Source organism: Ferrimonas sp. YIN67, assembly GCF_057219095.1.
Genome location: NZ_JBXVVJ010000004.1, coordinates 173,014 through 288,356, shown reverse-complemented (window position 1 = coordinate 288,356; position 115,343 = coordinate 173,014). Strand labels below are relative to the sequence as shown.

Genomic DNA, 115,343 nt, shown 5'->3' with positions numbered 1-115,343 from the left:
AATATGGCGACGCCATCCGGCTACAGTCCGGTTTCCATGAAAAATGACCAGCCCCTCCTGCCGCCGAGGGTTCGAAGGTATTCGCCGCTCCTGATATGCGTTTCGAAACCACCACTGTTCGCCATTTGGACGCCTTCTGCCGTACACTTCAACAGCTTGTTCAAACCCTGTGCGAACGGACACAAAAAGGAAAAATCCCCTTGTGCCCTCTCATCAGGATCCGTAAAGTACGACCCCGTTGAGACGACGAGCCCTAGCGCTTTCGGTTTCGCAGCGTTTAAAGGTCAGGTGTCCGAGTGGCTGCTCGGAGGCAGGGCCGATAAACTGTCCACGCCCCAGGCGTGCGACTCAGCCACAACTCGGAATTCGTTTCGAAGTGGCCGTGGTAGCAACACGTAAAAGCAACAATTTAAAGGTCAGGTGTCCGAGTGGCTGAAGGAGCACGCCTGGAAAGTGTGTATACGGCAACGTATCGAGAGTTCGAATCTCTCCCTGACCGCCATATTCCAGCAAAACCCGCACTGTGTGCGGGTTTTTGCGTTTTTGGGACAAAAATCAGAGTCAGGGAGAGTGAGAGCTCTCGTCAGAGTTCGCAACGTAAGCGCGAAGCGCTGAAGTAACGCCGAAGGCGATCATCTCTCCCTGACCGCCATATTCCAGCAAAACCCGCACTGTGTGCGGGTTTTTGCGTTTTTGGGACAAAAATCAGAGTCAGGGAGAGTGGCTACTCTAGGAAATCACTCGCCAGAGTTCGCAACGTAAGCGCGAAGCGCTGAAGTAACGCCGAAGGCGATCATCTCTCCCTGACCGCCATATTCCAGCAAAACCCACCTCTTGGTGGGTTTTGTCGTTTTCTGGATCCGCATCCCGTCTCAGGGAGAGTGGCTACTCTAGAAAATCACTCATCAGAGTTCGCAACCTAAGCGCGAAGCGCTGGAGTAACGCCGAACGCGTTTACCTCTTCCTGAGCGCCATATTCCTGGCCTAAAGTACAGCGTGCTTTATGACAGCGATGACGTGAAATCAGATGAAGTAAAGGCCTTTCACATCCTGGTACCGAGGTTTCCACCCCTGCATCTTGCTGGCTTGAGCGCTTGAGGGCTTGCAGACAGGGCCCTCAGAGATCCTTTCCGATCGTACGGACGCTATCCTCATTGCCCCGGTTGTCTCGGCAACGAAAGTTTTATTCCTATATGAATGGGCTTAATTTCGTTTTGTAATAAGGAATAGCCAAACGTCACTTCCGTACAGTAATTCATTGGATAAGCTATAGAATATCAACCGTGTCCGGTGTAACCACAGCAAGCTTAGGAAAAGCAATCATGGCGAAGATCTACGAAGATAACTCCCTCTCCATCGGTAACACGCCGCTGGTCCGTCTCAATCGCGTCACCGAAGGCAGTAATGTGCTGGCGAAGGTCGAAGCCCGCAACCCCTCATTCAGCGTAAAGTGCCGTCTCGGTGCCAACATGATCTGGGATGCCGAGAAGAAAGGCTTGCTGGGTGAGGGCAAAGAGATCATCGAGCCAACGTCGGGTAACACCGGGATTGCTCTGGCCTTTGTCGCGGCCTCCCGTGGCTACCCACTGACCCTGACCATGCCCAACACCATGAGCCTGGAACGCCGTAAGCTACTCAAAGCCCTGGGCGCTAAGCTGGTGCTGACCGAGGGTGCCAAGGGGATGAAAGGTGCCGTCGCCAAGGCCGAAGAGATCCGCGACAGTGATCCAAGCAAGTACGTGCTACTGCAGCAGTTTGAAAATCCGGCCAACGCCCAGATCCACGAACAGACTACGGGTCCGGAGATCTGGAGCGATACCGATGGCGAAGTTGACGTATTGGTCTCCGGGGTCGGTACCGGCGGTACCCTGACCGGAACCAGCCGCTACCTCAAGCTGACTCAGGGCAAGGCAATCTACACCGTTGCGGTCGAGCCAGAGGATTCTCCAGTGATCTCCCAGGCACTCAAGGGTGAAGAGTTGACCCCGGGACCACACAAGATCCAAGGGATCGGCGCCGGCTTTATTCCGGGTAACCTCGACCTGGAGATGGTCGATGAAGCCATCACCGTTGGCAACGATGAATCCGTTGAAATGGCCCGCCGTCTGATGGATGAAGAGGGGATCCTGGCCGGGATCAGCTCAGGTGCTGCCGTCGTCGCCGTCAATAAACTGATCGCCGCCAAGCCCGAACTCAAGGACAAAACCATTGTGGTGGTACTGCCCTCATCCGCCGAGCGCTACCTCTCCTCAGTCCTCTTCGCCGGACTCTTTACCGACGCAGAGAACGTGCAATAAATTGATCCCCTTCACCGAATAAAGAAAAGGCAGCCCAAGGCTGCCTTTTCTTTAGGCCATTGTAATGACAGATAAAACTTGAACAGGCAAACTGCAATGCAATAAAAAATAACAAGGTAGACATCATGACGTTGCTTCGTCGCCTCACCATTTCAGTGCGCTTGCTGATGCTGCTGGCCATCGCCGCCCTAGGCACTTCCATCTATACCTACCTGGGTCTGTCAGAGCAGCGCAGTCAGTTGGAATACAGCGAACAACGACAGCACCAAACCAGCCTCGCTCTGCTCACCACGACCCTGGATGGTCAGCGCTGGCAGCAGATCGACTGGTCCCGACTCGGTAGCACCAACCAGGCCCTGCTTCTCCTGGCCGCCGACGGCAGCGTAATCCACAATTCCAGGCCTGATCACCGCACAATACTGGCGATAGCCCAAGGCATGAACACCCATCAGGATCGTACCCTGGAAGAGGGCTGGCTCAGTACCCGTGCCCTTGGCAAACAGCGACTGGTCCTGTACACAGATAAAACCCGGGTCGATGCCCAGATGGGTCAGATCCTAAGCCGATACATCATCTACCTGCTGGCCCTGTCGGTCCCCTTGGCGGCACTGTTTTTGATGCTCAACTACTCCATTGTTCAGCCCATCAAAGAGGCCAACAATGCCCTGTCTGAGATCGCCGATGGGGATGGGGATCTCAAGCGTCGCCTGGATGACAGCGGTCAAGACGAGATTGCCCAATTCAGCACTAATTTCAACCTCTTCACCAGCAAACTCAGTGAGTTAGTCAGCCACCTTAAACCGATCGGCGATGAGATCAATGACAACGCGAACCGGCTGACTTTGGCCGCCCAGGGATCGCAGCGCACCAGCCAGCGAATGCATGAGGAAACCCAGTCTGTAGCCAGTGCCATGGATCAGATGCAGGCCAGCACCATGGAAGTCGCCCGCTCTGCCCAGGATGCGGCAGGCGCCGTCGGCAAAGCTCAAATGGAGGTCGAAAGCTGCCGGGATGCGGTGCAACAAACCCATACCCTGGTTCAAACCTTTTCCGGCGATCTCGTGCAAACCACCCAGACCGCGGATCAGCTCAGCCGCCATAGCGACGAAGTCGGTAATATCCTCGACGTGATCCGCAACATTGCGGATCAAACCAACCTGCTGGCGCTCAATGCCGCCATCGAAGCGGCGCGGGCAGGCGAGCATGGCCGTGGTTTTGCCGTGGTCGCAGACGAAGTCCGGGCACTGGCCACCCGAACTCAAGCCTCTACCGACGAGATCCAGGCCATTGTCAGCAACATTCAAGGGGGGGTCGATCAGGTGACCGATGCGACGGCCAGCGCCATGGAGCAATTCCACCAACTGGCCCAGCAATCCGGCCGGGCCAATCAGGCGCTGGATAGCATCGTTAACGCAATCACCGCCATCGATCAGCGGGCCGCTCAGATCGCCACAGCGACGGAAGAACAGAGCCAGGTGAGTAGTGAGATCACCCGTAATGCGCAATCCATCGCCGAGTTAACTCAAGTAACGGTGGAGGCCGATCAAAGCCGCCTTGGCTCAGCTCAGGAGTTATCGACCATGGGGCATGAGCTGGATCAACAACTGGAACGCTTCAAAGTCTGATCCAGCTCACAAATTTGACCCGGTTCGGGGGGAACAGTATGCTGACGCCCTAAAGTCAACGGTTTCCCCCGGCCATGCCGCAACGTGTTCTTATTATTACCGCTCCTCATGGGATCCACACCCGCCCGGCTGCCCTCCTGGTCAAGGCGGCGCAACAGTATCCCTGCGACATCATGGTCCACAGTGATGGACGCCAAGCCAGTGCCAAAAGCCTGTTCCGACTGCAGACCCTCAACCTGCGCCACGGCGCTGAAATTCGTATTGTGGCCGATGGTGACCAAGCCGAGCTAGCAGTGGAAACCTTGGCACAGATGGTGTCCGAATTGGTCTAGGGAACTACAACTGTCAACTGGCCTCACGTCCTCGCCGCCGGTTGGGCATATCCAAGGAGTGACTGCCGATGTCCAAAGTCTTTACCGCGACTCCCATCAGCCCTGGCGTAGCCCTGGGCCAGTTACTCCCCTGCTCTCATCAGAGTTCGGCACAAGCTATGGTCGATCCTGCCCCCCTGCTCCAACAAGAGTGCCTGGCAATCGATCAGTTGCTGGATCGCCCGGATCTGGATCTGGACCAACGCTATTTGCTGGAGGCCGATCGGCTCCTACTCGGGGATCCTGAACTGCTGGGGGAGCTCAAGCAGGCGGTGACTCAGGGCCAAAGCCTTTTCCAGGCAATAGAGACCCTGTTTACACAGCACAGCCAGGCGCTGATTGACATGGACGATCCCCAGATGCACAAACGGGGACGAGATCTGCTACGTCTCGGCCAGCGCCTGGCTCGCCGCAGTCGAGGGGAAAGTCTGGTATTACCCCACCAACTGACCGAACCGACCCTGCTGGTGGTACCGGATCTCACCGCCGCAGAGTTTATTCAGCTACCCAAGACCCAATTGGCCGGCCTGGTGCTGGCCAACGGTACCAGTACGGATCACGTGGCAATCCTGATGCGAGGCGCCGGACTTCCTGGCCTGGTTCTGCCCGATGCCTGCAGCAGATTGACGCCATCCACCGCCCTGCTTGACGGAGATACAGGCCAGTTAATGTTGGCCACCAAGGCGGAAGATCAGCCCCTGTTTCGGCAAGCCCTGCTCCAATGGCAACGCCGACAAAGCGAGTATGACGCCCTGCTGGCCGAATCGGCCGAAACCGGGGATGGAGAGCGGATCTGGCTCGGGGCCAATATCGGCTCGGTCGAAGAGGCACGGGGCGTTAGCCAGTATCACCTGGATGGAGTAGGCCTGCTCCGCACTGAGTTTCTCTATATGGCCGAAGGGGGCTGGCCTACTGCGGAGCGTCAACTCAACCTTTATCAGGCCATCGCCGATGAACTGGACGGCAAACCCCTGGTGATCCGCAGCTTCGACTTTGGTGCAGACAAAAACCTGCCAGGCCTGGCCCAGCAGGAACCCAATCCGGCCCTAGGGGTCCGTGCTATCCGTCTTGGCCTGCAACAGCCCCAACACCTGAAAAGCCAGTTTGAAGCGATTATTCGGCTGGCAATGACCTATCCGGTCAAACTCATGCTACCGATGATCAGCCTGGTGGAGGAGGTAGAAAGGCTTCTGGCCCTGCTCGATGAGGTAAAACAAGCCTTGGGACTGTGGCCCAAACTGCCCGTTGGGATCATGGTGGAAACTCCGGGAGCCGCCATGAGCCTGGATCTGCTCGGGCCCAAACTGGATTTTGCCAGTATCGGGACCAATGATCTGACCCAATACAGCCTGGCCGCCGATCGCCTCAACGCCCGGATCGCGCCCCACTACCCGGCATTGAGCCCACCGATGTTACGCATACTGCTCCGGATCTGCCACGATGCGCATGCCTGCGCTCTGCCTCTCTCCATCTGCGGCGATCTGGGCTCCGACCGACGCGCCATCCCTTTGCTGCTGGCAATGGGGCTCCGCCGTTTCAGTATACCCGCTGCCCAAGCTGCTCCCCTCAAACACCAGATCCGCCGCTACCGTGCCAGCCAAGGCGCTCTGTTATTGACCAAAGCACTGGCCTGCCCGACTCAGGAGGCGCTTCACAGGGTGTTAAGCGATTGTATCAACGCCGGATAATCAGCTACCATTGGATAAACCTCTAAACTCCAACAATAAAATGCAGGTCATGTAAATGGGTTTTCTCAGCAGACTACGTAGGATAATCGCCAGCCGGGAGATGCCGGTGGATGGTGTCGACATCCTTGCCCCGGTGTCCGGCCGCATCGTTGCCATCGAAAAGGTCCCCGATGTGGTGTTTTCCGAAAAGATCGTCGGCGATGGGATCGCCATCGAACCCCGAGGTAACCAGGTGGTCGCGCCAATTGATGGCACCATAGGACGCCTGTTCGATGCCAATCATGCATTTTCGCTGGAGTCCCCCGTGGGACTCGAACTGTTTGTCCATTTTGGCATCGACACCGTCGAACTGGGGGGGACCGGTTTTAAACGGCTAGCGGATGAAGGTCAACAGGTCAAAGCGGGTGACCCGATCCTTGAGTTCGACCTTGATTATCTAAAGGAACATGCCAAGAGCACCCTGACCCCTGTGGTGATCGCCAATATGGAGGACGTAGTAAACCTGGTTAAACAGGAGGGGGAGGTCGAAGCCGGAGTCACTCCGATCCTCAGGGTGGAGCTCTAACGGCTAGCTCGCCGCCAGGACACCTTGCCTGTCCCGTCCCTTTCGGCGGTTTTCCCGCCGGATCAGGAATAGCGTAGCCCCTATCAGCAGAGCTCCGCCCAGCCAAAGCTGGCCTGGAGGCGCTGCCCCCATGACGTAGTAACCCACCAAGACATTGAGCGGTAGCTTCGCCAGATCAAAGGGTTGGATATAGGCTGCTTCCGCACACTGATAGGCCTTAGTCAACGCCAACTGGGCTATTCCGGTCAACACCCCCACCAGCAGCAACAAAGGCCACATTTGCGCCTCGGGCCAGGCCAACACCGGGGCCGCGACAAAGGCATTGAAAGGCAAGGTCAGCGCAAACAGGTAGAAGACAACCGTAGTGGGACTCTCACCTTGCTTGAGCTGTGACTTGGTGATCAACGAATAGGTGGCCCAAAACACCGCCGCCACCACAGGTAACAGCGCCGACAGGTGGAACGTCTCGCTCCAGGGAGCCAGGATCATCATGGCACCGATAAAACCCACCCCGGTGGCCACCCAGCGGCCACTGTCCACCCGCTCCTTGAGAAACAGCGCCGAGCCGAGAGTGACAAACAGGGGGGAGGTCATCAACAGCGCGATGGCCTGCCAGATCGGTACCGGATAGGCCATCGCCCATAGCCAGAACTGAATGCCGGCAACCGCCACGGCGACCCGAACGATGTGCAGGCCCAATTGGCGAGTCTGCAGGCTGCGGATCATCCCTTGGCGCGCCATCCAGGGCAGGAGGATCAGGGTAGCAATGGCATACTGGTAGAGTGCCACGTTGGCAAAGGCAAAGCCCATCACAAAGGCCACCCATTGGTTGGCACTGTTAATGATGGCAAACGCCAAACCGCTGAGTAGCATCCAGAGGGCACCCTGCAACGGAAAATGAGAGGACTGATCCATGAAACAACTCCAAACAACTTCGTGGATCAGGACAGATCGCGGCAACAGCCGTCCCCAAAGGGTGCGGGCGGGATCGCGTTCTCTTTCATCCGGACTGTCACCGTCGGCTCCGGAATGGCTTGTTCAGCAAGCGTCACCGGATCTGCTGTCCCCGATCCAAGGATCGGGCGCTCGCGGGCTTATCACTCTGGCCACTGGCCCGGGGACTCACCGCCGGTAGGGAATTGCACCCTGCCCTGAGAATCGATACTCCCCGACGCACGGAGAGTTCGGCCATTGTACGTCCGCATGCCGCACGACCTCAAGATCTGGTGCCCGTCCGGCACGACAGCCCGGACCGAAACAGAGAAAAAATCCAGTTTTCAACAGTGCCTTGCCCACTTGTCCCCCCACTGGGGGGGTGTCACAATGCCTGCTCAGAATATCCCTTCCGGAGTAAGCAGGATGATCCTCTACGGCATCAAGAGTTGCGATACGGTTCGCAAAGCACGCAAATACCTGGCGCAGCAACAGTGGAAGCATGAATTTCACGATTTTCGTGCCGATGGCCTGGATGAAACCCTGCTGGGCCAGTGGCTCGAGTGGGTCGGCTACAAGGTGCTGATCAACACCCGCTCCACCACCTGGCGCAACCTCGATGAGGCCGACAGGACCGATCTGAACAACCAAAAGGCCAAGGCCCTTCTGCTGGCCCACCCTACCCTGATCAAACGCCCGGTACTGGCCGCTGGCAACCATATCCTGGTGGGCTTTAAGGCCGCCGATTATGATCGCTGGATCACTCAATATGGCGAGTAAAGCCAACGCGCTGGGCAGCGATGTTCTGGCCCTGGCTTGCGACCTGATTGGCCGCCGCTCGGTCACCCCGGAAGATGCGGGCTGTCAGGAGATGATGGCTGACCTGCTGGCTCCGCTGGGTTTTGATATCGAGTCCATGGTGTTTCACGACACCACCAACCTGTGGGCCCGACGGGGGACCCAGGGGCCGCTGTTCTGTTTTGCCGGCCACACGGACGTTGTCCCTGCCGGAGACGAAGCTCAGTGGCATACCCCCCCCTTTGAACCCACCATCCAGGATGGCATGCTGCATGGCCGAGGGGCGGCCGACATGAAAGGCTCCTTGGCGGCTGCTCTGGTGGCGACCCGGCGTTTTGTCGAAAAACATCCGGATCATGCCGGCAGCATCGCGTTTCTGATCACCTCAGACGAAGAGGGGCCCTTTATCAACGGTACCGTCAAGGTGATAGAGACCCTCGAGGCCCGCAATGAGAAGATCGACTGGTGCATCGTCGGCGAGCCCTCCAGCAGCGAGCGCCTGGGCGATGTCGTGAAAAACGGTCGACGGGGCAGCCTGACCGGCAATCTGCTGGTCAAAGGGGTACAGGGCCATGTGGCCTACCCCCACCTGGCGAGTAACCCGGTACACCGGGCCGCCCCGGCCCTGGCTGAGCTGGCTGAAACCGTGTGGGACCAAGGCAACGACTTCTTCCCCCCCACCAGCTTCCAGATCGCCAACATTGCCGCAGGCACGGGTGCGCCCAACGTTGTCCCCGGTACCTTGTCGGTGCAATTTAACTTCCGCTTCTGTACCGAGAGCCATGCCAATGTGCTCAAGGTAAGGGTGCAGGAGGTACTGGATCGATACGATCTCGATTACGATCTGGACTGGATCCTCAACGGCGAGCCGTTTCTCACCGATCACGGCGAACTGCTCGACGCCACCCGCTCGGCGATCCGCGAGATCACCGGCTATGACACGGATCCTCAAACCAGCGGCGGTACCTCAGATGGCCGCTTTATCGCCCCCACCGGGGCGGAAGTGATCGAGCTTGGCCCCTGTAACGCCACCATCCACAAGATCAACGAGTGCGTCAGCATCGCCGATCTGGATCAATTGGCCCTGTGCTATGAGCGGATCATGGAGAAGTTGCTGTGCTAAGAGGGGACGCGCTACTGGGCCTGAGCGATGGTCATCTGGTGCCGTGCCAGGGACAAAAACTGGAGCGCCGCACCGCCCGCGCCTTTGAGGCCCTTCGCGAGGGCGCAATGGCCGCAGGATTTGAGCTGGGCCTGTGCTCAGGCTGGCGCTCTTTTGAGCGTCAACTGGCGATCTTCAATGGGAAGGCACGGGGTGAGCGTCCCCTGCAAGACGCCCAGGGAACTCCCTGTGATGTCCGCATCATGAGCGACGCCGACATCCTGGATGCCATCCTAACCTGGTCGGCACTTCCCGGCGCCTCCCGCCATCATTGGGGCACGGATCTGGACATCTATGATGCCCGTCGGGTGGCCCGGGATGCACTGCAACTGGAGCCCTGGGAGTACGCCCAGGGCGGCCCCTGTCATGAGCTGCATCTGTGGCTGGAGGAGCACATGGCAGAGTACGGCTTCTTCCGTCCCTACCGGGAGGCACTCGGGGGAGTCCAACCTGAGCCTTGGCACTTGAGCTATGCACCCATCGCCACCCCAGCCCTGAGCCAGTTCGATTGTAATGCCTTGGCCAGCCAGTTGGAACAATCGGACCTGGCACTGAAGGAGAGTATCCTGGCGCAACTGCCCGGGCTGGTAGAGCGCTACTGTTTTCGCATAACGATGCCCTAAATTCCAACCGTTTAGCACCATACTGTCCACCCGGCTCAACTATACTTACAGCCCATTAGGGTAATGCGGCGGCGGTATGAGTATTAAAACGGCCTTGGTTTTGGATCGCTCGCTGAAATCTTTGCCGATACAGGGCGCCATCGGCCAGCATCCTGACTTTGTGCTCGTTCGGCAATTTCACAGTCACCTGACCATTAAGCATCCGGAGCGATGTTTTCGCCATCTGGATCTGCTCATCGTGCAGCAGGATTTCTATTCTCGGGAGCAGCTCTGGACCCTGTTCCTGTTGCTGCCAGAAAACACCAAGATTCTGCTGCTGGGGCGCCAACCCGATCTGGCCCAGATCCAATCTCTGCTGTGCCTTGGCCTGCGCGGTTGGCTCACGGGTCGGGAGGGACATACCGAACTGAGTCGGCTTAAGCAGGCGCTATATCAAGGGGAGTTATGGCTACCCAGGGTCCTCGTCAGCCGTGTGCTCAAGAACGCCCTGAGAGTCTCCACGCAACATCATGCCGATCCCCATACGGCATTGTGGCAATGCCTGACCGAACGCGAGCAGCAGATCAGTGAGTGTGTGCTTCAGGGGCTTTCCAATAAGGAGATCGCCCATCAGCTGACCATCAGCGAGCGTACCGTCCATACCCACCTCTCTGCCGTCTTTCATAAACTGGGCCTGCATCGTCGAACCCAGCTCAACCGGGTGCTCAATCAAGGCACTCTCCCCTCCTCCAATATCTAAGCACTTCCCTCTAGACCTTTCTACCTAGGTTTTCCTACCGATACCGCCAATGGTCCGACCTCCCTACGCTTAACTACAGGTCTACCCAACGCTCTGAGGTGACTTATGAAAACCCGGAAATTATGGCCATTAAGCCCGGTCGCGGCCGGTGTAACTTTGTGCTTTATCGGTTTTTCCCTTCAAGCTTACGATGCGCCTCCTCTGAAGGGAGCGATATTCACCACCACCCCCGATGGTGCCATCGTCAATGAGAATGTACGTTACGCAAAAAAAACCGATGTCTTCTTAATTGGCGGCCCCAACCCCAGCGCCCCCAATCGGGCCGCTGCCCTGCCCGACGGCTGGTACTACTTCCAGATCACCGATCCCGCCGGTAAGTGCCTGCTCTCATCAACGCGTGACCACAGCAATAAGGAGGGTGGAACCTGTAAAAACGGCTTTAATGCCGAGCCCTTGGAATGCCGCAAGTTCAAGGTCGAAGCGGGTGTGATCACCCTGATCGACGGGATCCCGGATTACTACGATGTGGGCCATGGTGCGAAAGCAACGACGGAGAGTTGTGCCCACGTGCTCAATGATGGCGATGACGGCGGAAAAGTCGCAGGCATGTATCCCTTTGCCGATACCCCCAACCCGGGCGGCGTCTATAAAGCTTGGGCAGCCCCTGTGGATGATGTACGCAGGGCCTGTGGTATAACAACCCCCTCAGCGGATCCAACCGACGAACAGCTTGGCGTGGAAACCGGTGAGAACTGCCTTGGCCGATTTGGCTTTATCTCAGCCGAATCCAAGACCGACAACTTCAAGGTCAAAGAACGCAGGGCGATGAACGCCGTACTTGGGTTCCGTAACTATCACGATGCCAACCTCAACTGCCGTTTCGATCCCCACGATGAAAGCTATGTCTTTGGCTGGGAATACGGCATCGACGACTCGGTCAGCCGTCAGACAGGTAAATTTACCCGGGTTGAGGACGATGCCGGCGATCTGCCACTGATGGTCGAGGCGTCGGGACTGCTCAATCAGATCTGGTCACTGGACCAGGCCCACTGGTTGCTGACCGAAGACCTCAATTTGCAAACCCGTGCCATCACCACGTCGGCCATGGTGCATAAATACCTGCCCTACCCGGACAGTGAAGACGTTGGCCTGCTCGATGCCAACCAGCTTGCTCGATTCCAGATGGAGATGTTCTGTCCTCCAGCACAGGCGTTTGATACGGGTAACGACCCCCTGACCGCTCGGGAACTCACCGACTTCCTGCCCGCCAACTACCTCACCCCAAGTGACAATCAGGATCCGCAGGCCGTGATCAGCATGGGCGAGTTTGGCTTTGCCACCTTAACGGTTAGGAAAGTCTTTGATATCAATGGTAACGGTGTGGCCGACAGTGGCGAACCCCCGATCCAGAACTGGACGGTCACACTCAGCCTGGAGGATGATCTGCTGCAAAGCAACGGAGGCCCGGTGCCCGATACCATCAAGGATGGTGGCCCAAATGACGCACTGTTTCACCAGCTTGCCGCACAATTTGCCGATCAGGGGATTGCCGTCACGGATCCTATGATAGAAAACGGCGATGTCGTCCGACAGACTGGCAGTAATGGCGAAGTCACCTTCCACCTGATCCTGCCCAGCGAAACCGTCTACGACGGAACCGGCTTCCATATCTTGAGTGAAGAGCAACCCGCCGGATGGGTAGCCACCAAGGCAACCTCAGTCAACCTCTCTGTAAGATCAGAGCTGACTCAAGGACCGAACCCGCAGATCCAAGGGGTGATCTATCCGTTCGACAGCAATGGGTATCGCCAGTATCAAACCCGCATCACCCAGCACACCTTTACCAACGTGTGTTTTGATGAAGCCGACTTTGATACCAAGGGCTACTGGCACAATAAGAATGGTTTGGCCGAACTCACCACCGCCGATCGGGACCATGTCAATGGGCTGCTGCCCTACAGTGCCCCAAGCAGCTATTTCGGTAACGGCGACGAGCCCTTCAATGGCCAATACTCAGGTGGCGCCGATGTCGCGGCCGCCTTCAACAATGATGACCACAGTCTCATCTGGGGGGCCGGCACCTGGCAGGCCGAGATCTCTCACTTCCTGGTGGATGCCAATGCCACAGGCGATCCCAGAGAGCAACTGGCCCAGCAACTCCTGGCCTTTATCTTTAACGCCTGTCATCGCCTGGGCCACTGCAATAGCGGCACCCTGATCTACGTGAACGGTGGCTATATCGCCGCCAGCGACTTGATCACACAGGCCATCAACGCCTGGGCCAGCGGCACGGATGCGCAAAGGGTCGCGATCAAAACCACGCTGGACAGCTTGAACAACAATGACAAGGTGAAGATCTCCGTACAGAGACCGGAGGATTGCCCACTCAACCCGAAACCGTCGGGCAGTGGCCGCTAAGCTGAGTCCATGTTCAATGCAAACAAAAGAGGCTCAAGGTTGAGCCTCTTGTTTATGCCCTTGGGCTCGAATCACCTGACTCGTCCCCCACTCCCACAACCTCTATGGCCACTCGAGATCAGCGATAAAACCCTGCTACTTCACCAACGCCAGGATCCGTTTAAAAGCGGGATCATCACAACGTTCCAACAGCTCAAACAACGCCATCTCCACGCTGCTCAGCCGTGCTCCCAGACTCCGCATTTTTTCCAATCCCAGCTGATAGTTGGCATCGGTGCGGGCAGAGATCCCATCGACCACCAACTCCACATCAAAGCCCGCCTGCAACAGTGCCGTCGCCGACTGGTAAACACACACATGGGATTCGATCCCACACAACAGCAGCTGATGTCGCCCACTGTCGGCCAGGGCCTTCATCAAAGCCGGCGCACCTTCAACACCAAAGCTCACCTTCTCAAAACGGGGATGGTCTCTGAGCAGGCTAGCCAGCTCGGGGTGGGTCGGCCCCAGCCCCTGGGGGTATTGTTCAACCCAGAAGATGGGGATCTCCAGTGCCTGCATCCCCTGGATCAGGATCTGCAGACGGCGGATCAACCCAGGGGCATCCACCATGCTCAGGGCCAGTTTTCCCTGAACGTCGATCAGCACCAACGCCGCATTCTGTCGAGTCAACATCCCTTGCTCCTTGCTTCCCATACTGGCTTGAGGCTAGGTAAAGATCACCCTAAGCGCAATGCCAACGGTCGATACAAAGTAGCTTAAAACAAGGGGCTTACTCAGGCTTTGGGCGACCACCCAAGGCTTTGGCTGAGGATAAGATCAGACGTTACGAAGAAAATCCGCAATGCGGTAAAACGCCGAGCTGAGCTGCTCTCGTTCCAGTGTTGGCAACGCCATGTCAGCCAGGGCCTCTGACATACACAGGAGCCATTGATCCCGCGCCGCTTCATTGAGGGCAAAGGGCGCATGGGCATCGGTCAGGCACATGCTGCCGGTCCGTTCGCTAAAGCCTTTGGGGCCACCGAGCCACTCGCACAGATAGAGGGTCAGTGCATTGCGCACCCCATCCAGACTCTCGCCATGCATGGCGCGAATGGTGCTGGCCCGGGGATCCCGCTCCATCACATCGTAGAATCGATCCACCAGGGCGCGTACGCCCGCTTCTTCACCCAGGCTAAGATAGGGACTGTTCATGACTTGCACTCCTTTGTCGTCCTTCAACTCGCGTTATACCTGATCTGACCTCTAGGAAAAAGTTTATTAAAATCAGATTTAAACGCTTAATCGCTGCTCTGGTTGAAGCGCAGAACCATTGAAATTCCCCCCTACGACCATCTGCCGTCAGCGCCCCCAAGATCACCAAACAGTAATTTGCTCGTCACACTGGTGACATGCTCCGGTGAGAAGTTAAAGCACAACAGCCTGGCAGGCTGTTTCCCCTGTCCCTGGGGTAACCTCTCATCGTTGTCATTTGCCCCACTCTTCGCAGTGGGGATTTTTTTGCATAATCAGGAAGGCGTTACTCCCCTCTTGAACGGCTCAGTCTGGAACTGCGCGCCACCTGAGATCACCGCAACCGCCGGTAAGAAACCAAAACGGGAGATCAAAGATCTCCCGTTTTAAAAATGTCTCCCGTGCCGTGATTACTCGGGGACCAACCAGTCCACCTTGAAACGGGCCTGGGGAGACTGGGCCAATCGCTTGGTCAGCCAGGGCAACAGCTCGTTCATCTGCTGCTCCAGGGTCCAAGGAGGGTTGATCACTATCATGCCGGAGCCGGTCATGCCCCGCTCATTACTGTCACCCAGGACGTTCAGTTCGATCTGCAGGATCTTACGCACGCCGGATTGCTTCAGCTTACGCTCGACGGCGTCGATCTCCTGGCGATACACCACGGGATACCAGATCGCGTAGGTACCGGTCGCCCAGCGCTTAAGCCCCGCCAGGACCCCTTTGACCAGATCATCATATTCGGTTTTCAGCTCATAGGGCGGATCGATCAACACCACACCACGCCTCTCCTGAGGAGGCAAGCTGGCCTTGAGCCGCTGGTAGCCGTCCTCCTTGAAGATCTTCACTCGACGGTCCCGGGCAAACTCCTGCATCAGGCGAGGGTGATCGCTCGGGTGCAGCTCGGTCAACACCATACGATCCTGCTCACGGATCAGGGCATTGGCCAGGGCCGGACTGCCGGGATAATAACGAAGCTCACCATTGGGATTGAGTGCTTTAACGGCTTTCAGATAGGGGTGTAAGGTTTCGGGACAATCCTGCTGCCACAAACGGCCGATACCATCGACGTATTCACCGGTCTTTTCGGCATGGTCATCTCTGAGATCGTAACGTCCCGCCCCCGAATGGGTATCGTGGTAGACAAAAGCTTTGTCTTTGCCCTTCAGGGACTGAAGGATCAACGCCTGCACGGTATGTTTCAACACATCCGCATGATTGCCGGCATGGTAGCTATGGCGATAGGAAAGCATCTGTGGTCACTCAAAAACGGACAAGCCTGCCATTATCGCTCAACTTGGAACAAAAAGCCCCGTGACGGAAGCGCTTTTTGCTTTCCAACGTCCCAACGCGAATATCCAGCACATAAAACGGTCAAAAAAAAGCCCGGCTCTAAGGATCCGGGCGGTGCAAAAAGCAGCATCTAAAGGTTGATAGCCCACTGTCGAAGCCATAAAGACTGGGGCAGTGAGGGAGTCGAGTGCGGCAGTCACCCGGTTCCTGTGCATGTTTCCTTACCGATCTGCCATGGCCAAAGCAAGACCCCTCTATGCTGCGGAGCAGGCCCATCAGTAGGGAACGCATTCACACATTCATCCTACTGAAAAAAAACGAAACTGACACTTCATTACATACGTATTCATGGATTTTGTCGCCGCTCACAGGCCGGAGTAAAAAACTGAAAGTGTTAAAGATCCCCCATTGGACCCTCTATATATTTTGCTCCAACGGCAGGCTTCGGCACTGCCGTGGTGCCCAACAAAGATGGGAGGTGACATGCTGCACGCGCTGAGCTCACACCATGCTTCTCACTTGGGTATCCCACTGACACGATGGAATAACAATGAAAACTCAAACTTCCCTTTTGATCTCAGCCGCTCTGGTTGCGAGCCCCTTGGCCTGGGCCCAACCCCAGCCAGCCAATATTATCCTGGTGACCGCCGACGATCTCGGTTACGAGGCCTACAGCCTGTTTGACAACGAACTGCCTAACCTGACCCCGAATATGGATGCCTTCGCCAATGCCGGGGTACAGTTCGAGCACGGTCACGTCAACCACTCCATTTGCCAGCCCAGCCGGGGCGTGATGGCCACCGGGATGTACTCCACCACCTCGGGGATGATGGGGTTCATTAAACTCAAACGCGATCTGCCTACGGTCATGGAAACCCTGAGTAATAATGGCTACCGCACCGGGGTCCTGGGTAAGGTGCCCCACTCCTCGCCGGATATGAACTATCACTGGGACTACGCCTACGACGCCGATGATCTGGGTTCTGGCCGCTCTCCGACTCTCTACGCTCAACGTACCCTGGAGTTTATCAAGCAGGCCAAAGAGGCCGATCAACCCTTCTATCTGATGGTCAACTCCCACGATCCACACCGGGTCTTCTACGATCCAGAAGCCTCCCGCCTGGATCTGGAAGAAACCCCAAGCCGACTCTACACACCGGACGAGGTCACAGTGCCCTCCTACCTGCCGGACTACCCTGAAGTTCGCCTGGACCTGTCCCACTACTACAACTCGGTACGCCGCCTGGATGACACCTTTGGTAGGGTGATGGAGGCCCTGGAGATCTCCGGCCAGAAAGACAATACCCTGGTGATGTTTGTCTCCGATAACGGCTCACCTTTCCCCTTTGCCAAGGCCAACACCTACCTGGCTTCGACCCGCACCCCCTTCTTCGCCCAGTGGCCCGCCGGTCAGCTGAAGAATGGCCGCGTGGACCGTGAGCACATGGTCTCCACCGTCGATCTGGCTCCCACCATGCTGGATGCCGCGGGGATCGCACCTCAGGATCATATGGATGGCCGCTCCCTGCTGCCGCTGTTACGGGGCCAATCTCAAGAGGCTCGTGACTTCGTCTTTGCCCAGATCGACTACAAGATCGGGGGGCCTGCCACCCCGATGCGTGCGGTTCAAAGCAAGGAGTTCGGCTACATCTTTAACCCCTTTACCGGTTTCTCCGAGTTTAAAGTCGGCTACGATCGCGCCACCATCGCCCTGATGGAAAATTCCGGTGACGAAGAGCAGATCGCCCGCGCCAAGCACTTCCGTCAGCGTACCCTCGAAGAGTTCTACGATCTGCGCACCGATCCCGGCAGCACCAATAACCTGATCGATCACCCGGAATATCAGGCAGAGATCGCCCGTTACCGCGCCGAACTGGCCAACTGGATGACCCAAACCGAGGACCCAGTACTGGCCATCTTCGAGCAGCGTGACAACCCACAGAAGGTGCTCGAGATGATGGAGAGCCACTATCCAAAGAAAGAGAGCCTGATGCCACAAGCTCAGTTGGATAAGCTTCGCGCCGAGCATGAAGCCCGACGCAAGGCCCAGGCCGAGGCCCGTAAGCTACGCCTGCAAGAGCAAAAAGCGCAATAACCCCAAAGCCCCGGCAAACACCGGGGCTTATTTTACCCAAACCCACTCAGCACCATTTCGCCGCCATTGAACGCTAGTACTGCCATACGGTTATAGGGTATAAGGACGAGTTTGGTGCCACGCTGTCACCATCTCTCCCTCATATCCCAGCTAAGTGTGTCACCGCTATCCCATGATCCCGCAAATCGAAACCCAACTCGCCCAACTCCACAGCCTCAACCTTCGTCAGTTTGCCACCGACAGCCGGGCGGTGTGTCCTGGTGATGTGTTTGTCTGCCGCCAGGGCCTGTCCAGCGACAGCCATAGCTTTGCCGCCCAAGCCGTCGAGCGGGGCGCCGTCGCCGTGATCGCCAATCGTCCGCTGGTTCTGCCGGTGCCGGTACTGCTGACCTCGGAATACCTGGCCAGCCTGACTCTGATCAACCGTTTCTACGGTTACCCCCAGGACGCCATGACCCAGATCGGGGTGACCGGCACCAATGGCAAGACCACGGTGGCACACTGCCTCTACAGCCTGCTGGGGCAGTTTGCCCCAAGCGCCTACACCGGCACCCTGGGCTGCGAGTTTGCCGATCGGCACCTGCCCATGCTCAACACCACGCCGGATCCCATCACCCTGCTCAACGCCATGCAGCAGATGGTCAAACAGGGTGTGCGTCATCACGCCATGGAGGTCAGCAGCCACGCCCTGTGTCAGGACAGGATCGGCGTAATCAACTACGACATCGCCGTCTTCACCAACCTGGGCGAAGATCACCTGGACTACCACGGCAGCCGAGCCGCCTATCAGCAGGCCAAGCTGCGTTTGATCGACCGCCTGAATCGCGGCGGCTGTGCGGTAGTGAACCTGGATGATCCCATGGGAGCCGCCATCATCGAACGCTGCCGGGGTAAGGCCAGGGTGCTGACCTTTGGTTGCCAGGAGGAAACCGCCGATCTGTACGCTCGCCAGATCCACGCCGATCACCGGGGCAGCAGGTTCGAACTGCACTACGAGGGACAGATCTACCCGGTCCATTCCCCCCTGCCGTTCGATTACAACGTTGAAAATGTCCTGGCTGTACTGACGGTCATGGTTGCCCTGGGTATTGCGCCCCAGGATGCCGTGGCGGCATTGGCAAGACTTGAGTCGGTGCCAGGGCGGGGGGAGGTCCGCCAGCTGGAGAATGGTGCGACGGTGATCATCGATTACGCCCATAACCGGGACAGCCTGGCCACCCTGTTGGGCCATGCCCGGCGCCAGTGCCAAGGACAACTCTTTACGGTAATTGGCGTCACCGGAGATCGCCTAGCGGATGCCGAGGCCATCGGGGAAGTGGTTGGTGCCCTGTCGGATCACCTGATCATTACCAATGACAATCCACTGGGCATCGCTCCTGAGTGCATCGCCCAGGCGGTTGCCCAACGAGTGCCAACGGAGCGATATGAGTGGCAACCCGAGCGGGCGGAAGCGATCCGTAGAGCGGTCCATCGCCTGGGCCCCGCTGATCTCTTGGTCCTGGCAGGCAAAGGCCATGAGAAATACCAATATATGAACGCAGACAAACGCCGGGCCGAGCCCTACATGGGCGATCCGCGAGCGGTAGAGTTGGCCGCTGCAGATCTGGCCTCACAGCACAGGTAAGCTTTACCCTGTCGCGCCGGCAAGGTGGTGCAGGAATAACATAAAGGGCAGGATAGCTGGTGGTGTCTCACGAGGGAGAAACACTCCAGCAACGCGATTCGATACGAAAACGGCTCAGGGCTTAGAGCGTCGATCCGAGGCAAGGCGATCAGCCAGGGCATCGATGGCCCTATCGACCCAAGGGCTGATCAAAGGCACCAGGAGTGCCGAAAGCATCAAAGATAAGATCACCATAAAAATTCCCCTTTCGCAGCGCAGCCTCGCCCGCCACCTCATTCGACTTTAGTCGAATAAGAGTAGCACTCACAAAAGGGATCTACTCATCGATTTTTTCACCCGTTCGCCGCTCAATGGCATCACTCAGCCATGCCCAAAGCCAGGAAAGCAGGGGGCGCACCAGGCGCGTCAAGGGAATAGCCAGCAAACACAGCAGTATCGCTTCAATCATACTTTAACTCCTGCCGTGATCGGCGAATGGGGGATGAGCCCGAATGGGCGGCGCTATCCTAACAGTCGAGGAATGGGAAAGGAATGATGAAAAAACCATCAAAAGATAAAAAGTCCATTTAACTCGGCATAAGCCACTGTTCCCAAGCCCTCTCGTGTCGATGAGATGGATCATGCGCCCCTTTCTAGCCCCCTCTCGGCACGCCAAGGTCGTTCGCTGGCCTAGCTCCCACCCCAACCTGAGCCGGGGCTATCGAGACCGCCCGTATTTCCCAACGCCTCGCCGAGAAAGCACTAAGATTATGGATATAAATCAATAGATTCTCATGAGGTCGCATGTCCGGATCCAGTCGTGCTCCCAGCCTGAGTCGAGCGGTGGCAAACAGTCATGAGCAGATATCACGCTCTCCCCAGTTTGATCTTATCGTCATCGGTGCCGGGATCACCGGAGCAGGGATCGCCCGGCAGGCGGCACGCCAAGGCTGGGAGACCTTGCTCCTGGAGCAGGGGGATTTTGCCTCGGGAACCTCCAACTTCAGCTCAAAAATGATCCATGGTGGGCTGCGCTACCTGGCCCAGGGCCAATGGCGACTTACCCTGGAGTCGGCCCGCGCCCGAGAGCGTCTGGCCCGACGCTGGCCCGATCTGATCACCCCCGTCCCCTACTACTACCTCTATGACGGACGGCAATGGGCGGAACGCTGGCGGCTGACTTTGGGCCTCTGGTGCTATTACGGGATCTCCGGGGCCTCCTTCGGCCACAGACCACGCGATCTCGCTCCGAAGCAACTGGCACAGCATCTGCCGAGCCTACCCCTTGCCTCCTACTGGCGAGCCGGGCGCTACTATGACGCGCTGTGTGACGACAGCGCCCTGGTACTACGTACCCTGCAGGAAGCAGTGCAATATGGCGCCCAACTTTGTCACTATACCCGGGTCGAACGTCTGCTTCAGGGCAAGCAGGGGATCGAGGGGGTTCAGCTGGACGATGGCAAGCGGTTACAGGCCAAGATGGTGATCAACGCCACCGGCGTGTGGGCCGATGAGCTCAGCACCATGCCCGAGGGATTGCGGATCCGGCCGCAACGGGGAAGTCACCTTATGTTCAAAGCCAAAGATCTCCCCCTGCCCGGGGCGATGACTCTCCATCACCCCGACGATGGCCGTATCGTGTTTTGTTATCCCTGGGCCGGGAACAGTGTGGTGGGCACCACGGATCTGGATCATCTGGCGGACAAAGGAACACAGCCACAGATGAACCGCGCCGAGCAGGCCTACCTGCTCAAGATCCTGCCGATGCTGGGGATCCCTGAGCCGCCCCCGCTGCTGGCCAGCTGGTCCGGACTGCGCCCGATCCTCACCGCCGATGGGGAGGAGCCCGACCCCTCGGCGGCCAGCCGAGAACACAAGGTCTGGCAGCAGCCCGGTCTTGTCAGCGTCACCGGTGGCAAACTCACCACCTTTGTGGAGATGGCCGAGGAGACACTGGCGCTGGCCGAGACCCAGGGGCGTTTACCCACTCCCCGTCTCCAGCCCGACCATCCTCTCAATGCAGCCCCCTTCGTTGGCCTGAAGTGGTTCGGTGAGAGTCAGATCAGTGAACAGGAGCTGTGTTACTGGGCCGAACACGGTGCCATCGTTCGATTGACCGATCTCCTGTTACGCCGCACACGACTGGGCTGGGTCCTGGGCCATGAACTGGCACAGCATCAGACTCAGATCCAGCAGCTGTGCCAGGACGCCTTGGGCTGGCCGGCCTCCCAGTGGCAGCAGGAGTGGGAACACTACTGGACTCACTTCGAACGCTACCACTTTCAAGGTCAGGATCCTGACTGAAACCCATCAGGCCGATCACGGTTGCGAAGGCGATGATAACTGCCCTTGCCCAAACTTCGACTTCATGATGAGATCGGCGCCTTCACACTGGAATCGATATTTCATGGCCCTGGCACTGTTTGACTTCGACGGCACCGTTACCCACACGGATGCCTTCTCCCGTTTCTATTACCAACACGTCTCTCGACGCCGTTTGTTGCCCGGCCTGCTCCTGCTCTGGCCTCTGCTACTGGCCCACAAGCTTAGGCTGATCCCCAGCCACAGGTTGCGCCCCCTGGTGGCCTGGCTGGGCTTCGCCCAAAGCAAAGCCGAAACCTTACAAAAACGGGGTGAAAGCTTTGCCAGGTTACAGCTGCCCTCTCTGCTGCGTCCCGAGATGATGCAGCGCTTGTATTGGCACCAGGCCCGGGGAGACAGAGTGATACTGATCTCCGCTTCGCTGGATCTCTACCTGCGCCCCTGGTGTGAGCAGATGGGAATAGAACTGCTGTGCTCCGAACTCGTCATGAAGTCCGGCCGCTGCACGGGTCAATATCGATATGGCGATTGCAGCCGGCAACAGAAGCTTGTCCGCCTCAGGGCCCTGCTCAATCCAAATGACTACGAAGAGATCTATGCCTATGGCGATACGCCAGAAGATGCCGCCATGCTCAGCATTGCCCACGGCGGCCTGTATCAAGGACGACCATTCGGTGCACTGCCTCCTAAAGCTCCCTAGCTCGTGGCTTTACTGGCCCTGATGACTCATCACCGACCTCAAGCTGGCTTGCTCCCCATGTCAAGCTCTCCTACCCTGAAAGTGGTACCTGACTGAGCGTACCGAGCCAGCCCAGTGTTAACCGGCTCATAGGGCGTGGCCATCGTATCAGCGAACAAGGAGGTCGACATCATGCACAGATCTGGCCTGCCACCCCTAATGATCCCCATTCCAGTTCGGCTCTCCCTTCCTTCGGGAAAATCTGGCAGGCTCAGTGTTCTGCACTCCGCGCCAGGGGCGCCCCTTTTTAAGCCTGACAAGGTAACGGCAACAACGGCGATCTGGGTATCACCATGAAGCCACGCCATCAGTTCAGCCTGGCCACCACTCTCTGCGCAGCCCTATTATCGTTCCTGCTCTCCTCCATGGCCCCGCTGCTGATCTGTGGCTTAATCCTGTTTGCTGCCGCACTCTGGTGGCAAACAGCAAACCGCCTTCCTTCCCCCTCTGCACCCACGCAAAATGCCCCCCCCTTGACCCATGAGGATGACGACCACCAGCCAGCCCAAAACCGCCAGCCATCGACAAAGGCTGATAGCGAAGATCCTGCTCACCTTGTGATCCTTGGAGAGACTCACAAAATAAGCCTGTTTGAACTCAAGCAACAGCCGAATATGTCTGCAACGATCCAGGTCACCCTATCTCGACTAACAAGGCTGAAAAAGCTCTCAATGCAAACCCAACTGCTGGCGCTCAATGTCATCATGGAGGCCGCCCGCGCTGGCGAGGTTGGTCGCAGGCTCGATGCAAAGGCCCGGGAGAGCCGCCGACTCGCCCGTGAAGCTGAGGAGTTCAGCAGCACCCTGGGCAAGCAGCTTAATCTGGCCATTCGCCTCATCACCATAACGGCACCTCAATCAGACCAGCGAGCGGCATTGGATACAGCTCAACTCCTCGTCGCCCGCTACGATATCGATACACTCACCACAAATCTAATCACCCTCAACAGTGAGCTAGGTCACGAACTCAACAACATAGCTCTGAGCCATGACGCCCTGAAAGCGCAGATCAACCAGGCTCAACGCCTGACACAGGACGAGCAGATTGTGCCCCAACACGCTGCGCAGACTCCCGAGCCGGAACGGGATAGCTAGATAAATAAATTTAATTAAAATCGCCCGCCAGATGATCCCGTCCATCTCCCTGGCTAGGCCAGCACTTCTCAGGAAATCGCTGAAATTTAGCTATAAAAACCACTAAACCGAGCAAAGATCAAATCGGTCTGACCAATAATTTTGTCCTAAAGCACACCCCTGAGCCATTGAATGCCTTACCTTGAGTTAACAAAAGGGAACCAGCAGTGGAAGGTACGCCATGATGACGACATTGATCCCCAGCCCCCAGCAATGCCACTTTTTCCGCCTCTACCGCATCGGGCTGAGCCTGACCGGGGTCTTACTGTTGCAACTGCTGGTGCTAACCTGGAATGACGTCTCTGTTAGCTGGCAGACTCTGCTGCTACCGACACTCTTATGCTTGGGGATCGCAGTCTCCACCATGCTATGCCTGCGCTGGGCCAATGACGGTACCCAACCCGCCATCGAGCACTCACTGCAATGGGATGAGAAAGGGATCCGTAGCCTGGATCATGCCGAGCAGTCTGAATTGAATTGGCCCGACTTTGCAGGCTACCGGATCCGCTTTGGCCTGATCACCCTCTACGGCGACAAGGGCGCGACCTTGACCATCGGCTACTACCGATACTCCCCGAAGCAGCGCGCTCAGCTGTTTACCCGCCTGCACCAACAGCTGCTGTTAGCCTGAGCCAGCCAAGTCGCTCATGGTTGCATTGCCGTGTAGCACCTGTTAATATCGCCGGTCAATCAAATTGCTGTCGCCTTTTTACGCGCAGCGAGGGCTGTCTGCCTTATGTGCGGCCCAAAGAGAACAAGCAACATTATTGAACGACGAAACGCAGCCAGGGTGAAGCTGCCACGTCTCTTAAATCCGACTCCTCTCGTACGATTTCAAAGAACTCTCGTCATACAGTAATCAAGCTTATTAATATCATTCCCCAGCTCGGCACAGACCTGGCGTGGGGCGAAAATAGTGAGTTTAGTTATGACCCTAACCCTTAATGGTTCCACCATTCAGATCGAGCATCCCGTACGCTCCATCTCAGTCCATAAAAATCGCGTGGCATTTAAGGATGCCCAAGGTGACAAGTGCGCCCAGTTGGCCGATGTTAAGCAACGCCGTCACTTTATCGACATGCTGATCAAAGGCTAAGTCGTTCCAGCCCCCTCGATGTGATCCCGAGGGGTCGCTCATCCCGACACTCAACACTTTTATCCCTGGACACTTTATCGGTCCACGCCGAAAAGCGGTAACAACAAGGTCGCGGCCTTGATCTCGGCAATGCTGCTCCAGGGCTGATATAATCCAGCCAATTCAATTAAGGAGTGACCGCCATGAGCGTCGAGAACATCAACACTTTTTACAGCCAGAATAGCCAAGAGCGCTACGATATGGTGATCGAACAAGCCAAGGCCAATGGTCAGCTCTGGACCTTGGCGGATGACAACGGCTGTGTCGTGGTGGAATCCGGCAAGGACGAGAAATGCCTGTTGATCTGGCATGACGAGGCGGTTGCCTCAGATTGGAGCCAGAATGACTTCGAGGGCTGTAAGCCGGTGGCCATCACCGTCGCCGACTTCATTGAGAAATGGGCCCCGGGTATGACCAACGATGGCTTCGATGTCGCCGTTGCCCCAAGCCTGGCCGGCGAAGGCATTGTCGTTGCACCTCAGGAATTTGCCGACGATCTGGCGTAACACAGCCGCCATGTTTCATACGCCGCGTCCTTGGAGACGCGGCGTTCCTGTATTCCCCGTTGCCGAAAATAAAAACAGCTCATCGGATCTGCCCCATACATCTCTCCTTCACTGCCATTTCGTGTTATCCCTATACCAAAGGGAGTAATGAAAGGAGGGATTCACAGGGTATGCACAACACCTATCTGCCGGAATTGATGCATTGGTACCAGGGCGGCCAGCTCCGCACCTGTCGAGGCCATCAACTGTTTTACGGCTTACAGGGCGATGGACCCGTACTTGTCCTCCTCCACGGATTTCCCTCCGGCAGCTGGGATTGGCATAAGATCCTGCCCGCACTGGCCCAACACTATCGGGTCTTATATCTGGACCTGCTGGGATTCGGTTTCAGTGACAAGCCTATGCAATCCTACCCCATTGGTGATCAGGCCGATCGGATCTGGGATCTCATGCTCCACCTGGGTCTCCACCAGGCACACCTGATGGCTCATGGCTATGGCACCACCGTCGCCCAGGAGTTGCTGGCGCGCCAGCGTAAAGGCCTCAGCCCCATACAATGGCACTCCTGCGCCCTGCTCAACGGCGGACTCTTTCCTGAAACCTACCGCCCTCCCCGACTCCACCGCTGGCTGGCCGGTCCATTGGGCCCCATCCTCGCATCTTTGCTAAACCAACGGCTGTTCACGGCCAGCCAACGACGCCTCTGGGGAGCCGAACCGGACTCTGACACCCTGCGCGGTCAATGGCAGCTTCTGTGCTATCACCAGGGGCAACTCGTCCTCCCGCGCCTGCTCGATTACCTGAAGCAGCGCAAACGCTATCGGCCTCGCTGGAGCCGAGCCCTGAGCGATTGCCCAGTCCCGCTTGCCCTATTCAACGGTACCGACGATCCCATCAGCGGCAGCCAACTCGTCTCCCAGTTTCGACAACTGTGTCCGGATGCCAGCGTTTACGAACTGCCGGGCGTCGGCCACTACCCCCAGCTGGAAGCGCCACAGCAGGTGATCACCCACTACCTCAACTTCCGCCAAGGCTTGGACGAACCCACCCGGATCAGCGATTCGGCCTAAACTCGACTTGCGCCACGCGGTGACCGGCAAATGAACCCGAGGAAATGGCTGCCCTGATCTCTACGATCCTAAGAGAAATGCCGTCAGACAATGAGGGCGGACGGCAAACCCAACGGCCCGAACCCAACAGCTCCCATTCATCAATGCACCAACTCTCAAAACCAGCCCTATAAATCGGTCGGATTGCAAATTATCAGCATCTTCCTTGCCACAGACCGATCCTAGGTAGAGGATTACTCCACCGTGCGTACCAGCCACTTTGTCAGCCTCTAAGCTCCGGCTGTTTACCCAGAGTTAGCTAAAGCTCTCTTAGGTTAAGGGGGATGGCAACACACAGGGCGACGGATAAAAGCAAAAAATTTGCTACAATCCGCGCCCCGTTTTGAACTGAATTAGATGAGTCTGCCCATGGTCCAGATAGGCCTAACCAACCCCAAAAGCCCGAGTAATATTGGTGCCGTGATGCGTGCCGCAGGCTGTTACCAGGCCGATGCCGTCGTCTACACCGGCAACCGGGCTCAACGGGGAATGAAATACCATACCGACACCAAGAACATGACCAGCCAGATCCCGCTGACGCCGGTGGAGTCTTTGCTGGATGTCATACCAGAAGGCGCAAAAGTAGTCTGTGTCGAGCTGGTGGAGGGAGCCATTCCGCTGCCACAATTCCACCATCCGGAGAATGCCTATTACCTTTTCGGCCCGGAAGACGGCTCGCTCAGCCAGGAGGTGGTTGATCGGGCCGATGCGGTGATCTACGTCCCGACCGTGGGCTGCATGAATCTGGCCGCCACCGTCAACGTCCTGCTCTACGATCGCCTGGCCAAGGGCCATACGGCACTCGAAGCCGGAGACGACTTGATCCGGCAGAGCCGGGATACCAACAACAATGTAAAAGTCGCGGCGACACGCGGGGACCAATAAGCCCGGTACAGACTGCATTGAAATGGCGGTCTGTTATATCGGCGTACTGATAACGAGAAGCCTCCGCTAACAGGAGGACAAGGGAAACACATGGCACTGACCGGACTATTTGCCGAGAAATTTGAGCTCAACAATGAGACGGCGAAACGGATCATCAATCTATCTCAATCCAACGTCTTTCGCAGGGGAGAGTCGGTTTGCCTACAGGGTGAGAGCATCACCCACCTGATCTTTCCCATCTCGGGACGATTCTACATCCGCCGTCCGGATAACCCGACCTCCTTCGCCATTGGGATCTACACCCCGGGTGCCATCATCAATGACGCCGCTTTTGTGCTTAACCTCGAAGCGGAATACGATGTCACGACCCAGTGTGACGCCTCAGCGCTATTACTGCCTGTCGCTGCGGCCCGGCAACTCTATCAGAGTGATGTCACCTTCTGTCAGGCACTAAACCGTTCGACGGCCAGCCGAGCCAGAGTGGCATCGCGGCTGACCGGGGTGCGCATGATGCCCATCTCCCCAAAAGAGAAGATCTACCTGGCGTTACAGGTACTCAACGGCTTGACCGACGGCGACGACGTTGCCATCAACAATGAACAGTTGGGCTTGCTCCTTGGCATGTCACGAAACACCGTGGGCAAGGCGATGAGAAGCTGGAGCGAACAAGGTGTGCTCTCTACCAAAGGGGGAGTCATTTCCCTGCATCAAACAGAAGCATTATCCTAATGAAAGTTGCTGAAAAGCTCATACTTTTTCCCTATTGCCGCATGCGCCACGTCAGCGTTGCCCGGGCGTAGAACTTCTTCTCGTGCCACAAAACCAGCGCACACTCTGTGCACAGAGTGTGCGGCGTAAGCTGCTTGCATCCTACCAACCCACATAGTCTTTTCCTGTTTAACCCTGAGTTCCCACCAAGGCGACCATCAAGCCGCAGCTGGAGGCAGATATCTCCAATCGCTATAACCTCTACAGCGCCACCAAGATCTTCCTGGCGCCCGCACCGGGTTACTCCAGTGGCCAGGCGATCGCCGCGATGGAGCGCGTCGCCGATGAAGTGCTGGGCAACGGCTACAGCTACGAATGGACCTCCATGGCCCTGCAAGAGAAGCTCGCCGGTAATGCCATCGTCTTCGCCTTCATCTTCGCCCTGCTGTTCATCTACCTGTTCCTGGTGACCAGTAGGAGTCCTGGGTATTCGCCGCCCCGACGGCGGCGCTCGGCCCCCTGATGACCAATGGCATGGCGCTGACTCTGTATGGCCAGATCGGCCTGGTCCTGCTGATCGCCCTGGCGGCCAAAGCCATCCTGATCGTCGAGTTCGCCAAGACCAAACGGGAAATCGAGGGCTTGTCGAACATCAACGCGGCCATCGCCGGGGGCTGATTGCATTTCCGTGTGGTGACCGTGACCTCCTGGTCCTTCGTGCCGGGGATCTTCCCCTTGGTGCTGACCCGTGGCGCCGGAACCAACGCCCGGAACAACATGGGGGTTCGTACTGATCGGCGGGATCTTCTGTGTCATGACCCCGGGGGCCATCCTGACACCGGGCTTCTATGCCCTGTTCCAGCGTCACCGTGAAAGGTTCAACCAAGGCTCGGGCCAGGACCGGGCCGCACGACTGCAACTGGACTAACGCCGCCCCGTCCGGCCGGCGGCCGGACTGCCCTTGGGCAGGGTAATCTCGAATTTCACTTGCGCCGCAGGCCCGCACTGGGTACCCTGCGGCGTTTTTCCTTTTCACACCTTCTTAATCTCGGGTAGCCCATCGTGATCTCAGCAGCCAATATCACCATGCAGTTCGGCGCCAAGCCGCTGTTTGAAAACATCTCCGTCAAGTTTGGCGGCGGCAACAGCTATGGCCTGATCGGCGCCAACGGCTGTGGCAAGTCCACCTTCATGAAGATCCTCTCCGGTGAGCTGGAGCCGACCACGGGCAACGTCAGCGTCGAGCCCAACACCCGCGTGGCCAAGCTGGGCCAGGATCAGTGGGCGTTCGAAGAGTACAGCGTGATCGATACCGTGATCATGGGTCACAAAGAGCTGTGGGAAGTGAAAGCCGAGCGCGATCGCATCTATTCCCTGCCCGAGATGTCCGAAGAGGAAGGGATGAAGGTGGCGGATCTGGAAGTGGAGTTCGCCGAGATGGACGGCTACTCCGCTGAAGCCCGTGCTGGCGAACTGCTGCTGGGCCTTGGCATTAGTGAGGATCAACACTTCGGCCTGATGAGCGCCGTGGCACCAGGCCTGAAAGTACGGGTCCTGCTGGCCCAGGTGCTGTTTGCCGATCCAGACATCATGCTGCTCGACGAACCGACGAACAACTTGGATATCCACACCATCCACTGGTTGGAAGAGATCCTCAACGATCGTCAGTGCACCATGATCATCATCTCGCACGATCGTCACTTCCTCAACTCCGTGTGTACCCACATGGCGGACATCGATTACGGTGAGCTGCGCGTCTACCCGGGCAACTACGACGAGTACATGATGGCGGCAAGCCAGGCCCGCGAGCGCCTGCTGGCCGACAACGCCAAGAAGAAAGCGCAGATCGCCGAGCTGGCCGGCTTCGTAGCCCGTTTCTCTGCCAACGCCTCCAAGGCCCGTCAGGCCACCTCCCGTGCCAAGCGCATGGAGAAGATCCAACTGGAAGACGTCAAGGCCTCCAGCCGTCAAACGCCGTTCATCCGCTTCGATCAGGAGAAGAAGCTGTTCCGTCAGGCGCTGGAAGTCGAGAACCTGAGCCAGGGCTACGACGGCGAACTGCTGTTCAAGGGCCTGGATCTGAAAGTAGACGTGGGTGAGCGTATCGCCATCATCGGTGAGAACGGCGTGGGTAAGTCCACCCTGCTCAACACCCTGGTGGGCGCCATGGAAGCCAAGTCCGGCGAGATCAAGTGGTCCGAAAACAGCAACATCGGTTACTACGCTCAGGATCACGCCGCCGACTTCGAAAAAGAGATGAACCTGTTCGACTGGATGGGTCAGTGGTCTACCGAAGGCAGCGATGAGCAAACCATCCGCTCCTTCCTGGGCCGCATGCTGTTTGGTCAGAACGACATCAAGAAATCCACTACCGTGATCTCCGGTGGAGAGCAGGGCCGTATGCTGTTCGGCAAGCTGATGATGCAAAAGCCCAACATCCTGCTGATGGATGAACCGACCAACCACATGGACATGGAGTCCATTGAGGCGCTCAACACCGCGCTGGAAAACTACGAAGGCACCCTGCTGTTCGTTTCCCACGACCGCGTATTCGTCTCCTCCGTGGCAACCCGTATCATCGAGCTGAAGGCCGACGGGATCACCGACTTCCACGGTACCTACGAAGAGTACCTGCGCAGCCAGGGCGTCGAGGGCTAAGCCCTCGAGCCACCTCCCGGACTCGGTAAAAGGCCTGACACCTAAGTGTCAGGCCTTTTTCATACATCCCCCACAAGACCCCATTGCGCTGAACCCGGTTTGCCTCCATTGTGCTTGGGCGATACCACCGAGAGTTTCAAAAGGGATAAGAATGAACAACCAATGGACACGCACTTTACTGATCGGGGCGGCGCTATTTAGCGGTTCGCTTTGGGCTGAAGAGCTACCCACCTTGCCCGCCACCAAGGACCCCTCGACATTTGCCATGCCGCAGCAGACGGCGCTCGATCACCTGCCTCAAGCCTATGTCAGCACTTCCCCCGCTGATCTGGCCGATGGCCTGGCTGTCGGCACGCTTGACGTCCCGGGCAGTCGGGAGGCGGTGGCAGCCCTGCTCGCCGACGACAGTGAAGAGAAATACGGCGATCTGGATAGCATCCTGATCTGGAAGGACGGGAAGCTGGTCTTTGAGATGTACAATCGCATCGGCCGGGTTGATGCTCCGCACTACACCATGTCGATCACCAAGACCCTCACCTCGGTCACCCTTGCCCGTGCCATACAGCTGGGTCATATCGACATGGCCGATCTGGATAAGCCCGTGATCGACTTCCTGCCCAAGCTCAACCGCAAGAAAATCCAACCCGGAGTGGCGACCATCACGCTACGGGATGCCTTGCTGATGCGCTCCGGCCTGCGGGTGGGGAAGGAAGATCTCAGAGCGGCCTCGGGGAAAACCAAAGAGGCCTTCTTTGAGCACCTGTTCGAACACACACAGCCCATTACGGCCGACAGCAAAGAGTATCTATACCGCGGCACCGATCCGGCGATGATCCTGATGGTGCTCGATACCCTGGTTCCCGGTTCCATTCAGGACTTCATCGCCGACGAGATCGCCGCCAAACTCGGTGTCGACTATCACTGGGCCGATCAGCCCTACGGTCTGCCAGGCAGTGGCGCCGGCGCCAGCTTTACTTCGCGGGCGTTAATGAAAGTCGCCGTGATCCTGATGCAGGATGGGCAATGGAACGGTGAGCAACTGCTGGCCAAAGCCTATGTCGATCTCATCATGGCACCGCCCGAGACTCGGGGCTATTACTACTACTTCCACAAACGCCCGGAGCGGATCGCTGGCCAAAGTGTCGAGGTGATTGGCGGCGTCGGCGCCGGCGGTCAGTACATGTTCACTTTCCCTGAGCATCAGCTCATTGCCGTGGCAACCGCCCACAACAAGGGTCAGATCAAACTGCCCCTGCAGGCGATGCAGGAGCACCTGCTGCCCCTGTTTTTTCGCTGAGGCGGCCCCGCAGACAGGCAAAGGCCCGATGCACGTCAGCGTCGGGCCTTTGGCCCATGAACATGCTCGCGTGCTCTTCCCGCCGTCAGGGAGTGGTCAAGATCCCCTGCGTGTGCCTCCCGCGACCGCCGGTTTGTCTCCAGTAAGGCGACCCGTCTCATCGAAGCGACGGTCGATGGGATCACCGACGCCCACGGCGTTGACGAAGCATCACGATTCAGCCAGGGCCAGGGGTAAAGCCCATGCCCCTGTGCTTGCCAAGATAGACCTCAGATACGGCAATGTCGGGCGCGTTTGCCTGGTTATCCAGCCTTACCTCAGACATTTCAAACGGATTTCTATCGGGAGAACCGCCATTGACCTTAATGACGGTGTATTATCTAGCTCGAAACTGCGGACGATACCGCGCTTATGACCACCGGATCTCATCGAGGGATCCCGCTCAGGATTGACACCATGCCAAAGGCCAGTGAAATTAAGAAAAACACCGCCATCGAATTCAATAACAAGACCTATATCGTTCGCGATATCGAGCGCTCTGTCCCTCAAGGGCGTGCGGGGGGTTCCCTGTACCGCATGCGCATGTACGATGTGGTCAGCGGTGCCAAGACGGATGAAACGTTCAAGGACAGCGACATGTTGGATCTGGCCGATCTTCGCCGCCGTCCAGTGATGTTCTCCTACATTGACGGCGAAGAGTACGTCTTCATGGACAACGAGGACTACACCCCTTATCACCTCAACCAGTCCAGCATCGAAAACGAAATTCCGTTCTTGGACGAAGCCACCGAAGGGGCTCAGGTCATCCTGATCAACGATGCACCGGTCGCCCTGGAGATGCCGACCAGCGTCGAGTTGGAAGTGGTCGAAACCGATCCGTCCATCAAAGGCGCCTCCGCCACCTCCCGTACCAAACCGGCTAAGCTGTCCACCGGCGTGACCGTACAGGTGCCGGAATACATCTCCACAGGCGACAAGATCAAAGTCAACGTGGAAGAGCGCAAATACATGAGCCGCGCCGACAGCAAGTAAAGGCACAGTATTGGAAACGCTGCCGCACCACGTCGGCGGCGTTTTGTTCTCTTCCGTTCATCCCCAAATCCCCTGCACAACATCACTGCCCGATGGCAGTTGATTAGGCTGCGCCCCAATCAACGTCAGAGCGCCTCCAGACCCCTCGCACCAGCAACCCTCACAGATCTTAAATCAACCAAGCGAAAGGGCCTGAGATAAGCCATAGGCCATGATGGCCAAAGCGGTGCGCGGAGAGAGGGCAAACCGCAGGTTTGAACGCGTCAACAGGGAGATCAAAGCCAGTCTTATTGACGAAGCAGAAACGGCGCAGCCATAAAGGCGACTCATGCCAACAGAGCGGGAACCATGCCTGAAAGAGAGAAGGCACAGCGAACATGCGTAAGGAGCCGGGTCCTCTGTTGCTGTCTGTCGCCAACGGAAAAAGGCGAGGTACACATGCGTCCAGGAACCTTCACTGACAGGAAAAAGCCCAATGGTTCATTGGGACACCGCTCCCCGATTAGCCAAAGAGCTCCCTCCCCTTTCCGGCACTCCTGCCAACAGAAAAACTCCAATTACCCCTACACCGGAAGGGGATTAATAACCATCACTTAGCCAACGCCTTGCCTTTGTTTATCTCTTGCCACTCTCCACCTCGCGGCCAACGGCCGGCAATGGTATGGTGAGGCTCCAGCAGATCCCAATATTACAAATACACAGGAGAAAGGAATGAAGGTTGGATTAGTCGGATGGCGCGGTATGGTTGGCTCTGTGCTGATGGATCGTATGCGTCAGGAGGGAGATTTTGACCGCTGTGATCCCACCTTCTTCACCACTTCACAGGCCGGCCAGGCCGGTCCTGTCGAAGCCAAAGGTAGGCCACTGCAGGATGCCTTTGATCTGACTCAACTGCAGCAGATGGAGGTGATCCTTACCTGTCAGGGCTCCGACTATACCAAGGCGGTATACCAGCCGCTGCGCGATGCCGGCTGGCAGGGCTACTGGATCGACGCCGCCTCCCATCTGCGGATGGAAGACAAGGCTGTGATCGTGCTCGATCCCGTCAACCGCGATGTCATTGACCAGGCTCTGGCCCAAGGCGGCAACACTTTTGTCGGCGGCAACTGCACCGTTTCCCTGATGCTGATGGCCCTCGGCGGCCTGTTCGAGGCGGATCTGGTGGAGTGGATCACGCCGATGACCTACCAGGCGGCCTCCGGTGGCGGTGCTCGCCATATGCGTGAACTGCTTAATCAAATGGGGGAGCTGCGTGACGAGGTCGCCACTGAGCTGGCCGATCCCGCTTCGGCCATCCTCGAGATCGAGCGAAAGGTCACCAGCAAACTGCGTGGCGGCGAACTGAACGCCGATATGTTTGGCGTTCCGCTGGCCGGCAGCGTGATCCCCTGGATCGACAGCCCGCTGGAAAGTGGCCAGAGCCGCGAAGAGTGGAAGGCCCAGGCAGAGGCCAATAAGATCCTCGGCAATGAGGATCCCATCGCCATCGACGGCCTCTGTGTGCGCATTGGCGCCCTGCGCTGTCACAGCCAGGCGCTGACCATCAAGCTGAAGAAAGACATCCCTCTGTCCGACATCGAAGGGCTGCTGGCCAAGCACAATGACTGGGTACAAGTGGTGGAGAACACACCCGAAGCCAGCCGTGAACAACTGACCCCTGCGGCGGTGACCGGCACCCTCAAGGTGCCTGTTGGTCGACTGCGCAAACTGGCCATGGGCGGCGAATACCTCTCCGCCTTCACCGTTGGTGATCAGCTGCTGTGGGGCGCCGCCGAGCCGCTGCGCCGCATGTTGGTCATCCTGGCCCAGCGTTAAATCGCGCAATCCCGCAATACAACAACGCCGGCCCTTGAGGCCGGCGTTGTGCTTTGTTCGTCCAGGAGCGCTGACTCAGCGGTCCCAATAGCCCTCTTCCAGGCTCTCTTCCCGTTCAGGCAAGCCCCGGGAGAGTCGTGGGCTGTGCTGGATCAGCACTTCGTAACTGACCCGGTTGGCATACTTGCAGATCTGGGAGAAGGAAGAGTAGGTCAAGGCCTCCACCACATGCTTACAGGAGCTGGGAACATTGACCCTGTGATAGCGGTTGGCGGCCATATCGTGCAGCAGAGCGGCCAGGGCGCCATCCCCTGCCCCATTGGTATTGAGGATCTCCACGGGCCCACCCAAATAGGGGGCAATGTAGGAGAACACCTTCACTGGCTCGGCACAATCCAACTTGCGCATGGGCCGGGAAAACTCGTAGCGGTTAAATTCACCGATGCCGCCACTGCGCAGCTCGTGCTCGGTTTCCCGTAGCGCGTCCCTGTCACAATGCCCAGCCATATAGAGCCCCTCGGGCCCCGCCGTGCACAGCACCATATCGCACCACTGCAGGGCAATATCACAGGCTTTCAACGGATCGGACTCGCCGGTCAATGCCTCGGCTTCCTCTTCGTTCATCGCCAGTACTGTCACATGCTCGGCAATGAACTCGCGCCAAAACTGGGGATCCTGCTCGATCAAAAATCGAGTGCCCAGGGTCAGCACCACGGGCACCTTGGCCTCGTGAGCCACCGCCATCGCTCGCAGGGCAGCCTGATCGATGTTATCCCCCTCACCGCTGCGCATCAGATAGGAAGCAAAGACCAACGCCCCTGCGGTTTGCACCAGCTCCGGCTTGATGGACTCGGGCTCCAGCTTGTCCATCGCCCCCTTGGAGATGGCAAAACTGCGCTCACCACACTCGGAGATCAGGGTAAAGCAGCGGCCAATGGGACCATCCACCGCCTGCAGATGATTGACGTCGACCTTGGAGGAGGTATAGCTGAGGTATTTGTAGGCGTAGCTGCCGATCGCGATCTGCTTCTCCATCACCGCAAACAGCACGGCGCGCTCATCAGACAGGGTGGCAAAATTATGCAGGGTGTTGCCGATGGTGCCACCGGCGTGCTCTTCATGGATCAGTCCCTGCTGTTGCAACTCGCCATAGAGGGCGTGGGCGGCTTCATCGGAAATGAGCAGAGAGCTGCCCTTAACCAGCTTGTGGCGGGCCAGCAGCGCATCATCGACATGCGCCTCGATATCCACCAGGGTCTGAGCGATACCACAGATATGGGTGCGCTGAGGCCGACTCAACTGACTGAGCTCTTTGGCGCGCAAGTCCCGGGCATCCACCGGGAAATAGTGTTTGTGTTTGCGTTGACCAGGAAATTTCATCGCAGGAACCGTAACGCTACTGCCTCCATGCAACTGACGCCCCCAACCCTGGTGAGCGAGCCAACAACCATGCCTGTGTAAAATTAGCACGGCCGCGAAAACAAGCCGGCGAGTCTACCACAACCGCCAGTGGATGCACCACGATTTTGCCCAACAACCAACAAGCCTGGCCGGGTCTTTGGTACATGCCGTATGGGTGAAATGCGTCTACTCGAACTCCATCAGCGGTCGCCGTCTCCGCAGTATCCTTGGTCGGTTACCTCTGGTGATCGATCCTAGCTCCGCAGATTCGCTTAGGGGCCGAGATCCGTAAGCTGGCGCAGTGGGAGAGTGGCAGGTGACAGGAGTGCCGGACCACGCCACTACGCGGCTGATCAAATTGACGCAACCGGCACAAAAGAGAAAGCCACCGCGAACACGGTGGCTTTAACTGATCGAGCAGGCGCTCAGGACCGAGGCTCTCGGCTCACTGGCTGCGTTCAAACTCCAACAACAGGGTCTCGCCTCGCCACCACTGCAACTTGCCCTCCGCCTGTAGCGTGCGGTCCGACTCGGCAAAATGACGCATCAACAGTTGCTCCTGTGCCATCAGATGATCCGGGCAGGCCACCAGAGTCATCCCCGCCTGGTGCAGGTTCAACGCCTCGCCCGCCGCCGTCGGCTTGGCAAAGAACTGGTTACAGCCGCTGTTACCATGGGCCTCGTCCCGATCCAGATCCAGCTCCAGATACGGTGGCCGACCATCGAACAGGCCGTGGATCTTATCCGCCCCCTCCAGATGAGTCAGCGACCAGCGCCCATCCCAGGCAAGCCACTGCAGCACTGAGGCGGGATGGTAGCCCTCCAGCACCACGTTCTCACCGGACAGCAGCTGCAAGCGGCTGCGCTCGATGCGATAGCTGTCAACCTGGGTCAGCACCTGGCTAAAGTTCGCTTCCCACTGATCGATCGGCGCCGGACAGCCCATGCGGGTGCTGGCCACCGGACCAAAAGGCTGACCCGACTTAGGCCATTGTCCCTTCATTCGGTTACACCCCAGGGTTGCGGAAAACTGCTCGCCATCGATCTGCAGCAGGGGCGTCTCCTGCATCGGCATCACCTGCAGGCGCTCTCCCGCCAGGGAGCCAATCACCCATTGCCCCTCATAGGGGGACGGCCCCTGGGGCTCACTCTCGGTCAACACGCAACCGCTCAGGGCCATTGCTGCTACCGCAGCGCTCAACATTAGCCTCATACGGACCTCTTTGCTTGGGGTGAAAAGTCTATAAGTTAGCAGCCTAGGGCTGGATGAACACCAACAGGCGACATAACTGTGATAAAGCTGTTGTTTTACAGGTACAAAAAAGCCCCGCCGAAGCGGGGCTTGAATGGGAGTGGAGATTAGAAGCTCTGCTGAATACGGAAGAACCAGGTACGGCCCATTACATCGTACAGTCCAGTATCGACATCACGATAATCATAATAATTCTTGTAGTCATTTGGTGCTTCTTTATCGAACAGGTTATTGACACCCACAGTGATGCTACCGTTCCACGGGTGGGTATACGCCACTTGAGCGTTGTGCTTAAAGTAGCTCGGATAATCCTTTAACTCATAGAAACCACCGTATTGCTTGTCGTACTCATAGTAGCTATTGGTGAAGTCCGAAGTTTGGCTGCCAATATACACAGTGCTCCAAGAAACACGAATGTCATCCAAAGTCCACGCCACAGACGCATTACCGCGCCAATCAGGACGGCCAACTTCACCGGACCAGTCGATCATATCGCTATCCGGCGTCTGCTGCTCTGAGAAATCCAGAATGTGGGAGAGTTCAACCTTGAAGTTAAAATCACCCAAATCGGTTGCCAGATTATAGGCTGACACAAAGTCCAACCCTGAGGTTTCTACTGAGGCCAAGTTACGGTATTGGCTGTGGATCTGTACGATCTTACCGTCGGAGCCACGAACAATATATGGCGACCCACCGTTATCAGACTCTTCCTTAATCAAGTCTGCAATCTCTACGACTTCAATCTTGCCGTCGTAGTTAATATTGTAATAGGACAGCTCAAAGCTCAGTGCATCGGTCACATTCCAGACCGCCCCTAGAGTCAACGAATCTCCCTCTTCCGCTTCGAGATCTGGGTTGCCGCCATAGAGAGTTTTGTGCTGCTGAGTCCCCCTGCAGTAGTTGTCATCACTGTTGTTCGCACACCAAACGGTATCCATCCCCTTCTCAAAGCTCAACGCCTCGGAAGCAAACATCTCACCCATATTGGGTGCACGGAAGGATTCACCATAACTGGCTCGGACCAACAGGCTATCCAGCGGACGCCAAGTCACACCCAGCTTAGGTACGACTTTATCAAAGGTGGATGACTCGAGGCCACGAGAGGTATAACCTTCCTGGTCATAGCGGTCATAACGTAAAGCTGCAGAGACCTCCAAATTCGCAGGCAAAGCGGCCTGCAGTTCACCGTAGATAGAGGTACGATCACGCTCCGCATCCACGTCATCGCCACCGGAGCCACCAGAGATAATACCCGCGGCAGACTCAGGATCACTCTTCTGAGCGAACTCAATCATCTCATACTCAGCACCAATCACACCGGCCAGGGTGAGATTATCGACATCCACCAATGTGGTTGAGATCAAGCCATCAAACTGGGTGCTATTAAAGGCACCTTGATATACACCTGTATGAGAAGCCTGACGGTAAAGATCCGTCATCATGGCATCCCAGTCAGCATAGGCCATTCCTGTGGTATTGAAGATATCGTACTGCTCAGAATCAATCAGCTGTTGAACAATACTGTCGTTGATCAGATTGTAGTTAAAAGAGTTGGTGGTAGAACGACTGTGCTGGGCATTCACTTCCCAATCAAAACCGTAACCAACATCCAGATAACCGACTAAACCGGCCAGGAAATCGATATTGTTGTTCTCAATGTGAGTGTCTCGTTCGCCGATCTGAGCAGAGCGCATATACACAGTCACATCAGAAATGCCATCAACTGGATTGAGCTGGTTCTCAGCAGACATTACCGGATAATTTGTCGATACTGGTGTACCAGCATAGCGAGCGTCGGTTTCCGCCAGGCTGGCAGAGATCCGGCCACGAAACTGTAGGTTATCCTGCAACTCATAATCAAAGTTTGAAAGGATAGAATTGCGCTGAGTACTCGGGAACAGCTTGGTTACTTCACCAAAGCTATAGAAGCAACGTCCATTGTTCTGACCATCGGTTCCATCGAGAACATTTCCTGTAGATGAGCATAGCTCACTGTTGCTATAAAAATCGAAGATGTCATTACCATCTTCGTCTTTTACGCCCGTATTATAGTAACCATTGGGAACAGAACTGAAAGAGCTAAACCCCTCATACAAAGGATCGTCCAGCTTCCAAACGTCTCGATCCATCACAGACTGGGAATCGTAATGCTCAAAGGTCAGGGTAATACTGCCTTTGTCGGTTGCATAACCGGCTGCAATCGCCAGTCGATTCGACTTACCACCGCTGATCTCAGGGAGCTCATTATTATAAGTAACAGTGATCCCTTCAAAATCTTTCTTGGTGATGATGTTAATTACACCCGCAACCGCATCGGAGCCGTATACCGCTGAGGCGCCGTCACGAAGGATCTCGATGCGCTCAACAATCGACATAGGAATCGTGGACAGATCCGCCACCGTACCTGAGCTAGAGCTGGTCCCTGGCATACGACGGCCATCCAGCAACACCAATGTCGCCTGGGCCCCTAAACCACGCAGGTTCACATCTGCACTCGCCGCAGCGCCCGCACCATAGCCAGACATGCCTCGCCAAGAGCCAAAACTGTTAATGGTTGAGTTATTCAATACGTCAGCAACGGATTGCTCGCCCGAGATCTCAATTGCCGCCGCATCAATTACGGTAACAGGAGAAGAGGTTTCAATATCTACTTGTTTGATACGAGAACCAGTCACTTCGATACGTTCCGGTTCGTCCTGATTCGCCGTAACAGTCCCCACAAATGCCACAGAGCTCGCAGCCGTGGCTAACAAGCTCAAACGAACCGCTTTGGATACAGAGGATTCCATAGCCATTATCACTACTCCCATATCGTTGTCCCGCGCCTAAAGCCCAGGCATCAACTGTGATGTTTTTGTTTTAAGTTATTGGCAGCACATTACATTGCCGCAGCATAATATTCGCTTTTCGTGCACTTTTATGTCAAACAAGGTGTCACAGGTGACTACTTTTGCAAAATATTCAGCGTTAACAATAGTGCAACAAAGAAAAAATACCTAAGTTGAAAAACAGCCCGATTTCTCGCTGACCTCGGGCGTAAAAGCCCAGCGATTACCGAATCAACATCAGTTAAAAAAATGTTACACCACAACTTGACCAGGAAAAGAGTCGCCAGAGAATAAAGCCAAACTTTTGCAACAATTGGTGAACAAAAATGGAATGTAATGAAGATAAGCTGAAGATCCCCTCTTGTTAAAAAAAAGAGAAGACGAATCCACTTTTAGTTGAACTTTTATCCAAAACAACACAGTGGATAGAGAAAAACTTTTACTGCTGTGGGAGATCGACGGTTACAGGAGGCACAACTAGGGTTAGTGCCTGCCGTTCAAAAACGAATAAAGGCAGCCGAAGCTGCCTTTGTTTAACTCAACGAAAATCCTTAGAAGCGAATGGTTACACCACCAAAGTAGGTGCGGCCAATCACGTCGTACACTTCCGGAATGGTGCCCGCTTCGTTACCGCCTGCAACTTTCACAGGGTCCTTATCTGCGATGTTACGAATACCCAGAGTCGCTACGACGTTCTTGCTGACCTCGTAAGTCCCAGACAAGTTGTGGTACATCGCCGACTCGATATCGTAATCCACACCGTAATAGGTGTGATCCATTGCGCTGACATAGCGGTTAGAGTAAGTCACAGAGAATTTGTCGTGCTTAGCGGTAACGCTAAAGTTGTTCTTCACTTCAGCGTACGCACCGTTCATACCATCGATAGTACCGGTATAGTCGATACCATCCTGCTCAAACTCAAGCAGGTAGGTCAGATCATTGACAACACGCCAATCCATACCCAAACCGCTGAAGTTATAGGCGATATTAGTATCGATCCCACGGGTGGTCTGAGAGCCCACGTTGGTCAGCGGGTTGGTCATATCACTCAGATCGCCGTCCATGGTGATGCTGATGTCATCACAGGCCTGCTGATCACCATCGCCTATACCTGTGCCATAACAGGCGCGCATCCGCTCCTGAACGTCCAGGCGAGCCAGGGCATTGGTTACATCAAAGGCAAAGTAATCAACGGTCAGAGACAACCCTTCGATAAAACGAGGTGAGTAAACAACGCCCAGAGTCAAAGACTCAGACTCTTCCGCCTCAAGATTTTCATCGGAGGTATAGTTCACCAGGATCTGAGGATCAAGCTCGTTACCCCAGGGATCTTCAAGGTAATCAAAGGAAGCGGTATCCCCGCCGAACAGCTCATCAATGCTTGGCGCCCGGAAACCGGTTGCCGCGACACCCCGGATCATCAAGTCTTCAAAGACCTCATAGGTCAGGCCCAGCTTCCAGGTGGTGGCGCTACCGAAGGTATCGTAATAATCGTGACGCAGCGCGGCTTCAGCCGTCAGACCATCCAGCAGTGGGATAGCAAACTCGGCATAGGCGGAGGTCACGTTAAAGCTACCATCGGTCGGATCTTGCTGTGCCGCCGTACCTTCACCACGAACAATGACAGGGTCCGGATTGTAGAAACCGCTCTCGCTGCGATACTCCGCACCAACCGCATAGGCGACTTCACCCGCAGGCAGTTGGAACAGATCACCACTCACCACACCAGAGACCACATGCAGATCGTTACCACCAGTCTGGGTCTGCAGATAGGAGATATCATCGACAAATGGCATGATATCTTCCGCCTTTCCTGAGAACCACGCGGCCTCATTGGCATAGATGGAGTTGGTCAGATTTTTCGCATTAACCGAGTTATGTACCCAGGTGTCGGCCCGGTTGCGGCCAAAGGTGTAGGAGAGATCCCAGTCCAACCCCTTGCCCGCATCGATAAAGCCACTAAAACCGGCAGACGCACGCAGAGTGTCCACATCCTGCTCATAGATCCGCGGACCCACCTCCACCAAACGGCGGCGATAGTTGACACGACCGGTCTCATCGGCCTCTACCCCAGCTTCAAGCATGCCACCGGTGAGGGTAACGCAGGGCTGTGAGGGATCCGGATAGGCTTCGCCACAGACGTTCAGCATCTCATTGGCAGGCTGAGGTGCCATCTGCTGGCGGGAATCTCGCTTGGTGTAAACCAGATCGGCATTCAACTGAATGTCGTCGGTCAACTCCTGGGTGGTGTTGGCAAACAGGCTAAAGCGCTTGCTCGGAGTCTGGAAGTAACTCTCTTTGGTGTAGTCATAGCCAAAGTCACGGACATTCCACTGATCATCATTGGAGCCTGGAACATAACTGGTGGCCTGCTTCTTCCCGTCTTTAAGATCATAGTTGCCATCGGCATTGCGCTTATAACCACTCAAAGAGCCACCCGGCACCAAAGAACTCGCTCCTGGCGGCACCCAGTCACGATCGCCCTGGTTGATCCCTTTTCGCTCAGAGTAAGCGACACCAAAATTGACACCGCCCTTGGCGGTTTGAATCCCGTACAAGGCCGACAGATCGTAGTGCTCACCGTCACCTTTATCGCTGATCCCGCCATTCATATCAAAGGTAAAACCTTCAACATATTTATGCGTGATGATGTTGACCACACCGGCGATGGCGTCGGAGCCATACACGGCAGAGGCACCGTCTTTGAGGATCTCTACCCGCTGAATCATCGCCACGGGGATAGCGTTGAGATCCACAGAGCTGTCACCACCGGAACCGGAGCTGATCATACGGCGGCCGTCCAGCAGCACCAAGGTACGCTCAACCCCCATACCACGCAGATCCACACGGGCCACACCATCGGAGCCGTTGTTGGTGGTGGAGCCGGACGCCATGCCACCCATAGCAGGAAGAGATTGCAGGATATCGTCAACAGTAACAAAGCCCTCCGCCTTGATGGCGGAACTGTCGATGACGGTTACAGGAGAGGCACTCTCCATATCCTGGCGAGAAATACGCGAACCGGTCACGCTGATCCGCTCTACGTTATCGGCAACGGCAATCTCTTGTGCCAATACCGGAGCGCTGATACCAACGGTGGCGACAGAGCCAGCCGTCAATCCGAGCTTAACCGCTCGGGCAATGCTAGATGGGTACTTCATCCTAACTCCCTAGAATCTTTTTATTATTTGAGTCTCGCCGTAACATCTGCTCGTTTTAGAGCTGGGGCGGCGATGGGGCCACCGTCTTATTCTGGCGATACTTGATCGATACTGGGTTAGCAATGGTATATGTTCAATAGCTATATCATTATGCCTTTGTTGCGGAATGGTAACCGCATTCACCACCGCCGGTAAAATGGACTGACCATCAGCCCTAATCCACGGCGAAGTGCGTACAAATAGAATATTTATCTCTAGTTCGCCCCCATCTCGGCGATATATTTGCCCCTGGAGAACAATTAACAAAAAAGTGACACGAAGTCCCAGCAATGTGATGCGCATCACGCTGGGCGCCGAATGGCGTTAAGTGATCGGATACCCCATTAACAGCTTCATCATATTTGATGGTGGATTAACCATAAATGAAGCTTATCCAACTGCCATATCAACATTGGATGATATCATCCGTTAAAAATAGCCATACTCTTGGATAGAATAAAGAATGCGCAAGTTTGAAATTCTTTCATCCTGAGGAGGGTAATTAAGATCGAGGCAAGATACCTGGTTTGTATCTATTGCAAGGCAATGCCGATATCAACGAGTCCACATTTGCTCAGTTTATGCTCTTTCACCCGATTGCCTATGCTCTGACATGACACAGAGCAAAGGGGCTTTTCTCAAAAATAGTTTGCCCCACCACGAGCGCACAAAACCAAAATGCCTCCTTGGGAGGTTTCTGCTTTCCAGTAGGGGCTTAGCTCACAGGCACTCAATCATCGTTGCGAATTGTGCGACAGCTATTGACCTGCAAATCCTCCCAAGTTGGGGGAAATTGGACTCTTAGAACCGAAGTATTGGATCCCAAGAGTCCATCACTATTGCTGTCCCACGAGCGCCTGTAACAAAACGGACCGATTTAAACACAGCTACTTAGCTGGATAACTGGCTATCCATGCCTCGATCTTGGCCTCTAATACGGCAAGAGGCAGTGAGCCGGACATCAACACCTGATTATGGAACGCTTTAATATCAAACTGGCTACCCAATTCCTGCTCGGCCTGCTCCCGTAACCTCAGTATCGTGAGTTGGCCAATCTTATAGGACAGGGCCTGCCCAGGGATCGCCATATAACGTTCCACTTCTGCAACCACATCAGACTCGGCCATCGGGCTGTTATCCAACATATATTGCATCGCCTGCTCACGACTCCAGCCCTTGGCGTGTAAGCCCGTATCGACCACCAGTCTCATGGCCCGCAACATCTCATCCGACAGCTTGCCAAAATACTGATAGGGATCGTCAAACAGTCCCATCTCTATACCCAGGTGCTCAGCATAAAGCGCCCACCCTTCTGCAAAGGCGGTATAGCCACCAAAACGCTGAAAACTGGGAACATCCTCTAATTCCTGCTTCAAGGCGATCTGAAAATGGTGGCCGGGCGACGCCTCGTGCAGGGAAAGCGTGGTGATCCCCCACTTGGGCTGCGCCTTCAGGTTGAAGGTATTGATATAGAAGATCCCGGGACGAGAACCATCGGCGGCAGGAGCCTGGTAACTGGCACCCGCTGCGGAGCGCTGACGAAACGCCTCAACCGGACGGACCTCGTAATCCGCGTTTGGCATCACATCAAAGTAGGCTGGTAGCACCACATTGATCTTACCTTTGAGGCCCTCGTATGCCGCGATCAGGGACTGACCATCAGCAAAGAAGTACTCGGGCGCCTGGCTCAAATGATGGAAGAATTCCTGCAGATCACCCTCGAAGCCGACCTGTTGGCGGACCAGATCCATCTGCATACGGATCCGCGCCACCTCCTTCAATCCCATTTGGTGGATCTCATCCACCGGCATGCGCGTGGTCGTCTGTACATTGGCCAGGTGCTGATACCAGGCCTTGCCATTGGGCAAGGCTCCCCAGCCATGGGTACCTCTACTCTTAGCGAGATAGGTTTGGCTTAAGTAGTCGTGCAAGCGGACCAATGCCGGACGCAACTCCTCCTCCAATACCGCCTGGTAACGCGTCACCAGGAACTCACGCTCTGCCTGGGACAGCCCCACGGGCAAGTGTTTGAGTGGCCCATAGAAAGCGCTTTGCTCAATGGGCCCCTCAATGAAACTCGCAAGCTGAGGCAGGATCCGCTGCACCAGGATCCGAGGCAGCACCACCTTGGACTCAGCGCCCTCCTCCATTCGCTCAATCGCCGCATCCGACCACTCGATAAACCCCCGGAGTCGCCCAATAAAGGCATCATAATCCTCCAGCCTGGCAAAGGGCTGCGCACCGCCACCAATGCCCAGTTGCACCAGGGTAATAAGCCGGCTATGAAACTGGTTTATCGGCAAAAACCGACTGGGAAACCTTTCGTCAACCAGCGCCGTCTCAAGCTCATACAGTAAGACATCCCGACTCAGTCGCTCAGCCTCCGTGAGAGTCTCTTCGGATAAGCCCCCAACGGCCCGCAGGTATCGCTTATTGAGAAGATGGCGAGACTTTAAGTACTCATCGGACAGATTATTGGCAAACCGATCGTTGTACTCAGACCGCCCGACATAGGTGCCCATCACGGGATTAAGTTCAATCACGTCATTGAAGTATTGCTCGGCTAATTGGCTAAAGGTCACCACGCTGTCCGGGCTCGTGGCCGCTGCCTGCTGGCCTCCGCAAGCGCTTAGTATCCCCGCCAACAGCAGAGTACTCAGTACTCGGATCCTTACCATCTCTCTTTCCTCTATCCCATCAAAAAGCCCCGCAGAGCGGGGCTTTAACTTCTCGCTTATCCGATCACAAGGTAACGCCCTTTCGATCGGCGGTCTCCTTGATGTAGGGGATCCAGCCTTTCGCTTCCTTGGCCGTGCTCTTTTCCTTACTGGCCTGCAAGGCAGCCTTGTTGGCGGCTTTGAATTCGCCCAGATAGAAGTGAGCCTGAGCCAGGGTCATGTAGGCACGTCCCGGATCTTTCAGCCCTTTCCCATCCATGGCGTTGCGTATCGCCCCTTTGGCTTCCTTGAAGCGCTCCAGCTCCATCAACAGACCGGCCTGCCGCATATAGTAGCGACTGTTATTGTCGATCACGGCTGCCTGACCATAATAGTCGACCGCTTTGGCGATCTCCTTGGCCTGGTGATAGGTGTTCGCCAACATCGCCAGCGTAGACTCACTCTTTTCGACGAGACCGCTCTTGAGGTAGCCTTCCTGGATCAGGGCTGATCGATGAGGGATCTCATTCTGAGCATAGAGTTGCGCCAGCATCTTCAGCTCACTGGCGCTCTCCAGATAGCCCCGACGATAGGCGACATCCATGGTGTAGAGCGACTTCTTAAAGTCCTCGGCCAACATGTACATCTGCGCCAACTGGACCCAGTGACGACGCTCCTGCGGGAACAAGCGCACAATCTCTTCGGCGATCTTCGCCGCATCCTTGTACTTCTTGGTCTCGTAATAGGAGGCCATTTTCAGGCTATATGGGCCCTTGTTTGGCTTCGACTGAGTCTGGATCGCCTTGTCAGACAGCTTTAGCGTGTCACCATATTGCTTCAGCTCAAACTTGGCACTGGCCATTCGCAGATAGACATTTGTGTCCTCTTTACAGGAAAACGTCATCCACTGCTGGTAGTACTTCAGAGCTTCCTCAAAATGGCGTTCGGCAATGTTCAGATCGCCCAGCAATCTCAGGGTATTCGCATGATCGCTACCACCCAGTTGATCGATATCAACGGCTATCTTCAAATGCTTCAACGCAGTCTTGGCATGACCTTCTTTACCCGCATAGAGGGAGCCGATCATACGGGCGACATAGGCCTTATCGAAGTCGCCGCTGGGATCGATCTCAATCAACTCCGCCAAAGCAGCATCGACCTGATCTTCCGCATACAACTCATAGGCCTTTTGAACCTTTCGTCCCACGCGCTCGGAGACAACCCGGGTCTTGCGCTGATCAATCTCACACTGCTCGGCGGCCAGGGCCGAGGGCGCGGCCAGCGTGCCACCGAGTGCTGTGAGCAACACGGCAGACAGCAAAGTGGTCTTGGTATTCATGGTCACCTCCTGTCTTATCCGTTAGATTGATCCAGTGTGAAGTCCAACCGTACGGTCTGACCGATCTGTTTCACCGGCTTTCCGTCAACGATCTTCGGCTTGTACTTCCACTTACGCAGTGCCCGCCGTGCTTCCTGATCAAACAGGCGACGCGGCTCGGCTTCGATCACTTCGACGTCATCCACCCCACCAACCTCGTTGATGGTAAATTTGAGGACTACATACCCCTCTTTACCATCACGGGCGGCTTTAATGGGATAACGCGGCTCGATCCGGACGATCGGGGTTGCATCCCCATCCCGCGCCATGGCGCCGGTCGGGTCCCCCATGCCGGAGTTAATGCCACCCAGATCGACACTGGGGACGTTAACGGACACGGTATCGGACACATCGGTATTATCCGGCTGCATCTCTACCGGCTTCGGCGGCTCTTGTGGCGGCTTGGGTGGCTTCGGTTTGGGACGATCACGATTTTGCGTTTTTGCATCCTGTCGTTCCATTACGATCTCAATCGGCGGAGTTTTGAATCCCGTATCGGCGCGCTTGGCGCCGCCACTGATCAAAAACGCCATGAATGAGAACAACGCGAAGGTCACCGCAGCACCAACAACTAGGGCTAACAGTGCTCTCAACATATCAATCGTTCTCCGCAGAAATGGAGATCTTATCGATACCGGCCGCTTTCACCTGATCCATTACCTTGACCACAACACCGTGTTTGGCGCTCTGATCAGCCTGGATCATCACCTGAGCCTCCGGGGACTCGGCCAACATGCGTTCGACGTTGGCGCGAACCCGCTGGACATCGACTTCACGTTTTTCCATGTAGACGATGCCAGCCTCATTGATAGCAATGAAGATGTTTGCGGAAGGCTTCTTCGACGCCTGTTGAGCTTTAGGACGGTTAACTTCGATGCCGGACTCTTTCACAAAGGACGTGGTCACAATGAAGAAGATCAGCATGATGAAAACGATGTCCAGCATAGGGGTCATATCGACCTGGGCTTCTTCTACGCCGCTGGAATGCTTCTTACGTGCCATAAAAAACTCTCTTTAGTGATGGGGCAGGTTATCAACCAACTGCTCAGCGGAGATCTGCATCCGTGCCTTCAGCCGGGTGCTGAAGAACACGCCGGAGAGCGCCGCCACCATGCCCGACATGGTCGGAATGGTAGCCATGGAGATCCCGCCAGCCATCAGCCGCGGATTCCCTGTCCCCTGCACGGCCATAACCTCAAACACCGCGATCATGCCGGTAACGGTACCGAGCAGACCCAGCATCGGGCACATGGCGACCAGGGTATTGATGATCCCCATACGTGCGTTTAACTGTTCTTTTGCCTGGGAGATCCATGCGTCACGAATGCGATGGGCGTACCAGGACGTTGTATCAGTGCGGGCATCCCAGCGGGCGATGATATCCTTGTGCATCTTCGGAAAGACGAAGCTGACAAAGAAATAACGCTCCAGCATCAATACCCACATCAAGAACAATGCCCCCGCCACCAACCAGAGGACGTCGCCTCCGGTGGCCATGAAGTCCCTGACAGACTCCCAGAGCTCTACCAGGTAAATCATAATTACTTGCCTCGCTGTTCAGCGTGGGCGGCAATGATCCCGGCACTTTGCTCTTCGATCACATCCACCACGGACTTCGCCCGCCCAGCAACCAGGGCATGCATCAGCAGCAGCGGCAGTGCGGCCACCAGACCCAATACCGTTGTCACCAGCGCCATGGAGATACCACCGGCCATGATCTTCGGATCGCCGGTACCGAACAGGGTGATATCCTGGAAGGTGGCGATCATACCGGTTACGGTACCCAGCAGACCCAGCATCGGCGCGATAGCGGCCAGTACCTTGATGATGTTGACCCCGCGCTCAATGCTTGGCGTCTCCTTGAGGATCGCTTCGTCGAGCTTAAGTTCCAGGGTTTCAACATCCACGTCTTTCGCTTCGTGGTAAGTCTTTAAGATACGGCCCAGTGGGTTATTACCGGGATTATCCACGTTCTTAACCTGGCTGCGGATCTTGCCCGAGACAACCGTCAACGCGAGGATCTTCCACACCGCAATCAACAGACCAAAGGCCAGCAAGCCCGCGATGATCTTACCGACCACACCACCGGCTTCGAACTGCTCACCGAGGGTCGCCTTCTGGGTGTAAACCGCCAGCAGCGCGCCTCGAGAGGGATCGACAAACAGATCGGCGGATTGGCCCGCCGCTGCGCTTTCAAACGCCCCAACGGTCTTCACCTTGTAGCCTTCCGGCTGCTTGGACAACTGCAGGATGGTGCCGGTTTCCGGGTTGTAGTTGAGGTATTCACCGTCGGCAACCAGGGTAAAGTTACCGATACGGGTCACATCCTTCTGCTCAACCTGTCCTTTCGGTGAGGTCACCGGAGCATTGAACTTAACCACCTTGCCGGACTGAGTCATCTCGGTTTGCAGGGCAAACCACAGCTCTTCCAGCTCCTTGATGGTTGGCAACTCCTTGGCCATACCCAGCTCGGCCATAAATTCGGCACGGCCTGGCAGTTGAGCGCTGACCAGCGAGGCGTGCAGCTGACCGGACATGTCGCCGGACACCTGACGAACCACCCCAAACATCTCACCCAGATCACCGGTAGCGGAAGCCAAGTCATGACTGAGGCGGTCGATCTCCTGATCGTTCGTGGTGAAACGTTGTTGCAGATCTTCGCCACGCTGCTTCTCGTTGGCCAACTCTTGTTGAGCCTTGCGCAGCAATGCCTGCTTATCGGCACGCTCGGCAACAAATTCGGCTTCGCGTTTTGAGTTCAGACGGGCTTCGGATTGGCGATCAGACTGGATCTGCTTAAGCAGCTGATCCAACGTCTGGGCCGCGGTTTGCTCTGCAGCCATCGGGGCAACAGAAAAGGTCATGGCCGCTGCGACAACGGCAGTAGTGATGAGCTTTTTCATTATTCTGCACTCTCCGCGGCTTTAACTGGCAGTTTGATCAGATCCGGTGCCGCCTGACGGCGGGCCATCTTGATCGCATTGGTCACGGCACGCATGGAGTCGGCGGACAAAGCCTGCCAAGTGCGGCTGTCGTTGTTCCATTGCCAGGCATTTTGCTGGTCCAGAGACTGCGCCAGGAAGACAACCCGACCCAAGTGGAAGAAATCAACGATGATCTCGGAACCATCGATATTGAGCTTACCTTCGTAGGCATCCATCTTATTGCCGTACTCGTTCTCGATCTGGTACGCATCCAGTACGAGGCGGTACTTCTCAGAGGTCGAAACGTCGGAATCACCCATTACTGTCTTGAGGCGTTCGACACGCTGCCCGCGCTCCTCGGCTTTGAACGGCACATCCAGAGCGACAAATTGCTCGAGCGAGGTGATCATCCGGTTCATCAGAGGTACCACACCCTGCTTGGTGCGCTCGATGCCGTCGATCTGAGCCTGCAACGAGGCCATACGCACTTCCTGATCGGAGACCAGAGTGGCGACATAATCGTTGTAATGTTGAAGGGTTTCAGTTTCGGCTACGACCTGTCCATACTCGAAACGCATCTCCTGAGCTTGGTCGTAGAGTTTGTTGATCTTCTGCTGAGACTTAACAGCTTCTTGTTGAACCTGTTGATCAGCGTTTTGGATAGAGGCCAGCGCGTCTGCAGCTGTAGCCGTGCCACAAACAGACAGTGCGAATACACCGATCACTGCTGAGGCGAGCTTAGTTCTTTTCATCACGGACATAGTTCCCAACCAGTCTTGTTGTGAGTCTCCGGCTCCAAACACTTCCTACTGTGTTTTTCCAGCATTGCGCTGAAGCCAGTCCCGTCTTTTGCTTTTGTTATTCCTTTGATGCCCAACTGTTCTGAGCTGGATACACCCACGTGAATCTTTCCACATGGGTGTGACTTGTGTCAACCTTCTCCCCCCTTTCAGATCTCTTCGTGAGTTGGATTCACATAAAGAGTGGGAAGTTGTTGCGTGGATTATTTAACCAATGCTCCTTCGTGAATTCAGCTTACTAGCTAAAGAACAATGCCATACGCACTTCGCGAATTTGCTAAAATCAGCTGGCAATAACTCATTACTTGAGGATTTAAGTGATTAATCTTCGGTATGGACATCAATAAATCAGACTTGAAATATGCAATAAAAAGAAGATCAACATAAATTCATAGTTAACAAAAGATCATTAAGAATAGTTATAGAATCATCCAGTAGCCCTACTCGAGGGTGCCTTCCGATAGGTTAACATTCAGAGAAAAACTACCTATATCTGTTGCCTCCATAATGAGCTTGACAGTGCAATTCTTAACAAACTAGCAAGACGACTCTCCTCTCTATAAATAAGTTAGATTGCAAAAAGGCCGGAAGCATTCGCTTCCGGCCTTACCTTACGCCTTACAATGCAGGAGTCTCTTGCTTGACTTAGAACTTAAAGTTAACGCCAGCATAGAAGTATCTACCGGTAACATCATAAGCTTCTGAAGCCGTATTGATACCTGTACCACCATAATTAGTTACCTGCGGTAACAGGGGGGGCTGATTATCAAACAGATTGCGAATACCCAAGAAGGCGTTTGCATTATCAGTCACCTGATAGCCTAAGTTCAGGTCGTGATAAGTCACCGAACCGATTTTGTTAGCATTGGTCAACGGCAACCCTGTCCCAAGATTCAAGTTGGCAGAGCCATCTTTAGAATCAACAACAGACCCCCAGTAACGCATACGCCAGTTCACACTGAGATCAGATATTGTATAACCCAAGTTCAAAACAGCACGATGCTCAGGGTAAATAACTTCACCGGTATAATCAGTCACCTGGCCAGATTCAATTTCGGTAAGTTTATATTCATCTAACCATGCATAAACCAGAGAGGAGCTAAAGTCGCCACCAAAAAACTCGGCTTTATAACCTAACTCAACATCAACACCATTGGTATCAATCTTATTTTCATTACTGGTACCGGAATGCACTTCCGTCAATGCACCTTTGCCATCTCGTACCGCCTGCCCACCACAAGTAGCATCAAATTGACTCGGGTCAACATCAAAGCAGCGACGCATTACGGTACTGCGACTCGTAGTGTCAATCGCTTTATCAATAGAGATGTCATAATAATCAACTGTCAGATTCAGGTTATCCAAAACCTGCCAGACAACCCCGACACTGTAGGTATCAGCTTCCTCTTCTTTGACACTTTCTGAACCACCAATAGTACCACCAGTTCCTTGGATTTCTGCTTGAGTAAGCTCAAAGATACCATCGGGATGAGCTTCCATGCGTGCCAAAACTTCCGGAATCGCACGACAGTTATCGGCCTTAACTCCCGTATCTGTCAGTGCTACACCTGAGCACGGGTCAGATACTGTTGCAAAAGTTTCCCCTCGTCCACTGTAAAGATCTGCGATATTGGGTGTGCGAACAGCTGTCGCTGCAGAAGCACGCAACTTCAGACTGTCAATAGGCGAGTATTCAATACCAGCATTCCAGGTCGTTTGCCCACCAACCACTGAATGATCCGAATAACGTGCCGCTAAATTGACATTCAAGTCATCCAGAACTGGTAATGCAATCTCTCCGAAGAAGTCATTCGTACGGAAGCTACCACTTGTAGGTTCCGCTTTATTAGTACTTGAAGAGCCAGTCTGTGCTAAATCTCCAGGTTGATAACTGCCTTTCTCAGAACGATACTCATAGCCAACGACTGAAGCAACGAAACCACCTGGTAGCTCAATGGGTAACTCACCATTTACACTAACCGCAAAGATCTCCTGTTCAGCACGACCAGTGGCTTTAGCTGGAGACCGAGCATAATCAACAGCACCTTGAGTAACAGTACCTTCACCGAACAGGTTCAAAGGTACACAACCTTGCAGGCGAGCATGCTCGCTCGCGCAGATTAAATTACCATCCTCGTCTTCAATAACATCCAGTGCATTCACTGCCCGCTCGATGTTCAACTGACCGCCGTTATCTTGCCACTGATCAGTCTTACCCCAAGAGTAATAAACTTCCGAGGACCAACTGTCATTGATTTGCCAGTCGAGTCCAGCCAGCATGCGAATTGTATCGCGACGAACATCAGTAGAGCGAGGACCAAACTCAACGAGACGACGAACAAAAGCCGCATCATCGTCATTTAAATTGGTAATGCCACGTGCTTCCATTTCGGTACGCAAGGCATCAGGGATCAGAGGGTTATCAATGTCAATCCCACCAGTACCGTTTCTATCCTTGAGGAAGATATCGTTAATTACGTCCAATGGCGTCGGCTCAATGGTTGCACCATTGGTTTCGGACATATTGAAATTAAACTCAGAGAAGAAGCGAACGTTGTCAGTGATATCCTGGGTCAAACCCGCAGCAGCATAACGACGCGTCAGTGGCGTAACCAACTGACGATAGTCTGCGCGATTAAAGCGCCCATCAGCCTCAAAAGGCGTGCCATCCGCATTAAACCAGTCATCTCCTAGAACAATACGCCCCTGAGGTGGATAAGATGAGTACAGAGGTCCAGCCACATCATTGCCATTATCATCAGCAAAGAAAGCCAAATCCTGAGAAGAGAAGTCCCGATCGGATGACTTCAGCCCTTCGTCCTCATCAAAACCAAAGGTGATATAAGCACTGCCTTTTTCCCAGGCACTGCCTGCAGTAACATTGACTTCCCAAGTCTCGCGATCGCCTTCACCAGACTTACCATATTGAGTGTCTAACTCAACGCCTTCAAATTCGGTACGAGTGATGATGTTTACTACACCAGCAACTGCGTCAGAACCGTATACAGCAGAAGAAGCACTTTTTAGGATCTCAATGCGCTCAATAATAGAGGTTGGAATAGCGTTCAGATCAACCGCATAGCCGGAGGAAGGAGCTACCCCGGATACAAAGCGGCGACCATTAACCAAAACCAAAGTCCGTTCTTCGCCCAAGTTCCGTAAAGCCGTCGTATTCAAGCCAAGTGAGGTTGTTGAGAACGAAGTATTGGACTGATCAGAACCAGCAATTGCGACAGGTGACGAATTCAGCACATCTGCGACATTCAACGCACCAATCGCATCAATTTGAGTTCGACTAATAACTGTTACAGGTACTGGCGTCTCCAGATCCGTCCGCTTAATCCGCGAGCCTGTGACTTCAATACGTTCGACCTCCTCACCCTCGGCAGCAAACGCCGTAGGTGCGGCGTAAGCCGCCGTGGTGGCACCGGCCAGCAAAGCCAAGCGCACCGCTTTTGTAACAACATTGTTGTTGTACATGTAGTTCTCCCTGGACACTTCTGTGTGTGTTTTTTGTTTGTTCCTGCCTCCCCGCCGACCACTTCCCTGGGGGGAGATTGTTGGGTGAAACCCAATCTGTCCACACAGATGAAACCAGATGCAACACAAACAATCAACCTTTTGGTTACAACTGCGTACCGCAATGTATACAAAATACAGAGAACGCTTATCATAAGCGTTCTTTATCCGTAGATAGCCAAAAGCCACCGCCGAGACTCGGGGTGGCTTTTGGCTGACACAGAGGTGAAATGTTAGAAGTAGTAGCGGGCTCCGATCCCATATAGATCTTCATCTGACTGTTTTTTAAAGCCAAATTCACTGTCATCGAATTTTCCTTCGATAAACAGGCGCAAATTATTACCCCAGTTATAGTGGACGCCTAGCACGTACAAGCGACGAAGGAAATCCCCGTTCTCTTCTTCATACTCACTATCAGAAGACTCGAGTTGGTTTAAGCCGGTGATCAGGGTGAGATCATTATCAAAGGTATAGGAAAGTAGAAATTCATAGCCTTTGGTATCCAGAACCACGTTGTTGGTATCCAGTTCGTGGTTTTCGCTGTCGGTATAGTTGGCGGCCACGTAGAAACCCTCCTGATACAGGGTCCCGTAGGTAACGCCGTAGATCACCGCTTGGTCCTTGTTTCGCCCGGTTCGACTCGAGTCGAAGTTACCCCGGTTGTAACCCACACCAAAAGAAAAGCCCGCAACATCATAGAGCAGAGACGCACCAACGCTGTCGTCATACTCCACCAGGATATCCGTATCGCCACACTCCTCATTGGTTTGCGGATCACAGCCGATCTCTCCCTTGTTCTTCGCCTGGTATTGCAGCCCAACGGAGAGATCACCGAAACGGTTACGATATTGAATGGCACTGTCGGCCCTGCCGGTACCTGAGATCCCCCCATCCGTGCCGAAGTTGTAGACGCCAGAAGCCAGGCCCCCGGTGAACAGGAAGTAATCCGTGCCGGCGGCCACATCGTAGTAAACGGACCATTGTTTACCTATGGAGAGTCGACCGAAATCATCATGACGGAAGGCGAGGAAGCCGAGCCGGTTAAACAGGAACTGACCTTCACGCTGTGCCTGCAAAGAATCCCCGTTAAGTTGCAGGTTGTTGCCCGCATCCACCAGGTTATAACCCCACTCGACCAGGGCTTCGGTTGTCCAGCCCCGACTCATCTGACGGGTAAAATGAAAACGAATGCGGGAAGAACTGTCCACCACGCTGGTATCCGAGTCGCTGTGAACGACGCCTAAACCGGCATGTCCGCCCACATCCAGAGTGTTGACCTTGTCGTCATACAAGCCCAGAGAGAGGGCCGGGGAGGTGATAATACAGGCAGATAAGCAAAGCGTTGCGATACGCATAGAACCGTCCTCGGGCTGATTTTTGCTATTACGCCCTGAGTCTAGTTCATGGTTTAGTCGTCGCCAGATGCGACAAGGCCCCCGCGACGGTTGTCGCGGGGGCCTTCAGACTTCAATCAACTCTGTTGATTAGAAGTAGATGCGTGCACCGATCACGAAGCTGTTGTCATTCTTATCCAACACCTTCTTTCCATCTTCGATGCTGTAGGTATCGAGATCATGCTCGACGACATAAGCAACGAAAGGAACGAAGTTTGTCGCCAGGTTCCACTCGACGGTACCAAAGGTCTGATTGTACGCCGCACCGTTCACGCCTTCACGACCGACAACTTGATCGTCCTGGTCCAGATACTGGTGTTTCACGGCATAGGTAAAGTCACCGGTACCGTAGGCAACCACCGCTTCATAGCCTGAAGAGTCGATGTCCGCGCCACGAACGTTTTCCGCCCAAGAGTAGGCACCGGCAACATGGAAGCCGTCACCATAGGTACCGTACTTGGCAGATACCACCTGTGCGTTGGTGTCCACATAACCGGCACCGTAGTCCACATCACCGCCGCTGTAGGCGTAGGCAACGCGAGCCTGACCGAAGGCATAGCCTACGGCGAAGGAGTAGCGATCATCGTAATCCTTGCCTTTGGGCGCATCATTCTCGTCAAATTCCAGACCACCGGTGTTGGTGCCTTGGTACTGAACAACAAAGTCAAGGTTGCCACCGGCAATGTCAAAAGCGTTGCCGTACTGAATGGCATTGCTGGCGCGCCCCAGCCCCAGGTTGCCGTGGTCGTCATAGACGTGCAAGGCTTCAGAGCTGATCACGATACTGGAATCAGTGGCACCGGCCGCATTGCTGTAGGCAGACCACTGCTTACCGATGGACAAACGACCATAGGTGTCATGGCCAACGCCGATGTAACCCAGACGGTTGAACAGCACATCAGAGTTGTCGCCGGTCACATCTGTCATGCCCCACTCCACGCGGGAGTCAAGCTTAAAGCCGTTGCCCAGATCGCTATTCCAGGAGAAGTTGATACGGGGAGAGTTGGAGTTAACCTCCATATCACCACCGCCAATCTCAGTTTGCAGGGTCATATGGCCACTCAGGGCAAAACTGTTTTTACCGTCGTCATAGAGTTCAACGGCAAAGGCATTCGCGGTCAGCAGTGTAGGGATAGCGGCAGCAAGCAACGTCTTTTTCATCACAGAATACACCTTGTCTCTTGATCATCGATGCACTCCTTTGCATTTATCCAGCCATTCCATCCGCTAGCGTTTTGATGCGCCGCACTCTATCAAACCGCTTTCCGATTGCCACGTGACCCAGCTCCCACTTTGACTCGCCAGCGACTTTACAAGCACTCAAGGTGTGATCAGCATCTCAAATGCACCCCTGCTTACCAGAGGGACTCGTCATTGCTCACCAAAATGCCGACAAGGATCACACCCCCAAGGCAGGCGAGGCTCTGAAACTCGCGCTTCCACCTTGGTTGCTGAGTACAAAAAAACACCGCCCTGCAATGCAGGGCGGTGTTGATTCGCGTAACGAAATTAATCGAAGATTCGATTAGAAGTAAACGCGGGCGCCGATGGCGAAGTTGTTGTCAGCGCGAGCGCTCACGTCACGGTCGTGCTCAACGGCGTAACCTACGAAAGGTATGAAGTTGTTCGCAACGTTCCACTCGACGGTACCGAAGGTCTGGTTAAACGCCACACCGTCCTGCGCTGCAACATCAGATTCCTGCTCCAGGTACTGGTGCTTCACGGCGAAGGTGAAGGTACCGGTACCGTAGGCTACAACAGCTTCGTAACCGGCGGAGTCGATGTCAAAGCCTTGTACGTTCTCGGCCCAGGAGTAAGCCGCCGCCAGGGACAGGCCATCGCCGTAGGAGCCGTAGTTGGCAGAAACGATCTGGGTGTTTACGTCAACAGTATCGGCGTTGAAGAAAGTTACGTCACCACCGTTGTAGGCGTAGGCCACTTTGAAATCGCCTAAGCTGTAGGCGGTACCAAAAGTGAAACGGGTGTCGTAGTCGTTACCGCCTACGTACTCTTTGTCTTCGTCAAATGCACGATCATCAACCAAACCCTGAACCTGAGCAATGAAGTTCAGTTTACCGCCAGCGATATCAAAACCGTTGGCGTACTGGATGGCGTCGTTGGCACGACCGGTACCCAGCTTGCCATGAGCGTGCACCTTGCTGCCGTAGGTGTGCAGGGCGTCGGAGCTGATGTAGATCGGCTGGTCGGTGGCAAGCGCAGCGACGGAGTAGGCAGACCACTGCTTACCGATAGAGATGCGGCCGTAGGTGTCATGACCCACGCCGATGTAACCCAGACGGTGGAACAGTACGTCGGAGCTGTCACCGGTTACGTCGGAGAAGCCGTACTCAACGCGGGAGTCCAGCTTGAAGCCGTTACCCAGATCGGAGTTCCAGGAGAAGTTCATACGTGGGGAGTTACCACCAACGGTCAGATCACCGTCGTCCACGTTAGCCTGGATGGTCATGTGACCACCGATAGCGAAAGAGTTTTTACCGTCATCGTACAAGTTAACGGCGGTGGCGTTCGCGGCAAACAGGGCCGGGATCGCAACTGCGAGCAGAGTCTTTTTCATGGGATTTGCCTAACCAATCAAGCGTTTTTATTCATTTATGTTCCCCATTAATTCCATGGGAACTTTTTTATTCGTCCATTGACGATGCAGGACAGTAGCAAAGGCAAAGGTTTGTAAAAAGAGAGGAATATCACAGTTTTAGGTCTGAAGGCGCCACTGACCTCAAGTTAAACAGGGGGAGCACAAAAATTACCCAGCACCATCACGAAATATGATCAACGCAAACCCCAATGCAACATTCAGAATAGCCCAAGTTGATCACCATCAAGCTCTTGAAATGCGACGCGAATAATAGTCAGAACCGGCTCAATTATCGGTTTCAGTTGCTTTTCGACATAATGCTCCCGATCCAGCTCACCTTTTCCCTCCTTTTGCGGGAAGGCTCCCGAAGGCCCGATGAAATAGCTTATTCGACTGCCTTTGCGGTAATGTTCTCTTTTTAACAATGTATTAGCCATTTTTGCCGCTTGAACATGGGGGGGACTCGCCTGATATTCATTCAACGGCCGGCGCAGACGCTTTCGATAAATCAGTAATTCATCACATTCACCGCTTCGTACCCGTTTGATCCACCCCTTGATCAGTGGCACCACGGGTTGGCCGGAGAACCAGGCCTGATAGAGCTCACGCTGCAACTGCCGGGCCATGGGCGTCCAGTCACTGCGAACCGTTTCCATCCCCTTAAACACCAGCTCAAGTGCCCCCTCGCGGTAGCAGCCACCAACGTAACGCTTCTTCGAGCCCAGCTCTGAGCCGCGAATGGTGGGCATAAAGAAGTGGTCGTACTGGGTTTCAAACTCCAGCTCCAGGGCACTCTCCAGCCCCAGCTTCGCCAGCTCTCGTTGCCAGCTTTCATTGATCTGACTCACCAGTTGTCGGCCGATGGCGGAAACCGCTTCAGACGGGCGCTCCTCCCCGACATGGACAAACACCGAGTCCGTGTCGCCGTAGATCACCCGGTAACCCGCCTGCTCAATCCAGACACGGGTCTGTTTCATGATCTCATGGCCGCGCAAGGTGATAGAGCTGGCCAGCCGAGGATCGTGAAACCGGCAGCCACTGGCACCGAGCACCCCGTAAAAAGAGTTCATCAGGATCTTCACCGCCTGGGACAGCGGCTGATCCTTGGCCTGTTTCGCCTGCTCACGCTGGTTGGCCAACTCGGCGATCAGGCCCGGCAGTCGATGCACCTGGCGATGAAACTGCGCCCCGCGAAACCCTTGGACACAGTTCTCGGGCTCGGCCTCTTGTGCCGCCACCATCCCCATGGGATCGATCAAAAAGCTGCGGATGATGGAGGGGTAGAGGCTCTTAAAATCCAGTACCAGCACGTTACGGTACAGGCCCGGCTCGGAATCCATCACATAGCCGCCGGGACTGGGGGGAATACTGTGCTCGGTGAGATTGGGCGCGACAAATCCAGCCCGGTGCAGCAGGGGCAGGTAGCGATAGGTAAAGGCCGCCACCGAGCCGCCGGTGCGATCCAGCTGCAGCCCGGTGATCTGACCCCGGGCCAGGACAAACTCCAGCAGATGGGTCTTCTCGAAGATCCGCCAGACCAGCTCACAGTCCTTGAGGTTGTAATGGGCCAGAGCCGGCTTGTCGTGGCGAAAGTTATGTTCTATCTCCGCCAGCCGGTTGGCGCTGTCGTCGCAGGCCTTGCCCTCGCCCAGCAGTTCGGTCGCAACGTTATCCAGGGCATAACTGTCAAACTGGTAGAAGGCGGCCTTGAGCCAGTCGATCCCATCCAGCACCAGGCGTCCCGTGATGGCGCAATCCCGGCCGGGTCCCGCCCGCTCCTGCCAGCGGGGCTCGCTGCCATCCCGTCCCAGCGTCAGCCGGATCCCATGCTCCGCCGCCCGCTTTTGCAGCAGGTTTAGATCGAAATTCGCCACCGACCAGCCGATGATGGCATCGGGATCGTGCAACTCGAACCAGTGCAGCAGGGCGCGCAGCAGGGCGGCTTCATCTGCCACATACACCAGATAGTCCGGCTTAGGCTCACCGGGATCCTCCCCCACCATGTAGACCCGGTGCGCACCGGGACAGTAGAGCCCGATGGAATACAGCTGCCCATGGCGACTGCACTCGATGTCGAGGGAGACCATGCCGGGCAGATGCTCCGGTTGACCGGGCTTGGCCGCGGCTATCCGGTGCCCCTGGGCACGCACCGCCATGCCATTGCGAATAAAGCGCTCCATGATAAAGCGCTCCTGGGGCACGATGTCCGCCTCAAGCAGGGTCCAGTGCTGTGCCTGGCGCCGCACCCCCTGCCACAAGCTGTGATCGGTCACCTCAAGGGCGAGCACCCCCTGACGCTCGAAATCCCGCGCCGGCACGGAAGTGAGCGTCCACCCCGGCTTGCCACTCAGCCAGTCGCGCCAACGGGTTTCCTCCTCCAGACGAATAAAACCCCGCCAGCTTTGTCCCGGCAACGTCAGACACACGGGCCCCTGGGCGGTGCTGAGCCAGTAGATCAACTCGGCACCTTGAGGCTGAGGGCGGTGTTCGCGGCTTAAGATCCAGCCTAGATGGTATGAAGTGCAATCCATTCGCCCATTGTCCTTCAACTACTGATAATATGTACAGCCCGTTCCGATCAGCCAGAAGGTCCCATGCTCAGCGACAAAGTGAAAAAAGCCACCCGCACGGCTTACAACAATCTTGCCGATGCCATCCCCAACTTTGTCCGACGCAAAGAGCAAAACTACCTGATCGCCGAGATCGCCAAGACCCTGTCCGGCAGCTACGAGAAGAACCGCCGCATCGTGGTGGTCCAGGCGGGCACGGGCACCGGCAAGTCCCTGGCCTACGCCCTGGGGGCCTTGCCCCTGGCGTTGGCCCAGGGCAAGAAGATCTGCATCTCCACCGCCACCGTCGCCCTGCAGGAGCAGTTGGTCAACAAGGATCTCCCGCTGCTGCAGCGCCACAGCGGGCTGGAGTTTCGCTACGGCCTGGCCAAGGGGCGACAGCGTTACGTCTGCCTCTCCAAGCTGGAACTGCTGGCCGGTGAAGTGCCGGACAACCAACAGGCCCTGTGGGAGACCAAGCCTGCCGACGCTGACGTGGCCCTGCTCAAGCGACTCCATACCGCCTACCACGAAGGTCAGTGGGATGGTGAGGTGGATTCCGTGCCCGAGCCGGTGCCGGATCACCTCTGGCAGCAGATCGCCTCGGACAAGCACAGCTGCAACCGCCAGCTGCCCGCCCATCGCGACTGCCCCTTCCACAAGAGCCGGGAAAAGATGGACAGCTGGGACGTGCTGATCATCAACCACAGCCTGCTGATGGCCGATCTGGAGCTGGGCGGCGGCAAGATCCTGCCCGATCCGGACAGCATGTATTACATCCTGGATGAGGCCCACCACCTGCCCCAGGTCGCCCGGGACTTCTCCGCGGCCAGTGCCACGGTCAAGGGCAGCCTTGAGGCCCTGGGCAAGCTCGAAAAGCTGGCCCACAAGCTGGCCAGGGAGCTGGCCAGTGACAAACCGGCCATCCTCGCGTCCGAGCTGTCCGAGGATATCGATGCCCAGAGCGAGGGGCTGGGCCAGCTGCAAGCCTTCTGCGACAACAACGCCTTCCTGTTCGATAACGAAGATCGCCGCCACCGCTTCGCCGGTGGTGTGCTGCCCGACGCGCTCACCACCCTGGCCGAGAACCTCCGCACCTCCAGCAGCCAGGCGGTGAAAAAACTGAGCAAGCTTCAGCAGATGCTGATGGAAGCGATCAAGGATGGCGAATTGAAGAGTCACAAGGCCGAGCCCCTGGTGGCCGAAGTCGGCTTCGCCCTGCAACGCCTGGAGGGCCAGAACGCCGCCTGGCAGATGCTGTCCAAGCCCGTGCCGGACAAGGGCGCACCCCAGGCTCGCTGGCTGGAAAAACTCGATGGTAAGCGCGATGACTATATGATCAGCGCCTCCCCCATTGAGATCGGCTTCCTGCTCGAAGAGCTGCTTTGGAGCAAGGCCGCCGGGGTCGCCCTGCTGTCCGCCACCCTGATGGCGATGGGTAACTTCGACCACTACCGCAAACAGGTGGGCCTGCGCAGTGATGATGGCACCCGGTTTATCAACCTGCCCTCGCCCTTCGACTACCAGCAGAACGCCACCCTGTTCCTGCCGAAAATGCCGGTGGAGCCCAGCCATGATGGCTTCAGCGATGCCCTCAACCAGGTGATCCCCGAACTGCTGGAGGAGCAGACGGCCAGCCTGGTACTGTTCACCTCCTATCGCCAGATGGAGTCGGTGGCCGAGTCCCTGCGCCGCTTCAAGCGTCTGCCGGTGCTGGTTCAGGGTGAGTCGCCCCGCCAGGATCTGATCCGCGAACACAAGGCCCGCATCGATGCGGGCAAGCCCTCCATCCTGCTGGGTACCGGCAGCTTCTCCGAAGGACTGGATCTGCCCGGCGACTACCTAACCAACCTGATCGTCACCCGATTGCCCTTCGCCGTCCCCACCTCACCGGTGGATCAGGCCCACGCCGAATACGTAAAAGCCAGGGGGGGCAACCCCTTCCTGCAGCTCACCGTACCGGACGCGGCAAAAAAATTGGTCCAGGCCTGCGGTCGCTTGCTGCGTAATGAACAGGATTATGGCAGGATCTGCATCCTTGACCGACGCCTCGTCACCAAGCGGTATGGCAGCGCCCTACTCGATTCGTTGCCACCCTACCGTCGTCACATCGAATACTGAGCCAAGCTCAAAGGAGTTACAGGTTGGAGCTCGCTCTTTCACTCGATATCATGCTGATCCTGACCGGCGTCGCCTTCGTCGCCGGTTTTGTCGATGCCATCGCCGGCGGCGGTGGTCTGCTGACCATTCCCGCCCTGCTGACCGCTGGGTTGCCCCCACACCTGGCGCTGGGCACCAACAAACTGGCGGCGACGTTTGGCTCCGCCACCGCCAGCTGGACCTTCTACCGCAAGAAGCTGTTCGATCCCAGCTTCTGGAAACGCTCCTTTATCGCCACCTTTATTGGCGCGGCCGTCGGTACCCTGGCGGTCAGTGTGCTCAGCGTCGGCTGGCTGGATAAGTTCCTGCCCCTGCTGATCATCGCCATCGCGGTCTACACCCTGCTACATCGCAGCCCAAAAGAGGAGCAGCACCAGGTCCCCGAGCGCACCCCGTCGATCCTGCGTCGCCAGTGGGGTCAGGGCCTCTCCATCGGCTTCTATGACGGCTTTGCCGGCCCTGGCACCGGCGCCTTCTGGACCGCCTCCTCCATGATGCTGTACAAGATGAACATCCTGCTCAGCTCCGGACTGGCCCGCTCCATGAACTTCGTCAGCAACGCCACTTCCCTGGGCTTCTTCATCGCCCTGGGCCATGTCCACTTCGGGATCGGCATCGCCATGGGGATCTCCCTGATGGTTGGCGCCTGGATAGGCGCCCATTCCGCCATTCGCTTCGGCGGCCGCTTTATCCGCCCTGTCTTTATCACCATGGTGATGGTGATCGCCGCCAAGCTGGCCTGGGAAGCCTGGCTATGAGCCGAAATACCCAGCTGGTCACCACCCTGCGCCAACAACTGCAGCAGCTGGAGCAGAAGATCGCCCAGCACGACGCCCAACTCTCGGACTCCGATAAAAAATGGCTGGCCAATAAGGCCCGTTTCCATGACCAGCTGTTTGAGCACCAGGGCGCCACCCTCGGCGGCTGTCTGTCCGTCCTGCGGCGGGATCTGAAGCAGATAGAGCAGCTGATCCAGATCGGTGCCACCGGCGATACCCTGGACTTGGCCTGCCAGCGCTTCAGCGGTCGCTTCGAAGCCCTGCTGCAGGCCATCGCCAACACGCGCACCACCACGCGGGGGCTGCAAAACAGCGCCTTCAAGCGGCGCTCCACCCGCAATGCGGACGCCGGTTATCAGTGGATCGCCCAGAACATCATGAACTCCAGCCACAAGCTCTACGAGGAGCTCAGCAAGCATCGCCAGTGGGAGCAAAAGATGCTGCAGAAGATCCAGCAGCTGGAGCTGGCCCTTGACAAGTATCAGGGGGGCGACAAAATCACTCTACAAAACGAGATCCTGGCGCAACATAAGCGCCTGGGAAAATGTCGTCAGGCAATGACCTATATCGAACAGCGCATTGCCTGGCTGGAAAAGCCTAAATACTGACGACCGTGCCAGATCGCCGGCCCCAGAAGTTTCACTATTGCGCCAAGGAGTATCTATGAAAAAGGCCACCGCTTTTGCCCTTGCCCTCACCCTCTCTTCCGTCGCCTGGGCCGACAGCCTGAAGATCCCCATGGAGTTTGAGTTCCTGGCGGTTAATGGCGAGAGAGTCCGCTCCTCCCTGTTCAGCCATAAGGAGGAAGTCGCGCTGAAAGCCGGCACCAACCGGGTCGCCATCCAGTATAAAGATCTGGTCCGCGAGTCCATCGGTGATGGCCATAAGAAAGTCTCCTCCAACCCCTTTGTCATCGTACTCGACGCCCAGCCCGGGGAGACCTACCGCCTGGCAGCAGCCAAGCGGATCCGTGACATACGAGACGCCGAGGCCTACGCCAAAGAGCCGCGCGTCATCCTGCTCGACAAGGCCGGACAAGCGGTGGACTTTGAGCAGATCCTCACCCAAGGGGATGACCCGAGTCTGTTTGACAAGATGCTCGGCGCCCCGAGCCCGGTCCAGACCCCGGAACAACAGGCCATCGCCGCCAGTGCCGGAGCCGGTGTCGGTGTCGGAGGCAGTGTCGCAGTCCAGGCCGCTCCGTCGACCAAACCGGGCCCACAGGGTAGCTCACCACAAGCGGAAGCCATGCTCAAATACTGGTGGGAGCAGGCCGACGAGAACACACGCAAAGCCTTTATGAGCTGGGCCGTGCAGCAACTGTAAGTCCGGAAGCTCGCCGGACTCGCCATGCACTGCGTCTATCATCCCAGCTATTCGCAACTGGTCTTGCCTGCCAGGCATCGCTATCCGATCAGCAAATATGGCCTGCTGCGGCAGGCCCTGCTGGCGCAGTCCTGGCCGCTCCAGTGGCACGCCCCTCAGCCAGTTCAGGCAGGCCCATTGAAGCGGGTCCACAAGGCAGAATATGTCGACGCCGTGCTGAACAACCAGCTTACCGCCCCTCAGCAGCGTCGCATCGGTTTTCCCTGGAGTCAGCAACTGGTCGAGCGAACCCTGCACTCTTGTGGTGGCACCCTGCTAACCGCCAAACTTGCCTTGACCCATGGGATCGCCTGCCATCTCAGTGGTGGCTACCACCATGCCCACCCGGGTTTTGGTAGCGGTTTCTGTGTCTTTAACGATCTGGTCCTGGCGGCCAGGGAGATGCTGACAGAGGGCCTGGAGCGTGTGCTGATCTTCGATTGCGATGTCCACCAGGGGGATGGGACGGCGGTCCTCTGTCAGGGGGACTCACAGGTGATCAGCGTCTCGCTGCATTGTGAAACCAACTTCCCCGCCCGCAAGGCGGTCTCGGATATCGACATTCCCCTGGCCAAGGGCATGACAGACTCTCAATACCTAGATACCATCGATACTGTCCTACCTTGGGTGCTGGACCTGTATCAGCCAGACTTGGTGTTGTACGATGCCGGTGTCGACATCCACCAGGATGACGCCTTGGGTGATCTGAAGATCACCACCCAGGGGGTGCGGCAGAGGGACACCCAGGTGATCGCTCATTGTCGTCAACGCGAGATCCCCCTTGCCGTCGTGATCGGTGGAGGCTATGCCGACCAACCGCATCAACTGATCCCGAGGCATCTTCAGCTGTTTCATGCCGTCCACCATTATCTAAGCCGCTAAGGAGTTTCCAATGGATTGGGAGATTCAAAATTTCTACGAAGTGCTGTTACGCGATATGATCCGCGAGCGCCATCTGCAGGATAAGCTGGCCGAAGATCCTCTGATGGATCTGATCTGCCTGACCCTGAACAAACTGCCGGCCCGTTACATCCGCTTCACGGTGGATCTGATCAACTATCTCGGCGATGCAGAGCTTCAGCAGATGAATCAGCAGGTTGCCGTGGCACTGGATGAGGCACTGGAACTGCTGCACCAGGATCCACGCAACAATTAATCTCCGGGCCGAATACCGACAAGGTGTCCGGCCCCAATTACCCTGCTGGCCGAATACCTACAAGGTGTCCGGCCCCAATTACCCTCCAAGGAGTCTTGGTTGTTCTCGTATGTTTGTCGCATCACCGGCTTGACCCTGCTCATGCTCCTCTCAACCGCTCAGGCCAGCCCGCTTCCCTATTCCGCCCATTACCAAGCCTATGCCAGTGGCGTGCCCTGCGGGCAGGGTGAGCTGCACCTGTCACGACTCACTGCCGATCACTACCGCTTTGATGCTCAAGGGAAGATCTGTGGCATGGGCCCAGAAGTGGCCCACCATAGCCTGTTCCGGCTCGAAGAGGGTGAGCTTCTTCCCCAACACTACACCAGCGTGCTAAAGGGATTGCTGTCCGATCGAACCCTGCACGGGCAGTTCACTAACGGCGTTTACCAGGTGACCCTCGATGGCGAGCCGTTGCCGGAAGATGATGAGTTCCCTCCCGCCCGGTGGGAGCCGACCCTGTTGATCCATCAATTGGGCCATAGCGAACAGACCCGCCAACTGAGCTACACCTGGGGTGAAGAAACCCGGGACTATCAGTTTACCTATGAAGGGATGGAGGCGGTCGAAACTCCTCTGGGGACTCTGCAAGCCCATAAGCTGGTACAGGATCACCCCAGGAAAAAGCGGGTCGCACAATTCTGGTTTGCCCCATCTCTCAATGGTGCACTGATCCAGGCCAAAGTCTCCCGACTGGGCTTGCCCTGGTTAACCGTTGAGATCACCCACTACCAGACACAAACCCCATGATCGCGCTGCCACCGGAACGACTCGATGACTTGGGCTGGCCCCGGCCCAGCCTCTGGTTGTACCTGGTCATGGTCTTGGCCATCCGCACCTGGCTGTTACTGGTGATCAGCACCACCAGCCGGGCCCATGGCAGTGAACTGCTCGCCCTGTTCTACCCCATGCGCCAGGATCTCTACCTGGGCCTGATGCTTGGGCTGGTGCCCGCCCTGCTGCTGTGGTTACAGGGCTATCGAGCCCGTCTGAACTGGGCCGCTCGTCTGTGGCGACATGGCAGGGGATTACTCCTAGCCACTTTGGTGGCCGATCTTGCTTTGCAAGGCGCCCGTCTGGGCCACCAGCAAGGGCAGTTTTCCTGGGGGCCCGCCTGTGTCCTGCTGTTTACCCTCTGGGCCCTGCTCTACCTGCTTCGCAGCCACGACAGCCAAACGGTCTTTACCCACCAGGGTGAGTCCGCCAAACCATCCAAAGGATAAAGCCCACGAATACGGACTGGACACTTTTCCAACAAAGGCGAAGCAACTTACTGAGTATATGAGGTAAACTAGCCCCCCTCTGGAATCGAACGGAAGCGATGACCCTCTATATGTCCACACTCTATCGAAGTGCCACCGCGCTGATCCTGCTCGTCAGCGGACTGACCGGCTGCAGCAGCCCAAGAACACCGGTTGATCAACACACCTGGTATCACGCCGCACAACGAGGCCATGCCCACTATGTGCTGCAGCATGCCGAGGTGCTCAATGCCCCAATGGCCAACGGGCAACTTCCCCTGCTCTATGCCTTCGAACAGCAACACCGGCTTGCCTTTAAGTCACTGTTGGAAGCTGGCGCAAACCCCTTTGCCCTGGGTGTCGGGCAGGACTCCCTGTTGTGCCGGGCCTCCGCCGATAATGATCCCTTCTACCTCAGGACACTCCTGGCTAAGGGGATCGAGGTGGACCACGCCATGGATGATCCCATAGCACCAACAGCGGCATTTTGCGCCGCAGCCCAAGGCCAACGGCATAATCTCTCCCTGCTCTTATCTTTAGGGGCCAATGGGCAACTGCGTAACAGCAAAGAACAAACCCCCTGGGACTTGGCCAAGGCGCACTTTTCCAATGACAAAGGGCTTATTGCTTCCCCCATTTCCCGGCGAGTAGAAAACTGACCCAACAACTGGTCGAGCCTGTTTCCCGTTGTCCAGTCGCACACGCCGTGGTACTTATTGCCGCCGAAAACCCCAATAACAGCATAAAATACTGACATGAAAACTCTGATCTCTGCCCTAACCCTGGCCTTTGCCCTGGTGCTCCCAGCCCAGGCCAGCAACCTCACCGTCTCCGGTGTCGATGTTCCCTCCCAGATCGAAGTTCAGGACAAACCCCTGACTCGCTACGGAGCCGGGATCCGCTCTAAATTCTTTATGAAGCTCTACGTCGGCTCCCTGTTCTCCGAACAAGCCGGTCTGGATGCCGTCGGGATCCTCGACAGCGACCAGATCACCGCCGTCCGCCTGAACATCATCTCTGGCATGATCACCTCAGATCGCATGATCGACACCATCGAAGAGGGCTTCGACACCGCCAGCGGTGGCAATGTCGCGCCCCTGCGTGAGCGTCTGGATACCTTCCTGGCAGTGTTTGATGAGGCCGTCGAGATCGACGATCAGTTCACCATGGTTTCCATCCCTGGTGTCGGCCTGGAAGCCTACAAGAACGGTCAACTTCTGGCCCTGATCGAAGGCGATGACTTCCGTCGCACCCTGTTTGCCATCTGGCTGGGTGACAAACCGGCCGACAAGAAACTCAAGGATGCCATGCTGGGTAAATGATCCCGCCCTTGGCACACCGCAAAACGCCCCGCTGATCCCAACGGGGCGTTTTGCATTGAGCAATATCTTACCTTAACGACCAACTCACCTGCGGCCAAGAAGCCCATCCAGCACTAGAACTTAAACGCCAGGCTGGCCCCAAGGCCGAGACGGCCATCCTGATCTTGTGTCTGTCGCCGATCACCATTGGGCGACCATTCCAACTCCCCCTCCATGCGGTAACCCGCCATCAGGGAGAGATCCCAGCCGGTTTTCGGGAAGTAACTCCAACGCAGAAACGCCAGAGGGGACTGGAGCTCCACCCCACCCGAATCCACGGCGAAGCGATCCGTCCGATAGGCGCCCCCGAGCCCGAACTCGTAGTGGGGATTCCAACGATAACTCAGCTCCAACCCGGCGCGACCGGCAAATCCCGGCTCAAAGGGATTGTCCAGGCGCCAACGATCCGTGATCTGCCATTTCACCAAGACAATGGGAAACGTCTTGGTTTCATTGATGTCATGGGCATAGGAGAGGCCGACGCCCAGTTGCAGATCCGGATTCACCTTGTACATCCCACCCGCCAACAGGCCATAGCTGAAGCCATCGGACAGGGAAGCCGGATCATTCGCCGCCCACTGGAACCTCGGTGCCAGGATCAGGCTCCATTGCCGATCCAGCAGATGGATCCCATTAAACCCCAGCCCCACGCGCCGACGATTAGACCAGGCAGGCAGTTCCCCATCAAACAGGGCGTCCTGCTTGAAATCAAAATGTCGCTCCGAGTAACTCAGGCTGCTGCCTAGGATCCAGTCCGGACCCAACCTCGTGCGATAGGAGAGGCGAGCCCCCAGTTCACCATCATCAAACCGGCCGTCCCGTTGCAAGCTTCCCTGCTGCATCTGCACACCGTGAAGATCCAGCTCCCATGGCGGTGGTGCCTGGGGCCTGGCCTGTACCGGTTGGCAAACCAGCGCTGTGAACAATACGACTCCATACTTCATCTTTCTTCCCTGAAAAGTCATCGAAATGGCGGATCCTCTCAGCCAACCGGCCGATAGTCATACCCGGTTAAAAACAGCTCCAGGGCGCTGAGCAATCGAGCTTCACGTTGTGCTTCGCTCTCCTGGCAGGGCAGCCCCAGCTCGCAGGAGATGTGTATCATGCCTCGACCCATCAGCAACAACTGTTCGGCGGCCAATGCCGGATCTGGGATGCTCAATCGCCCCTGCTCCACCAACTTGACCAGATAGTCTGCCAGTACTCCTTTTACCTTCAGAGGGCCAGCTTCGTAATAGCGCTGAGACAGGTCAGGATGAGATTCTGCCTGGCTGACACACAGTCGGTAGACATAGACCGCCTCCGGGCTGTGCACCATCTCGACAAAACGGCGCATAAATGCCATCAGCACGGCCTTGGGATCCTTGCCTTTTAGGGTCTCAGGCCCCAGGGCCGATGACACGCACTTATTCTGAATACAATGGGTGAACAACTCATCCTTACTGCCAAAATGGGCATAAACCGTCTGTTTGGAAACCTCGGCCTGCTGAGCTACCTGATCCATGCTGGTGGACAGGTAGCCATGATGCATAAAGAGTTCACTGGCCGCCTGTACAATCTGTTTGCGTTTCTGCTCGCTTCGCGGAGTCAGGGCCTCACTCATATCAAATACCTTTACGTTACCCACGCTTAACATTCAAACTGGACAGTCTAGTTTTGTCAAACTAGACTGTCCAGTACAGTTCAAGCTCTCTTCAATTAAAGGCGAAGGAATATGCCGACATCTGCCGTCCCCCGCTGGTTAAGGGGCATTTTGCTTACCACGCTGATGGGGCTCGTGGCCTGCCAGGGTGATAAAGTCACTCACAGTGAACCTGTGATCACTCAGGTTCAAGTTCGGTCTGTCGATTTCCGTTCCCACTACCCGGTCACCCATAGGTTTGTGGGCCGAATTCATAACGCGTCCACCAGCACCTTGGGCTTCGAACTCGCCGGAGTCGTCAAGGAGATCGGCGTCGATGTCGGCGATCCCATCGTCTCCGATCAGATCCTGGCGCAACTTGACACCTCGCTGCTTGAGGCCGAGGCGCACCGGCTGATGGCCAGCCGCAGCCAGATCCAGGCCCAGCGTGAACTTAACCTTTCCACGCTGAAACGACAGCAGACTCTGCAAGATCAGGGCTACCAATCCCAGCAGCAACTCGACGAACTGCTCAGCCAGGCGGACGCCCTGCAAGGGCAACTGGCCGAGCTGGATGCCGCTTTGGCGGCGAATACACTTCGCCAGCAGAAAAGTACCCTTCGAGCCCCCTACCGGGGCACCGTCTCCCATCGCCAGCTCGCACCAGGCCAGGTGGTAGCCGCAGGCCAGGGCGCGTTGACCCTGGTGCCTGAACACGGCGCCGAGGCCAGGATCGGCATCCCCGCACCACTACTGACCCGGATCGCACAGGCCCCTCATTACACCCTGACGCACCAAGGAGAGCGTATTGATGCCCGGTTGTTAGGCCAGAGCATGGAGGTGGACCCAATTACCCGTACCGTCGAGCTGCGCTTTGCCCTGCCTGATCATGGCCGCTGGCTCAATGGTGATCTGATCTACCTGAGCCTTAAGGAGCAGATCCCTCACCGGTCCATGAAGGTGAGTCCCGATGTACTCCTGGCCGGGCTCAGGGGCCGATGGAATGTCATGGTGGCTGTGCCTGGCGAAGACGGCCACCATTATCTGGAACGCCGAGATGTCACCGTACTCCACACCGAGCAGGAGCAGATCTACCTGGATGGCGCATTGGAAAGGGGTGAATGGCTGGTCACAACCGGCCTGCAGGCCCTGGTTCAGGGCCTGCGCGTGAGCCTTAGCCAGGAGAATCAACCATGATCCGTGCCTTGGTCTTCAACCCCAGACTGGTGCTACTGCTGGTCGCACTGATCCTGGTTGCCGGCTTCGGCGCCCTGGATCAGCTGGCCAGAACCGAAGATCCCGCCTTCATCAATCGCTTTGCCGCAGTGACCACCGCCTACCCTGGGGGGTCGGCAGAAAAAGTCGAGTTGCTGATCACCGAACCACTGGAAGCGGCACTTCGCCAGCTCGACGAGCTGAAGCTGATCTCCTCAAGCTCCAGGCCCGGCTTGTCGGTGATCACCCTGGAACTCAAAGACAAGGTCACCGACATTCAACCCGTCTGGGGGCGCGCCCGGGACCTGGCCGCCGAGACGGTCCCCCATCTGCCCCAAGGAAGCACACCACCAAGCCTGGATGACAACATCGCTTACGCCTACACCCGGATCTTTGCCCTGCGCTGGCGCGGGCCCGGTGAGCCTGACATGGCAGCATTGGGGCGCTATGGCGAAGCCCTGGCCAACCGTCTTCGTCTGCTGGCAGGGACGGATTTCGTCAAAGTACATGGCCGCCTGGCCGAGCAGATCGCCGTCAATATCGAGGAAGCGCAGCTGCAGGCACTGGGCCTGACCACGGATCAGCTCGCCAGTTTGATCGCCGCTTCGGACAGTAAAACCGCCGCAGGTACCCTTGACGGTGGCAGGCTGCGAGCCCAGGTGGAGATAGGTGCCGAGCTGGACTCCCTGGCCCGGATCCGCCAGATCCCGCTGCGCCAGGATCCGACTCAACAGGGCAGTCGGCTGGGCGACATCGCCAGTGTAGAACGCGGTCTCTACCGGCCGGCCAAGAACACCACCCTGGTCCAGGGCGAGCCTGCGGTCCTGATCGGCGTGCGCATGTTGCCCGAATTTCGGATCGATCGCTGGGATCAACAGATTGAACAGCAGTTAAGCCAGCTGGCGCCCTCCTTACCGGCCAATGTGGCACTGGAGACCCTGTTCAGTCAGAAAGATTATACCGAGATCCGCCTGAGCGAGCTGGTCCTCAATCTGGCACAGGGCTTTGTCCTGATCGTCCTGGTACTGCTGATCACGCTTGGACTTCGCAGTGCGCTGTTGGTGGCCACCGCCCTCCCCCTGACCGCCCTGATCACCCTCTCCTGCATGTTGCTCTACGGCCTGCCGATCCATCAGATGTCGGTCACCGGCCTGGTGGTGGCCCTGGGCATCATGGTGGACAATGCCATCGTGATCGTCGATGCCATAGGTCAACGGCGACGCCTGGGGCAAGACCCCCTGACGGCCGTCCGAGACACATTGAGTCATCTCTGGCTGCCCCTGCTGGCCTCCACCCTGACAACGGTACTGGCCTTCGCCCCCATCTGGCTGATGCCGGGTCCGGCCGGTGAATTCGTCGGCGGCATCGCCCTCTCCGTGAGCTTTGCCCTGCTCGCCTCCTATGTCGTGTCCCACACCTTGATAGCCGGGCTGGCCGGTCGCTTTATCTCCTCGTCAAAACAGGGCCAATGGTGGCACCACGGGATCCAACTTCCGAGATTGGCCCTGCTCCTCAAGCGCAGTCTGCGCTGGTCGTTTACCCGTCCCAAAACCACCATAGCTCTGGTGATGCTCCTACCACTTAGCGGATTCTGGGCAGCAGGACAGATGGGAGAGCAGTTCTTTCCGCCCTCGGATCGCGACATGTTCCAGATCGAGGCCTGGCTCCCCGCCAGTGCCACCCAGGCCGAGACAGAACACAGGATCCGTGATCTGGATGGATGGCTCAGGGAACAAGCGGGGATCACCCAGACCGCCTGGAGCATGGGCAGCAATATCCCCCCCTTCTACTACAACCTAAAGCAGAAACAGCAGGGGATCGCCTACTACGCCCAAGGCATGATCACCACAGAGCATTTCAGTGTGGCCAATGCCCTGATCCCCAAACTGCAAGAGGCACTGACTCAACGCTACCCTGAGCTGCAGATCATCGTTCGCAAACTCGAACAGGGACCGCCGTTTGAGGCCCCCATAGAGCTGCGTCTGTATGGTCCAGAGCTCGATGGCCTGGATCGACTCGGAGAGCGGGTTCGTTTGCATCTGCAACGGAACCCCAATGTGTTGCACACTCGCACCACCCTGGCCACCGGGCTGCCCAAGGTCGAGCTGCAACTGGATGAACAGGCGGTGCGTGCTGCCGGCCTGACCCTGGCCCAGATCAACGCTCAACTCAGGGGTGGCCTGGATGGCAGCGTTGGCGGCTCCGTACTGGAGGGGCCGGAATCAATCCCGGTGCGAGTCCGGTTGGTATCGCAACAGAGACAAAGCAGTGGTGATCTGGCCAACCTGACATTGAGCACCCCTTCGGGTCACTGGCTGCCCCTGTCGGCTCTGGGTGACATGACGGTGGTCCCCAGCCGAGGAGAGATCCCCAGACGCAATGGCGAACGGGTTAACGTCGTTCAGGCGTATATCACCTCAGATCTCTTGCCCTCCCAGGTGCTGGCGTCTGTTCAAAAAGCCATGACCGACGAAGGCTTTGTCCTGCCGGCAGGCTATCGCATCGAGTTGGGGGGGGAGAGCGCCGAGCGCAATGAAGCGGTGGGCCAACTGCTGTCGAACGTCGCCCTCATCGCCGTCGCCTTGGTGGCCATTGTCGTGCTCTCTTTCAACTCCTTCCGCCTCACCGGGGTGATCCTCGCCAGTGCCCTGCAATCGGTTGGGCTGGGGCTACTGTCGGTCTACCTGGCGGGTTACCCCTTCGGCTTTAATGTGATCATCGGTCTGATGGGATTAATGGGACTGGCGATCAATGCAGCCATTGTGATCCTTGCCGAGCTGGAAGACTGCCCCAAGGCTCGTGTTGGCTCAGTGCCTGCCACACTGGCCGCGGTAAGCCGTTGCGGACGCCATATTGGTTCTACCACCATTACGACCGTTGGTGGCTTCTTGCCACTGATCCTGGCTGGTGGCGGGTTCTGGCCCCCCTTTGCGATCGCCATCGCCGGCGGCACGGCGCTGACCACCCTGCTCTCCTTCCTGTTTGTTCCGGCCGCCTATCGCCTCAGTCGCCAGGAACCTGGGCGCCGACAGACGCCTTTGGCCATCGCCGCCTAAAACATAAAGCGGGCCATTGGCCCGCTTCTTTTCTTTCCTATGGATTAGCCTGCGCCGTTCAATAGCCTTCGATGCAGCTGATCTTTGAGCTGAACCCGACGGGTCTTCAGCTCAACAAAGCGCTGATCTGTGGTCGGCACACCATTGACCTCCAGGCCCCGTATCTCATGGTCGAGATCATGATATTCCTTAGCCATCTGAGCAAAGATCTCGTCCGACATTTTCAACTGGTGGATCTGGTCCTTGTGCTCCGGATATTCGTAGATCAGTGCGTGGTTCTCACCCAGCATCGGCGCGCCCTCTTCATTGGCAGATGATAAAGAGTAACCATAGTCCATTCCCCGCTGAGCGGCTCGCTCTGCTCTCCACTGGGCTGTGTCCGACCGTTCCCTCCAAAAAAACGGGCCAACCCGGCCCGTTTATCCATCTCGAAATGGGGCTGAATGCCCTATTTCAATCCCTTGCTGCTGTACAGCATGGTCCTGTCGGCGGCAAATGCCACCTTGATCTGTGTTTGGTCATTGCCCCAGAGGCAAGTATCGGTACCCAACGCACTTTCACAGTGATTGGGCGATCCCAAGATCTCTTCCACCTGGTTTCGCTCCATCCCCATGGCGAGCCTATCGTAGTTCTCCGGTGTTACCTTGCTACAGCCCGCCAACAAGCCCAACAGGGCCACCCCTAATGCAATGCGCTTCATGTTGCCATCCAGTGAAAAAATGTAGGCGACTAAGATAACAGATCGAAATGCGTAGGACAGCTCCCCGATGGCACACCGGTTTCAATCGCCTGAAGCGTCGGCTCTGACGCCAGCGGCGCCGACAAACGCAGGCGGATCTCCTGCAACACGCCATCCCGACAGTGCAGACTCACCGCATTCTTTGCCCCCCACAGCTCAAACCAGCCAAGCACTTCGCGCCGACTCACGGATGATCCAGCCCGAGATCGTAACTGTGCAGCAGGCGTCGAGGCCCTTAGCCAATGGGCGTAGCGAATTGACTTTTCGACATAATCACTGGGTGCCATACCGCTACAGCTGCCGTGTTTGTGCCATTGATACCGCTGTAGACACACTGCGACCCCAGGCATCACATTCATCAGCTGCGCCAACTGTGCCTGGGGCAGCCCCATGGGCTGATAACCACAAAAACTTTGACGACGGCTGCCATCGCAATACTCGGGATGAGGGGCCCTCGGGTTGGAAGGCCATAGCCCATGTAACACCAGATCAGCCTTGGCATTATCACAGTCCGGCCGCCGCCCCTGGAAGGCACAGAAGCCCGGTTGCCAGCTCATCGCCAGGGTATAGTGGGCAAAAGCGTTTTGGCTTGGCTCAGGGTGAATGACCTCCTCGGTCCGGGCCGTACCACAGGAGGTCATTACCCAGCGTCGCTCCCCCTGTATCGACACCAGCCACCAATCACCACCCGGCCTATTTTGTGCCAGCAGGGGCACACTTTGGCCCACCACCAGATGCCAATCCCCGGGATTGGTCTGCTTTCGGATCGACTGGAAGGCCGGGCAGGCTTCGCTCGGTATCAGGGTGCCGGTCACCGGTACCTGGGCCAGGACCGAGGGGCTCAAGAGGAAAAGAAGCAGGAAGAGGCGCATAAACGACTGATCGAAATAGGATTGACGGACCATTGTAGCAAAACAAGAAAGAGAAGGTGGCATGGCTCTCTGCGAAATGCCGCTCCCTTAAAGAACATGATCAGGATCAACACCCCCTTCACCTTCCATTGCCGATATGACCAAAGCGCCGGTAAAGTGGCTCCCGTTCAAGTCGCCCTTTATTAGGCACAAGGATTTGTTTTAGAGGTATATTTCATGGCAACACTGCGTTTCTCCCAGTGGCGTATCGGCCAGCAGATCGGCACCCTGTCGCTGCTCTGCTCACTCGCGATCCTTACGGTGATCGGCACGGCGGCATACTGGATGTCCGCCAATACGCTACGTACATCGGTGATCAACAGCAGTGAGGCGCAGTTAGCTGGACTCACTGGCCTGCTTGGCGGTCAATACGAGATCCAGCTGGCCCTGGCACGCCATAATGCCGACCTGTTTGAACAGATGTTTCCCGACGATATCCACCTGACCGGGAAGCGAGTCAGCCTGGGCGGCAATGAAGCCCCCGAACTGCGTAACGGTAACCGGCTGCTCAATGCCAACGTCACCCTGGTGGACCGCTTCGCCCAGATCACCGGCGGTAATGCCACCGTATTCGTCCTTGATGGAGGTGACTTCACCCGGATCAGCACCTCGCTGAAGAAAGAAAACGGGGAACGAGCCACCGGCACTCAATTGGGCACGAGTCATCCAGGCTACCGCGCACTGATGGCCGGGCAGAGCTACGAAGGTTACGCCAAGTTGTTTGGCCGTTACTACATCACCATCTATCGCCCCATTTTCGACGAACAACGTCGAGTGATCGGCATCCGCTACATAGGTCAGGATGTCTCCTTCCTGCTGGAAACCCTGTCCGAGGTGCTCAGTGACCAGGCCCTGGGTCAAACCGGTTACTACAGCCTGCTGGACAGCCAGGGGAACATACTGCACCACCCGGATCCCAGCGTCCGTCACGCCGATGAATTGCTCAATGATGAAGGTCACCCCCTGCTGGCGCCAGTAATGGCCGGCAATACGGCAGCCAGCCACCAACCGGTAAAGGGCGCCACACATATCGTCTTGGGAAGCCAATTGCCCGGCCCAGGCTGGTTCCTGGCGGCCATCGCGCCCGAGGCCGAACTGGACGCCGCCCTGATCCCGATACGCAACGCTCAACTGGCGCTGTCACTCTTGGGCTGTGTGCTGCTATCGCTGCTGCTCAACTGGGTGCTGGCTCGGTTACTCAAGCCCTTACAGCGACTCAGTCAGCAGGTAGACACCATCGGCCATGGGGATCTCAGCCAGGCATTGGATCCTGTGGATCCAAACAGTCGCAATGAGATCGATCAGCTCACGAGCAACACGGGGCTGATGAGGGATAATCTACGTGCCCTGCTAGAGCGTCTCAACCAGTCCAGCCTCCAGCTGGAGAGTGCCGCCGGAGCCTTGCAGCAGGTCGCTGCAGACAATGGTGATGGTGCCAGCCAGTTGATGCGTCAGACCGATCAGATCGCCACCGCCATGGAGCAGATGAGCAGTTCGGTGCGTGAAGTCGCCAGTCATGCCGTGGGCTCCGCCGAGCAATCCCGCCAGATCAGCGATGCCACCGCCCATGGCGATCAACAGGTCGATCAGGTGATCAAACAGATGAACACCCTTTCAGACGCACTGAAACAAGGCTCTGAAGCGGTCGACCGGGTTGAGCAGGAGAGTCAGGAGATCAACAAAGTGGTGTCGGTGATCAATGCGATCGCCGAGCAGACCAACCTGCTGGCGCTCAACGCCGCCATCGAAGCGGCGCGGGCGGGCGAGCAGGGACGAGGCTTTGCCGTGGTCGCCGATGAAGTGCGTACCCTGGCTGGGCGCACCCAGATCTCCACCACGGAGATCGCCCAGACCATCGGCCAGTTAGCACAGCGCAGTGAAGATGCGGTGAACCAGATGGCCACCAGTCTAGCGTTGAGCCAGAGTTCCAGCACCCAGTCGGTCCAGGCCGGCGATGCCCTGACTCAGATCCGCGAGAGCACCGCACAGATGGCGCAAAGTGCAGGCTCCATCGCCAGTGCGGCCGAGCAGCAAGGGGTCGTGGCCGATGAGATCGCCAGCAACCTCAACCAGATCACCGATCTGGCCCGAAGCAGCGAACAGGTGGCCGGACAGACGGTCGAGGCAGCCGAAGCCCTCAATCTTCTGGCTGCCGATCTCAAAGCGCAGTTGCAACGCTTTACCCTCTAACCCGCTTGAGGCCCGGATCCGGATCCGGGCCTCTGTCTCACGTTCAGGCTTACGGACAGATCCCCAGACTTTCCCAGACGCCCCACTCTCCGGTCGTGCCGGGCTCCTCACCCGTGGTCCACCACTTGGCCCGATACCGCTGATCCTGATGCGCCACTTCATCGCCTCCGACATACACCTCGGAGGCCTGCCAGGCAGCGGTGCCAGCACAACCACTACCGCCACTGCCCCCTCCTGAGTCTGCACGGATCCCCACGGTCACCGAGGCGGAGTCACTCGCCCCCAGATCGTCCGTGGCGGTGACGCTCAGCACTCGATCCCCACTGCCCGAGGCTGTCCAGCTCAGTTGGTAGGGAGCCGCTAAGACACTGCCCAGACTGACGCCATCGGCAAAGAACTCGACGCTGGCGATCTGACCATCACTGTCCGAGGCGGTGGCGCTTAGGGTGATCACCTCCCCCGAAGTGAAAGTGCTGCCCGGGGCGGGGCCCGTCAGGCTGACGCTCGGCGCCTGATTGCTGCCGCCTGAGCCACCGCCAGTGCCGCCCCCGGAGCCGTCACAGGCGCGGACAAACAGCCAGGGATCGCCCAGATCCGGCTGATTGCCCTGTGTCCACCACTTGGCTTCATACAGGCCACCATCATAAGCGACCTGATCGCCGCCCCAGTATGCCTGGCTGCTGTCCCAGTCCGGGGCACTGCAAGAGATCAAGCTGAAGCTGCGGCTGGCGCTCTGGCGGTAGCCCAGATCGTTTTGCGCCGTTACGGTCAGCACATAATCGCCATAAGCCGGGGGCGTCCAGCTCACGCTGTACTGGGGCCCGCCGCTGCTGACACTGGCGACATTGGTGCCGTCGATGGCAAACACCACTTCAACGATGCTGCCCGCGGCAAACTCGGCACGGGCGCTGAGGCTGATGGGATCCAGGCTGCCCAGGGCCAGACTGGCGTCCGGGCTTAAGATGGTCACCTCGGGCTTAAGATGATCCTCGTTGATCTCCAGGCTCACCGCCGGCGAGTCCTTGCTGTTGCCCGCATTGTCGAAGGCCCGGGCAATGACGCTGTAATTGCCTTCCGAGGCGTTGGTCCAGGTAAAGCCAAAGGGCGCATTGGTGCTGCTGCCCAGCAGGTTGCCCCCGCTGTGGTACTCCACTCGCACCACCTGACCATCGGCGTCGCTGGCATCGACACTGAAGGCGATGCTCTCGCCTGGCGCGTAACGGCTGCCGCTGGCCGGGGCGGTGATCCGCACGGTCGGACAACCGTCACAGCCATTGGCAAAGGTGTCGTTGAGTGCCTTGGCCAAGGTGGGATCCAGGCGGCCACATTCCACCAGCTTGCCGCCATAAGTGGTCGTGCCATCCAGGCACTGCATGTCCCCGGCCACCTGCCAGACGATGGTGCCACCCAGGCCGTGATCATTGATGTACTGAGCCTTAGCGGTGATCGACTCAACGTTATCAAAGCTCAAAAAGAAGTTGTCCTTGGTCAGATAGGGCACCTTGGCCTGATCGTCCCAATGCTCCGTCCATCCCGCTTCATTTTGCTTAATAAAGAAGTAGTTGGGCGTACCGTCATAGACCCCTTTCGGCCAGTTGGTGTAATCCGCTGCGGTGCTCACCGTACCATCGGGCTGGATCGTCTCGGAGCGCTTGACCGTCGGGCTGTTGAGCGCTGCAGAGCCTTCGGTGATCACCCCGCGACCGTAGAAGGCGGCGCCCATGTTGATCTTGCTGCGATCGATCCCACGCTGCAGCATCCAGCTCACCAGATAGTCCCAGTTGAAGTCGGGCGCTTCGGCATCGTCATAGCCATACAGGGGCGAGTTATGACCGGCGATGTTGGACCAGCCGCCGTTGTAGTCGTAACTCATCATGTTGTAGTAGTCCATCACCTGATCCAGCGCGTCCCAGTCGAAGCCTTCCAGCTTGCGGGTGTCGGCCGAGAAAGCGGCGGTGATCAATTTGTCCGGACCGATCCGATCGCGGATCTCCTGCACCAGGATAAGGAAATTGTCGTAGTCGGCTTCGGTACCGGTAAAGTTCATCCCACTGAATGGACCCGGGTACTCCCAGTCGATGTCGATCCCGTCAAAGCCCAGGGCCATCAACTGGTCAATGCTGTCGAGCATGTTGCCCCGCAGCGCCGGATCCGCCGCCACATCGCCAAAGTGCTTGCTCATGCTCCAGCCACCCAGCGAAGCCATCACCTTCACCCCTTCCGCATGGGCCTTTTCCAGCAACCCGGGCGCACCACCCGCCTTCTTCAGGGGGATAGGCATGCTGCCGCTGAGGCCATATTCCGAATGAGCCCAGCCATTGCCGTCCAGCACAAAGCCTGCCGCCTCGGCTTCCGGCGTGAGGATATGGACAGGATCCAGCTCCCCCCACAGCAGGTAGTAATCCCAGCTGCTGTAGATATCGCCCATAAACAGCTCACCAGGCTGTTGTACCTGGCCGGCCTCGTGGATCTGCTTGTTGCGCAGATCCCCGGAGTGCAGCGAGCCGTCCACCGCCACCCCAAAGAAGGAGAAGTTGAGGATGGTGTACTGACTCATATCGACGTTCAGGTGGTTAGCCACCCCCTGGGCCGGGAAGCCCGCGCTGGTTCCCTTCCAGGGATCCCATTGGGTGATGTAGCCGATCACCTCCTTGTTGTGATCGTCCGTGGTGGCCGCCTGAGCAGGCCCCATTACGCTCGCCAGAGCCAGCCCAATCAAGGCGGCGCACCAGCGATTTGGTGTCGTGCAGTCCATAGCAAAGTTCCTTGTGTATCGTGCTCTTGGATAATTAAGGGCCCCTACCACACCCATCCGGGGCCCGCATTCCCCAGCCTCCTGCCGGGGAAAAAGTCAGTGCCTTACAAGCTACAGATCAGCGTCCATTCCTCCGAAGTGCTGGGCTGTGCCTGACTCCACCATTTGGCCTCGTACACGGCACCGGCGTCGATCAGGCGATCCCCTCCAACGGCATTCGTGCCCTGGGGGAAGTCCGGGTAGGTGAGCAGACCACTGGTGTCGACGCCCTGATCGGCACAGCTGCTGGCGCCGCTGCCAGAGCCGCCATCGCTTCCACCGCCCGTGCCGCCACCGGCACCGGGATCCACCGTGTTGTTGCTGCTGTCGCCAAAGGCGTAGGTGGTGCCGTTGAAGGTGACGGTGAAGCTTGAGGGCATGGCGACCGGCAGGTAGTAGCGGATCACCCCTTCCAGGGTTTCACCCGGTGCCAGTTGATCCCAGCTGGGCAGGATGAACCGCACCCTGTGATGGATATTGTCCAGCCCGCCTATGTTGTTACCCGCGGCGTTGGAGCCATCCTCGATCACCGTCATGCCCAGACCGGATTGATCAACGATGTCCGAGGTGGTGGCGGTGGCCATATCAAACTCAAACACCGCGCCACCGGGAATGGTGACGGCGCTGTCGTTGCGGATCACCAGGGTCGGGGTAATGGGGTAGTTGCTGTCGCCCACGGCATAGCCGGTCAGGTTGGCGCTGAGTTCCAGCGCATTGGCCAGCTCGGGCCCGTCACCCACCCGGTTGCCGTAGGGCGCGGCCGCGGCGAAGGCATCATAGGCGGTACGAGTCAGGGTGCTGCCCATAAAGTACTCGCCCTTGGCCGCGTCGTAGTCGTAATCCCCGGCCAACTCCCAGAACATCACGCCGCCCAGGCCCTGATCCACCACGTATTGCACCTTGGTGGCCATCGACTCTTCGTCTTCGATGGAGAGGAACACCCGCTTGTCGGCGTTCCACAGCCAGGGCGCCACCGCCACCTCGTCGTAGTGACGCTGGTAGTCACCGGTGAGCTGATCCGCCGGGTTACTGGCCGGATCCAGGCCGTACACACCCAGGTAACTGCCCGCCACCCCGTCCTGCAGGTTCTTGGCGTGCCACATGGGGTTGGAGCCGGCGAACATCTCATTGCCATTGGCGTCGAGATCGTGCCACAGGTTGTCGATCCCCTCGGCGCCATAGCCGCATTTGCTGCTGCCGGTGCCGGTGCCCGGTGGGCAGTTGGCCTGATCCGGCGCCGCCGCCGTGCCCCACAGGCCGTTGCTGCCACCGCTGACGCTCTGCCAACCCCGGGTGTAGTAGGGAATGCCGATGTTGATCCGCCCCGCCGCCAGGGCACCACGGAAGTAGTGCACCGCCCAGTCGGTGTTGAGATAGCCGATCCGGCCATACTGAGTGCTGGTGTAGTAGTCCCAGAACTTAAGCTCGTTGTCCTCCCCGGTGTCGTACAGGGCGGCGTTGTGACCGACAAAGTCGTTCCAGGCGCCGTGCAGGTCGTAGCTCATGATGTTGACGTAATCGAGGAAGCGGGTCATCTGGTAGGCTTCCATGCCCCGCAGCAGGTAGCCGGAGGCCGGCGCGGCCACGGTCAGCATATAGTGCTTACCATCTTCCCGCCCCGCCGCATCCAGCTTGGCTCGCAGGGTCGCCATCAGCGCGTCGTAACGGGCGAACAGGCTGCCCCGGTTGGCGTCCGAGATCCAGAAATCGTCCGGGTTGCCGGAGCCGGCCATCGAGGTGGCGTACTCGTAATCGATGTCCGCGCCATCGAAGCCGTAGGTGCGCAGAAACGCCACCACCGAGTCGGCGAAGGTGTCGATCCCCGCCTGGGTCTCGGCCATCTTATAGAAGCCACCGCTGGCCACCCGCGTACCGTCCGGCCCGAAGTAGCCGCCGGTTTCCGCCCAGCCGCCAATGGAGATCAGGGTCTTCACCTGGGGATGCTGCTTCTTGAATTTGCTCAGCAGGTTGAAGTGCCCCTGGTAGGCAAACTCGGGATCCATCTCGGCGCCCGCGACGCCCGGCCAGCTCATGCCGGTGGCGGGGTTGGTCGGATCGCTGACATCACCAATGCCGATCTTGTTGTTGCCGTCCACATGGGCAAAGGCGTAGTTGATGTGGGTGATCTTATCCCAGGGGATGTCGTTGACCAGGTAGCTGGGCTGGCCGTTGGCGCCGTTACGCCAGGAGGTGAAGTAACCGATCACCCGGCGGGCATGATCCGCCCCCATGATCTCCCGTCCCTCGCTGTCGTACACGGTGCAGTAGGGCGAGTCCCCCAGCAGCCCTTGTGGCCGACAGGCGTTTTGATCGGTCGGCGCGTCACCAATGGTGCCCGCCACCAGGCTCGAGGTGGTCACTCCCCCCTCGTTGTCTTCGGCCTGGGCACTGAGGCTCACCGAGCCCTCCGACGCCGGCAGCCAACTGAGGCTGTAGGGGGCGCTGCTGTCCTCGCCGATCAGCGTGCCATTGGCATAGAAACGTACGGTGCTGATCTGGCCATCGCTGTCCTGGGCCGTCGCCTGCAGGGTCAGAGTCGCCCCCGACGGGCTGACAAAACCGGCGGCGGGCGCGGTCAATTGCACCGTCGGTGCGGCGTTGGCCGCCACCACCTGCACCGTCACCGACGCAGAGACAGCGTTGTCATTTTGATCATCAAAAACCCGGGTTTGCAGCACCGCGCTGCCCACCACCGCTGGCGTCCAACTCCACTGGTAGGGCGCGCTGCTGTCGCTGGCCAGCACCACGCCGTCCACCAGCAGCTCGACGTGGCTGACGCTGCCGTCGGGATCCGAGGCGGTTGCCTGAACCGTCACACTCTGACCGGCAGTGACAACGCTGTCATTTGTCGGCGCAGAAATTTGACTGGTGGGCGCCTGGTTCTGCGGGTTCTGTACGCTGATCACCACGCTGTCCTGGGCCTGTCCGCCCTTGCCGTCGTCGGCGGTCACCGCCAGGGTCACACTGCCGCTGAGATCCGCCAGCCAGGGAGTGGTGATGGCGTTGCCATTGGCCTGCCAGCTGAGGGTAACGCTGTCTCCGTCGGGATCAGAGCTGTTGGCACTGAGGGCGATGCTGTCCCCCAGGGTAAACTGGCTGCCGGTGAGCGGTGCCTGAATGGTGACGCTGGGGGCCTGATTGGCCGGGCCGCCGTCACAGCTGCCGAGGTTTTCCCACACCCCCCACTGACCCGTGGTGGTGGGATCTTCCCCCAGTGTCCACCATTTATTTTGATAGAGGGTGTCTTGATGCACCACCTGAGTTGGGGTGGCGTAGGTGGTGCCGGATGCCCAGTCCTCCTTGCCGGTGCAGTCGGCGGCCACCGCCTGGGAGAGCGGCAACAGGGTGATCAGGGCCGAGGATCCGATGAGCCGACGCGGTCGGCTCCATGCTCTTTTGGTCATCGCAGTCTTCCTTGATAGATGCGCAAAGCGATCGGTACCCCGGGATACTGCGCCATCCGGATCGCACGTTCCGATTTCATTTCGGTTTGTCCAACCTAGCCGACTCGGAATGACTTTGTTAAGCCTAAAGCTATAACAAAAAAGTAAAGCAATAGAACTTTGGGGCATATCATTATGCAAGCCACAAAGCCAAGCGCTCGCACCAAATGAACGATAATCTCGATATTTTCGGCGACATTTACCCTTAAATCACAGAATGTTCAATAACCCGCTCTCCGGGGCAGTGCCCCGGTTCGTGCACGACCCACTTACAGGTACGCGTAATCAAGTTGTCGAGAATTCTATTAAGCACATACGGGAATGCCCCGCTTCCCTACTCCAAGACCGGTGAACGAAACCCATCGGGCTTGAGCGTCACCACGGAACAATGCAGGGCATCCAGCAGGCGCTCAGCCGTATTACCGATAATGAATCCGGCCACACCGCTTCGACACAGGGTGCCCATGACCAAGAGATCCACTCCTTCGCTTTGGATCATCGCCGGGATCTCCGTCTCCGTCGCCCCTTCCAGCAGTTCGATCCGCACTCCCTTGTCCGTCAGCCCGGCACTATGGATCAGTGCTTCGAGCCGTTGTCGACGCTGCTGCTGCTCCGCTTTCGCCGCCTCGGCGATCTCGGTGTCACTCCAGCGGGCCCAACTGCGCAGATACCCCTCCGCATCAAGCCGCCATGCGTGGCAAAGGATCAATTCGGCCTGCATTAGATCAGCAAAAGCTCCGGCTCGGCGGAGGATCTGTTCGTTGAGCCGGAGGGTTTCTGGCTCCGTACTGACCACATCCACCGCCGCTGCGACCTTGCTAACCCCTGAGCCGGCCTGGGGTTGAAGTGACCAAACGGGGATCGCCGACTTGCGCATCAAGTGGCGGGTCGTACTGCCGTATTGACACGAAGCGTCCTTATAGGCTCGACACGCATCGATCCCGATCAGGCTGCAACCGCTCTTCTGGGCAAGTTTAACGATCTCGATAAAGGGGGTGCCACTGACGACCTTGGTCTCCAACGTCAGATCCGGATAGCTAGCATGGATCTCCTCGGCCAACCGGCTCAACGCCTCCTCCTGATCGGCTATCGCCCGATTGAGCATCTCCAGCGGCGTGATCTTGGCTTGCCAGGCCATATCCAGCTTCTCCACCACCGACAGCAAGATCACCTTTGCATCCGTGCTCACGGCATAAGCCAGCAGCGGACTGAGCCCCGGGTCCATTTGTTGGTCCGGTGCCAGGGGGATAAGGATCTTCTCGTTACGCATTACATCCTCCAGGGTTTCTGATCATCGCCGACACTGCGCCCTTCCCGATCCCTGACACGGTTCAACGATTGTCGTTTATCAATGTCACCTGAGTAGGGATCGTCACCTAAGCCATCTCTATCACTCCCCCTATTATTGGCCCGTTTTGTCACGATTACGCCATGAACTGGATGGGGCTGATGCACGAACACCAGGCTCCCATGCCGCAGCGATTACGGTCGTACCAGGGTATCTTCCATCTTCAAGTGGCGTAACAGGCCTCTTTGGTGTCACTCATTTCTCGATAATTCATACAGTTACTAAAAGGTTGTGGAATTGAGTGGGCAAGCATGAGCAGGGAGAGTCCCACCTTCTCAGGAGGGACAGAACAAAAAAAACGCAGCCTAGGCTGCGTTAGATTTTTAGGTTGGCCCGCCCACGAGGAGCGAGCCAAGGCGTCCGACTGAGAGGAGTATCAGTCTTCGTCCTTATCCAGGGCCTCCTGGGCTTCCAGCCACAGGCCATTGATGATGCCAAAGGCACAGGCCAGCAAGACACCCAGGATCCAAGTGAAATACCACATAGTGTTTAACTCCTTATGTCCCGGGCCTTAGTACAAAGAGGCCGAGTTGTCTTTGATGTGCTGCTCGCTGATGCGGCCGAACATCTTGATGTAACACCAGATGGTGTAGCCCAATACGATGGGAACGAAGATCACCGCCGCCACCAGCATCACCTTGAGGGTCAGCTCCGAGCTGGTCGCATCCCACATGGTCAACGACTGGTTCGGGTTCTTGGAAGACGGCATCACGAACGGGAACAGCGCCACCACTGCGGTGGTGATCACGCCCACGATGTTCAGCGACGAAGCCAGAAACGCCAGGCCATACTGCTTTGCACGGGTAGCAACGATAACCATCAGTGGCATGACGACCGCCAGGGTTGGCAGAACAAACAGCGCAGGATACGCATGGAAGTTGTTCCACCAGGCGCCGGCAACCAGCTCAACGGTCTTGTTCAGTGGATTGGACGCCGCATTGGTGTCAATGGCAGAGGTGATCACGTAACCATCAATAAAGCCGTACTGATAGATCCCGGCGAGGATAAAGAGTACTGCTGTGGCAATGGCCAGCACGACGGAGACATTGCGAGCGCGCTCCAGCAGTGCCCCTTCGGTCTTCATCTGCAGCCAGGTCGCGCCCTGCAGGGTCAACATGGAGAAGGAGAGCAAGCCCACCAGCAGACCATAGGGATTCAACAGGCCAAAGAAGCCGCCATCATAGTAGTTACGCATCCAGTCGTCATAGTAGAACGGCACACCCAGGAACAGGTTACCAAACGCCACCCCGAACACTACCGGCGGAACAAAACCACCGATAAACAGGCCCCAATCCCAAGCCGTACGCCAGCGTGGATCTTCAATCTTGGAGCGGTAGTCAAACCCGATCGGACGGAAGAACAGGGCAAACAGGGTCAGCACCATGGCAACGTAGAAGCCCGAGAAGGACGCCGCATACACCATGGGCCAGGCGGCAAACAGGGCACCACCAGCCGTCAGCAACCAAACCTGGTTGCCGTCCCAGTGTGGGGCGATGGAGTTGATCATCACCCGACGCTCAGTGTCTGTTTTTCCAATAAAGGGCAGCAATGCGCCGACGCCCATATCGAAACCGTCGGTGACGGCGAAGCCAATCAGCAGGACCACAACCAGGGCCCACCAGATCAGTCGTAACATTTCATAATCAAGCATTGCTCGGGCTCTCCTTGTCAGAGGTAGTCAGCGCGGCATCAAAACTGTCGTTAACAGAATTTTTTTCACCCTGCTCAAAGTGGTAGCGACCGGTTTTCAGGCTGCTTGGACCCAGGCGGGCAAAACGGAACATCAGGAACATCTCGATCACCAGAGCCACCGTATAGAAGCCACAGATCAGGATGATGGAGAACCACAGCTCACCGACACTCAGGCTGGAGGCAGACATGTAGGTAGGCAGCACTTCGGCAATGGTCCAAGGCTGTCGACCGTACTCGGCGACAAACCAGCCGCACAGGATGGCGATCCAAGGTGCCGGCAGCATAATCAGCAGGGCTTTGAGCAACCAAGGCTTCTCATCCACTTTCTGCTTGCAGCTTTGCAGGAACGCCAGGCCGATCAACAGCAACATCAGGAAGCCCAGCCCGACCATGATGCGGAAGTTCCAGAACATGGGCCCCACCGCCGGGATGGAGTCGTCCACCGCCGCCATGATGTGCGCTTCGGATGCGTTGGCAATCTGGCTCAGATCGGAAGGATCGCTGCTATAGCGTGCCAACAGGAACGCATAACCCAGATCGTCCTTGTGAGCCTCGAAGATGGCACGTTCCTCAGCGGTTTCGGTTCCATTTCGAACCGCACTCAGTACGGCTGCCGCCTTCATCCCACTGCGGATCCGAACTTCGTGCTCGGCCTTCAGATCGACAATCCCTTTAACCTCTTCATCCAGCGAGCGGGTCGCAATGATCCCCATGACATACGGGATCTGAATGGCAAAGTCGGTCTTCATATTTTCACTGTCCGGGAATCCGAACGCGGTGAACGCCGCCGGGGCCGGGTGAGTTTCCCACTCGGCTTCCATCGTCGCCAGCTTCACCTTCTGGACATCACCAACCTCGTAACCGGACTCATCGCCCAGCACAATCACAGACAGGATGGAGGCCATACCAAAGGCGGCAGCAACGGAGAAGGAGCGACGGGCAAACGGCAGATCGCGTTTCTTCAGCAGGTAGTAGGAGCTGATGGCCAGAACGAACACGGCGCCGGTGACATAACCTGCCGCCACCGTATGAACGAATTTCACCTGGGCAACCGGGTTAAACACCAACTCGGCGAAGGAAGCCATCTCCATTCGCATCGTCTCGTAATTAAACTCGGAGCCGACCGGGTTTTGCATCCAGCCATTGGCGATCAGGATCCACAGCGCGGACATGTTGGAACCCAACGCCACCAGCCAGGTCACCGCCAAGTGTTTGCGTTTGGACAGCCGGTCCCAGCCAAAGAACATCAGGCCGACCAGGGTGGACTCCAGGAAGAAGGCCATCAGGCCTTCGATGGCCAGTGGCGCACCGAAGATATCACCCACATAGTGAGAGTAGTAAGCCCAGTTCGTGCCGAACTGGAACTCCATGGTGATCCCTGTGGTGACCCCCAGGGCAAAGTTAATGGCAAACAGCTTGCCCCAAAACTTACACATGTCCTTGTAGACCTGCTTGTTGGTCATCACATAGAGCGATTCCATGATGGCAAGCAGGAAGGCAAGACCCAAGGTCAGGGGGACAAACAGGAAGTGGTACATCGCGGTCAGCGCGAACTGTAACCTCGAGAGATCGACGACTTCATCGATGATCATTGCGTTCTCCTCAACACCGGGGCCCAAAAAACGGGACTCCCGGCAACGCTTCATTCAGTTAACATATTGACATGGTGTGGCATTAAGCCACGCCCCAAAAAACTGAAAACGCTACGGCACACTGTGTCGACAGGACCAAGGTGGGGGGAAAGACCAACAGGATGATAGTTGATCCTGGCCAACTGTCGACACGGACGACGCATACATTTTGCTAACACCCAACTTCGCAGCAAAGTGCCCTTTTTTTCCTAAAAACCGAGATGGCATGATGAGAGCCAGCTAGCAATTTTCCCTATTTTTATACCATCTCCGGAGCTTTACCCTCAATCCCTGCCAAAGTGCCCAGACATATTTTGTGAAATTGCGCACAAAACAACATTTCAACCCAAAAAATTTGTTTATGTTTCACCCCTGTTACAGGCACTGGCGAGTTCTTATTCGTCTTACTTCCTTTTTCCAATTGTCACCAATGACTCAAAATTTAAAGACGTTGAGAACAGATTGGCCTCCAACAAAAAATTGAGGGATTAATAGACAAAAAATCCAATCGATTGTTTTTTTATAAAGCTTTAACAAGCAAATAGGGATGGATATAAAGTCCGCACCAATCAGTTTCTCTAATGTTAATTTTCAAGTGTATTTATTCACTGCCAGCAGGGATCAATTACCCTCTGTTTATCCCTGAAGGACTAAGAGAAGCAGCTAGCTCAACACTCTTCAAGGCCATCATAAAGCCGTTGATCCCGGCACCGAACTCCATAAGAACCATGCCAAGTAAAGTCGAAGCACAACAGCATCACTTTATCGATGCCTTATCCCTGCCCTCACCAGAATTGATCCAGATCAATCCCCCACCGATTTAACTCACATTTTGCTTACATCTTTGCCACGGGCACGATAAAAACACCCTACAGATTCCTAAGAAATCGTGACATGAACAAGGTTTTTAGGGGGCGCCTACGTAAAAAACCGGCAATTCGCATGCCGCAGACCGTGATAGAAGCCCGCTTTCTCGATCTCTGCTCCCGTTGTCATAACTGCGTCGCGTCCTGCGAGACGGGTGTCATTAAGTTGGGGCCTGGCGGCTTTCCAGAACTGGATTTCAACGTTGCCGAGTGCAGCTTTTGCGGTCAGTGCGCCAAGATCTGCCCCGAGCCGGTGTTTTTGCCCAAGGAGCAGGCCCCCTGGCCCTATCGCGCCAAGATCAGCGATCTCTGCCTCAACCTGGCCGGCGTCGAATGCCGCAGCTGCGTGGATCCCTGCGAAGCCAGGGCCATCCAATTTACCCCGGGGCGGATCGCCGCCCCCCACATCACCCAAGATTGCACCGGTTGTGGCGCCTGTCTGGCGCGTTGCCCGAGCCAGGCCCTGACGCTGCAATCCTCGTTAAAGGAGTTTTGCCATGACTGAGCACATCTGCTCCCTGGTGCTCAACGCCAACCCGCCCAAACTGCCCGCGATCGAAGCGGCATTAGAGCAGCTCGACGGCGCCAGCGTGGCCCTGTCCGATCCCAGCGGCAAGCTGGTGGTGCTGCTGGAGCACGCGCGCCAGGACAGCCAGGTTGACTGCATTGACCAGATCAAAAACCTCGATGGCGTCAGCGCCACGACTTTGATCTACCACCAACAACTCGAAGACGCCTGTTAGGGCCCACAGCCCTAAGACCGGTAGAAGGAATGACCATGAAACTGACACGACGTGAATTTGTAAAAGCCCAGGCCATCGCCGCCGGCGCCGTCGCCGCCGGGCTGACCGTTCCGGCCTCCGCCCAGGGGCTGATCGCCACCCGTAATGACGACACCATCGCCTGGGACAAGGCCCCCTGCCGCTTCTGCGGTACCGGCTGCTCGGTGCTGGTGGGCACCAACCAAGGCAAGGTGGTCGCCGTTCAGGGGGATCCGGAAGCACCGGTGAACCGTGGCCTGGTGTGCATCAAGGGCTACTTCCTGCCGAAGATCATGTACGGACAGGATCGCCTGACCCAGCCGATGCTGCGCAAGACGGGGGGCCAGTATGATAAAAATGGCGAGTTCACCCCGGTCTCCTGGGACGAAGCCTTTGATGTGATGGCGGACAAGTTCAAAGACGCCATCAAGAAGAAAGGGCCGACGGCGGTGGGCATGTTCGGCTCCGGTCAATGGACCGTGTGGGAAGGCTACGCCGCCGCCAAGCTGTACAAGGCGGGCTTTCGCTCCAACAACATCGATCCCAACGCCCGCCACTGCATGGCTTCCGCCGTGGGCGGCTTTATGCGTACCTTCGGCATTGATGAGCCCATGGGCTGCTACGACGATCTCGAGCAGGCCGACGCCTTTGTGCTGTGGGGCTCCAACATGGCGGAGATGCACCCCATCCTCTGGTCCCGCCTCAGCGCCCGCAAACTCTCTGCCGAGCACGTCAAGGTCTCGGTGCTCTCCACCTTTGAGCACCGCAGCTTCGAGCTGGCCGATCTGCCCATTGTCTTCACCCCGCAGACCGACCTGGCGATCCTCAACTTCATCGCCAACTACATCATCCAGAACGACAAGGTGAACTGGGACTTCGTCAACAAGCACACCAGCTTCCGTCAGGGCGTCACCGACATCGGCTACGGCCTGCGTCCGGATCACCCGCTGGAGAAGGCGGCGAAAAACCCGGGCAACGGCGGCTCCGACGCCATCGACTTCGACCAGTTCAAGGCCCATGTGGCCCAGTTTGACGTCAAGTCCGTCTCCGAGCTGTCCGGCGTGGAAGAGGACAAGCTCATTGCCCTGGCCGAGCTCTACGCCGATCCGGATCGCAAGGTGGTCTCCTACTGGACCATGGGCTTTAACCAGCACACCCGTGGCGTCTGGGCCAACAATCTGGTCTACAACATCCATCTGCTGACCGGCAAGATCTCCCAGCCCGGTAACGGCCCCTTCTCCCTGACCGGCCAGCCGTCGGCTTGTGGCACCGCCCGGGAAGTGGGCACCTTTGCCCACCGCCTGCCCGCCGATATGGTGGTGAAAGATCCCAAGCATCGGGCCATCTCCGAGAAGATCTGGCAGCTGCCGGAAGGCACCATTCCCGCCAAGCCTGGCTACCATGCCGTGCTGCAGGATCGCATGCTCAAGGATCGCAAGCTCAACGCCTACTGGGTGCAGTGCAACAACAACATGCAGGCCGGCCCCAACATCAACGAGGAGCGCCTGCCAGGCTACCGGGATCCGGAAAACTTCGTGGTCTGCTCCGATCCCTACCCCACGGTCACCGCCATGGCCTCAGATCTGATCCTGCCCACCGCCATGTGGGTGGAAAAGGAAGGCGCCTACGGCAACGCCGAGCGCCGTACCCAGTTCTGGTACCAGCAGGTGCAGGCTCCGGGCAACGCCAAGTCCGATCTCTGGCAGATCGTCGAATTCTCCAAGCGTTTCAAGGTGGAGGAGGTGTGGCCCGAGGAGCTGATCGCGCAGAAGCCCGAGTACCGGGGCAAAACCCTGTTCGACATTCTGTTTGCCAACGGCGAAGTGGATAAGTACGGCCTGGACGAGGTGCCGGAAGATCGCCTCAATGACGATGCCCGCGCCGCCGGTTTCTACATCCAGAAAGGCCTGTTCGAGGAGTACGCCCGCTTTGGCCGGGGCAAGGCCCACGATCTGGCCCCCTTCGACACCTACCACCAGGTGCGCGGCCTGCGCTGGCCCGTGGTGGACGGCAAGGAGACCCTGTGGCGCTTTAAGGAAGGGGCCGATCCCTATGTGACCGCCGGTGCCGACTTCCAGTTCTACGGCAAGCCCGACGGCAAGGCGGTGATCTTTGCCCTGCCCTACGAGCCTGCGGCCGAAGCGCCGGATCCCGAATTTGATCTCTGGCTCTCCACCGGCCGTGTGTTGGAGCACTGGCACACCGGCACCATGACCCAGCGGGTCCCCGAGCTGTACCGGGCCTTCCCCGACGCCGTGGTGTTTATGCACCCGCTGGATGCCAAAGATCGTGGGCTGCGTCGCGGTGATACCGTCATCGTCGAATCCCGTCGCGGCGAGGTGGAAACCATGGTGGAAACCCGGGGCCGTAACAAGCCGCCCCGTGGCCTGGTGTTTATGCCGTTTTTCGATGCCAGCACCCTGGTCAACAAGCTGACCCTGGATGCGACGGATCCCCTGTCGAAAGAGACCGATTACAAGAAATGCGCCGTCAAGGTACGCAAGGCCTGATGGAATGTCGGGCCGCTCGCCTGCGCTGCAGGCCGAGCCGGCCCGCCCAAGGAACGATGGGAGCAACACCATGAAACGTATAACTTTGTTACTGATCGCCTTGCTGCCGGCCTGTCTGGCCCTTGCCGCCGCGCCACAGACCGGCGACCAGCAGGATTTTGCCATGCGCGACAATGTGCCGCTGAGCGACACCCACCCGGCCCCGGGCCTCAAGCCGGTACTCAAGGAGTCCGGCCGCAAGGCGCTGAACTACGTCAACCAGCCGCCGGTGGTGCCGCACAAGGTGCAGGGCTATCAGATCACCCAGTCCACCAACCGCTGCCTGCAGTGCCATGACGTGGACAACTATCTGACCACCAAGGCCCCGCGGATCAGCCCCACCCACTTCACCAACCGCGACAACGTGGTGCTGCCCCACGTGGCCCCGCGCCGCTACTTATGCCTGCAGTGCCACGTCACCCAGGCGGATGCGCAGCCGCCGGTGGAGAACCAGTTTGAGGCGTACGGTCAGTTCTCCAAAGGCCGCAAATAGGGGGCGACATGAAAAACACACTGGTTCGATTGTGGCGCTGGTGGCGTCGCCCAAGCTCCATCGCCCTGGGTACCTTGCTGATCCTCGGCTTTGTCGGCGGGATCCTGTTCTGGGGGGCATTCAACACCGGCATGGAGATGACCAACCGAGAGGAGTTCTGCATCGGCTGTCACGAGATGGAGAACAACGTCTTTGAGGAGTACGTCACCACCATCCACTACAACAACCGCAGCGGCGTGCGCGCCACCTGCCCGGACTGCCACGTACCCAAGGATTGGACCCATAAGATGGTGCGCAAGATCCAGGCCTCCAAGGAGGTATTGGGGAAGATCACCGGCATCGTCGATACGCCTAAGAAGTTCGATGAACACCGGCTGGTGATGGCCGAGCGGGAGTGGGCGCGGATGCGCAAGACCGACTCCCAGGAGTGCCGCAACTGCCATAACTTCGAGTACATGGACTTCACCGAGCAAAAATCCGTGGCGGGACGCATGCACGCCGAGGCCAGCGCTCAGGGTAAGACCTGCATCGACTGCCACAAGGGGATCGCCCACAAGCTACCCCATAACTACCGGGGCAACGACGCCATTTCTCAAGCTTTGGAGGGCGACTCTCCCTCCCATCTCTGATCTCCTCCAGCCCCCTTAAGGACCACAGGCCGGCACTCTATGTGCCGGCAATTCTCAGCAAATACATCCACCCGTTCTGCCCGAACTCTTTCCAAGCCAAAGTGGTTGAATACTGGACACCCGCCCCCAGCAACTGTATAAATGAACACTGTGTTTTTATACAGACCTCAACTCGGGGCCACTCATGTCCAGTTACCAGTTACGCCATGCCAGCGCCGCAGATTGGCTTGACCAGCTCGGAAGTCAGTCAGCCAGTCGGTTCCTTACCTCACTGTGTCGGCCAACCCGCTCCAGTGCACTGGCAACCGTACGCTGCCACAACGGCCAGTCGAGCCAAAACACCTGGTACGAACTGTTCCCATCACAAAGCATTGTCGGGGTCTTTACCCAGCTCTATCGAGTCCTGAAAGCCGATAGCCTGGGGATCATTGTCTGCGAGCAGCGCGATCTCCCCAGCCTGATCCCCATGGCTCAGGCCGCAGGCTTTCGACTCGGGCCAACCCGGATCTGGCAGCAGAGCAATGCTCCCAACAAGCTGCATATCCTGTTACAGCTCTACAAGGGCAAGCCCGTCCCCAGTTGGCAACAAAAAGAGCAGCTCCACAGCCTGGCGGCGGAAGAGGGACAACTTCTGCCATCCACCCTGCTCAACCTGTTGCTTGAGGGGCTGGATGAAGGACTGGTGATCGATCCCTTTATGCAGGATCACAGTATTGCGCTGGGCGTACTGCAGCATGGTCTGCGTTTCGCTGGCGCCCTGAGTGACGGCGAAAAACTTAAAGAGGTTCGTCGCCGCCTTAACGAAGAACCCCAAGCTATAGAACTGATGCGTCAGCCCGAAATGCCGACAACGAAACCGGTACAACAGCTTTCGCTGATCTGATCTTGGTCGTGGAATTAAGCTTCATCGCTTGGCTTCAACAACGCATAACTGTCAGAGAAGCTCCCGTTCGCCCCGATAAAACGGAAAACGCACCGTGTAATACGGTGCGTTTCCTCATTAATCCCTGAGATAACTTAACGTTTCTTGCGGGTATAGGGGACGGGGAACAAGCCGGTATCCTGGGGCATCTGGGCATCCCACTCGTCAAACATCCTTTGTAGGGTTGCGGCACGCTCTGGATATTGACGGGTCAGATCATTTTGCTCTCCTATGTCCTCAGCCAAGTTAAACAAACGGGTCTTGATCTCGCGCTTATCCAACTTGGTTCGGTCACCGTTACGCTCCTCCACCTCTTTAGAATTCCAGGTCAACTTCCAGTCACCATGACGGATCGCATAATCGTTCATATAGCGGAAATAGAGAGTTTCATGGGGCTGGCCAGGCTTTTTCCCTTGCAGGTAAGGCAGCAGATCGACACCATCGAAACCGGTTGCCGGCGTCTCGACGCCGATGTGAGCCATCATGGTGGGCAGCAGATCGATGGAGATCACCGGTTCCTCATAGCGGCTGCCCGGTTCGATCTGACCCGGCCATTTCATCGCAAACGGCACTCGGATCCCCCCCTCATAGGTGTCTCCCTTGAAGCCTTTGAACGGCCCCTTGGACGACATTTTATATTCACCTAAATTGGACTTGTCCCAGCCACCGACGCCGGAGGGGCTGCCGTTATCGGCCAGGAAGATCACGGCGGTATTGTCTGCAATACCATTGCGCTCCAACGCCTCATTGATGGCACCAACCCCGTCATCCACCGCCAAGACCATTCCTGCAAGAATGCGGCGATACTTGAGTTCGATATCCCGCTCTGCATCGATCCGCGCCAAGTAGCTGTCTGGCACCTGCCAAGGGTAATGCACCGCGTTATAGGAGACATAGAGGAAGAAAGGCTCATCCTTATTGCGATCGATAAAGCCGACCGCTTCTTCGGTAAACTTCTCCGTCAGGTAGTCACCGGTCTTGTAGTCCACCTCTTCGGTGTTGCGCATAATCGGCCAGTTATCTTTGCGCTTCACATTGCTAAAGGGTTTACCGTCATGACTGAACGGCTGATCGGCACGATAAAAGTCATGGCCGCCATCATAGAACCCGTAGAAGTAATCCCAGTTTCGATTTTCCGGGCGATGCTTCGCCTCGTAGCGGCCAAAGTGCCACTTGCCGATCACCCCGGTCCGGTATCCCGCCTGCTTGAACAGATCCGAGGCCATCGGCTGATCCACAGGAAAGCCTTTCTTGGACTTGGGACCAAAATTGCCGTGGATCCCAAACTTATCCTGGTAGCGTCCCGAGATCAGGCCAGCGCGTGAAGGACCACACACCGACGAGGTGACATAACCTTGCGGAAAGTGCACGCCTTCGGCCGCCAGTTTATCGATATTAGGGGTCAAGAAGTCATCCGCCCCCTGGTAACCGACGTCCCCCCAGCCCATATCATCGACCAGGACGATAATAAAGTTGGTGGGCTGCTCGGCCAAGGCCAAGCCCGGAGCCGCCAGTGCAGCCAAACAAACAGAACCAAGCAGTGTGTGTTTTTGCCAAAGCATCGTCGTTATTCCCTCAACAGCTATCCATCCCGCCCCCTCAGCACAAGCGGCGGTCAATTTGTCACCAACACCATACCCCCTTGCTTGCGCGGGTGCATCCGCTCGCCATCCCCCAACTCACAACCTTTGAAATACTTTGCAAAACACGGAAATAATTGACATTTTTCACCAACAAAAACCAGGCAGCGCAAGCGAAGAGCAGGAAGGGGAACTCGGAGCAGGCACCGGGTTTTAGAAACGCTGCCAGGTGCCAGGAAGAGCAAGAACTAAGGGCTGGTTTGGGCCAAAACAGGCCATTGAACTGGAATAACAATGTTTGGGGTAGGTTAGATTAGCGAGCGCTCTTTTCGCGTAATCTGACATTGAGAGCTCGGATCGGACCGATGAGCCCGTGCCAATAGCGATGCCGCTATGTCAGATTACGGCGGATCAACCCTTTTCGTTTTGGCCACTTTGGTGCGCGCCTAATCTAACCTACGTCTGGGTAATGCGTACAGAGATCTGGGTTCAGCCGCTGTATCAGGTTACGGCGCATCAAGGCTTATGGTCATGGCCAAATAAGTGCGCGCCCTGAACCTACGCCGAGGTGTGGTACCCAGGCTCAAACAGGCTTGAATGGGGAAGTGGACAGGGCGAAGCCTGACATTGAGATCTCGAACCTGCCTAGTGACTCTGTGCCCTGAGCGCCCCCGTGTCAGGTTACCGCGCATCGAGTCTGATCATTATGGTCACATCCAAGCACCTCTCGATGTTGCGCTTAGCCGCGGTTCAACGGCAACCTTTGGCCAGTGTGGAGCATTGAGAGGCCGTCAGCCTGAATCGACTGTGACAGGATCCATCGCATTTTCTTGTCGGCAAACAAAACGCGCTTCCCTCAAATGAGAGAAGCGCGTTTTTTAATTGGCTTCGTAGGTTAGATCAGCCCGCGGAGCGGGCGTGATCTGACATGGCTTCGTATGATACTTCGTATCCCAAGCGCCAGCTTAGGCTGAGCGTCAGCTTAGGCTGAGCGTCAGCTTACGCGACTACGTCGCTAAGCTAACCTACGGATCGTGCCGTACCCTTAACCCAGCTTCACACGGGCGCTGCGGAACATGCGCATCCACGGGGAGTCTTCGCCCCAGCCGTCCGGGTGCCAGGAGTTGGACACGGTGCGGAACACCCGCTCCGGGTGCGGCATCATGATGGTGGCGCGACCGTCGGTGGTGGTCAGGCCGGTAATGCCCGCCGGGGAGCCGTTCGGGTTCGCCGGGTAGGCGGTGGCGATCTCACCGCGATGGTTGAGGTAACGCAGCGCCACGGTGCCGGAGGCATCCGCTTTCTGGAAGGCATCCAGGTTGGCAAACTCGGCGCGGCCTTCACCGTGAGACACGGCGATCGGCATGATGGAGCCGGCCATGCCGCCCAGGAACGCAGACGGAGACTCCTGCACTTCCACCAGGGAGAAACGGGCCTCGAAGCGCTCGGAGCGGTTGCGCACAAAGTGCGGCCAGTGCTCGGTGCCCGGGATGATCTCCTTGAGGTTGGAAAGCATCTGACAGCCGTTACACACACCCAGGGACAGGGTGGTGTCGCGCTCGAAGAAGGCCTGGAACTGGTCACGGGCACGGGGGTTGAACAGGATGGACTTGGCCCAGCCTTCACCGGCACCCAGTACGTCACCGTAGGAGAAGCCGCCACAGGCCACCAGGGCCTGGAACTGCTCCAGGGTCAGGCGACCTTCGAGGATATCGGACATGTGCACGTCGATAGCTTCGAAGCCGGCACGGTCAAACGCCGCTGCCATCTCCACGTGGGAGTTGACGCCCTGCTCGCGCAGGATGGCCACTTTCGGAGCCGCGCCTTTGACGATGTATGGGGCCGCAATGTCTTCGGCCAGATCGAAGGTCAGCTTGGCAAACAGACCCGGATCTTCCGCGTCCTGCTTCGCTTCATGCTCCTCGCGGGCACACTCCGGGTTATCACGCAGAGACTGCATGTTGAAGGTGGTTTCACCCCAGAGGGTACGCAGCTCGGTACGGCTCTCTTCCACCAGCACGGTCTCGCCTTGGCGGATGGTAACCGTATCACCCTCCGTCAGGCCGCCGATGGCGTGGCTGCAGTCGTTCAGACCATTGGCTGCCAGGATGGCGTCCACGGCGGCACGGTCGTCCTTACGGATCTGCACCACGGCGCCCAGCTCTTCGTTGAACAGCAGCGCCAGGGCATCATCACCCAGACCGGCCAGATCCACCTCAATGCCCTGCTTACCGGCAAACGCCATCTCAGCCAGGGTCACCAGCAGACCGCCGTCGCCCTTATCGTGGTAGGCGATCAGCTTCTTCTCGGCAGACAGCTGTTGGATAGCCAGCCAGAAGCCCTTGAGCAGCTGGGCGTTGTCCACGTCCGGCGCTTCGTTACCCAGCTGGTTGTACACCTGAGCCAGGGCGGAGCCGCCCAGACGCTGCTTGCCGGCACCCAGATCGATAAAGATCAGCTCGGAGTCACCCAGATCGTTGCGCAGCTGCGGGGTGACCGTGTTGCGCACATCTTCCACGCGACCGAAGGCGGTGATCACCAGGGACATGGGAGAGGTCACGGCTTTCTGTTCGCCATCCTGCTCCCAGGCGGTCTTCATGGACATGGAGTCCTTACCCACAGGGATGGTGATACCCAGAGTCGGACACAGCTCCTCGCCCACGGCTTTGACCGCTTCGTACAGGCCGGCGTCTTCACCCGGGTGACCGGCGGCGGACATCCAGTTGGCGGACAGCTTCACGTGCTTGAGCGCACCGATGTGAGCGGAGGCCAGGTTGGTCAGGGACTCCCCCACCGCCATACGGGCGGAGGCACCGAAGTTGATCAGTGCCAGCGGGGTGCGCTCACCCATGGCCATCGCTTCACCCTGGTAGGAGTCCAGGGTCGCCGTGGTCACCGCGGCGTTGGCCACCGGGATCTGCCACGGACCGACCATCTGATCCCGCGCCACCATGCCGGTGACGGAGCGATCGCCGATGGTGATCAGGAAGGTCTTCTCGGCCACGGCGGGCAGACGCAGGACGCGACGGATGGCGTCTTTCACGGTCACACCGCTCATGTCCAGGGCCGGGGAAGCACACTGGGCAGTGGTCGCCTCGCGGTGCATCTTCGGCGCCTTGCCCAGCAGCACGTCCATCGGCATATCGATAGGCGTGTTGTCGAAATGGCTGTCTTCCAGGGTCAGGTGACGCTCTTCCAGAGCCTCACCGATCACCGCAAACGGCGCACGCTCACGCTGACAGATGGCTTCGAAGGTGGCCAGGTTCTCCGGCGCCACGGCCATCACGTAACGTTCCTGGGACTCGTTACACCACAGCTCCAGCGGGGTCATGCCCGGCTCATCGGAGAGGATATCGCGCAGCTGAAACTTAGCGCCACGGCCACCGTCGTCCACCAGCTCAGGCATGGCGTTGGACAGACCGCCCGCGCCCACATCATGGATAAAGGCGATGGGGTTGTCGTCGCCCAACTGCCAGCAGCGATCGATCACTTCCTGACAGCGACGTTCAATTTCCGGGTTCTCACGCTGCACCGAGGCGAAGTCCAGATCCTCGGAGGATTGGCCGGAGGCCATGGAGGACGCCGCAGAGCCACCCAGACCGATGTTCATCGCCGGGCCGCCCAGCACGATCAGCTTGGCGCCGACCGGGATCTCGCCCTTCTGCACATGATCTTCACGGATGTTTCCGAAGCCACCGGCCAGCATGATCGGCTTGTGGTAACCACGGACTTCGGCGCCGTTGAAGCTCTGTACTTCCTGCTCGTAAGTACGGAAGTAACCGTTCAGGGCAGGACGACCGAATTCGTTGTTGAACGCAGCGCCGCCCAGCGGGCCTTCGATCATGATATCCAGCGGCGTAACGATGCGATCCGGCTTGCCGTAGGCTTTCTCCCACGGCTGTTCGAAGCCCGGAATGTTCAGGTTGGACACGGTGAAACCGGTCAGGCCGGCTTTCGGCTTGGAGCCGCGGCCGGTGGCGCCTTCGTCGCGGATCTCACCGCCGGAGCCGGTGGCGGCACCCGGGTACGGGGAGATGGCCGTCGGGTGGTTATGGGTTTCCACCTTCATCAGGATATGAACCGGCTCCTGGTGGTAGCGGTAGGTGCCATCCTGATCGGCAAAGAAGCGACCGCCTTCGGAGCCGGTCATTACCGCGGCATTATCCTTGTAGGCAGACAAGGTTTCTTCCGGGGTCACCTCGAAAGTGTTCTTGATCATCTTGAACAGCGACTTGGGCTGCTTTTCGCCGTCGATGGTCCAATCTGCGTTGAAGATCTTGTGACGACAGTGCTCTGAGTTCGCCTGGGCGAACATGTACAGCTCGATGTCGTTGGGGTTGCGGCCAAGCTTAGTGAAGTTGGCTACCAGATAATCGATCTCATCTTCCGCCAGGGCCAGGCCCATCTCGATGTTGGCCTGGGCCAGGGCTGCGCGGCCGCCTTCAAGGATATCGACACTGGTGAAGGGCTTGGGCTCGGAGGCTTCAAACAGCACCTTGGCATCGTCAAAGGTGGGCAGTACGGCTTCCACCATGCGATCGTGAATCAGGCCCAGCAGCGCTTTTTGCTGCTCTTGACTCAATTCGCCTTCCAGCTGGATGTACCAGGCCAGGCCACGCTCCAGGCGTAATACCTCGGACAGACCACAGTTGTGAGCGATGTCCGTGGCCTTGGAAGCCCATGGGGAGATGGTGCCGGGACGTGGCACAACCAGCAGCAGCTTACCGGCAGGCTCGTGCTCTTCCATACGGGGGCCGTAGGTCAGGATCTTGGCAAGTTGGGTGGCACGTGGCTCGGAAAGAGGAGCGGAAAGATGGGCGAAGTGGTAGTGTTCAGCGTAGAGGTCAGAAACGGGCAAGTTGGCGTCACGGCAAGCTTCCAGCAGCTTGGTTACCCGAAATGCGGACAATGCCGGCGCGCCGCGAAGGATCTCAATCACGTCGATTCACCTTTTATAGTTATGGTGCAGGGTATTATTTCCCCTTTTGCTTGATGATAGAGTCAACAGGATGTGCCCTCAGGCGCCCCCAATTGCATCAACCACCCAGCAGGGGATTTTGAGGTCGCGGTATTATAAGGAAAAGCCGGGATCAAAACACCCTAAAAGGAGTCGAATACGGTCATGGTGTCAGGCGGCCAAAGGTCAAAAGTGCGACCTGTACTGCAAACTTGGGTTAGTGCCCTGTTACTGACCCTCCTTCCCGGCTGCCTGGACCTTGAACCTCCGTCAAGGCCCGACAGGGAGACGCCGGACACTGTGATTGTGGTTGGCACACTCAGCAGCCCTACCAGCTACCAGCTTAGAGGCGAAGAGCCCATAGGGTTTGATTACGAATTGGCACAGCAGTTTGGCCAATTCCTGGGACGCCCAATAAAGGTCCTGCCATTCACTTCAATGGAATCTCTGTTTGATGCGCTGAACAATAATGAGATCGATCTGGCCGCCGCAGGGTTGAGTCAAACACCAAACCGGCTGAAACGCTGGCACTTCAGCCCCCCGTTGTACCAAGTCACCGCCCAACTCCTCTATCGACAGGGTACGCCTCGGCCCAAAGATCTGAACGCATTAAAACAGGAATTGGTCGTGGTCAAAGGCTCCAGCCATGCCGAACTACTCCAGCGGGCCCAAAGCCAATACCCCAAACTGAGTTGGCGTGAAACTCAGGAATATGACAGCAACGAGCTCGCCGCCATGGTCGCCCAAGGCGATCTGACCTACACCCTGGTGGACTCAACCCAACTGGCGTTCAATCAAAGGTATTACCCGGAATTGAGGGCCGCCTTCGATATCGGCAGTCCCCATGCCGTCGCCTGGGTCATGCTCAAAGACCCATCGGCCCCCCTATTTAGTGCGGTGTTGGACTTTTGGCACGAGGTACTGAAATCAGACCGCTTGCAGCGGCTGGAAGAGAAATATTTTGGTCATATTCAAACCTTCGATTACGTCGATACACGAGCCTTTATCCGTGCAGTAAAACACACTCTTCCCCACTATCAGGGACTGTTTCAACGCAATGCGGGCCCCCTGGACTGGCGAAAACTGGCGGCAGTGAGTTATCAGGAGTCTCACTGGGATCCCAATGCCCGCTCCCCCACCGGGGTTCGTGGCCTGATGATGTTGACCCAGTCGACGGCTAAACGCATGGGGATCACCAATCGACTCGATCCCGAGCAGAGTATTCGAGGAGGCTCGGCCTACCTGCAGCAACTGATCACCCGTCTGCCCCCCAACATTCCCGAAGACGAAGCGATCTGGTTTGCCCTGGCCGCCTACAACATTGGCCTGGGTCACCTGGAGGATGCCCGAGTGATCACCCAGCGAATGGGAAAGGACCCCAATAGCTGGCGAGACGTGAAGGAACACCTGCCCCTGCTAAGGCAACGCAAACATTACGAACAAACCAAGTATGGCTACGCCCGCGGCGATGAAGCCGCCCATTATGTCACCAACATTCGGCGCTATTACGAAACCCTGCTGTGGCTCGATAGCCGTTTTAGCGCCGCCAACCAGGGTGACATGCATCACAAAGCCCAACCATGACCCCAGCACAAGCTCACAACCCTTCAATCAAAAGCGGCCCACATCACCTTTTAATGTGTGAAAAGTCAAAGTATTAACCTTGACAATGGTGGCCGCTCAGACAAGGATGGAAGCCTGGATGAACATGAGAGATCACGGGATCGTCACGCCTTGGCAATCGGACTGTCATGCTCTCCCCATAGGTTTTCAGCATCATCAATAAAAAAGGAGGTAATCAGATGAGATGTAATCGTCGGCGCAAAGCTTTGCAGTCCGCCACTGATCGCCGTAGAACCTGTCGTAAACGCAACCATCTGCGTATCGTGCACCGCAGTCGCCAATTTGACCAACGGCAAGTGGTCGAAGAGGTCTTAACCGACAACCTGGCCTAACACCGGGTTAATAAGCCCTGTGCCGCAAGCCCATCCTCATCCTGCACAGGGCCCAGACGAACCAGACTCTTCGCTACGTTCTCCCCGCTGCTTTCGCCTCTTTTTGTGCCAACTTCAGCGCCTTCTTCTCTGCCCGCCTACGGCGGAAAAAGCTGCTCAGTTGTTCAGAACACTCATTACCCAGGACACCAGCAAGCACCTGTGGCTGATGATTTAACGCTGGGTGCGACAACAAATTCATCACACTGCCCGCCGCTCCGGTTTTTGGATCGCTGGCACCAAAGACCACCCGTCCGACCCGGGCATGCACCAAGGCACCGGCGCACATGGGGCAGGGCTCCAGAGTGACATACAGGGTGGTATCCAACATGCGGTAATTTGACAGCTTGGGGCCCGCCTGACGCAGACAATGCATCTCCGCATGTGCGGACGGATCGTGATCGGTGATCGAGCGGTTATAGCCTTCCGCCAGCACCTCCTCTCCTCGAACCAATACGGCACCCACCGGCACTTCCCCCAGGGCTTCCGCTTGGGCCGCCAACACCATGGCCCGAGCCATCCACTTTTCATCCTGTTGCATCATAACCTCCCCCCCTCAAAGCGCTGGGTATTGTACGGACAGTCGCAGTAATTTCCAGCTCAATCCGCCAACCAATCCCGATTCAGCTGCTGCTCATCCCCCAGGTAATCCAGCAACCAGTTGAGCAGGGCATTATCCTGCTCGGGCTTGCGCCACGCCAGGCAGCAGGCGCTGCTGGGCTGGCCCCCTTCAAACACTCGCTCCACCAATTGCCCCTTTGCCAGCAAAGGGTTGGCCAGATGACGAGGCACATAGCCAATGCCCAGGCCATCGACAAAACAAGCCAAGGCATTGGGCCAATCCGGCACCACGATGCGACGCTGGTTATCCAAAAGCCAGGTTGTCCGTTTGGCCAGGGTGCGCGAGGTGTCTTCCAGGCCGATCACCGGGAACTGGGCCAAACGTTCGGCACACATGTCGGGCAAGGCGGCCACGGGATGGCTCGGTGCCATCACCAATGCCCAGGCCATCTGCCCCATATCCCGGGCACCGAAATCCCCGCCCACCGGCACGGCCGTGGTGGCGCCGATGGCGATGTCGGCACGGCCATCCGCCAGCGCGTCCCAGACCCCGTTAAACACCTCCATGGAGATCACCAGTTCCGCATCATCGAAGGCGGTATAAAAGTCGTGGATCAGTGTCGTGACCCGATCCGCCTTCACGATATTGTCCAGCGCCACCTTAAGGCTGCGTTGCCACCCATTGGCGACCCTCTGGGTATGGCGCCGCACCACCTCCATCTCACGAAGCCAGCGGCGAGCCTGACTCAGGAAGTGCTCGCCGGCCGTTGTCAGAACCACCTTGCGAGCTTGACGTTCAAACAGCACCACCCCCAGCTCAGCTTCGACCTGGCGCACCGAATAGCTGATCGCCGATGGCACCTTGTGCAGCACCCCGGCCGCGGCGCTGAAACTGCCCAAGCGCGCCACGGTATCCAGCATCTCCAACGTACTCCGAGCAAACATCTCCCACCTTTCAAAAATTTTCACAGCTATGGGCAAAATATAGCGTTTAACACCGAGTTTTTCAGCCTTTAAACTCCCCGGCCTTATGAAATGGCTGGCTTTCGCCCAGCTTTCGATCCAACAAATGAGTTAACACTATGCGCATTTCCAAACTGGAGCTGATCTATCTGGCTGGCCTGTCGATGCTCGGCTTTGTCGCCACCGACATGTACCTCCCGGTCTTCAAGGAGATGGAAGGCTTCTATGGCACGGGTCCTGAGCCCATCGCCCTCTCACTTTCCATCTTCCTGGCTGGCCTGGCCGGTGGCCAGCTCCTGTGGGGCCTGGCGTCCGACCGCTTCGGCCGCCGTAACACCCTGATGGCAGGCTTAGTGCTCTATACCCTGGCCTCTCTCGGTCTGGCGTTGTGCAGCGAAGTCTGGCAATTGCTGAGCCTGCGCTTTATCCAGGCCATCGGCGTCTGCGCACCGGCGGTGATCTGGCAAGCCATGGTGATCGACCGCTATCCGGGCGAAAAGGGCCAGCAGATCTTCGCCACCATCATGCCCCTGGTCGCCCTCTCCCCGGCACTGGCCCCGCAACTGGGTGTTGGCCTGTCACTGATGTTTGGCTGGCAGAGCATCTTTGTCGCCCTGACCGTGCTGGGTGTGGCGCTGGTAGCCATGACCTACCGCATCCCCAATGTGGTACCGACCCGTTCAGAGCGATCCATGGCGGGCGACATCCGCTCCCTGCTCAGCTCCCGTGTGTTCATGGGTAACGTGATGATCTTTGGTGCCGCCTCCGCCGCCTTCTTTGCCTACCTGACCGGAGTCCCGGAGATCATGGCCAGCATGGGCTATGACGCCAGCCAGATCGGCATGTCGTTCATTCCGCAAACCATCGCCTTTATGGCCGGAGGCTATGCTGGTAAGAAGCTGGTCGCTCGACACGGTGATCGTCGTATCCTGAACGGCCTGATCGCCTTGTTTGTGGCAACGACAGTCACCATCTTTACGGTTTCACAAATGCCGCTGACCGCAATCTGGCAACTCCTTGTGCCATTTTGCTTCCTGGCAGTGGCCAATGGTGCCCTCTACCCCATAGTGGTCAATCGCGCCCTCTCCAGCGCACCGGAATGCGCCGCCACGGCAGCGGGTCTGCAAAACAGCCTGCAGATCGCCATCAGCTTCGGCGCGAGCGCCATCGTGGCCGCCTATGCCAGCCATGCGCTGTCCGTCTCAGGCATGGTGATCCTCGGGGCAGCCGTACTCGTCGTCGCCGGCTATGGCCTCAGCCACAGAGGTGAACAAACCCTCAAGCTGGCGCCCGAGCCAACCCTCTAAGCGCCATCGCTCCAAAATATACAGCCGCCCACCGAGGCGGCTGTTTCATCTGCACTGTGCCACTCCTCACTCAGCAGCCCAACACGAGCGACAGGGATCAAAATTAAATTTTGTTGACTCGATAGTGAACATTGATTGACCATGGAGATCATAACCCTATAATCATCTGCACTATAATCTTAATCATTAGGGACTTAAGGGAGCTGTTCATGTGGAGCGCGGTTGGATGGTTTGGTTCACTTTTGTTACTTTTGGGTTTTGCCTTCCTTACCTACGCCAACCCTAGCCAACGCAATGATCGTCTCTATATCCTGATCAACCTGATCTCCGCCATCTGTATCGCCCTGGCCTCGGCACAGCTTCACTCCTGGCAACCGGTCGCCATCAACAGCCTGTTTGCCCTGTTCAGTATCGCCGCCCTGTATAAGATAAAACCCTACTTTCCCGGGTTAACCCCGTCCCGGCTGCTCATGATGCTCGGCGGCCTCATCGTTGCCGGAGTTAACCTGGCTGCCCTGAGTCATGACTATGCCTTCGAAATCATCGGCTGGGCCGGTGCATTCGGACACATCGGCGCCTACCTGCTGTTTTGCAGTCAGCAGCTAACCCGCTTCCAGTACTACCTGCTCAGCATGCTCAGTGCCCTGTGCATCATGCCCGCAGTGATCATCAGTGCCAACTGGCCCGTCTATGTACAGCAGTCGATCTGGGCCGCCCTCTCCCTTCGGTCCCTGTACCGTGTCGGCCACACCCGGGAAGCCTTCTGATCCCCCACGGCCAGAGCTTAACCCCTTACCCAATACACAAAGACCGGTGCGTCGACACCGGTCTTTTTCAACAGGACAAACCCAGCCCCGAGTAAAGGTTCAGGGTTGCCATGCCTGACTGGTCAATGGTCATCCAGCAACAACGCCATATCACCCGTTACCCGAGTTGAACAGGCCAGAAACATCCCTCGCTCGATCTCCTCTTCGCTCAGGCCAAACTTGGAATGGCTGTCCAGCTTCGCCCTCTCACCCTGGCACTTGCACGCTCCGCACACGCCGGTACGGCAGGCGGCGAAGATGGGAATACCACTCGCCTCCAGGCTTTCCAGCACCGTCTGGCCTGGCAAGATGGGTAACTCGACGCCATCCAGCGACAGGGTGTGCGCTTGCTCTGCGCCTCCCGCGTTCATGGCCAACGGCGCGGCACCACTGTGAAACGCTTCACAGTGCACGTTACTCGCACCCAGTTGCTTCGCCAACGTCTGCGCACTGGCCATATAGCCTTCGGGACCGCAGATCATCACGCTGCGCGTTGCCAAATCGCCCACTCCCTGCAACTGCGCCTCTGCCAGACGATTGCCCTCGGTGCTGAGCAGCCAATGCAGACGAAAGTTGGGATGACGGCCCGCCAGGTGTTCCAACTCCACCGCGAAGATCTTATCCGCCTCGCTGCGCACGCTGAAGATCAGCACAATGTCGGCGTCGGGCTCCCGATGAAGCCGATCTTTGAGCATGGAGAACAAGGGGGTAATACCACAGCCCGCCGCCAGCAGTAACCAGGGCTGCTCCCCCGCCAGTTGACTGTGAAACTCGCCCGCCGGAGGCAAGGCTTCCAGCTGATCGCCCATCTTCAGCTGATCCAGCAGATGGTTGGAGACCCGTCCACCGGGCACCCGCTTGATCGCCAGTTGCAGGCGATGGTCCCCGGGCGTCGAGCTGAGGCTGTAGGCACGCACCGAGGTTTGTTCACCAATGGGCACTTTCAGGGAGATAAACTGGCCGGGAATGAAATCTGGCAGCGCGTCAGCCATAAAGGTAAAGCGGGTGACATCGCTGGTTTCCGGTTGAGCACCGACACAAGTGAGCTGCATATCGGCTCCTATCTGTTGATGAGAAAAAGGGGCCTGGTACCTAAAATACCCGGCCCCGTTCCTTGCAGGGAATGTCTGCGGACTTACGCCGCCAAAATGTCGTCCAGATCTTGCTCAACCGTGGTGATCAGTCGCAAGCCAAACTTGTCGTTTAACGCTGCCACCAGGTTATCGGTCAAAAAGCCCGGGACCGTGGGTCCAACCCGGATATCCTGGATCCCCAGTGCCAGCAGGGTCAGCAGGATGGCGATCGCCTTCTGCTCAAACCAGGACAACACCATGGACAGGGGCAACTCATTGACACCACAGTCGAACGCCTCGGCCAGGGCCAGGGCCAACTGAATCGCGGAGTAAGCATCGTTGCACTGGCCAACGTCGAGGAAACGCGGCACCCCGTTGATATCGCCAAACTCCAGATCGTTGAACTTAAACTTGCCACAGGCCAGGGTCAGGATCAGGGTGTCCTTGGGCGCCTGGGCCGCAAACTGGGTGTAGTAGTTGCGCTCGGCCTTATCACCGTCACAGCCACCGAGCAGGAAGAAGTGCTTGATATTGCCCGCCTTGACCTGATCGATCACCAAAGGCGCCGCCGCCATCAGGGCGTTACGGGCAAAACCTGTGGTGGTGTAGTGGGGGATCTCATCGTACTTGAACCCGTCTTGCGCCAGGGCACAGTCGATCACGGCGGAGAAATCCTCCCCTTCCAGGTGCGTCACCCCCGGCCAACCCACGATGGAGCGGGTAAACAGACGGTCGCCATAGCCTTCAATGCCCCGGCCCGGCTCAGGATCAATCAGACAGTTGGAGGTCATCACGATGGCACCCGGGAAGTTGGCAAACTCTTTTTGCTGGTGCTGCCAGGCCGTACCATAGTTCCCCACCAGATGGGGGTACTTATGGCCCAGCTCCGGGTAGGCGTGGGCGGGCAGCATCTCACCATGGGTGTAGACGTTGATGCCTTTGCCCTGGGTCTGCTCCAGGATGTGTTGCAAATCAATCAAATCATGACCGGACACCAAAATGGCCTTGCCTGCTATGGGTTTGAGGTTGACCTTTACCGGCTGCGGATGACCAAAGGTCTCCGTCTCACCCAGATCCAGCAGCTTCATCACCCCGAAATTCAAATGACCGATGGCCATGGACAGTTCCAGCAACTCCTCCATCTCAGTGGGATCTTCCCCCAGGCGGGCCATGATCCGGTGCAGTTCGGCATACAGGGTCTCATCCTGCTGGCCCAGCACCCGAGCGTGCTCCAGGTAGGCTGCCACCCCCTTAAGGCCATAGAGACAGAGTAAACGCAGGCCAACGATGTCTTCGCCGACTTCGGCCAAGCCACGGTTCACCATGGTCTCCGGGGCCCGGGCCAGAACGTTCGCCTTTTCGACCGCCAGCTCAAAACCGGCTGCGCCGCAAGGCTGCTGCACCGGTTCACCGGCCGCCGCGCAGGCCTGCTCATAGGCCCGCTTCATTCGGTTGCGCAGAGTCATGGCCCGCTCGGTGTACGCCAACAGACGATCGGCATCGAAGTTCACATTGGTCAGAGTAGAGAAAAAGGCTTGGGGCACATAGGTGTCGACTTCGACATCGACAATATCGAAACGGCGTGCCAGATGGGCATAAGCACTGACGCCCTGCAGCAGGTAGACCAGCACATCCTGCAGATCCGAGATCTCGGCGGTCTTACCACACATGCCCATGGAATAGGCGCAGCCATTGGCCAGAGGAGTTTGGATGGTTTGCTCACATTGCACACAGAACATGGAGGCACTTCCCTTAAGTTGCATTTGATTGTCATGTTTTGTTCGAGCATACGATCCCTTCCTTTTTCAATCATGCATTTTTTTTGCAGCTTTTGCATTTCATTGATCCAGATCATCTTGTGGCCCATAAAAACACAAAGGCCCTGCACAGTGCAGGGCCTTAAAGCCTTATTTATATTAGGGGTTTTATTGAGTCTTAGAAGACCATCGCCACCAGGGGAGGCACCAATACCGCACTCAGCAATGCCGACAGGGCCATGGCCAACCCGGCAAAGGATCCCATCTCAACGCTCTCCTGGAAGCCCCGTGCCGTGCCGACCCCATGACCTGTGATCCCCAGCGCGATCCCCTTAACCGGATCGTCACGGATCCCCGCCCAGGACATCAGCCCGGGTCCGATCACCGCCGCCAGGATCCCGGTGGCGATCACCACGCAGGCGGTCAAAGCCGGGATCCCACCTATCGCCTCACTGATCCCCATGGCCACCGGCGTGGTCACCGACTTGGGCAGCAGTGACAGGGTGGTGGTGGGATCGGCCCCCAATAGCCAGGCGATCGCCAGGGTCGACAGCAGGGTCATCATGACCCCAAACATCAGGGTGATCGCCACCGGCAAGGCCATCGTCCGCAGCTTGTCGAGTTGTTGATACAGGGGCACCGCCAGGGCCACGGTCGCCGGCCCCAACAGGAAGTGGACAAACTGTGCACCATCAAAATACTGCTGATAGGGTATCTCAAACAGCAGCAACACAGATGCCAGGATCACAATCGCCATCGCCACCGGGTGCAGTACACCGGGGCGCCCCAAGCGCTCATACAATTGCAGCGACAGGGAGTAGGCCAGCAAGGTCCCAAGCAGACCCAGCAGTGGAGAGCTCGACAGGTACACCCATAATCCATCCCAATTGGCATTCATACCGCTCTCCGCCCCATCAACCACTGCAGCAACCATGCACAGGCCAGCATGGTGATCACCGTACCCAGCAGGATCACCACCGCAATAGGCAGCGCACTTTCCCTTACCTCATCAAGATACAGGACGATCCCCACCCCGGCTGGCACGAACAGCAACGCCAGGTGTTTAAGCAGAGTACCCGTAGCTTGCGCCAAAGCAGGCTCGACCCGACGCCTGAGGATCATCACCCCCAGCAACAAAGACATGCCGATCACCGGACCGGGGATCGGCAGGCCCAGCACCAGCGCCAACGATTCCCCAACCAATTGAAACAACAACAGCAACACCAGGCCGTTGATCCACTGCATTTCCATTCTCCATCGCCGCGTACCTTGCTGCGTCTATTAGGCCACAGCCGGTGCAGGAAACCCAAGTCGAACTCTGCGGTGATGTATCCGCCTCACCACCTTGACTTTTAACCTTTACATCAGTGAGTTATACCAGCAAAGTGGAACAAAGAGAGAGCCCTGTGACTTTGCCCGAAAGACAAGGAGCCGTCCGATGCCCTATCGCAAGCTGTTTATCTGTTTACTCCTGCTCGGATCAGCCGGCTGTGCCCAGTACCAAAACCACCGGGGTGTCGAGGTGGGCTGGCAGGCGCAGTGGTCAGAGCAACTGATCAGGGGCCAGACCCACAGGCGGGAGGTCCTGGCCATGCTGGGTCCCCCGTCCCAAATGGTGGCTCTGGGTGAGAGCAGCGCACTCTACTACCTGTTTGAGCGCAGTCGTGGCCAGGCGCTGATCTTGCTGCTCTATAACCGATTTGACATCCACACTCGCTACGACCGTGCGGTGTTCTTCTTCGATGAGAACGATCTGTTGACCGATCACAGCATCCGGTTGGTCGATGATGACCGGTCCTAGAGCTCTGCTGGTGCTGCTTCTGCTCAACCTGTCGGCCTGCAGCCTGTACCGCTACGATATGGGAACGGCCCTCCCTGCCATACCCTCCCAGTCGACACCACCGACACTCTCCGAGGTGTTGGCGCAGTTCGGGCCGCCGGAACGCTTAGCGGCAACGGAGTCCGGGTATGTCCTGGCCTGGGAGCACTGGCGGGTCGCGCGAGATTCGGTGGGCTTTAGCCTGCGCGGCACCCCCCTGGAATTTCTCAGTCTTGACTGGGGCCGGGCTCGTTTAACAGGTGAATTCCTGCTGTTGAGCTTCGATCAACAACACCGGCTCAGCGGACAGGCTTACCAGCAGTTCAATCACTCCTTGGGCCAAGGCCAATCCGTCCAGCCCCTGTTCGCCCTGATCCCTGTGGTCGACGTGGCCGACCTGCTTGACCCCCTCCCCGCCCACGACTGGGGTGCGCTCTCCCTGGATCCCCTGCCCCAGACCCTGAACCATGCCCAGCGCATGGAGAATGGTCAACTGGAGCAGCGCGGCACCCCCAGCGGCGCAGGACAACGCAGTTTGGAGATGCAGTAAGCATTAGGTTTGAACCCCTCTCAGGTTTCGGCTGGAGCAATGAAACGACGCATCCTGCTGTTGCCCCCTATCGCTGCTGTTCATCGAGCGCTTTGCTCGCTCCTGTGCCCGCCCCAAGCGCGCCTCTCGAAGCGATCCAAAGCTGACATGGCCTTGCCCACCAAACACCGAAGGGCAATAACGGATAAGTAACGATTTTTATGCTGTACGGCCGGAGCGATAACGCGCTCCCACCCAGAGATCCTCGGTTTCCCCGCAATGAAAAAGCCGTCGTACGGGACGACGGCTTTCAAGGCCAACAGAGTCAGCGCATGGAGCGCACCAGGTAGGCCAGCACCCCATCCAGTGACTCGGGCACCTTGAGGTTGACGTAAGGCTGAGCGGGCACCAGATAGCCTCGCTGCACCAGCTCATCCAGCAGATCCAGATGCTCAATGCCGGTTTTACCCAGCAGCAGGTTATCCAGCGAGCGCTGCTCACTGGCCCGCAGGATCGCCAGGAAACCGCTCAGATAGAGGTGATCCTTGGTGAAACCGCCGCCGCGGAAAACCCGGGAGGTAATGGTGAAGGCGTCGTCCGCGGCGATCTGATGCTCCTCGTGCAGGCACTCGTAGGTCTGGACAAAGCCCTCCCGCCGGACCATGGAGTCGACTGCGATCACCCGCGCGGCCAACTGCTTCAAGCGTGACAGCTTCATCTCACCGGAGGTGAACTCGGCGAGGATCGCCAGCCCCTCCTGGGTGAAGGTGGCTCCGGGCAGGCCCAGCCGCAGCAGCTTCAAAGGCTGCTTGCGGGCATTGACCGTGGTGGCCACATGCACCCCGAGTTCATGCTGGGCCAGGTTGGCCAGCTCCGATGGCTCGAACTGGGCATAGCGGTTGAGCAGCAGCTTGGGGCTGTCACTGACCACCATGGCCCGCGCCGCGATCTGGCCGCTGAGGCCGATCTTGCACTCCATGTCCCACTGGGCCGCCTGCTGCTCCAGCCACACCTTGGCCTGGGCGGCACTGAGCAGTTCCGGATCCCGCTCCTCCAGATCCGCCGCGTGCAATAGGAAGGCGGCGTTTTTCAGATCCCGCTCCGAGGGCTGACCGTAATAGCGCAGCGAGTTGTAGAGAAACGGCTCGCTGCCGACGGAGCTGATCAGATCGATCTTGCTGGCCAGGTTGTCCACCGAGGCACCGTACAACTGCTTGATCCCCGGATCGTCCAGGCTCTCCAGCGGCAAGCGATAGAGCTGCTCACGAAACGCCGACGGGTCCAGCGCCAACTGCCGGTAGCGGTAGTTGGGTTGATAGCGCCGCGGCGAGGCGAAGAAGCGTTTGCGTTCGCTCTGCAGGTTCAGCGGGTTGACGTAAACCAGGGTGTCCACCCCGCGGGCCAGCTTGTACAGCTGGTTATCCAGCTTGAGCAGGGCCGGATCAATGGCACTGCTGAGCATGTCGGCCTTGCGGGTCTTGCGCTTGCGGTTGTACTTGCGCTCGAAGAAGGCACTGGTGGCACTGAAGGCGTGCTTCATCCCCAGCTTCAGGCCGTCCACCACCAGGGGATACACCTCGCCGCGCTGCTCGTCCATGTAGATCTTCTTGACCTCGGTGGGCAGCACCAGGGTGCGATCGAAATGGGCGTTGGTGTGAGCGATAAGATAGCCCCGACCGGCAAACACCTCGTTGATCTTGGCGTCCACCTCAATGTTGGGCAGAGGGATCTGCCCCAACTCGCCACAAAAACGCTGGGC

Annotated in this window: 94 protein-coding genes, 1 tRNA gene and 1 riboswitch (1 of these 96 running past the window's edge); of the genes, 54 read left to right on the top strand and 41 right to left on the bottom strand. The window is 57.3% G+C overall.

Features of this window, described 5'->3' with window-relative positions; genetic code table 11:
- The first annotated feature begins 414 nt into the window (after positions 1–414).
- From AC2D8U_RS11640 to crr, 6 genes are all read left to right on the top strand, one after another.
- Positions 415–502: transfer RNA gene (locus AC2D8U_RS11640), tRNA-Ser, on the top strand.
- Between the two features lie 820 nt (positions 503–1,322).
- Positions 1,323–2,297, top strand: coding sequence for a cysteine synthase A (cysK, locus tag AC2D8U_RS11635; protein WP_484619218.1), 975 nt, complete (start codon positions 1,323–1,325; stop codon positions 2,295–2,297).
- 125 nt (positions 2,298–2,422) lie between these two features.
- Positions 2,423–3,922 carry a methyl-accepting chemotaxis protein gene (locus tag AC2D8U_RS11630; protein WP_484619217.1) on the top strand — a complete coding sequence of 500 codons (1,500 nt, stop codon included), beginning with the start codon at positions 2,423–2,425 and terminating at the stop codon, positions 3,920–3,922.
- Positions 3,923–3,996: 74 nt separating this feature from the next.
- Positions 3,997–4,254, top strand: a complete 258-nt coding sequence (locus AC2D8U_RS11625; RefSeq protein WP_484619216.1) for an HPr family phosphocarrier protein — start codon at positions 3,997–3,999, stop codon at positions 4,252–4,254.
- A gap of 68 nt (positions 4,255–4,322) precedes the next feature.
- On the top strand, positions 4,323–5,981 hold the full coding sequence (locus AC2D8U_RS11620; protein WP_484619215.1) for a putative PEP-binding protein: 1,659 nt from the start codon (positions 4,323–4,325) through the stop codon (positions 5,979–5,981).
- A gap of 55 nt (positions 5,982–6,036) precedes the next feature.
- A complete protein-coding gene (crr, locus tag AC2D8U_RS11615) occupies positions 6,037–6,546 on the top strand; it encodes a PTS glucose transporter subunit IIA (protein ID WP_484619214.1) in 510 nt (169 codons plus the stop codon).
- 3 nt (positions 6,547–6,549) lie between these two features.
- Here crr and AC2D8U_RS11610 read toward each other — a convergent pair whose 3' ends face one another.
- Positions 6,550–7,461: a DMT family transporter gene (locus AC2D8U_RS11610; RefSeq protein ID WP_484619213.1), complete on the bottom strand. Its 912-nt coding sequence runs from the start codon at positions 7,459–7,461 to the stop codon at positions 6,550–6,552.
- A gap of 74 nt (positions 7,462–7,535) precedes the next feature.
- Positions 7,536–7,709, bottom strand: a riboswitch (FMN riboswitch).
- Between the two features lie 196 nt (positions 7,710–7,905).
- Here AC2D8U_RS11610 and AC2D8U_RS11605 point away from each other — a divergent pair.
- The 5 genes from AC2D8U_RS11605 to AC2D8U_RS11585 all read left to right on the top strand — a co-directional run bounded on the left by AC2D8U_RS11605 (position 7,906) and on the right by AC2D8U_RS11585 (position 13,219).
- Positions 7,906–8,259 (top strand): ArsC family reductase, encoded by a 354-nt coding sequence (locus tag AC2D8U_RS11605; protein WP_484619212.1) that lies wholly within the window; start codon positions 7,906–7,908, stop codon positions 8,257–8,259.
- Positions 8,249–9,400 carry a succinyl-diaminopimelate desuccinylase gene (dapE, locus tag AC2D8U_RS11600; RefSeq protein WP_484619211.1) on the top strand — a complete coding sequence of 384 codons (1,152 nt, stop codon included), beginning with the start codon at positions 8,249–8,251 and terminating at the stop codon, positions 9,398–9,400. The genes AC2D8U_RS11605 and dapE overlap by 11 nt, the downstream gene beginning before the upstream one ends.
- Positions 9,394–10,062 carry a M15 family metallopeptidase gene (locus AC2D8U_RS11595; protein ID WP_484619210.1) on the top strand — a complete coding sequence of 223 codons (669 nt, stop codon included), beginning with the start codon at positions 9,394–9,396 and terminating at the stop codon, positions 10,060–10,062. Before dapE ends, AC2D8U_RS11595 begins: the two co-directional genes overlap by 7 nt.
- A 76-nt stretch (positions 10,063–10,138) precedes the next feature.
- Entirely contained in the window at positions 10,139–10,801 is a 663-nt protein-coding gene (locus AC2D8U_RS11590) for a helix-turn-helix transcriptional regulator (RefSeq protein ID WP_484619209.1), read from the top strand.
- A gap of 105 nt (positions 10,802–10,906) precedes the next feature.
- On the top strand, positions 10,907–13,219 hold the full coding sequence (locus AC2D8U_RS11585) for a hypothetical protein (RefSeq protein WP_484619208.1): 2,313 nt from the start codon (positions 10,907–10,909) through the stop codon (positions 13,217–13,219).
- A 135-nt stretch (positions 13,220–13,354) separates the two neighbouring features.
- On the opposite strand, the gene AC2D8U_RS11580 is transcribed toward AC2D8U_RS11585, so the two are convergent.
- The 3 genes from AC2D8U_RS11580 to AC2D8U_RS11570 form a co-directional block, all read right to left on the bottom strand.
- Positions 13,355–13,894, bottom strand: coding sequence for an isochorismatase family protein (locus AC2D8U_RS11580; RefSeq protein ID WP_484619207.1), 540 nt, complete (start codon positions 13,892–13,894; stop codon positions 13,355–13,357).
- 144 nt (positions 13,895–14,038) lie between these two features.
- Entirely contained in the window at positions 14,039–14,413 is a 375-nt protein-coding gene (locus tag AC2D8U_RS11575; RefSeq protein ID WP_484619206.1) for a group II truncated hemoglobin, read from the bottom strand.
- 449 nt (positions 14,414–14,862) lie between these two features.
- Positions 14,863–15,702: a 23S rRNA (adenine(2030)-N(6))-methyltransferase RlmJ gene (locus AC2D8U_RS11570; RefSeq protein WP_484619205.1), complete on the bottom strand. Its 840-nt coding sequence runs from the start codon at positions 15,700–15,702 to the stop codon at positions 14,863–14,865.
- A gap of 590 nt (positions 15,703–16,292) precedes the next feature.
- On the opposite strand from AC2D8U_RS11570, the gene AC2D8U_RS11565 reads away from it, so the two are divergent.
- Together AC2D8U_RS11565 and AC2D8U_RS11560 are read left to right on the top strand one after the other, a co-directional pair.
- Positions 16,293–17,837 carry a sulfatase family protein gene (locus tag AC2D8U_RS11565; protein WP_484619204.1) on the top strand — a complete coding sequence of 515 codons (1,545 nt, stop codon included), beginning with the start codon at positions 16,293–16,295 and terminating at the stop codon, positions 17,835–17,837.
- Between the two features lie 172 nt (positions 17,838–18,009).
- Entirely contained in the window at positions 18,010–19,461 is a 1,452-nt protein-coding gene (locus tag AC2D8U_RS11560; RefSeq protein WP_484619203.1) for a UDP-N-acetylmuramoyl-L-alanyl-D-glutamate--2,6-diaminopimelate ligase, read from the top strand.
- A gap of 316 nt (positions 19,462–19,777) precedes the next feature.
- On the opposite strand, the gene AC2D8U_RS11555 is transcribed toward AC2D8U_RS11560, so the two are convergent.
- On the bottom strand, positions 19,778–19,909 hold the full coding sequence (locus tag AC2D8U_RS11555; RefSeq protein ID WP_484619202.1) for a hypothetical protein: 132 nt from the start codon (positions 19,907–19,909) through the stop codon (positions 19,778–19,780).
- Between the two features lie 335 nt (positions 19,910–20,244).
- Here AC2D8U_RS11555 and AC2D8U_RS11550 point away from each other — a divergent pair, with 335 nt between their 5' ends.
- The 16 genes from AC2D8U_RS11550 (at position 20,245) to asd (ending at position 34,779) form a co-directional block, all read left to right on the top strand.
- A complete protein-coding gene (locus AC2D8U_RS11550) occupies positions 20,245–21,744 on the top strand; it encodes a glycerol-3-phosphate dehydrogenase/oxidase (RefSeq protein ID WP_484619201.1) in 1,500 nt (499 codons plus the stop codon).
- A gap of 103 nt (positions 21,745–21,847) precedes the next feature.
- Positions 21,848–22,462, top strand: a complete 615-nt coding sequence (locus AC2D8U_RS11545) for an HAD-IB family hydrolase (RefSeq protein WP_484619200.1) — start codon at positions 21,848–21,850, stop codon at positions 22,460–22,462.
- 710 nt (positions 22,463–23,172) lie between these two features.
- Positions 23,173–23,595, top strand: coding sequence for a hypothetical protein (locus AC2D8U_RS11540; protein ID WP_484619199.1), 423 nt, complete (start codon positions 23,173–23,175; stop codon positions 23,593–23,595).
- A 223-nt stretch (positions 23,596–23,818) separates the two neighbouring features.
- Positions 23,819–24,265: a hypothetical protein gene (locus AC2D8U_RS11535; RefSeq protein WP_484619198.1), complete on the top strand. Its 447-nt coding sequence runs from the start codon at positions 23,819–23,821 to the stop codon at positions 24,263–24,265.
- Between the two features lie 297 nt (positions 24,266–24,562).
- Positions 24,563–24,730, top strand: coding sequence for a hypothetical protein (locus AC2D8U_RS11530; protein ID WP_484619197.1), 168 nt, complete (start codon positions 24,563–24,565; stop codon positions 24,728–24,730).
- A gap of 182 nt (positions 24,731–24,912) precedes the next feature.
- Positions 24,913–25,275 carry a DUF2750 domain-containing protein gene (locus AC2D8U_RS11525; protein WP_484619196.1) on the top strand — a complete coding sequence of 121 codons (363 nt, stop codon included), beginning with the start codon at positions 24,913–24,915 and terminating at the stop codon, positions 25,273–25,275.
- A gap of 170 nt (positions 25,276–25,445) precedes the next feature.
- Entirely contained in the window at positions 25,446–26,345 is a 900-nt protein-coding gene (locus AC2D8U_RS11520) for an alpha/beta fold hydrolase (RefSeq protein ID WP_484619195.1), read from the top strand.
- A gap of 396 nt (positions 26,346–26,741) precedes the next feature.
- Entirely contained in the window at positions 26,742–27,269 is a 528-nt protein-coding gene (locus tag AC2D8U_RS11515) for an RNA methyltransferase (protein ID WP_484619194.1), read from the top strand.
- Positions 27,270–27,359: 90 nt separating this feature from the next.
- On the top strand, positions 27,360–27,998 hold the full coding sequence (locus AC2D8U_RS11510) for a Crp/Fnr family transcriptional regulator (RefSeq protein ID WP_484619193.1): 639 nt from the start codon (positions 27,360–27,362) through the stop codon (positions 27,996–27,998).
- Between the two features lie 196 nt (positions 27,999–28,194).
- On the top strand, positions 28,195–28,500 hold the full coding sequence (locus tag AC2D8U_RS11505) for an efflux RND transporter permease subunit (RefSeq protein ID WP_484619272.1): 306 nt from the start codon (positions 28,195–28,197) through the stop codon (positions 28,498–28,500).
- Between the two features lie 11 nt (positions 28,501–28,511).
- Entirely contained in the window at positions 28,512–28,655 is a 144-nt protein-coding gene (locus AC2D8U_RS11500) for a hypothetical protein (protein ID WP_484619192.1), read from the top strand.
- 70 nt (positions 28,656–28,725) lie between these two features.
- Complete coding sequence (locus AC2D8U_RS11495) at positions 28,726–28,905, top strand: hypothetical protein (RefSeq protein ID WP_484619191.1); 180 nt, start codon at positions 28,726–28,728, stop codon at positions 28,903–28,905.
- Positions 28,906–29,039: 134 nt separating this feature from the next.
- Positions 29,040–30,635: an ABC-F family ATPase gene (locus AC2D8U_RS11490; RefSeq protein WP_484619190.1), complete on the top strand. Its 1,596-nt coding sequence runs from the start codon at positions 29,040–29,042 to the stop codon at positions 30,633–30,635.
- Between the two features lie 151 nt (positions 30,636–30,786).
- Positions 30,787–31,932 carry a serine hydrolase domain-containing protein gene (locus AC2D8U_RS11485; protein WP_484619189.1) on the top strand — a complete coding sequence of 382 codons (1,146 nt, stop codon included), beginning with the start codon at positions 30,787–30,789 and terminating at the stop codon, positions 31,930–31,932.
- A gap of 456 nt (positions 31,933–32,388) precedes the next feature.
- Complete coding sequence (gene efpL, locus AC2D8U_RS11480) at positions 32,389–32,964, top strand: elongation factor P-like protein EfpL (protein ID WP_484619188.1); 576 nt, start codon at positions 32,389–32,391, stop codon at positions 32,962–32,964.
- A 711-nt stretch (positions 32,965–33,675) separates the two neighbouring features.
- Positions 33,676–34,779 carry an aspartate-semialdehyde dehydrogenase gene (gene asd, locus AC2D8U_RS11475; RefSeq protein WP_484619187.1) on the top strand — a complete coding sequence of 368 codons (1,104 nt, stop codon included), beginning with the start codon at positions 33,676–33,678 and terminating at the stop codon, positions 34,777–34,779.
- Positions 34,780–34,854: 75 nt separating this feature from the next.
- Here the strand turns inward: asd and AC2D8U_RS11470 are convergent, their stop codons facing one another.
- The 16 genes from AC2D8U_RS11470 to AC2D8U_RS11395 all read right to left on the bottom strand — a co-directional run bounded on the left by AC2D8U_RS11470 (position 34,855) and on the right by AC2D8U_RS11395 (position 61,259).
- Positions 34,855–36,159 (bottom strand): inosine/guanosine kinase, encoded by a 1,305-nt coding sequence (locus AC2D8U_RS11470; protein WP_484619186.1) that lies wholly within the window; start codon positions 36,157–36,159, stop codon positions 34,855–34,857.
- A gap of 466 nt (positions 36,160–36,625) precedes the next feature.
- Positions 36,626–37,393 carry an META domain-containing protein gene (locus AC2D8U_RS11465; protein WP_484619185.1) on the bottom strand — a complete coding sequence of 256 codons (768 nt, stop codon included), beginning with the start codon at positions 37,391–37,393 and terminating at the stop codon, positions 36,626–36,628.
- A 146-nt stretch (positions 37,394–37,539) separates the two neighbouring features.
- Positions 37,540–40,227 (bottom strand): TonB-dependent receptor, encoded by a 2,688-nt coding sequence (locus AC2D8U_RS11460; protein ID WP_484619184.1) that lies wholly within the window; start codon positions 40,225–40,227, stop codon positions 37,540–37,542.
- Between the two features lie 584 nt (positions 40,228–40,811).
- On the bottom strand, positions 40,812–43,421 hold the full coding sequence (locus AC2D8U_RS11455) for a TonB-dependent receptor (protein ID WP_484619183.1): 2,610 nt from the start codon (positions 43,419–43,421) through the stop codon (positions 40,812–40,814).
- Between the two features lie 926 nt (positions 43,422–44,347).
- On the bottom strand, positions 44,348–46,138 hold the full coding sequence (locus AC2D8U_RS11450) for a DUF885 domain-containing protein (protein ID WP_484619182.1): 1,791 nt from the start codon (positions 46,136–46,138) through the stop codon (positions 44,348–44,350).
- 64 nt (positions 46,139–46,202) lie between these two features.
- Positions 46,203–47,456, bottom strand: a complete 1,254-nt coding sequence (locus tag AC2D8U_RS11445; RefSeq protein WP_484619181.1) for a tetratricopeptide repeat protein — start codon at positions 47,454–47,456, stop codon at positions 46,203–46,205.
- A 14-nt stretch (positions 47,457–47,470) separates the two neighbouring features.
- The gene (locus tag AC2D8U_RS11440) at positions 47,471–48,091 is read right to left on the bottom strand and encodes an energy transducer TonB (RefSeq protein WP_484619180.1); all 621 of its coding nucleotides are present in this window, start codon (positions 48,089–48,091) and stop codon (positions 47,471–47,473) included.
- 1 nt (position 48,092) lies between these two features.
- Positions 48,093–48,497: an ExbD/TolR family protein gene (locus tag AC2D8U_RS11435; protein ID WP_484619179.1), complete on the bottom strand. Its 405-nt coding sequence runs from the start codon at positions 48,495–48,497 to the stop codon at positions 48,093–48,095.
- A gap of 12 nt (positions 48,498–48,509) precedes the next feature.
- On the bottom strand, positions 48,510–49,034 hold the full coding sequence (locus AC2D8U_RS11430) for a MotA/TolQ/ExbB proton channel family protein (protein ID WP_484619178.1): 525 nt from the start codon (positions 49,032–49,034) through the stop codon (positions 48,510–48,512).
- 2 nt (positions 49,035–49,036) lie between these two features.
- Positions 49,037–50,398: a MotA/TolQ/ExbB proton channel family protein gene (locus AC2D8U_RS11425; protein ID WP_484619177.1), complete on the bottom strand. Its 1,362-nt coding sequence runs from the start codon at positions 50,396–50,398 to the stop codon at positions 49,037–49,039.
- Positions 50,398–51,171, bottom strand: coding sequence for a DUF3450 domain-containing protein (locus AC2D8U_RS11420; RefSeq protein ID WP_484619176.1), 774 nt, complete (start codon positions 51,169–51,171; stop codon positions 50,398–50,400). Before AC2D8U_RS11420 ends, AC2D8U_RS11425 begins: the two co-directional genes overlap by 1 nt.
- 693 nt (positions 51,172–51,864) lie before the next feature.
- Positions 51,865–54,699 (bottom strand): TonB-dependent receptor domain-containing protein, encoded by a 2,835-nt coding sequence (locus tag AC2D8U_RS11415; protein ID WP_484619175.1) that lies wholly within the window; start codon positions 54,697–54,699, stop codon positions 51,865–51,867.
- A 272-nt stretch (positions 54,700–54,971) separates the two neighbouring features.
- The gene (locus tag AC2D8U_RS11410) at positions 54,972–56,093 is read right to left on the bottom strand and encodes a porin (RefSeq protein WP_484619174.1); all 1,122 of its coding nucleotides are present in this window, start codon (positions 56,091–56,093) and stop codon (positions 54,972–54,974) included.
- A gap of 129 nt (positions 56,094–56,222) precedes the next feature.
- A complete protein-coding gene (locus AC2D8U_RS11405; RefSeq protein WP_484619173.1) occupies positions 56,223–57,293 on the bottom strand; it encodes a porin in 1,071 nt (356 codons plus the stop codon).
- Between the two features lie 364 nt (positions 57,294–57,657).
- On the bottom strand, positions 57,658–58,707 hold the full coding sequence (locus AC2D8U_RS11400) for a porin (RefSeq protein ID WP_484619172.1): 1,050 nt from the start codon (positions 58,705–58,707) through the stop codon (positions 57,658–57,660).
- A 239-nt stretch (positions 58,708–58,946) separates the two neighbouring features.
- A complete protein-coding gene (locus AC2D8U_RS11395; RefSeq protein WP_484619171.1) occupies positions 58,947–61,259 on the bottom strand; it encodes a DNA polymerase II in 2,313 nt (770 codons plus the stop codon).
- A 63-nt stretch (positions 61,260–61,322) separates the two neighbouring features.
- On the opposite strand from AC2D8U_RS11395, the gene dinG reads away from it, so the two are divergent.
- The 10 genes from dinG to AC2D8U_RS11345 all read left to right on the top strand — a co-directional run bounded on the left by dinG (position 61,323) and on the right by AC2D8U_RS11345 (position 69,339).
- Positions 61,323–63,398: an ATP-dependent DNA helicase DinG gene (gene dinG / locus AC2D8U_RS11390; RefSeq protein ID WP_484619170.1), complete on the top strand. Its 2,076-nt coding sequence runs from the start codon at positions 61,323–61,325 to the stop codon at positions 63,396–63,398.
- Positions 63,399–63,448: 50 nt separating this feature from the next.
- Positions 63,449–64,195 (top strand): TSUP family transporter, encoded by a 747-nt coding sequence (locus AC2D8U_RS11385; RefSeq protein WP_484619271.1) that lies wholly within the window; start codon positions 63,449–63,451, stop codon positions 64,193–64,195.
- Positions 64,192–64,824: a primosomal replication protein gene (locus AC2D8U_RS11380; RefSeq protein WP_484619169.1), complete on the top strand. Its 633-nt coding sequence runs from the start codon at positions 64,192–64,194 to the stop codon at positions 64,822–64,824. Before AC2D8U_RS11385 ends, AC2D8U_RS11380 begins: the two co-directional genes overlap by 4 nt.
- A 55-nt stretch (positions 64,825–64,879) precedes the next feature.
- Complete coding sequence (locus tag AC2D8U_RS11375) at positions 64,880–65,542, top strand: YccT family protein (RefSeq protein ID WP_484619168.1); 663 nt, start codon at positions 64,880–64,882, stop codon at positions 65,540–65,542.
- Between the two features lie 24 nt (positions 65,543–65,566).
- On the top strand, positions 65,567–66,463 hold the full coding sequence (locus tag AC2D8U_RS11370) for a histone deacetylase family protein (RefSeq protein WP_484619167.1): 897 nt from the start codon (positions 65,567–65,569) through the stop codon (positions 66,461–66,463).
- Between the two features lie 10 nt (positions 66,464–66,473).
- Complete coding sequence (locus tag AC2D8U_RS11365) at positions 66,474–66,737, top strand: late competence development ComFB family protein (protein ID WP_484619166.1); 264 nt, start codon at positions 66,474–66,476, stop codon at positions 66,735–66,737.
- A gap of 99 nt (positions 66,738–66,836) precedes the next feature.
- Positions 66,837–67,526, top strand: coding sequence for a DUF3108 domain-containing protein (locus AC2D8U_RS11360; RefSeq protein WP_484619165.1), 690 nt, complete (start codon positions 66,837–66,839; stop codon positions 67,524–67,526).
- Positions 67,523–67,999: a DUF2919 domain-containing protein gene (locus tag AC2D8U_RS11355; RefSeq protein WP_484619164.1), complete on the top strand. Its 477-nt coding sequence runs from the start codon at positions 67,523–67,525 to the stop codon at positions 67,997–67,999. Before AC2D8U_RS11360 ends, AC2D8U_RS11355 begins: the two co-directional genes overlap by 4 nt.
- 98 nt (positions 68,000–68,097) lie before the next feature.
- Positions 68,098–68,676, top strand: coding sequence for an ankyrin repeat domain-containing protein (locus tag AC2D8U_RS11350; RefSeq protein WP_484619163.1), 579 nt, complete (start codon positions 68,098–68,100; stop codon positions 68,674–68,676).
- A 96-nt stretch (positions 68,677–68,772) separates the two neighbouring features.
- Positions 68,773–69,339, top strand: a complete 567-nt coding sequence (locus AC2D8U_RS11345) for a chalcone isomerase family protein (RefSeq protein WP_484619162.1) — start codon at positions 68,773–68,775, stop codon at positions 69,337–69,339.
- A 113-nt stretch (positions 69,340–69,452) separates the two neighbouring features.
- Here the strand turns inward: AC2D8U_RS11345 and AC2D8U_RS11340 are convergent, their stop codons facing one another.
- Positions 69,453–70,322, bottom strand: coding sequence for a DUF6268 family outer membrane beta-barrel protein (locus AC2D8U_RS11340; RefSeq protein ID WP_484619161.1), 870 nt, complete (start codon positions 70,320–70,322; stop codon positions 69,453–69,455).
- 38 nt (positions 70,323–70,360) lie between these two features.
- Positions 70,361–70,981 carry a TetR/AcrR family transcriptional regulator gene (locus tag AC2D8U_RS11335; RefSeq protein WP_484619160.1) on the bottom strand — a complete coding sequence of 207 codons (621 nt, stop codon included), beginning with the start codon at positions 70,979–70,981 and terminating at the stop codon, positions 70,361–70,363.
- Positions 70,982–71,092: 111 nt separating this feature from the next.
- Between AC2D8U_RS11335 and AC2D8U_RS11330 the strand changes: the two genes are divergently transcribed.
- Entirely contained in the window at positions 71,093–72,196 is a 1,104-nt protein-coding gene (locus tag AC2D8U_RS11330; RefSeq protein ID WP_484619159.1) for an efflux RND transporter periplasmic adaptor subunit, read from the top strand.
- Entirely contained in the window at positions 72,193–75,270 is a 3,078-nt protein-coding gene (locus tag AC2D8U_RS11325; protein WP_484619158.1) for an efflux RND transporter permease subunit, read from the top strand. The genes AC2D8U_RS11330 and AC2D8U_RS11325 overlap by 4 nt, the downstream gene beginning before the upstream one ends.
- 44 nt (positions 75,271–75,314) lie before the next feature.
- On the opposite strand, the gene AC2D8U_RS11320 is transcribed toward AC2D8U_RS11325, so the two are convergent.
- From AC2D8U_RS11320 to AC2D8U_RS11310, 3 genes are all read right to left on the bottom strand, one after another.
- Positions 75,315–75,560 (bottom strand): HP1242/YdcH family protein, encoded by a 246-nt coding sequence (locus AC2D8U_RS11320; protein ID WP_484619270.1) that lies wholly within the window; start codon positions 75,558–75,560, stop codon positions 75,315–75,317.
- A 158-nt stretch (positions 75,561–75,718) separates the two neighbouring features.
- Entirely contained in the window at positions 75,719–75,970 is a 252-nt protein-coding gene (gene bamE / locus AC2D8U_RS11315) for an outer membrane protein assembly factor BamE domain-containing protein (protein ID WP_484619157.1), read from the bottom strand.
- Between the two features lie 29 nt (positions 75,971–75,999).
- Positions 76,000–76,914, bottom strand: coding sequence for a ribonuclease T2 family protein (locus AC2D8U_RS11310; protein ID WP_484619156.1), 915 nt, complete (start codon positions 76,912–76,914; stop codon positions 76,000–76,002).
- A gap of 183 nt (positions 76,915–77,097) precedes the next feature.
- Between AC2D8U_RS11310 and AC2D8U_RS11305 the strand changes: the two genes are divergently transcribed.
- Positions 77,098–79,110: a methyl-accepting chemotaxis protein gene (locus AC2D8U_RS11305; RefSeq protein ID WP_484619155.1), complete on the top strand. Its 2,013-nt coding sequence runs from the start codon at positions 77,098–77,100 to the stop codon at positions 79,108–79,110.
- Between the two features lie 49 nt (positions 79,111–79,159).
- Here the strand turns inward: AC2D8U_RS11305 and AC2D8U_RS11300 are convergent, their stop codons facing one another.
- The 6 genes from AC2D8U_RS11300 to AC2D8U_RS11275 all read right to left on the bottom strand — a co-directional run bounded on the left by AC2D8U_RS11300 (position 79,160) and on the right by AC2D8U_RS11275 (position 89,979).
- Positions 79,160–81,865: a glycosyl hydrolase family 18 protein gene (locus AC2D8U_RS11300; protein ID WP_484619154.1), complete on the bottom strand. Its 2,706-nt coding sequence runs from the start codon at positions 81,863–81,865 to the stop codon at positions 79,160–79,162.
- 104 nt (positions 81,866–81,969) lie between these two features.
- A complete protein-coding gene (locus AC2D8U_RS11295) occupies positions 81,970–85,308 on the bottom strand; it encodes a glycosyl hydrolase family 18 protein (protein ID WP_484619153.1) in 3,339 nt (1,112 codons plus the stop codon).
- Between the two features lie 373 nt (positions 85,309–85,681).
- Positions 85,682–86,617 (bottom strand): universal stress protein, encoded by a 936-nt coding sequence (locus AC2D8U_RS11290; protein ID WP_484619152.1) that lies wholly within the window; start codon positions 86,615–86,617, stop codon positions 85,682–85,684.
- A 454-nt stretch (positions 86,618–87,071) separates the two neighbouring features.
- Complete coding sequence (cydX, locus tag AC2D8U_RS11285) at positions 87,072–87,179, bottom strand: cytochrome bd-I oxidase subunit CydX (RefSeq protein WP_067659034.1); 108 nt, start codon at positions 87,177–87,179, stop codon at positions 87,072–87,074.
- A 27-nt stretch (positions 87,180–87,206) separates the two neighbouring features.
- The gene (gene cydB / locus AC2D8U_RS11280; protein WP_484619151.1) at positions 87,207–88,346 is read right to left on the bottom strand and encodes a cytochrome d ubiquinol oxidase subunit II; all 1,140 of its coding nucleotides are present in this window, start codon (positions 88,344–88,346) and stop codon (positions 87,207–87,209) included.
- Entirely contained in the window at positions 88,339–89,979 is a 1,641-nt protein-coding gene (locus AC2D8U_RS11275; protein ID WP_484619150.1) for a cytochrome ubiquinol oxidase subunit I, read from the bottom strand. The genes cydB and AC2D8U_RS11275 overlap by 8 nt, the downstream gene beginning before the upstream one ends.
- 933 nt (positions 89,980–90,912) lie before the next feature.
- Here AC2D8U_RS11275 and napF point away from each other — a divergent pair.
- From napF to AC2D8U_RS11245, 6 genes are all read left to right on the top strand, one after another.
- Positions 90,913–91,389 (top strand): ferredoxin-type protein NapF, encoded by a 477-nt coding sequence (gene napF / locus AC2D8U_RS11270; protein ID WP_484619149.1) that lies wholly within the window; start codon positions 90,913–90,915, stop codon positions 91,387–91,389.
- Entirely contained in the window at positions 91,382–91,627 is a 246-nt protein-coding gene (locus AC2D8U_RS11265; protein ID WP_484619148.1) for a chaperone NapD, read from the top strand. The genes napF and AC2D8U_RS11265 overlap by 8 nt, the downstream gene beginning before the upstream one ends.
- Before the next feature lie 35 nt (positions 91,628–91,662).
- Entirely contained in the window at positions 91,663–94,155 is a 2,493-nt protein-coding gene (gene napA, locus AC2D8U_RS11260; RefSeq protein ID WP_484619147.1) for a nitrate reductase catalytic subunit NapA, read from the top strand.
- Positions 94,156–94,225: 70 nt separating this feature from the next.
- Positions 94,226–94,687 (top strand): nitrate reductase cytochrome c-type subunit, encoded by a 462-nt coding sequence (locus AC2D8U_RS11255; RefSeq protein WP_484619146.1) that lies wholly within the window; start codon positions 94,226–94,228, stop codon positions 94,685–94,687.
- 8 nt (positions 94,688–94,695) lie between these two features.
- Entirely contained in the window at positions 94,696–95,316 is a 621-nt protein-coding gene (gene napC, locus AC2D8U_RS11250; protein ID WP_484619145.1) for a cytochrome c-type protein NapC, read from the top strand.
- Positions 95,317–95,500: 184 nt separating this feature from the next.
- Positions 95,501–96,199: a hypothetical protein gene (locus AC2D8U_RS11245; RefSeq protein WP_484619144.1), complete on the top strand. Its 699-nt coding sequence runs from the start codon at positions 95,501–95,503 to the stop codon at positions 96,197–96,199.
- Between the two features lie 134 nt (positions 96,200–96,333).
- On the opposite strand, the gene AC2D8U_RS11240 is transcribed toward AC2D8U_RS11245, so the two are convergent.
- On the bottom strand, positions 96,334–97,800 hold the full coding sequence (locus AC2D8U_RS11240; protein ID WP_484619143.1) for a sulfatase-like hydrolase/transferase: 1,467 nt from the start codon (positions 97,798–97,800) through the stop codon (positions 96,334–96,336).
- A 1,063-nt stretch (positions 97,801–98,863) separates the two neighbouring features.
- Positions 98,864–102,754 carry a phosphoribosylformylglycinamidine synthase gene (gene purL / locus AC2D8U_RS11235; RefSeq protein WP_484619269.1) on the bottom strand — a complete coding sequence of 1,297 codons (3,891 nt, stop codon included), beginning with the start codon at positions 102,752–102,754 and terminating at the stop codon, positions 98,864–98,866.
- A 186-nt stretch (positions 102,755–102,940) separates the two neighbouring features.
- Here purL and mltF point away from each other — a divergent pair, with 186 nt between their 5' ends.
- Positions 102,941–104,359, top strand: a complete 1,419-nt coding sequence (mltF, locus tag AC2D8U_RS11230) for a membrane-bound lytic murein transglycosylase MltF (protein WP_484619142.1) — start codon at positions 102,941–102,943, stop codon at positions 104,357–104,359.
- A gap of 218 nt (positions 104,360–104,577) precedes the next feature.
- Positions 104,578–104,730: a hypothetical protein gene (locus AC2D8U_RS11225; RefSeq protein ID WP_484619141.1), complete on the top strand. Its 153-nt coding sequence runs from the start codon at positions 104,578–104,580 to the stop codon at positions 104,728–104,730.
- A gap of 73 nt (positions 104,731–104,803) precedes the next feature.
- On the opposite strand, the gene tadA is transcribed toward AC2D8U_RS11225, so the two are convergent.
- Both tadA and punR read right to left on the bottom strand, forming a co-directional pair.
- On the bottom strand, positions 104,804–105,310 hold the full coding sequence (gene tadA / locus AC2D8U_RS11220) for a tRNA adenosine(34) deaminase TadA (RefSeq protein WP_484619268.1): 507 nt from the start codon (positions 105,308–105,310) through the stop codon (positions 104,804–104,806).
- 59 nt (positions 105,311–105,369) lie between these two features.
- Positions 105,370–106,275 (bottom strand): DNA-binding transcriptional activator PunR, encoded by a 906-nt coding sequence (gene punR / locus AC2D8U_RS11215; RefSeq protein WP_484619140.1) that lies wholly within the window; start codon positions 106,273–106,275, stop codon positions 105,370–105,372.
- 137 nt (positions 106,276–106,412) lie between these two features.
- Here punR and punC point away from each other — a divergent pair, with 137 nt between their 5' ends.
- Positions 106,413–107,600 (top strand): purine nucleoside transporter PunC, encoded by a 1,188-nt coding sequence (gene punC, locus AC2D8U_RS11210; RefSeq protein WP_484619139.1) that lies wholly within the window; start codon positions 106,413–106,415, stop codon positions 107,598–107,600.
- Positions 107,601–107,809: 209 nt separating this feature from the next.
- Positions 107,810–108,367 (top strand): CBU_0592 family membrane protein, encoded by a 558-nt coding sequence (locus AC2D8U_RS11205; RefSeq protein ID WP_484619138.1) that lies wholly within the window; start codon positions 107,810–107,812, stop codon positions 108,365–108,367.
- Positions 108,368–108,489: 122 nt separating this feature from the next.
- Here the strand turns inward: AC2D8U_RS11205 and AC2D8U_RS11200 are convergent, their stop codons facing one another.
- From AC2D8U_RS11200 to AC2D8U_RS11185, 4 genes are all read right to left on the bottom strand, one after another.
- Positions 108,490–109,458: an FAD-binding oxidoreductase gene (locus tag AC2D8U_RS11200; protein WP_484619137.1), complete on the bottom strand. Its 969-nt coding sequence runs from the start codon at positions 109,456–109,458 to the stop codon at positions 108,490–108,492.
- A gap of 83 nt (positions 109,459–109,541) precedes the next feature.
- A complete protein-coding gene (gene hcp, locus AC2D8U_RS11195; RefSeq protein ID WP_484619267.1) occupies positions 109,542–111,218 on the bottom strand; it encodes a hydroxylamine reductase in 1,677 nt (558 codons plus the stop codon).
- 196 nt (positions 111,219–111,414) lie between these two features.
- Positions 111,415–112,134 (bottom strand): LrgB family protein, encoded by a 720-nt coding sequence (locus tag AC2D8U_RS11190; protein WP_484619136.1) that lies wholly within the window; start codon positions 112,132–112,134, stop codon positions 111,415–111,417.
- The gene (locus tag AC2D8U_RS11185) at positions 112,131–112,481 is read right to left on the bottom strand and encodes a CidA/LrgA family protein (protein WP_484619135.1); all 351 of its coding nucleotides are present in this window, start codon (positions 112,479–112,481) and stop codon (positions 112,131–112,133) included. Before AC2D8U_RS11185 ends, AC2D8U_RS11190 begins: the two co-directional genes overlap by 4 nt.
- 193 nt (positions 112,482–112,674) lie before the next feature.
- Here AC2D8U_RS11185 and AC2D8U_RS11180 point away from each other — a divergent pair, with 193 nt between their 5' ends.
- Positions 112,675–113,037, top strand: a complete 363-nt coding sequence (locus AC2D8U_RS11180) for a hypothetical protein (RefSeq protein ID WP_484619134.1) — start codon at positions 112,675–112,677, stop codon at positions 113,035–113,037.
- A complete protein-coding gene (locus AC2D8U_RS11175) occupies positions 113,024–113,605 on the top strand; it encodes a hypothetical protein (protein ID WP_484619133.1) in 582 nt (193 codons plus the stop codon). Before AC2D8U_RS11180 ends, AC2D8U_RS11175 begins: the two co-directional genes overlap by 14 nt.
- A gap of 304 nt (positions 113,606–113,909) precedes the next feature.
- Here the strand turns inward: AC2D8U_RS11175 and AC2D8U_RS11170 are convergent, their stop codons facing one another.
- Positions 113,910–115,343: the 3' portion of a flavohemoglobin expression-modulating QEGLA motif protein gene (locus tag AC2D8U_RS11170; protein WP_484619132.1), read on the bottom strand. It continues 555 nt past the right edge of the window; 1,434 of the gene's 1,989 nt are visible here — the last part of the coding sequence; its start codon lies beyond the right edge, outside the window; its stop codon occupies positions 113,910–113,912.

Excerpts from the sequence above, each read along its gene's own strand:
- hcp (WP_484619267.1), bottom strand. The coding sequence starts at position 111,218 with ATGTTCTGTGTGCAATGTGAGCAAACCATCCAAACTCCTCTGGCCAAT.
- napA (WP_484619147.1), top strand. The coding sequence starts at position 91,663 with ATGAAACTGACACGACGTGAATTTGTAAAAGCCCAGGCCATCGCCGCC.
- AC2D8U_RS11565 (WP_484619204.1), top strand. The coding sequence starts at position 16,293 with ATGAAAACTCAAACTTCCCTTTTGATCTCAGCCGCTCTGGTTGCGAGC.
- crr (WP_484619214.1), top strand. The coding sequence starts at position 6,037 with ATGGGTTTTCTCAGCAGACTACGTAGGATAATCGCCAGCCGGGAGATG.
- AC2D8U_RS11580 (WP_484619207.1), bottom strand. The coding sequence starts at position 13,894 with ATGTTGACTCGACAGAATGCGGCGTTGGTGCTGATCGACGTTCAGGGA.
- AC2D8U_RS11265 (WP_484619148.1), top strand. The coding sequence starts at position 91,382 with ATGACTGAGCACATCTGCTCCCTGGTGCTCAACGCCAACCCGCCCAAA.
- AC2D8U_RS11350 (WP_484619163.1), top strand. The coding sequence starts at position 68,098 with ATGACCCTCTATATGTCCACACTCTATCGAAGTGCCACCGCGCTGATC.
- AC2D8U_RS11415 (WP_484619175.1), bottom strand. The coding sequence starts at position 54,699 with ATGTACAACAACAATGTTGTTACAAAAGCGGTGCGCTTGGCTTTGCTG.
- AC2D8U_RS11375 (WP_484619168.1), top strand. The coding sequence starts at position 64,880 with ATGAAAAAGGCCACCGCTTTTGCCCTTGCCCTCACCCTCTCTTCCGTC.
- AC2D8U_RS11180 (WP_484619134.1), top strand. The coding sequence starts at position 112,675 with ATGCCCTATCGCAAGCTGTTTATCTGTTTACTCCTGCTCGGATCAGCC.
- cydB (WP_484619151.1), bottom strand. The coding sequence starts at position 88,346 with ATGCTTGATTATGAAATGTTACGACTGATCTGGTGGGCCCTGGTTGTG.
- AC2D8U_RS11245 (WP_484619144.1), top strand. The coding sequence starts at position 95,501 with ATGTCCAGTTACCAGTTACGCCATGCCAGCGCCGCAGATTGGCTTGAC.
- cydX (WP_067659034.1), bottom strand. The coding sequence starts at position 87,179 with ATGTGGTATTTCACTTGGATCCTGGGTGTCTTGCTGGCCTGTGCCTTT.
- AC2D8U_RS11625 (WP_484619216.1), top strand. The coding sequence starts at position 3,997 with ATGCCGCAACGTGTTCTTATTATTACCGCTCCTCATGGGATCCACACC.
- AC2D8U_RS11400 (WP_484619172.1), bottom strand. The coding sequence starts at position 58,707 with ATGAAAAAGACTCTGCTCGCAGTTGCGATCCCGGCCCTGTTTGCCGCG.
- AC2D8U_RS11340 (WP_484619161.1), bottom strand. The coding sequence starts at position 70,322 with ATGAAGTATGGAGTCGTATTGTTCACAGCGCTGGTTTGCCAACCGGTA.
- AC2D8U_RS11605 (WP_484619212.1), top strand. The coding sequence starts at position 7,906 with ATGATCCTCTACGGCATCAAGAGTTGCGATACGGTTCGCAAAGCACGC.
- AC2D8U_RS11200 (WP_484619137.1), bottom strand. The coding sequence starts at position 109,458 with ATGCAGCTCACTTGTGTCGGTGCTCAACCGGAAACCAGCGATGTCACC.
- AC2D8U_RS11395 (WP_484619171.1), bottom strand. The coding sequence starts at position 61,259 with ATGGATTGCACTTCATACCATCTAGGCTGGATCTTAAGCCGCGAACAC.
- AC2D8U_RS11540 (WP_484619199.1), top strand. The coding sequence starts at position 23,173 with ATGCAAACCCAACTGCTGGCGCTCAATGTCATCATGGAGGCCGCCCGC.
- AC2D8U_RS11240 (WP_484619143.1), bottom strand. The coding sequence starts at position 97,800 with ATGCTTTGGCAAAAACACACACTGCTTGGTTCTGTTTGTTTGGCTGCA.
- AC2D8U_RS11425 (WP_484619177.1), bottom strand. The coding sequence starts at position 50,398 with ATGAAAAAGCTCATCACTACTGCCGTTGTCGCAGCGGCCATGACCTTT.
- AC2D8U_RS11405 (WP_484619173.1), bottom strand. The coding sequence starts at position 57,293 with ATGAAAAAGACGTTGCTTGCTGCCGCTATCCCTACACTGCTGACCGCG.
- AC2D8U_RS11510 (WP_484619193.1), top strand. The coding sequence starts at position 27,360 with ATGGCACTGACCGGACTATTTGCCGAGAAATTTGAGCTCAACAATGAG.
- AC2D8U_RS11440 (WP_484619180.1), bottom strand. The coding sequence starts at position 48,091 with ATGTTGAGAGCACTGTTAGCCCTAGTTGTTGGTGCTGCGGTGACCTTC.
- AC2D8U_RS11430 (WP_484619178.1), bottom strand. The coding sequence starts at position 49,034 with ATGATTTACCTGGTAGAGCTCTGGGAGTCTGTCAGGGACTTCATGGCC.
- AC2D8U_RS11585 (WP_484619208.1), top strand. The coding sequence starts at position 10,907 with ATGAAAACCCGGAAATTATGGCCATTAAGCCCGGTCGCGGCCGGTGTA.
- AC2D8U_RS11385 (WP_484619271.1), top strand. The coding sequence starts at position 63,449 with ATGCTGATCCTGACCGGCGTCGCCTTCGTCGCCGGTTTTGTCGATGCC.
- AC2D8U_RS11525 (WP_484619196.1), top strand. The coding sequence starts at position 24,913 with ATGAGCGTCGAGAACATCAACACTTTTTACAGCCAGAATAGCCAAGAG.
- AC2D8U_RS11550 (WP_484619201.1), top strand. The coding sequence starts at position 20,245 with ATGTCCGGATCCAGTCGTGCTCCCAGCCTGAGTCGAGCGGTGGCAAAC.
- AC2D8U_RS11435 (WP_484619179.1), bottom strand. The coding sequence starts at position 48,497 with ATGGCACGTAAGAAGCATTCCAGCGGCGTAGAAGAAGCCCAGGTCGAT.
- AC2D8U_RS11610 (WP_484619213.1), bottom strand. The coding sequence starts at position 7,461 with ATGGATCAGTCCTCTCATTTTCCGTTGCAGGGTGCCCTCTGGATGCTA.
- AC2D8U_RS11330 (WP_484619159.1), top strand. The coding sequence starts at position 71,093 with ATGCCGACATCTGCCGTCCCCCGCTGGTTAAGGGGCATTTTGCTTACC.
- AC2D8U_RS11185 (WP_484619135.1), bottom strand. The coding sequence starts at position 112,481 with ATGCAGTGGATCAACGGCCTGGTGTTGCTGTTGTTGTTTCAATTGGTT.
- AC2D8U_RS11520 (WP_484619195.1), top strand. The coding sequence starts at position 25,446 with ATGCACAACACCTATCTGCCGGAATTGATGCATTGGTACCAGGGCGGC.
- bamE (WP_484619157.1), bottom strand. The coding sequence starts at position 75,970 with ATGAAGCGCATTGCATTAGGGGTGGCCCTGTTGGGCTTGTTGGCGGGC.
- AC2D8U_RS11470 (WP_484619186.1), bottom strand. The coding sequence starts at position 36,159 with ATGAAATTTCCTGGTCAACGCAAACACAAACACTATTTCCCGGTGGAT.
- AC2D8U_RS11335 (WP_484619160.1), bottom strand. The coding sequence starts at position 70,981 with ATGAGTGAGGCCCTGACTCCGCGAAGCGAGCAGAAACGCAAACAGATT.
- AC2D8U_RS11420 (WP_484619176.1), bottom strand. The coding sequence starts at position 51,171 with ATGAAAAGAACTAAGCTCGCCTCAGCAGTGATCGGTGTATTCGCACTG.
- AC2D8U_RS11455 (WP_484619183.1), bottom strand. The coding sequence starts at position 43,421 with ATGAAGTACCCATCTAGCATTGCCCGAGCGGTTAAGCTCGGATTGACG.
- AC2D8U_RS11255 (WP_484619146.1), top strand. The coding sequence starts at position 94,226 with ATGAAACGTATAACTTTGTTACTGATCGCCTTGCTGCCGGCCTGTCTG.
- AC2D8U_RS11620 (WP_484619215.1), top strand. The coding sequence starts at position 4,323 with ATGTCCAAAGTCTTTACCGCGACTCCCATCAGCCCTGGCGTAGCCCTG.
- AC2D8U_RS11465 (WP_484619185.1), bottom strand. The coding sequence starts at position 37,393 with ATGAGGCTAATGTTGAGCGCTGCGGTAGCAGCAATGGCCCTGAGCGGT.
- AC2D8U_RS11515 (WP_484619194.1), top strand. The coding sequence starts at position 26,742 with ATGAGTCTGCCCATGGTCCAGATAGGCCTAACCAACCCCAAAAGCCCG.
- AC2D8U_RS11630 (WP_484619217.1), top strand. The coding sequence starts at position 2,423 with ATGACGTTGCTTCGTCGCCTCACCATTTCAGTGCGCTTGCTGATGCTG.
- AC2D8U_RS11320 (WP_484619270.1), bottom strand. The coding sequence starts at position 75,560 with ATGCTGGGTGAGAACCACGCACTGATCTACGAATATCCGGAGCACAAG.
- AC2D8U_RS11310 (WP_484619156.1), bottom strand. The coding sequence starts at position 76,914 with ATGGTCCGTCAATCCTATTTCGATCAGTCGTTTATGCGCCTCTTCCTG.
- AC2D8U_RS11190 (WP_484619136.1), bottom strand. The coding sequence starts at position 112,134 with ATGAATGCCAATTGGGATGGATTATGGGTGTACCTGTCGAGCTCTCCA.
- AC2D8U_RS11325 (WP_484619158.1), top strand. The coding sequence starts at position 72,193 with ATGATCCGTGCCTTGGTCTTCAACCCCAGACTGGTGCTACTGCTGGTC.
- AC2D8U_RS11500 (WP_484619192.1), top strand. The coding sequence starts at position 28,512 with ATGGCGCTGACTCTGTATGGCCAGATCGGCCTGGTCCTGCTGATCGCC.
- AC2D8U_RS11175 (WP_484619133.1), top strand. The coding sequence starts at position 113,024 with ATGACCGGTCCTAGAGCTCTGCTGGTGCTGCTTCTGCTCAACCTGTCG.
- napC (WP_484619145.1), top strand. The coding sequence starts at position 94,696 with ATGAAAAACACACTGGTTCGATTGTGGCGCTGGTGGCGTCGCCCAAGC.
- tadA (WP_484619268.1), bottom strand. The coding sequence starts at position 105,310 with ATGCAACAGGATGAAAAGTGGATGGCTCGGGCCATGGTGTTGGCGGCC.
- AC2D8U_RS11485 (WP_484619189.1), top strand. The coding sequence starts at position 30,787 with ATGAACAACCAATGGACACGCACTTTACTGATCGGGGCGGCGCTATTT.
- AC2D8U_RS11410 (WP_484619174.1), bottom strand. The coding sequence starts at position 56,093 with ATGCGTATCGCAACGCTTTGCTTATCTGCCTGTATTATCACCTCCCCG.
- AC2D8U_RS11205 (WP_484619138.1), top strand. The coding sequence starts at position 107,810 with ATGTGGAGCGCGGTTGGATGGTTTGGTTCACTTTTGTTACTTTTGGGT.
- AC2D8U_RS11555 (WP_484619202.1), bottom strand. The coding sequence starts at position 19,909 with ATGATTGAAGCGATACTGCTGTGTTTGCTGGCTATTCCCTTGACGCGC.
- AC2D8U_RS11560 (WP_484619203.1), top strand. The coding sequence starts at position 18,010 with ATGATCCCGCAAATCGAAACCCAACTCGCCCAACTCCACAGCCTCAAC.
- AC2D8U_RS11290 (WP_484619152.1), bottom strand. The coding sequence starts at position 86,617 with ATGCGTAACGAGAAGATCCTTATCCCCCTGGCACCGGACCAACAAATG.
- AC2D8U_RS11355 (WP_484619164.1), top strand. The coding sequence starts at position 67,523 with ATGATCGCGCTGCCACCGGAACGACTCGATGACTTGGGCTGGCCCCGG.
- asd (WP_484619187.1), top strand. The coding sequence starts at position 33,676 with ATGAAGGTTGGATTAGTCGGATGGCGCGGTATGGTTGGCTCTGTGCTG.
- AC2D8U_RS11445 (WP_484619181.1), bottom strand. The coding sequence starts at position 47,456 with ATGAATACCAAGACCACTTTGCTGTCTGCCGTGTTGCTCACAGCACTC.
- mltF (WP_484619142.1), top strand. The coding sequence starts at position 102,941 with ATGGTGTCAGGCGGCCAAAGGTCAAAAGTGCGACCTGTACTGCAAACT.
- AC2D8U_RS11345 (WP_484619162.1), top strand. The coding sequence starts at position 68,773 with ATGAAAACTCTGATCTCTGCCCTAACCCTGGCCTTTGCCCTGGTGCTC.
- dinG (WP_484619170.1), top strand. The coding sequence starts at position 61,323 with ATGCTCAGCGACAAAGTGAAAAAAGCCACCCGCACGGCTTACAACAAT.
- AC2D8U_RS11535 (WP_484619198.1), top strand. The coding sequence starts at position 23,819 with ATGACGACATTGATCCCCAGCCCCCAGCAATGCCACTTTTTCCGCCTC.
- napF (WP_484619149.1), top strand. The coding sequence starts at position 90,913 with ATGAACAAGGTTTTTAGGGGGCGCCTACGTAAAAAACCGGCAATTCGC.
- AC2D8U_RS11300 (WP_484619154.1), bottom strand. The coding sequence starts at position 81,865 with ATGGACTGCACGACACCAAATCGCTGGTGCGCCGCCTTGATTGGGCTG.
- AC2D8U_RS11450 (WP_484619182.1), bottom strand. The coding sequence starts at position 46,138 with ATGGTAAGGATCCGAGTACTGAGTACTCTGCTGTTGGCGGGGATACTA.
- AC2D8U_RS11225 (WP_484619141.1), top strand. The coding sequence starts at position 104,578 with ATGAGATGTAATCGTCGGCGCAAAGCTTTGCAGTCCGCCACTGATCGC.
- AC2D8U_RS11460 (WP_484619184.1), bottom strand. The coding sequence starts at position 40,227 with ATGGCTATGGAATCCTCTGTATCCAAAGCGGTTCGTTTGAGCTTGTTA.
- AC2D8U_RS11570 (WP_484619205.1), bottom strand. The coding sequence starts at position 15,702 with ATGCTTTCCTATCGCCATAGCTACCATGCCGGCAATCATGCGGATGTG.
- AC2D8U_RS11380 (WP_484619169.1), top strand. The coding sequence starts at position 64,192 with ATGAGCCGAAATACCCAGCTGGTCACCACCCTGCGCCAACAACTGCAG.
- AC2D8U_RS11545 (WP_484619200.1), top strand. The coding sequence starts at position 21,848 with ATGGCCCTGGCACTGTTTGACTTCGACGGCACCGTTACCCACACGGAT.
- efpL (WP_484619188.1), top strand. The coding sequence starts at position 32,389 with ATGCCAAAGGCCAGTGAAATTAAGAAAAACACCGCCATCGAATTCAAT.
- AC2D8U_RS11590 (WP_484619209.1), top strand. The coding sequence starts at position 10,139 with ATGAGTATTAAAACGGCCTTGGTTTTGGATCGCTCGCTGAAATCTTTG.
- AC2D8U_RS11575 (WP_484619206.1), bottom strand. The coding sequence starts at position 14,413 with ATGAACAGTCCCTATCTTAGCCTGGGTGAAGAAGCGGGCGTACGCGCC.
- AC2D8U_RS11275 (WP_484619150.1), bottom strand. The coding sequence starts at position 89,979 with ATGATCATCGATGAAGTCGTCGATCTCTCGAGGTTACAGTTCGCGCTG.
- dapE (WP_484619211.1), top strand. The coding sequence starts at position 8,249 with ATGGCGAGTAAAGCCAACGCGCTGGGCAGCGATGTTCTGGCCCTGGCT.
- AC2D8U_RS11365 (WP_484619166.1), top strand. The coding sequence starts at position 66,474 with ATGGATTGGGAGATTCAAAATTTCTACGAAGTGCTGTTACGCGATATG.
- AC2D8U_RS11305 (WP_484619155.1), top strand. The coding sequence starts at position 77,098 with ATGGCAACACTGCGTTTCTCCCAGTGGCGTATCGGCCAGCAGATCGGC.
- AC2D8U_RS11530 (WP_484619197.1), top strand. The coding sequence starts at position 24,563 with ATGACCCTAACCCTTAATGGTTCCACCATTCAGATCGAGCATCCCGTA.
- cysK (WP_484619218.1), top strand. The coding sequence starts at position 1,323 with ATGGCGAAGATCTACGAAGATAACTCCCTCTCCATCGGTAACACGCCG.
- punC (WP_484619139.1), top strand. The coding sequence starts at position 106,413 with ATGCGCATTTCCAAACTGGAGCTGATCTATCTGGCTGGCCTGTCGATG.
- punR (WP_484619140.1), bottom strand. The coding sequence starts at position 106,275 with ATGTTTGCTCGGAGTACGTTGGAGATGCTGGATACCGTGGCGCGCTTG.
- AC2D8U_RS11295 (WP_484619153.1), bottom strand. The coding sequence starts at position 85,308 with ATGACCAAAAGAGCATGGAGCCGACCGCGTCGGCTCATCGGATCCTCG.
- AC2D8U_RS11370 (WP_484619167.1), top strand. The coding sequence starts at position 65,567 with ATGCACTGCGTCTATCATCCCAGCTATTCGCAACTGGTCTTGCCTGCC.